This window comes from Providencia sp. CIM-Carb-044, from assembly GCF_033901115.1.
In the GTDB taxonomy this organism is placed as follows: Bacteria; Pseudomonadota; Gammaproteobacteria; order Enterobacterales; family Enterobacteriaceae; genus Providencia; species Providencia hangzhouensis.
Window position 1 is genome coordinate 57,672 of the sequence record NZ_JAXADV010000009.1, and the last position, 115,343, is coordinate 173,014.

The 115,343-nt window shown below is 42.1% G+C and carries 102 protein-coding genes (1 of these 102 only partly in view); 66 read left to right on the forward strand and 36 right to left on the reverse strand.

From position 1 onward, the window contains the following. The first annotated feature begins 208 nt into the window (after nt 1–208). From SJ312_RS16530 to asd, 3 genes are all read left to right on the forward strand, one after another. Entirely contained in the window at nt 209–469 is a 261-nt protein-coding gene (locus SJ312_RS16530) for a type B 50S ribosomal protein L31 (RefSeq protein ID WP_004906261.1), read from the forward strand. Nucleotides 470–471: 2 nt separating this feature from the next. Further along, nucleotides 472–612 (forward strand): type B 50S ribosomal protein L36, encoded by a 141-nt coding sequence (gene ykgO / locus SJ312_RS16535; protein ID WP_004906260.1) that lies wholly within the window; start codon nt 472–474, stop codon nt 610–612. Nucleotides 613–947: 335 nt separating this feature from the next. Next, a complete protein-coding gene (asd, locus tag SJ312_RS16540) occupies nt 948–2,054 on the forward strand; it encodes an aspartate-semialdehyde dehydrogenase (protein WP_004906258.1) in 1,107 nt (368 codons plus the stop codon). Nucleotides 2,055–2,124: 70 nt separating this feature from the next. Here the strand turns inward: asd and SJ312_RS16545 are convergent, their stop codons facing one another. The 7 genes from SJ312_RS16545 to dnaA all read right to left on the reverse strand — a co-directional run bounded on the left by SJ312_RS16545 (nt 2,125) and on the right by dnaA (nt 13,566). Beyond that, a complete protein-coding gene (locus SJ312_RS16545; RefSeq protein ID WP_140172680.1) occupies nt 2,125–2,472 on the reverse strand; it encodes a DUF1622 domain-containing protein in 348 nt (115 codons plus the stop codon). A gap of 69 nt (nt 2,473–2,541) precedes the next feature. Further along, nucleotides 2,542–4,125: a phosphoethanolamine transferase gene (locus SJ312_RS16550; RefSeq protein WP_165880017.1), complete on the reverse strand. Its 1,584-nt coding sequence runs from the start codon at nt 4,123–4,125 to the stop codon at nt 2,542–2,544. A 210-nt stretch (nt 4,126–4,335) separates the two neighbouring features. Then, nucleotides 4,336–7,233, reverse strand: coding sequence for an autotransporter domain-containing protein (locus tag SJ312_RS16555; protein WP_319868096.1), 2,898 nt, complete (start codon nt 7,231–7,233; stop codon nt 4,336–4,338). Between the two features lie 298 nt (nt 7,234–7,531). Beyond that, nucleotides 7,532–9,946, reverse strand: coding sequence for a DNA topoisomerase (ATP-hydrolyzing) subunit B (gyrB, locus tag SJ312_RS16560; RefSeq protein WP_319868097.1), 2,415 nt, complete (start codon nt 9,944–9,946; stop codon nt 7,532–7,534). A gap of 18 nt (nt 9,947–9,964) precedes the next feature. Then, on the reverse strand, nt 9,965–11,059 hold the full coding sequence (gene recF, locus SJ312_RS16565; protein ID WP_096863652.1) for a DNA replication/repair protein RecF: 1,095 nt from the start codon (nt 11,057–11,059) through the stop codon (nt 9,965–9,967). 9 nt (nt 11,060–11,068) lie between these two features. Next, on the reverse strand, nt 11,069–12,169 hold the full coding sequence (gene dnaN, locus SJ312_RS16570) for a DNA polymerase III subunit beta (RefSeq protein ID WP_004906243.1): 1,101 nt from the start codon (nt 12,167–12,169) through the stop codon (nt 11,069–11,071). A 5-nt stretch (nt 12,170–12,174) separates the two neighbouring features. Beyond that, a complete protein-coding gene (dnaA, locus tag SJ312_RS16575; RefSeq protein ID WP_004906241.1) occupies nt 12,175–13,566 on the reverse strand; it encodes a chromosomal replication initiator protein DnaA in 1,392 nt (463 codons plus the stop codon). A gap of 785 nt (nt 13,567–14,351) precedes the next feature. On the opposite strand from dnaA, the gene rpmH reads away from it, so the two are divergent. From rpmH to SJ312_RS16610, 7 genes are all read left to right on the forward strand, one after another. Continuing rightward, nucleotides 14,352–14,495 carry a 50S ribosomal protein L34 gene (rpmH, locus tag SJ312_RS16580; protein ID WP_004906236.1) on the forward strand — a complete coding sequence of 48 codons (144 nt, stop codon included), beginning with the start codon at nt 14,352–14,354 and terminating at the stop codon, nt 14,493–14,495. Between the two features lie 21 nt (nt 14,496–14,516). Continuing rightward, a complete protein-coding gene (gene rnpA, locus SJ312_RS16585; RefSeq protein WP_004906229.1) occupies nt 14,517–14,876 on the forward strand; it encodes a ribonuclease P protein component in 360 nt (119 codons plus the stop codon). Then, a complete protein-coding gene (gene yidD / locus SJ312_RS16590; protein WP_036959180.1) occupies nt 14,840–15,100 on the forward strand; it encodes a membrane protein insertion efficiency factor YidD in 261 nt (86 codons plus the stop codon). The genes rnpA and yidD overlap by 37 nt, the downstream gene beginning before the upstream one ends. Before the next feature lie 2 nt (nt 15,101–15,102). Then, complete coding sequence (yidC, locus tag SJ312_RS16595; protein WP_094961982.1) at nt 15,103–16,752, forward strand: membrane protein insertase YidC; 1,650 nt, start codon at nt 15,103–15,105, stop codon at nt 16,750–16,752. Between the two features lie 101 nt (nt 16,753–16,853). Continuing rightward, on the forward strand, nt 16,854–18,218 hold the full coding sequence (gene mnmE / locus SJ312_RS16600) for a tRNA uridine-5-carboxymethylaminomethyl(34) synthesis GTPase MnmE (RefSeq protein WP_004906223.1): 1,365 nt from the start codon (nt 16,854–16,856) through the stop codon (nt 18,216–18,218). Nucleotides 18,219–18,540: 322 nt separating this feature from the next. Beyond that, the gene (locus SJ312_RS16605; protein WP_036959176.1) at nt 18,541–18,798 is read left to right on the forward strand and encodes a helix-turn-helix domain-containing protein; all 258 of its coding nucleotides are present in this window, start codon (nt 18,541–18,543) and stop codon (nt 18,796–18,798) included. Next, nucleotides 18,798–20,117, forward strand: coding sequence for a type II toxin-antitoxin system HipA family toxin (locus tag SJ312_RS16610; protein WP_319868098.1), 1,320 nt, complete (start codon nt 18,798–18,800; stop codon nt 20,115–20,117). The genes SJ312_RS16605 and SJ312_RS16610 overlap by 1 nt, the downstream gene beginning before the upstream one ends. 10 nt (nt 20,118–20,127) lie before the next feature. On the opposite strand, the gene fdhD is transcribed toward SJ312_RS16610, so the two are convergent. After that, nucleotides 20,128–20,958, reverse strand: coding sequence for a formate dehydrogenase accessory sulfurtransferase FdhD (gene fdhD / locus SJ312_RS16615; RefSeq protein ID WP_036959175.1), 831 nt, complete (start codon nt 20,956–20,958; stop codon nt 20,128–20,130). A 174-nt stretch (nt 20,959–21,132) separates the two neighbouring features. Here fdhD and fdnG point away from each other — a divergent pair, with 174 nt between their 5' ends. The 8 genes from fdnG (at nt 21,133) to SJ312_RS16655 (ending at nt 33,782) form a co-directional block, all read left to right on the forward strand. Next, on the forward strand, nt 21,133–24,180 hold the full coding sequence (gene fdnG, locus SJ312_RS16620; protein ID WP_094961978.1) for a formate dehydrogenase-N subunit alpha: 3,048 nt from the start codon (nt 21,133–21,135) through the stop codon (nt 24,178–24,180). A gap of 11 nt (nt 24,181–24,191) precedes the next feature. After that, the gene (gene fdxH, locus SJ312_RS16625) at nt 24,192–25,136 is read left to right on the forward strand and encodes a formate dehydrogenase subunit beta (protein ID WP_004906826.1); all 945 of its coding nucleotides are present in this window, start codon (nt 24,192–24,194) and stop codon (nt 25,134–25,136) included. Then, nucleotides 25,133–25,789, forward strand: coding sequence for a formate dehydrogenase cytochrome b556 subunit (gene fdoI, locus SJ312_RS16630; RefSeq protein WP_094961977.1), 657 nt, complete (start codon nt 25,133–25,135; stop codon nt 25,787–25,789). Before fdxH ends, fdoI begins: the two co-directional genes overlap by 4 nt. A 656-nt stretch (nt 25,790–26,445) precedes the next feature. Beyond that, nucleotides 26,446–27,696 carry a formyl-CoA transferase gene (gene frc, locus SJ312_RS16635; protein ID WP_004906213.1) on the forward strand — a complete coding sequence of 417 codons (1,251 nt, stop codon included), beginning with the start codon at nt 26,446–26,448 and terminating at the stop codon, nt 27,694–27,696. 64 nt (nt 27,697–27,760) lie between these two features. Then, entirely contained in the window at nt 27,761–29,464 is a 1,704-nt protein-coding gene (gene oxc / locus SJ312_RS16640) for an oxalyl-CoA decarboxylase (protein ID WP_094961976.1), read from the forward strand. A 105-nt stretch (nt 29,465–29,569) separates the two neighbouring features. Beyond that, entirely contained in the window at nt 29,570–30,514 is a 945-nt protein-coding gene (yfdV, locus tag SJ312_RS16645; protein ID WP_004906833.1) for a transporter YfdV, read from the forward strand. A 75-nt stretch (nt 30,515–30,589) separates the two neighbouring features. Further along, on the forward strand, nt 30,590–31,846 hold the full coding sequence (gene frc, locus SJ312_RS16650; RefSeq protein WP_110592769.1) for a formyl-CoA transferase: 1,257 nt from the start codon (nt 30,590–30,592) through the stop codon (nt 31,844–31,846). 202 nt (nt 31,847–32,048) lie between these two features. After that, nucleotides 32,049–33,782 (forward strand): nitrilase-related carbon-nitrogen hydrolase, encoded by a 1,734-nt coding sequence (locus tag SJ312_RS16655; RefSeq protein WP_110592770.1) that lies wholly within the window; start codon nt 32,049–32,051, stop codon nt 33,780–33,782. 61 nt (nt 33,783–33,843) lie between these two features. Here the strand turns inward: SJ312_RS16655 and SJ312_RS16660 are convergent, their stop codons facing one another. From SJ312_RS16660 to manD, 4 genes are all read right to left on the reverse strand, one after another. Next, nucleotides 33,844–35,331: a mannitol dehydrogenase family protein gene (locus SJ312_RS16660; RefSeq protein ID WP_110592771.1), complete on the reverse strand. Its 1,488-nt coding sequence runs from the start codon at nt 35,329–35,331 to the stop codon at nt 33,844–33,846. Continuing rightward, complete coding sequence (locus tag SJ312_RS16665; protein ID WP_004906200.1) at nt 35,312–36,721, reverse strand: MFS transporter; 1,410 nt, start codon at nt 36,719–36,721, stop codon at nt 35,312–35,314. Before SJ312_RS16665 ends, SJ312_RS16660 begins: the two co-directional genes overlap by 20 nt. A gap of 62 nt (nt 36,722–36,783) precedes the next feature. Then, on the reverse strand, nt 36,784–37,806 hold the full coding sequence (locus SJ312_RS16670) for a Zn-dependent oxidoreductase (protein WP_110592773.1): 1,023 nt from the start codon (nt 37,804–37,806) through the stop codon (nt 36,784–36,786). Nucleotides 37,807–37,830: 24 nt separating this feature from the next. Then, nucleotides 37,831–39,045 (reverse strand): D-mannonate dehydratase ManD, encoded by a 1,215-nt coding sequence (manD, locus tag SJ312_RS16675; protein ID WP_319868099.1) that lies wholly within the window; start codon nt 39,043–39,045, stop codon nt 37,831–37,833. A 282-nt stretch (nt 39,046–39,327) separates the two neighbouring features. Between manD and SJ312_RS16680 the strand changes: the two genes are divergently transcribed. Both SJ312_RS16680 and uxuA read left to right on the forward strand, forming a co-directional pair. After that, nucleotides 39,328–40,074 (forward strand): FCD domain-containing protein, encoded by a 747-nt coding sequence (locus SJ312_RS16680; RefSeq protein WP_004906196.1) that lies wholly within the window; start codon nt 39,328–39,330, stop codon nt 40,072–40,074. Between the two features lie 17 nt (nt 40,075–40,091). Next, nucleotides 40,092–41,285 (forward strand): mannonate dehydratase, encoded by a 1,194-nt coding sequence (uxuA, locus tag SJ312_RS16685; RefSeq protein WP_165880023.1) that lies wholly within the window; start codon nt 40,092–40,094, stop codon nt 41,283–41,285. A gap of 111 nt (nt 41,286–41,396) precedes the next feature. On the opposite strand, the gene SJ312_RS16690 is transcribed toward uxuA, so the two are convergent. The 3 genes from SJ312_RS16690 to SJ312_RS16700 all read right to left on the reverse strand — a co-directional run bounded on the left by SJ312_RS16690 (nt 41,397) and on the right by SJ312_RS16700 (nt 44,050). Beyond that, nucleotides 41,397–43,010, reverse strand: coding sequence for a metallophosphoesterase (locus tag SJ312_RS16690; RefSeq protein ID WP_319868100.1), 1,614 nt, complete (start codon nt 43,008–43,010; stop codon nt 41,397–41,399). Nucleotides 43,011–43,220: 210 nt separating this feature from the next. Then, nucleotides 43,221–43,865 carry a hypothetical protein gene (locus SJ312_RS16695; RefSeq protein WP_094961968.1) on the reverse strand — a complete coding sequence of 215 codons (645 nt, stop codon included), beginning with the start codon at nt 43,863–43,865 and terminating at the stop codon, nt 43,221–43,223. Then, on the reverse strand, nt 43,844–44,050 hold the full coding sequence (locus SJ312_RS16700) for a helix-turn-helix domain-containing protein (protein WP_094961967.1): 207 nt from the start codon (nt 44,048–44,050) through the stop codon (nt 43,844–43,846). Before SJ312_RS16700 ends, SJ312_RS16695 begins: the two co-directional genes overlap by 22 nt. Nucleotides 44,051–44,779: 729 nt before the next feature. On the opposite strand from SJ312_RS16700, the gene fdhE reads away from it, so the two are divergent. The 7 genes from fdhE (at nt 44,780) to SJ312_RS16735 (ending at nt 54,058) form a co-directional block, all read left to right on the forward strand. Continuing rightward, complete coding sequence (fdhE, locus tag SJ312_RS16705; protein WP_094961966.1) at nt 44,780–45,715, forward strand: formate dehydrogenase accessory protein FdhE; 936 nt, start codon at nt 44,780–44,782, stop codon at nt 45,713–45,715. 22 nt (nt 45,716–45,737) lie between these two features. Next, nucleotides 45,738–47,129 (forward strand): L-seryl-tRNA(Sec) selenium transferase, encoded by a 1,392-nt coding sequence (selA, locus tag SJ312_RS16710; protein ID WP_153674007.1) that lies wholly within the window; start codon nt 45,738–45,740, stop codon nt 47,127–47,129. After that, a complete protein-coding gene (gene selB / locus SJ312_RS16715) occupies nt 47,126–48,994 on the forward strand; it encodes a selenocysteine-specific translation elongation factor (protein ID WP_094961964.1) in 1,869 nt (622 codons plus the stop codon). Before selA ends, selB begins: the two co-directional genes overlap by 4 nt. Before the next feature lie 69 nt (nt 48,995–49,063). Beyond that, a complete protein-coding gene (locus tag SJ312_RS16720; protein WP_110592776.1) occupies nt 49,064–50,725 on the forward strand; it encodes an LTA synthase family protein in 1,662 nt (553 codons plus the stop codon). Between the two features lie 226 nt (nt 50,726–50,951). Next, nucleotides 50,952–51,953, forward strand: a complete 1,002-nt coding sequence (locus SJ312_RS16725; RefSeq protein ID WP_036959200.1) for an NAD-dependent epimerase — start codon at nt 50,952–50,954, stop codon at nt 51,951–51,953. A gap of 44 nt (nt 51,954–51,997) precedes the next feature. After that, a complete protein-coding gene (locus SJ312_RS16730) occupies nt 51,998–53,164 on the forward strand; it encodes a nucleotide sugar dehydrogenase (protein ID WP_096863641.1) in 1,167 nt (388 codons plus the stop codon). Between the two features lie 189 nt (nt 53,165–53,353). Continuing rightward, complete coding sequence (locus tag SJ312_RS16735; protein WP_136135266.1) at nt 53,354–54,058, forward strand: lipopolysaccharide core heptose(II) kinase RfaY; 705 nt, start codon at nt 53,354–53,356, stop codon at nt 54,056–54,058. Nucleotides 54,059–54,125: 67 nt separating this feature from the next. Here SJ312_RS16735 and thiM read toward each other — a convergent pair whose 3' ends face one another. Beyond that, nucleotides 54,126–54,896, reverse strand: coding sequence for a hydroxyethylthiazole kinase (thiM, locus tag SJ312_RS16740; RefSeq protein ID WP_153674010.1), 771 nt, complete (start codon nt 54,894–54,896; stop codon nt 54,126–54,128). 77 nt (nt 54,897–54,973) lie between these two features. Further along, nucleotides 54,974–56,176: an ROK family protein gene (locus SJ312_RS16745; protein ID WP_228677294.1), complete on the reverse strand. Its 1,203-nt coding sequence runs from the start codon at nt 56,174–56,176 to the stop codon at nt 54,974–54,976. Between the two features lie 189 nt (nt 56,177–56,365). Here SJ312_RS16745 and SJ312_RS16750 point away from each other — a divergent pair, with 189 nt between their 5' ends. From SJ312_RS16750 to SJ312_RS16760, 3 genes are all read left to right on the forward strand, one after another. Further along, complete coding sequence (locus SJ312_RS16750; RefSeq protein ID WP_094962905.1) at nt 56,366–57,184, forward strand: purine-nucleoside phosphorylase; 819 nt, start codon at nt 56,366–56,368, stop codon at nt 57,182–57,184. A gap of 66 nt (nt 57,185–57,250) precedes the next feature. Continuing rightward, nucleotides 57,251–58,168 carry a DMT family transporter gene (locus tag SJ312_RS16755; protein WP_110592778.1) on the forward strand — a complete coding sequence of 306 codons (918 nt, stop codon included), beginning with the start codon at nt 57,251–57,253 and terminating at the stop codon, nt 58,166–58,168. Continuing rightward, on the forward strand, nt 58,165–59,421 hold the full coding sequence (locus SJ312_RS16760; protein ID WP_094962907.1) for a nucleoside permease: 1,257 nt from the start codon (nt 58,165–58,167) through the stop codon (nt 59,419–59,421). The genes SJ312_RS16755 and SJ312_RS16760 overlap by 4 nt, the downstream gene beginning before the upstream one ends. A 77-nt stretch (nt 59,422–59,498) precedes the next feature. On the opposite strand, the gene SJ312_RS16765 is transcribed toward SJ312_RS16760, so the two are convergent. From SJ312_RS16765 to SJ312_RS16780, 4 genes are all read right to left on the reverse strand, one after another. Beyond that, complete coding sequence (locus tag SJ312_RS16765) at nt 59,499–60,122, reverse strand: GntR family transcriptional regulator (RefSeq protein ID WP_004906170.1); 624 nt, start codon at nt 60,120–60,122, stop codon at nt 59,499–59,501. A 160-nt stretch (nt 60,123–60,282) separates the two neighbouring features. Continuing rightward, complete coding sequence (locus SJ312_RS16770) at nt 60,283–61,074, reverse strand: carbon-nitrogen hydrolase family protein (RefSeq protein WP_319868102.1); 792 nt, start codon at nt 61,072–61,074, stop codon at nt 60,283–60,285. A 9-nt stretch (nt 61,075–61,083) separates the two neighbouring features. Continuing rightward, nucleotides 61,084–61,731: an RraA family protein gene (locus SJ312_RS16775; protein ID WP_094962910.1), complete on the reverse strand. Its 648-nt coding sequence runs from the start codon at nt 61,729–61,731 to the stop codon at nt 61,084–61,086. A gap of 48 nt (nt 61,732–61,779) precedes the next feature. Next, a complete protein-coding gene (locus SJ312_RS16780; protein WP_110592780.1) occupies nt 61,780–63,090 on the reverse strand; it encodes an MFS transporter in 1,311 nt (436 codons plus the stop codon). Nucleotides 63,091–63,896: 806 nt separating this feature from the next. On the opposite strand from SJ312_RS16780, the gene SJ312_RS16785 reads away from it, so the two are divergent. The 4 genes from SJ312_RS16785 to SJ312_RS16800 are packed head-to-tail and all read left to right on the forward strand — an operon-like array spanning nt 63,897 to nt 67,678. Beyond that, on the forward strand, nt 63,897–64,187 hold the full coding sequence (locus SJ312_RS16785) for a helix-turn-helix domain-containing protein (RefSeq protein WP_202941511.1): 291 nt from the start codon (nt 63,897–63,899) through the stop codon (nt 64,185–64,187). Beyond that, the gene (locus SJ312_RS16790; protein ID WP_248447344.1) at nt 64,177–65,532 is read left to right on the forward strand and encodes a type II toxin-antitoxin system HipA family toxin; all 1,356 of its coding nucleotides are present in this window, start codon (nt 64,177–64,179) and stop codon (nt 65,530–65,532) included. Before SJ312_RS16785 ends, SJ312_RS16790 begins: the two co-directional genes overlap by 11 nt. A 12-nt stretch (nt 65,533–65,544) precedes the next feature. Beyond that, nucleotides 65,545–66,549: a YecA family protein gene (locus tag SJ312_RS16795; protein WP_212660398.1), complete on the forward strand. Its 1,005-nt coding sequence runs from the start codon at nt 65,545–65,547 to the stop codon at nt 66,547–66,549. Nucleotides 66,550–66,559: 10 nt separating this feature from the next. Further along, entirely contained in the window at nt 66,560–67,678 is a 1,119-nt protein-coding gene (locus SJ312_RS16800) for a hypothetical protein (protein ID WP_319868103.1), read from the forward strand. Between the two features lie 143 nt (nt 67,679–67,821). Here the strand turns inward: SJ312_RS16800 and SJ312_RS16805 are convergent, their stop codons facing one another. Together SJ312_RS16805 and SJ312_RS16810 are read right to left on the reverse strand one after the other, a co-directional pair. After that, nucleotides 67,822–69,135: an ATP-binding protein gene (locus tag SJ312_RS16805; RefSeq protein WP_319868104.1), complete on the reverse strand. Its 1,314-nt coding sequence runs from the start codon at nt 69,133–69,135 to the stop codon at nt 67,822–67,824. Nucleotides 69,136–69,352: 217 nt separating this feature from the next. Next, nucleotides 69,353–69,607: a helix-turn-helix domain-containing protein gene (locus SJ312_RS16810; protein ID WP_015068503.1), complete on the reverse strand. Its 255-nt coding sequence runs from the start codon at nt 69,605–69,607 to the stop codon at nt 69,353–69,355. Nucleotides 69,608–70,145: 538 nt separating this feature from the next. On the opposite strand from SJ312_RS16810, the gene SJ312_RS16815 reads away from it, so the two are divergent. The 12 genes from SJ312_RS16815 (at nt 70,146) to SJ312_RS16870 (ending at nt 84,206) form a co-directional block, all read left to right on the forward strand. Then, nucleotides 70,146–70,388, forward strand: coding sequence for a helix-turn-helix transcriptional regulator (locus tag SJ312_RS16815; RefSeq protein ID WP_007146785.1), 243 nt, complete (start codon nt 70,146–70,148; stop codon nt 70,386–70,388). Next, on the forward strand, nt 70,375–72,117 hold the full coding sequence (locus tag SJ312_RS16820; protein ID WP_319868106.1) for a DUF927 domain-containing protein: 1,743 nt from the start codon (nt 70,375–70,377) through the stop codon (nt 72,115–72,117). The genes SJ312_RS16815 and SJ312_RS16820 overlap by 14 nt, the downstream gene beginning before the upstream one ends. Nucleotides 72,118–72,389: 272 nt before the next feature. After that, the gene (locus SJ312_RS16825) at nt 72,390–72,620 is read left to right on the forward strand and encodes a helix-turn-helix domain-containing protein (RefSeq protein WP_000617363.1); all 231 of its coding nucleotides are present in this window, start codon (nt 72,390–72,392) and stop codon (nt 72,618–72,620) included. Beyond that, entirely contained in the window at nt 72,617–74,116 is a 1,500-nt protein-coding gene (locus tag SJ312_RS16830; protein ID WP_319868107.1) for a class I SAM-dependent DNA methyltransferase, read from the forward strand. Before SJ312_RS16825 ends, SJ312_RS16830 begins: the two co-directional genes overlap by 4 nt. Further along, nucleotides 74,113–74,742, forward strand: a complete 630-nt coding sequence (locus SJ312_RS16835) for a DUF4062 domain-containing protein (RefSeq protein WP_138590970.1) — start codon at nt 74,113–74,115, stop codon at nt 74,740–74,742. The genes SJ312_RS16830 and SJ312_RS16835 overlap by 4 nt, the downstream gene beginning before the upstream one ends. Next, nucleotides 74,735–76,201, forward strand: coding sequence for an RNA-binding domain-containing protein (locus SJ312_RS16840; protein WP_319868108.1), 1,467 nt, complete (start codon nt 74,735–74,737; stop codon nt 76,199–76,201). Before SJ312_RS16835 ends, SJ312_RS16840 begins: the two co-directional genes overlap by 8 nt. Next, nucleotides 76,198–77,664, forward strand: coding sequence for a class I SAM-dependent DNA methyltransferase (locus SJ312_RS16845; RefSeq protein WP_319868109.1), 1,467 nt, complete (start codon nt 76,198–76,200; stop codon nt 77,662–77,664). The genes SJ312_RS16840 and SJ312_RS16845 overlap by 4 nt, the downstream gene beginning before the upstream one ends. Beyond that, nucleotides 77,664–78,791 (forward strand): hypothetical protein, encoded by a 1,128-nt coding sequence (locus SJ312_RS16850; protein WP_319868110.1) that lies wholly within the window; start codon nt 77,664–77,666, stop codon nt 78,789–78,791. Before SJ312_RS16845 ends, SJ312_RS16850 begins: the two co-directional genes overlap by 1 nt. Before the next feature lie 2 nt (nt 78,792–78,793). Continuing rightward, a complete protein-coding gene (locus SJ312_RS16855; RefSeq protein WP_319868111.1) occupies nt 78,794–81,856 on the forward strand; it encodes an HsdR family type I site-specific deoxyribonuclease in 3,063 nt (1,020 codons plus the stop codon). After that, the gene (locus tag SJ312_RS16860) at nt 81,856–82,356 is read left to right on the forward strand and encodes a hypothetical protein (RefSeq protein ID WP_319868112.1); all 501 of its coding nucleotides are present in this window, start codon (nt 81,856–81,858) and stop codon (nt 82,354–82,356) included. Before SJ312_RS16855 ends, SJ312_RS16860 begins: the two co-directional genes overlap by 1 nt. Continuing rightward, nucleotides 82,349–83,086 (forward strand): hypothetical protein, encoded by a 738-nt coding sequence (locus tag SJ312_RS16865; protein WP_319868113.1) that lies wholly within the window; start codon nt 82,349–82,351, stop codon nt 83,084–83,086. Before SJ312_RS16860 ends, SJ312_RS16865 begins: the two co-directional genes overlap by 8 nt. Before the next feature lie 157 nt (nt 83,087–83,243). Next, entirely contained in the window at nt 83,244–84,206 is a 963-nt protein-coding gene (locus SJ312_RS16870) for a reverse transcriptase family protein (protein ID WP_319868114.1), read from the forward strand. 215 nt (nt 84,207–84,421) lie between these two features. On the opposite strand, the gene SJ312_RS16875 is transcribed toward SJ312_RS16870, so the two are convergent. After that, complete coding sequence (locus tag SJ312_RS16875; protein ID WP_319868115.1) at nt 84,422–85,132, reverse strand: hypothetical protein; 711 nt, start codon at nt 85,130–85,132, stop codon at nt 84,422–84,424. 555 nt (nt 85,133–85,687) lie between these two features. Between SJ312_RS16875 and SJ312_RS16880 the strand changes: the two genes are divergently transcribed. Both SJ312_RS16880 and SJ312_RS16885 read left to right on the forward strand, forming a co-directional pair. Next, entirely contained in the window at nt 85,688–86,740 is a 1,053-nt protein-coding gene (locus SJ312_RS16880) for an XRE family transcriptional regulator (protein WP_319868116.1), read from the forward strand. Further along, nucleotides 86,741–86,911, forward strand: coding sequence for a hypothetical protein (locus SJ312_RS16885; RefSeq protein WP_319868117.1), 171 nt, complete (start codon nt 86,741–86,743; stop codon nt 86,909–86,911). 239 nt (nt 86,912–87,150) lie between these two features. Here the strand turns inward: SJ312_RS16885 and SJ312_RS16890 are convergent, their stop codons facing one another. From SJ312_RS16890 to SJ312_RS16900, 3 genes are all read right to left on the reverse strand, one after another. Beyond that, on the reverse strand, nt 87,151–87,489 hold the full coding sequence (locus SJ312_RS16890; RefSeq protein WP_319868118.1) for a hypothetical protein: 339 nt from the start codon (nt 87,487–87,489) through the stop codon (nt 87,151–87,153). 1 nt (nt 87,490) lies between these two features. Next, nucleotides 87,491–88,747 carry a tyrosine-type recombinase/integrase gene (locus tag SJ312_RS16895; RefSeq protein WP_017043873.1) on the reverse strand — a complete coding sequence of 419 codons (1,257 nt, stop codon included), beginning with the start codon at nt 88,745–88,747 and terminating at the stop codon, nt 87,491–87,493. 351 nt (nt 88,748–89,098) lie between these two features. After that, nucleotides 89,099–89,962: a YicC/YloC family endoribonuclease gene (locus SJ312_RS16900; RefSeq protein ID WP_036959080.1), complete on the reverse strand. Its 864-nt coding sequence runs from the start codon at nt 89,960–89,962 to the stop codon at nt 89,099–89,101. Between the two features lie 123 nt (nt 89,963–90,085). Between SJ312_RS16900 and rph the strand changes: the two genes are divergently transcribed. Together rph and pyrE are read left to right on the forward strand one after the other, a co-directional pair. After that, nucleotides 90,086–90,799 carry a ribonuclease PH gene (rph, locus tag SJ312_RS16905; protein WP_004265108.1) on the forward strand — a complete coding sequence of 238 codons (714 nt, stop codon included), beginning with the start codon at nt 90,086–90,088 and terminating at the stop codon, nt 90,797–90,799. Nucleotides 90,800–90,910: 111 nt separating this feature from the next. Then, nucleotides 90,911–91,555, forward strand: a complete 645-nt coding sequence (gene pyrE, locus SJ312_RS16910; protein WP_004265110.1) for an orotate phosphoribosyltransferase — start codon at nt 90,911–90,913, stop codon at nt 91,553–91,555. A gap of 49 nt (nt 91,556–91,604) precedes the next feature. Here pyrE and slmA read toward each other — a convergent pair whose 3' ends face one another. The 3 genes from slmA to coaBC form a co-directional block, all read right to left on the reverse strand. Continuing rightward, nucleotides 91,605–92,204: a nucleoid occlusion factor SlmA gene (gene slmA, locus SJ312_RS16915; protein WP_004265112.1), complete on the reverse strand. Its 600-nt coding sequence runs from the start codon at nt 92,202–92,204 to the stop codon at nt 91,605–91,607. Between the two features lie 217 nt (nt 92,205–92,421). After that, entirely contained in the window at nt 92,422–92,877 is a 456-nt protein-coding gene (gene dut, locus SJ312_RS16920; protein WP_110592781.1) for a dUTP diphosphatase, read from the reverse strand. Next, on the reverse strand, nt 92,864–94,075 hold the full coding sequence (coaBC, locus tag SJ312_RS16925) for a bifunctional phosphopantothenoylcysteine decarboxylase/phosphopantothenate--cysteine ligase CoaBC (RefSeq protein WP_004265117.1): 1,212 nt from the start codon (nt 94,073–94,075) through the stop codon (nt 92,864–92,866). Before coaBC ends, dut begins: the two co-directional genes overlap by 14 nt. Nucleotides 94,076–94,258: 183 nt before the next feature. On the opposite strand from coaBC, the gene radC reads away from it, so the two are divergent. The 12 genes from radC (at nt 94,259) to mutM (ending at nt 104,073) form a co-directional block, all read left to right on the forward strand. After that, nucleotides 94,259–94,924: a RadC family protein gene (gene radC / locus SJ312_RS16930; RefSeq protein WP_094962934.1), complete on the forward strand. Its 666-nt coding sequence runs from the start codon at nt 94,259–94,261 to the stop codon at nt 94,922–94,924. A gap of 274 nt (nt 94,925–95,198) precedes the next feature. Next, on the forward strand, nt 95,199–95,435 hold the full coding sequence (gene rpmB / locus SJ312_RS16935) for a 50S ribosomal protein L28 (protein ID WP_004265123.1): 237 nt from the start codon (nt 95,199–95,201) through the stop codon (nt 95,433–95,435). A gap of 11 nt (nt 95,436–95,446) precedes the next feature. Beyond that, on the forward strand, nt 95,447–95,614 hold the full coding sequence (gene rpmG, locus SJ312_RS16940; RefSeq protein ID WP_004265124.1) for a 50S ribosomal protein L33: 168 nt from the start codon (nt 95,447–95,449) through the stop codon (nt 95,612–95,614). 198 nt (nt 95,615–95,812) lie between these two features. After that, nucleotides 95,813–96,877 carry a lipopolysaccharide core heptosyltransferase RfaQ gene (rfaQ, locus tag SJ312_RS16945; protein WP_319868119.1) on the forward strand — a complete coding sequence of 355 codons (1,065 nt, stop codon included), beginning with the start codon at nt 95,813–95,815 and terminating at the stop codon, nt 96,875–96,877. 1 nt (nt 96,878) lies between these two features. After that, nucleotides 96,879–98,000, forward strand: a complete 1,122-nt coding sequence (locus SJ312_RS16950) for a glycosyltransferase family 4 protein (RefSeq protein WP_153674028.1) — start codon at nt 96,879–96,881, stop codon at nt 97,998–98,000. Continuing rightward, nucleotides 97,997–98,794 (forward strand): lipopolysaccharide core heptose(I) kinase RfaP, encoded by a 798-nt coding sequence (rfaP, locus tag SJ312_RS16955; RefSeq protein WP_319868120.1) that lies wholly within the window; start codon nt 97,997–97,999, stop codon nt 98,792–98,794. Before SJ312_RS16950 ends, rfaP begins: the two co-directional genes overlap by 4 nt. A gap of 24 nt (nt 98,795–98,818) precedes the next feature. Beyond that, nucleotides 98,819–99,829, forward strand: coding sequence for a lipopolysaccharide 3-alpha-galactosyltransferase (gene waaO / locus SJ312_RS16960; protein ID WP_153674030.1), 1,011 nt, complete (start codon nt 98,819–98,821; stop codon nt 99,827–99,829). Between the two features lie 18 nt (nt 99,830–99,847). Then, nucleotides 99,848–101,086, forward strand: coding sequence for an O-antigen ligase RfaL (gene rfaL / locus SJ312_RS16965; protein ID WP_172767520.1), 1,239 nt, complete (start codon nt 99,848–99,850; stop codon nt 101,084–101,086). Continuing rightward, nucleotides 101,079–102,095 (forward strand): glycosyltransferase family 8 protein, encoded by a 1,017-nt coding sequence (locus tag SJ312_RS16970; protein WP_004265136.1) that lies wholly within the window; start codon nt 101,079–101,081, stop codon nt 102,093–102,095. The genes rfaL and SJ312_RS16970 overlap by 8 nt, the downstream gene beginning before the upstream one ends. Nucleotide 102,096: 1 nt before the next feature. After that, nucleotides 102,097–103,089, forward strand: a complete 993-nt coding sequence (locus tag SJ312_RS16975; protein ID WP_319868121.1) for a glycosyltransferase — start codon at nt 102,097–102,099, stop codon at nt 103,087–103,089. A gap of 9 nt (nt 103,090–103,098) precedes the next feature. After that, nucleotides 103,099–103,242 carry a hypothetical protein gene (locus SJ312_RS16980; RefSeq protein ID WP_319868122.1) on the forward strand — a complete coding sequence of 48 codons (144 nt, stop codon included), beginning with the start codon at nt 103,099–103,101 and terminating at the stop codon, nt 103,240–103,242. A 21-nt stretch (nt 103,243–103,263) separates the two neighbouring features. Continuing rightward, complete coding sequence (gene mutM, locus SJ312_RS16985; RefSeq protein WP_319868123.1) at nt 103,264–104,073, forward strand: bifunctional DNA-formamidopyrimidine glycosylase/DNA-(apurinic or apyrimidinic site) lyase; 810 nt, start codon at nt 103,264–103,266, stop codon at nt 104,071–104,073. 10 nt (nt 104,074–104,083) lie between these two features. Here the strand turns inward: mutM and coaD are convergent, their stop codons facing one another. Then, nucleotides 104,084–104,569: a pantetheine-phosphate adenylyltransferase gene (gene coaD / locus SJ312_RS16990; protein ID WP_036959128.1), complete on the reverse strand. Its 486-nt coding sequence runs from the start codon at nt 104,567–104,569 to the stop codon at nt 104,084–104,086. A gap of 191 nt (nt 104,570–104,760) precedes the next feature. On the opposite strand from coaD, the gene waaA reads away from it, so the two are divergent. Next, nucleotides 104,761–106,041, forward strand: coding sequence for a lipid IV(A) 3-deoxy-D-manno-octulosonic acid transferase (gene waaA / locus SJ312_RS16995; protein WP_096863630.1), 1,281 nt, complete (start codon nt 104,761–104,763; stop codon nt 106,039–106,041). A 199-nt stretch (nt 106,042–106,240) separates the two neighbouring features. Next, the gene (locus SJ312_RS17000; RefSeq protein WP_319868124.1) at nt 106,241–107,707 is read left to right on the forward strand and encodes a glycosyltransferase family 39 protein; all 1,467 of its coding nucleotides are present in this window, start codon (nt 106,241–106,243) and stop codon (nt 107,705–107,707) included. A 54-nt stretch (nt 107,708–107,761) separates the two neighbouring features. Here the strand turns inward: SJ312_RS17000 and rfaC are convergent, their stop codons facing one another. The 3 genes from rfaC to rfaD are packed head-to-tail and all read right to left on the reverse strand — an operon-like array spanning nt 107,762 to nt 110,735. Beyond that, on the reverse strand, nt 107,762–108,727 hold the full coding sequence (gene rfaC, locus SJ312_RS17005; protein ID WP_319868132.1) for a lipopolysaccharide heptosyltransferase RfaC: 966 nt from the start codon (nt 108,725–108,727) through the stop codon (nt 107,762–107,764). Then, on the reverse strand, nt 108,727–109,773 hold the full coding sequence (gene rfaF, locus SJ312_RS17010) for an ADP-heptose--LPS heptosyltransferase RfaF (RefSeq protein WP_094962923.1): 1,047 nt from the start codon (nt 109,771–109,773) through the stop codon (nt 108,727–108,729). Before rfaF ends, rfaC begins: the two co-directional genes overlap by 1 nt. 23 nt (nt 109,774–109,796) lie before the next feature. Then, on the reverse strand, nt 109,797–110,735 hold the full coding sequence (gene rfaD, locus SJ312_RS17015) for an ADP-glyceromanno-heptose 6-epimerase (protein ID WP_110592789.1): 939 nt from the start codon (nt 110,733–110,735) through the stop codon (nt 109,797–109,799). Between the two features lie 229 nt (nt 110,736–110,964). Between rfaD and SJ312_RS17020 the strand changes: the two genes are divergently transcribed. Together SJ312_RS17020 and tdh are read left to right on the forward strand one after the other, a co-directional pair. Beyond that, nucleotides 110,965–112,161: a glycine C-acetyltransferase gene (locus tag SJ312_RS17020; RefSeq protein WP_319868125.1), complete on the forward strand. Its 1,197-nt coding sequence runs from the start codon at nt 110,965–110,967 to the stop codon at nt 112,159–112,161. Nucleotides 112,162–112,171: 10 nt separating this feature from the next. Further along, nucleotides 112,172–113,197: an L-threonine 3-dehydrogenase gene (tdh, locus tag SJ312_RS17025; protein WP_004265155.1), complete on the forward strand. Its 1,026-nt coding sequence runs from the start codon at nt 112,172–112,174 to the stop codon at nt 113,195–113,197. 61 nt (nt 113,198–113,258) lie between these two features. Here tdh and SJ312_RS17030 read toward each other — a convergent pair whose 3' ends face one another. Next, entirely contained in the window at nt 113,259–114,323 is a 1,065-nt protein-coding gene (locus tag SJ312_RS17030) for a divergent polysaccharide deacetylase family protein (protein ID WP_110592791.1), read from the reverse strand. A 48-nt stretch (nt 114,324–114,371) separates the two neighbouring features. Next, nucleotides 114,372–115,343, reverse strand: partial view of a murein hydrolase activator EnvC gene (gene envC / locus SJ312_RS17035; protein ID WP_319868126.1) — the 3' portion only. 318 nt of this gene lie beyond the right edge of the window; only the last 972 of its 1,290 coding nucleotides appear in the window; its start codon lies beyond the right edge, outside the window — the gene reads right to left on this strand; the stop codon is at nt 114,372–114,374.

Consider the following 115,343-nt stretch of genomic DNA (forward strand, 5'->3'; position numbering starts at 1 on the left):
TCTATTTGATAAATAATAAATGATGGAATCTACTGATCTAATTATACAAAAGTTCATCAGAGGATAAATTACTGTTTTGGTTTTTATTTTGTATATGGCACCTTTTCTTAACTTTTAGCCTTTTTGAACCTTTTTGAATAAAAAATAATTGCACCACTATTTTAAATGCGTTATTGTTATATTATAACATTACATTTAGGTGGTTATTATGAAACAGGGAATCCATCCACAATACCGCACCGTGGTTTTCCATGACACAAGTGCAGACGCCTATTTTAAAGTAGGTTCAACAATAAAAACTGAAAAAACAATCGAGTATGAGGGTGAAATATTTCCATATGTCACGCTTGATGTCTCTTCTCAGTCACATCCGTTTTATACCGGTAAACAGAAAATGATTTCTCAGGAAGGTAAAACGGCACAGTTCCAGAAACGCTTTGGTCGTTTTTTACAGTCAGAGGGTAAATAAAGATGAAAGTACTGAGTTCATTAAAAACGGCAAAAACCCGTCATCCAGATTGCCAAATTGTTCGCCGTCGTGGGCGGGTGTATGTCATTTGTAAAACAAACCCGCGCTTTAAAGCGGTTCAAGGTTGTAAGAAAAAACGTTAACTATTGAATTTAAATATAATTATAAAATTTCCTGTATCGCTTTATATTTTATCCGCTTAGCCATTGCAGATTATTGCTCTCTGCCGTGGCTTTTTTTATTTGTTTTTTTGCCCTCTGATTCCCTCGATTATTAGCATAATTACTAATCTTCTTATTATTAGTGATGAAATTCACTTGCACATAGATGCATATTTTGTCAGGTTTAATACATCCGAAAAATTTCTAGCTTCAATTTTTGTGAATACTTAATGAATGATAACAATGACGGTATTTACTTTGTGGAGTCGAAACTAGAAATTTCTTGGTAAAAATTTAAACGAACAGGGTGAGTAAAAATGAAAAATGTAGGGTTTGTTGGCTGGCGGGGAATGGTCGGCTCAGTATTGATGCAGAGAATGGTAGAAGAACGTGATTTTGATGCGATTCATCCTGTTTTCTTTACCACATCACAACATGGTGCCGAAGCACCTGTTTATGGTGGTCACCGTGGTGTTTTACAGGATGCCTTTGATATTGATGCATTAAAAGCGCTGGATATTATTATTAGCTGCCAAGGTGGTGATTACACTAATGAAGTTTATCCTAAACTTCGTGAGTCTGGTTGGAATGGTTACTGGATTGATGCGGCATCTTCATTACGTATGAAAGATGATGCGATTATTATTCTTGACCCAGTGAATAACCAACATATCCAAGATGGGTTAAATAAAGGCATTAAGACCTTTGTTGGTGGTAACTGTACGGTAAGCCTGATGTTGATGTCTTTAGGTGGGCTGTTCACTAATAATTTAGTGGAATGGGCATCTGTTGCAACTTATCAAGCAGCATCAGGGGCAGGGGCTCGTAATATGCGTGAGCTTCTGGCACAAATGGGGTCTTTACATACTCAGGTCGCTAAAGAACTCCAAGACCCAGCTTCTGCTATTTTAGATATTGAGAAAAAAGTCACAGATTTCACTCGTAGTGGCACAATGCCAACGGATGCGTTCGGTGTACCATTAGCGGGCAGCCTGATCCCGTGGATTGATAAAGCATTAGAAAACGGTCAAAGCCGTGAAGAATGGAAAGGCCAAGCGGAAACGAACAAAATTCTTGCAACAGGCAATAACATTATTCCAGTTGATGGTTTATGTGTACGTATTGGTGCGCTGCGCTGTCATAGCCAAGCTTTCACATTGAAGCTGAAAAAAGATGTTCCGTTGAATGAAGTTGAGCAATTGCTTGCCTCACATAATGATTGGGTGAAAGTGGTTCCTAATGACCGCGAAATTACTATGCGTGAGTTAACTCCAGCGGCAGTTACTGGTACGCTTAGCACTCCTGTTGGTCGCTTGCGTAAACTGAATATGGGCCCTGAATACTTATCTGCCTTTACGGTTGGTGACCAATTATTGTGGGGAGCCGCCGAGCCTCTTCGCCGTATGCTAAGAATTTTATTATAAGAGCGGCACAGCGATAAGTCGTATTCGATAAACCTGCATAATTCAATATGCAGGTTTTTTTGTACCTAAATTACTGACGATCAGGTTCATTCTGCGGTGGCTGGTGTTCTAACTCTTTTGCCAAGAAGTAGTTCAAGAATGTTCGGATCACGGCAATAATACCTAATTTGATAAGGCTATCTAAATCAGGGTCGACGGTCGTTGCTAAAATATCCGCAGCGAGTTGGAACTCCAATGCAGTCGCTAACCAATCACCAAAACAATAGCGAGCGGTACGTGCTTTTTGGGTTTTCATCCACACGATTAGGGTCTTGATTAACCCAATCACCACGCAGATGACTGAAATTGCTTCTAAAAGTAACTGGAGTACGTGAACACTAGACACCAGTAATTCACGTAAAAAAACTAAATCGAACATTAAAACCTCGATAGGTAAGCAGGATTCATATTTGTTAACTATGGGCAAATATTCGCAAAATATCGAGTTTTATTGTGGATCTATCGTCTCAGAAGGTAATTGGCTAATGGATAAAATATTTCGATTGCCATCGATTACCTGAATATTTTTATTGGGTTGATAACATTCACGTAAAGGTGATAAGCAAGCTTGCTGTGAACCTTGTTGTATATTAAGCCAATCACTGATTAGCCAATAATTATTCGCAGTAGAATAGGGAGACTGTAAATTTTCTGGGCTGATACTTGGTTTACTGGCGCTTTGACTGTACCAAATCAGCAAGGGGATTTCATAGGCTTCTTTTCTTGGGTTGTTAACGCCATGGTGGTAGTGAATATTGTTATCGCTGTCTAGGCGTTGTAATGCGTGGTCTGAATAGTACATCAACGTCGCAGGTTTCCCTTCGAGTTGTTGCATTAGGCTTTCGATAAATTTATCGGTATAAGCAATTGAACTGTCGTAGCAATCGTCATCGTCTTGGCCACTAAATGTTTTTAGCTCATCTTCAGGAAAACGGTTACAGGCAGGTTCATGGCTGCCATAAGTATGTAACACAATGAGTTTTTTCTTATCAGTAGGGTCATTGATCGCGTTATTGAAGTCATCTTGCAGCTCTTCATCGTAGCCGACAAATTCGTTCCACGTTTTCTTTTGTGACATAGAAGCAATAGCAGAAATGATACTGGTACGTTTATTGGTTTTTCCCTGGTTGCTGACCCAATAGGTTTTAAAGCCCGCATGATTGGCTAATGAAATGATATTGTCCGAATAGTGTGATTTATCCTGCATTTGCTCAAAGCGAATATTAGACAGTGAAATAGGGACTGACAAGATAGTCACAGGTGCAGGGGAATAAGCTTGTTGAAACGCCAATATTTGTGATTTGCGCTTATTTAAGTTAGGCGTTGTATTATACTGATAGCCGTAAAAACCCATATGATCACGGCGCAATGACTCACCAATGACAAGAACATAGATTTCAGTTTCAGATGCTTTTTTCTGGTAGTTAAATGCGACCTTTTGTGATGATATTTTTTTTATGCCTCTGTTTTCATATAAATTTTTGACTAAAGCCGCCGCATTGTAGAAAGGGGTATTTAAGAAGTATTTTTCTGTGATCAATAATGCGCTATCAGGCTTGCTTAGTAATGAGGCGTAATAGGTTGGAATAGCTAATAGATAGCCACAAAGTAGAGCCATACTTGTCGTTGTTATACGACGATTCATGTATTTTGCACATTGATGAATACATGCTAAATAAGCAGAAAAAACAAATAAATAAAAAATAACATAACCAATGTTATAGGAAAGCATTCCTACGGTTTCACTGCTATTGGTATTGATAAAAGTTTCTGCAATCGAAGAAGAAAAGCGGATATCGTGTTTTTGATAAAAGAAGAATGAAACAGATAAATTGAGAGCCCACAGGAGTGAAACAAACACAGTGAAAATTTTGCCAAGCAAAAAGCGATAAATACCAGCACATAACAGTATTATCAGCGCCCCTGAAATGACGATGGCAATGTCAGCCATAATGCTGGCATCTCCACTGAAAAATACAGGGGTGATAGATATCAATAATGCATAAATTGAAATAATAAGTTGGCGTATCATAGTGTTATTTTACGTATTTTTGACCTTACCTGAGGTTATAGAGACAATTAAAAAATAGTTAATTAACATCTAATTAACTTAGGGCGTTGTTTGTTTATAACATAAAAAAAGATAAGATAATCAAAATAGTGGCGTAAAAAACTGTAAAATCTCGTGATGTTTAGTCATGACCTGCCCCCCACAAGTTGCGAGGGGAGGTAAAGTATTGAGTTAGAAAGTTACCGCAATTTTGGCATCAATATTGTTATCGTGATAATTTTTTGATAAAAATTTATTATAATTAATTGATAGCTTAGTATTTTCTTTTATATTGATATCGGTACCGACTTTTAATGCGACACCATGGCGTGATGCAGGAACACTATGCGTTGTAAATGAGCTCGTGGTATCGGTAAAATTCAATTTTAGTCCTCTATTTAAATTTCCGTATTGATATTGCCAGTTAAGCTCACCGTGTAAACCGATATTTGATGTTTTACTCAATTTCCATTGGTTATCAAGGCGTAGCCCAAGGGTTGATAACACCGTATTGATGCGCTGTTTACGTGCCTGTAGTGATGTGCTGTTGATGTTCTCATTAATAGCATGATTCATTGCGCTGATATAAGTGAGATTGGTAAATGGCTCAATATTTATCCCTTTTGAGTTAATTGGATAGGCCAGCTCCATAAATGCTTGATGTGTATTGGTATAATAGCTCGATGAGTGACTTGTACCATCACTGATTGAGCGTTCGGTATGAATGAGATGTGAAGTGTGACCGAGCCCTGCACGAACCGCGATAGGTTGCCATAAAGCGCTACCATAAATGGCGGCATGGTAGTTATTACTGTTAGCGTGGTCAAAGTGGTTAGATAAGTCACTTTGGCTAAAACCTGCGACGATACCTAATGTCATTTTTTCGTTAATAAAACGTCGATTTGCCCCAAGCAATAAACCATAATTTGATGATTTATACCCAGTGGCATTGTTATCGTCGGTCGTTTTATCCCAATCATAGAGCATTTTGACCCACACATTGCCTTTGTTTTCGCTACCCCATGATTCAGATAAGCGAGCTTGCTCAAGTAGTGTTTCTTTAATCTGACGGCTATTATTTATTTGATTGGATAATACGTCAGCGTATATTTGGCCTGTGACATTGCTAAATATCGTTTGAGCTTGTTGTTTTGTTTGGCTTTTCAACGTTTGTTCATAAAGCGCATGGTGCGTAGGAAGTGTTTCAATGGCTTCAGCCACTGCGATTTGGTTTTGTGTTGCTGCCGTGCTGGAAAATGCCGTGTTATTACGCCCTATTTTAAGTGTGACTTCTTTGGGGGAGTAATTTAGCGTCGTTCCAATAAACTGGTAATTAGGTACAACGGCATCAAATTGGCCATCAATCCCTTTTTGAGCAGTTAATATCGTATATTGTGTATCAAATAGTTGGTTGATATCTTGCTTAGAAAGCGGGCTATTTTGATTTTCAAGAGTGACACTGACGGTCCCGCCCTTTAATGAAGCTGAGCCTTGGCTGATGATCTTATCGTTTTTACCTGCTGGATTGATTTCAACCAAATAATGGCTATCTGGTGCAAAACTCACGGAATCAACAATATTAATTGTGCCAACTGAATGGCCAGGTGCAACAACAGCGCCTTGGTTGGCGGTTAATTGATAAATGCTTCCATTGCCCGTTAGTAAACCGTGGTGGTTAATATTGACGGAAGCTCCGATTTTGCCGTTATCTAGGACCAGCGCGCCTTTATTAATATCTAATGAAGAGTTTAAGGTTTTTTTCAGGGTGACGATTCCGCCATTAATATAGGATTTTTGCGAGTATTTATTTTCACCCGTTAAGACTAAATGGCCTTGGTTTACTGTAAAGCCTCCGAAGGTATTGTTACCAGATAATACTAATGTTCCTTGGCCCTGTTTCGTTAACTTTCCTGTGCCTTGTATATTGTTTGTCCATTCATCTAACTTTCCAAAATTAGCAATATCAAAGTCATTAGTGTTTTGGTTGACGATAAAGTTTTCATATAAATAAGCGGGGCCATGATAAGCCGTAGGTAGGTTAATTAATCCCCAATAAGAGTTCGGATCATTTTCTTTGATATTCCAACCCGCAATTGACTGGCTTGGATATGCCGTGCTGGCTAAAATATTATTCCATTGTGCATTATTCAAGTAAGGGAAACGTAATCGAAGTAAATAACCCGCCGTTTTAGGGATATTTTTAGGGTCGATCATTGGTGTATCTTGTATTTCTTTTTTTCCATAATAACCAATGTGGTCATTGGTAATAGGGGAAGAAACGGTTAGGCAATTTTGTATGTTATTTGAACATGATGATGAAATGTCATTACGAATATTTTTTGCCGATTCAACAATGAATTTGGTGTTTTTTTCATCGGATAGTAGCTGTGATAATAAATAATAATTACCTACACGGGAAGCGATGGTATCGGTGGCGAAGTGTGCGCCAATAATCACGCGGCTTTCACCGTATTCAATCGCTCGGTTGAACGTTTCACTGCCTTTTTCAGGGAAAATCATCGCTAATACGGCAGCTTGTTTAAAACCATTCCACGTATGGCCACTAGGGTAAGATGAGCCCTGTATTTGTGAGTAGCCCGCAATATAATGGCCTTCATCATTCAACACTTGATAAGGGCGACCGCGTTTAAAATGGTCTTTAAGAATAAAATCGACTGACCGAGTACGCTGCTTTTTTTCATCATAAGCACGAGTACTTGTGTCATGTAATAAATTGATTTCTTTGTATTGGCTATGGTTTCTTAGGTTAAGATCATGTTCGCCAAACAGGATGGTTTGATAACTATTAAATAAATAACCTGAGTTTTGGGATTTATCCGCGAGTGCTAAATTTTTCCTTTCACCTGTAATATTGATGTATTCGTTACTAATCAGCCTATCTTGCTCAGCAACTTCGCTACCTTCTTTAGGTGTATTATTAATAATATTTTGTTTTATATCTTCAAGCCATGCACTTCTTGTATTGATAATATTTTTCTCTAATTCTAAAAGATTCGTTTTTGCTGTTAGAGTATTGGTGAATATGAATGGCAATAAGGTCATTGATGCTGAAATAAAAATTTTTCTCATTATAACTCCGCCGATGCTATTGGTAAAAATTTCATTTGGCGGAGTTTATTTATAATATATTTATCTTTTATGACAGTTTTAAAAATAAAAAACCGTTATTAATTAAAGTGATAAGTTTTATTTTTAATTGTTTTGTTTTTTACGAAGAGGCTTTTTATTGATTGGTTTTGTTTTTTTATTATTTTATTATTGGTTTGATTAAATAGTAAAAATAAAATAATAGCTATAAAAAAAATCATAAAAAATAACCCCAAACTTTCGTATGGGGTTATTGAATAACGTTTAATTAGCAGAATAGTTAAATATCAATATTTGCTGCTTTTAATGCATTCTCTTCGATAAATGCACGGCGCGGCTCAACAGCATCACCCATTAATGTGGTGAATAGTAAGTCGGTTGCAATTGCATCTTTAACCGTTACACGCATCATACGGCGCGTCTCAGGGTTCATGGTGGTTTCCCAAAGTTGCTCAGGGTTCATTTCACCAAGACCTTTATAACGCTGTACGTATAGGCCGCGACGTGACTCACGTGTTAACCAAGCCAAAGCTTCTTCGAAGTTACTGATATCTTGACGGCGTTCACCACGCTTGATGTAAGCACCTTCTTCAATTAAGCCACTGATTAAGTCACCTAAATGAGTGATACGGCGGTATTCACTGCCATGAACAAAATCAAAATCGAGATTATAGTCGGTATCAACACCATGGGTGCGAATACGGATAGTTGGTTCGAATAATTGACGTTCACGGTTTTCGTTAATGGTATAACTATATGTGCTACCGAATTGCTCGTTATCTTCTAAGCGCTTAACCAAAGTTTTAGCCCATTCTTCCACTTTTTCGCTGACTTTTAAATCATCTTCAGTCAAGGTTGACTGATAAACCAAGCTGTTAAGTAGGGCTTGAGGGTAAAGGCGCTCAAGACGACGAATAATACGGTGTGCGGCATTATATTCGACAACCAGTTTTTCCAGTTCTTCGCCTTTCATTGCTGGAGCTTCGGCACTTAAATGCAGTTCAGCACCATCAAGGGCGATAGAAATCAGGTAATCGTCCATCGCATCGTCATCTTTAATGTATTGCTCTTGTTTACCACGTTTCACTTTATACAGTGGTGGTTGAGCGATAAAGATATGACCACGTTCAACAATTTCAGGCATTTGGCGGTAGAAGAAGGTCAACAGTAACGTACGAATGTGCGAACCATCGACGTCCGCATCCGTCATGATAATGATGCTGTGATAACGCAGTTTGTCTGGGTTATATTCATCACGACCAATACCACAGCCTAATGCCGTAATCAGGGTCGCAACTTCTTGTGTAGAAAGCATTTTATCGAAACGCGCTTTCTCTACGTTTAGAATTTTACCTTTCAGTGGCAAAATGGCTTGGTTCTTACGGTTACGGCCTTGTTTTGCAGATCCGCCCGCGGAGTCCCCTTCCACAAGGTACAGTTCAGATAGCGCAGGGTCACGTTCTTGGCAGTCAGCCAGTTTACCTGGCAAGCCAGCTAAGTCTAACGCGCCTTTACGGCGAGTCATTTCGCGGGCTTTACGTGCTGCTTCACGTGCGCGTGCTGCATCGATGATTTTACCCACAACGATTTTCGCGTCGTTTGGGTTTTCCAGTAAATACTCAACTAATTTCTCATTCATCATCGTTTCAACCGCCGTTTTCACTTCGGAAGAGACCAATTTTTCTTTGGTCTGTGATGAGAATTTAGGGTCTGGAACTTTTACTGAAATAACTGCAATCAGGCCTTCACGTGCATCGTCACCAGTTGCGTTGACTTTGCTTTTCTTCTGGTAGCCTTCTTTTTCCATGTAGTTATTCAATGTACGCGTCATTGCTGCACGGAAACCAGCGAGGTGAGTTCCCCCATCACGCTGAGGAATGTTATTGGTGAAGCAGTATACGTTTTCTTGGAAACCATCATTCCACTGCATTGAAACTTCGACGCCAATACCGTCTTTTTCAGTTGAAAAATAAAAGACAGAAGGGTGGATAGGGGTTTTGTTACGGCTTAAATACTCAACAAAGGCTTTAATACCGCCTTCATAATGGAAATGGTCTTCTTTGCCATCGCGTTTATCGACGAGCTTAATAGAAACACCTGAGTTTAGGAACGATAACTCACGTAAGCGTTTTGCTAAGACGTCGTATTCAAATTCAGTCACTCCTTTGAAGGTGTCCATGCTTGGCCAAAAACGAACGCGTGTTCCTGTTTGGTCGGTTTCGCCGACTACAGTCAGAGGCCCTTGAGGCTCACCGTGTTTGTAGATTTGCTCATGAACTTTGCCATCACGGCGGATAACTAATTCTAATTTTTCAGATAAGGCGTTAACAACGGAAACCCCAACACCGTGCAAACCGCCGGAGACTTTATAGGAGTTGTCATCAAATTTTCCGCCAGCGTGCAGAACGGTCATGATAACCTCTGCGGCGGAGACGCCTTCTTCTTCGTGGATACCTGTAGGGATACCACGTCCATCATCCTGTACGGAGATAGAGTTATCGGCATGGATAGTGATCACGATATCATCACAAAAGCCTGCGAGGGCTTCGTCGATAGCGTTGTCGACAACCTCGAAAACCATGTGATGAAGACCTGTTCCATCGTCTGTATCACCGATATACATGCCCGGGCGCTTACGCACCGCATCCAGTCCTTTTAATACCTTGATACTTGAGGAGTCATATGTATTCGACATCAACGTTTCCTGCTCTTTCTATTCCTGAGGTTGAACTTCTATTTTGCCATGTTCTACACTAAACATCTTGCTATTTGCATCTATCATATCATTAACTTGCTCAGGTGTAATGGCACTGACAAACACTTGCGCTTGTGTAGCTTTGAGGCGGGCTGCCAGCAATTGGCGACGGCCTGCATCAAGTTCAGAAGCAAAATCATCCAGTAGATACAGGCATCGTTGCCCGCTCTGATGGGTGAAAAATTCACCCTGCGCTAACCTTAATGCACACATAAGTAGCTTCAATTGCCCCCGCGAAAGCATATCTTCAACAGGGGTTCCATTTGCTCGTATACGCAAATCCGCTTTATGTGGCCCTGAAGCGGTATAGGTTAGTGCTCTATCACGCTCAAATTGGCGCTCTAATTGTTCTGAATAATCAATTTCTTTATCCCAACCACGTTGGAAGGATACCGAGAGTGAAAATTCGGGTAAAAACTGTTGGCAAGTTTGCTCAATATTTTCGGCAATACCTGCAATATAGTCATGACGCCATTGGCTTATTTGCTCAGAAAGCGGTGCCAGTTGTTTATCCCAATGACGAATTTGCTCATAACGGGTAACTTGTCGTAAAGCGGCATTACGTTGCTTTAATAACCGTTTTAAATCTGACCATACTGAAAAAAACAGTGGGTCATTGTGAAAACAACCCCAATCAATAAAAGCCCGTCGATATTTAGGGCCACCGTTTAGCAAGGTAAACCCTTCTGGGGTAATCAATTGCATTGGCAATAATTTTGCTAGTTCTGCAATTTTATGGCCATCAGTACCGTCTATTCGAACTTTACTGTCACCATCACGGTTTTTGCTTAAACCTAATGAAAGGTCTTTTCGCTGTTCATCTAAATGGCTAAGTTTACCATGAAGAATGAATTGTTCTTGCTCATGACGAATAACTCTGTTCGCTTGAATGCTGCGAAATGCACGACCATGACCGAGTGTATATATGGCTTCCAATATGCTAGTTTTTCCGCTCCCATTGGGGCCAATTAAAAAATTGAACCCATTAGCAAGGGAGAGATCCGCATTTTCAATATTTCGAAAATCACGGATCAATAAACGCGAAAGGATCATAAATACCGATTACAAGCGCATTGGCATGACAACATACACGGCTGCTTTACTATCAGCGTCTTCAATCTGCACACTGGAAACGGCGTCGGTTAACAGAAGTTGCACATTTTCACTTTTTAGCGCATTTAAGACATCTAAGATGTAGCTGACGTTAAAGCCAATTTCCATTTCAGTACCTTGGTAGCTTACATCAACAATTTCTTCAGCTTCTTCTTGCTCTGGGTTATTGGCAGTGATGCGTAATTGGTTTTCACTGAAATACAGACGGACACCACGGAATTTTTCATTCGATAAAATAGCCGCACGCGAAAATGCTTGTTTAAGTAAATCACAGCGTGCTTCTAAGGTTTTATCTGGGTTTTTCGGTAGTACTCGGCGGTAATCAGGAAAACGGCCATCAACCAATTTAGAGGTAAAGATAAAGTCCCCCACGTGAGCGCGAATATTATTACTGCCGATTTGCAGCTGTAGAGGAGTATCACCGCCATCTAACAAACGCATTAACTCAATTACCCCTTTACGAGGCACTATCACTGAATGAGAGGGTAGCGATTGACCAATATCCATCGCACACACGGCAAGCCTGTGCCCATCGGTTGAAACGGTTCTGAGCATTTGATCTTCGGTTTCAAATAGCATGCCGTTGAGGTAATAACGGACATCTTGGTGCGCCATTGAAAACTGAGTTGCTTCAATTAAACGTTTCAGTATTGATTGCGGAAGAGAAAATTCCACTTCGCTTTGCCAGTCATCCAAGTTTGGAAAGTCAGCGGCTGGCAACGTAGATAATGAAAAGCGGCTACGCCCAGAACGGACGAGCAGTCTGTCATCATTCAGCTCTACATGAATTTCAGAACCTTCAGGTAACCCACGCCAGATATCAAAAAACTTGCGTGCGGGCACGGTCGTTGCGCCAATTTCATGTTCCCCAGTTAGGGCAACATTGGCCATCATCTCCATTTCAAGGTCGGTTCCAGTGAGTTGGAGGGTGCCTTCTTTTACCTGTAATAAAAGGTTACCTAAAATAGGCAGAGTTGGACGCCCACCTAAAGGACCACTAACCTGTTGTAACGGTTTTAATAACTGCTCGCGTTCTATTGTAAATTTCATAGCAATTAAGATGATAATGTTCTGATTAAATTAGAAAAATCTTCTTTGATGTCATGGCTTTCTTCCCGTAATTGTTCAATTTTACGACAAGCATGTAACACCGTGGTATGGTCACGGCCGCCAAAGGCATCCCCGATTTCAGGTAAACTATGGTTAGTCAGCTCTTTCGCCAGTGCCATTGCCATTTGACGCGGACGTGCGACAGAACGGGAACGGCGTTTAGACAGTAAATCTGCTACCTTAATTTTATAATATTCAGCAACTGTTTTTTGAATATTATCAATAGTTACCAGTTTTTCTTGTAGTGCTAATAGGTCACGCAGTGCTTCTCTGACAAAATCGATAGTAATCGCGCGGCCAGTAAAGTTTGCGTTGGCAATGACACGATTTAACGCCCCTTCTAACTCACGAACGTTCGAACGAAGGCGCTTGGCGATGAAAAAGGCCACTTCACCCGGAAGTTGAATCTCATTTTCATCTGCTTTTTTCATTAAAATCGCCACGCGAGTCTCTAACTCAGGAGGCTCGATTGCCACGGTTAAACCCCAGCCAAAACGCGATTTTAAGCGATCTTCCACACCGTTAATTTCTTTTGGGTAACGGTCGGAGGTCAAAATAATTTGTTGATTACCTTCAAGTAGCGCATTAAAAGTATGGAAAAACTCTTCTTGCGAGCGCTCTTTGTTAGCAAAAAACTGGATATCGTCAATAAGCAATGCATCTACAGAACGGTAATAACGTTTAAATTCTTCAATTGCGTTGTTCTGTAGAGCTTTGACCATATCTTGAACAAAACGTTCTGAATGCATATAAACCACGCGAGCGTTGGCTTTATGCTGCATAATACTATTGCCGACAGCATGTAATAAGTGGGTTTTACCTAAACCAGTCCCACCATAAAGAAATAATGGGTTGTAGGCCCCACCTGGATTTTCTGCCACTTGCCTCGCTGCGGCGCGAGCCAATTGATTCGATTTACCTTCAACAAAGTTATCAAAAGTGTGCTTAGGGTTTACATTTGAACGATAAGCAACTTCTGGTTGTACTTTGGCTGAGTTGTCCCAACTCGGTTTAATTGGGGCTGACGGAACGGCAAACGCAGGTACTTGTTGAGCAGTACGAGCTTGTGTTGCTGCCGGTGCGACTGTAATCGGTTTGTTGCCTACCTCAAAGTGTAGTGCAGGCGCGTCAGTTCCACAAAAGTCATTCAATAATTCATTGATATTATTGATGTACTTGTCTCTAACCCAGTCGAGAACGAAACGATTTGGGGCATAAAGTGCCAGTGTATTGTCGTTTAATTCAGCTTGAAGGGGGCGTATCCACATACTGAATTCTGTGGCAGGTAGTTCATCCTGCAATCGGGCAAGACATTGCTGCCAAAGCGAAAGTGACACGTTGGACTCCCCTAAACAAGGTCAATGGAACAAGAAGTACGGATGTAAACAAAGAAATTTCTCGGGCTTACTTTTAATCGCATGTAGTTTAATAGCATGTAGTAGCATGACCCAAAAATGTTTTAGATTAACTCTTACTTACTGCATATTGCCGATCGTTAGATCAGAAATAGACCTGCGATCATACCGCAAAATTAGTCAGAGATCTCCATTCTTTTACACAGTTTTTATGCTTTTTATCCACAGGTAAATGTGATAAGGCACCCGTTATAAAGAAGAAATAGACCGGGTTATCTTAATTTGCTGTCATTTTTCCACATGCTGGGGATAACTTTAGACGATTTACGGTAAATATTCTGTATGATCAAAAAATATTTTTAGATCTCTTGAAGATCCTTGCGCTTTGGGGCGGAGTCCGTATAATCTTCCTCCCTGTGTACAGTACTGATGTGATTTTTACACGAAACTGAGGTAAACTTGTTGGGCTATATCGCTCTATTTTAACGTTAATGTTAGGCAGGGCGGGGGCAAAAGCAGGTTTTCAGCCAGTATGCGGATGTAATCATTCGTCGGCTGTCACAACATATGTCGGCAAACCGGTCAGCCAGGCTATAAATAAAAGTGGTTTGATTGCGTCATTTCATTGACGTGACCCCCTATGTTTTATTACAATCCTGCCTCTTTCTATATTGTTGCGATAGAGGCACAGGTGTAAATCAGTTTCCACTGGTTGCCAACGCGTTTACTGAATCAGTAATAAATTTAAAAGTTAGGTAGAAATCGTTATGAAACGCACTTTTCAACCGTCCGTACTGAAGCGCAACCGTTCACACGGTTTCCGTGCTCGTATGGCCACTAAAAATGGTCGTCAGGTTCTGGCTCGCCGTCGTGCTAAAGGCCGCGCTCGTCTGACCGTTTCATCTAAGTAATAAAGCTAGCCCTCTATTCAAGTGGTTACGCTCGCTTTTACCCGGGAGTTACGTTTGTTAACTCCCAGGCATTTCGATAATGTCTTTAAGCAGCCGCAGAGGGCGAGTTCCCCAGAGATAACAATCCTTGGTCGCCTAAACGAGCTGGGGCATCCCCGCATCGGTCTTACCATCGCCAAAAAAAATGTTAAACGAGCTCATGAGCGAAATCGTATTAAACGGTTAGCGCGTGAATATTTTCGTCTGCATCAACATGAGTTGCCTTCAATGGACTTTGTGGTATTGGTAAGGAAAGGGGTCGCTAATCTGGACAATCAACAGATCACGGAAGCATTGGATAAGTTATGGCGTCGTCACCGTCGCTTGGCTCAAAAATCCTGATCATGCTGATCAGAGGCTACCAACTGGCAATTAGCCCGTTGTTAGGGCCTCGTTGTCGCTTCAATCCTACTTGTTCAAATTACGGAATTGAGGCATTGCGCAGGTTTGGTATGCTAAAAGGGAGTTGGTTAACGGCGAAACGCGTATTAAAATGCCACCCTTTACACGCTGGTGGAGATGATCCTGTCCCACCTAGAAAAACTGATGATAATAGAGAATTATAACGATGGATTCGCAACGCAATCTTCTACTCATCGCTTTGTTGTTCGTGTCGTTCTTAGTTTGGCAGGCCTGGGAGAGCGATAAAGTTGCTCAGGACGTTAAAACTGTTCAAACTTCGCAACAAGCGGATATGCCAAGCAGTGATGCTCAAGCCGTAACTGGCAGTGGGCAAGGTAAGCTCATCACAGTCAAGACTGATGTACTGGATATTCGCATCAATACTCGTGGTGGTGATATCGATGAGGCTGACCTGTTAGCCTATCCTGCGACCCTTCATTCGGAAAGCCCTTTCCGTTTACTGGAAACTAACCCAGGTTTTGTCTACCAGGCACAAAGTGGTTTGATTGGTCTTCATGGCCCAGACAACCCAGCAAATAATAATGGCGAACGTCCGCTGTATAGCGCAGATTCTACAACTTTCACATTAGAGAAAGGCCAAGACGTCTTGCGCGTACCAATGACATTTACTGATAACAACGGTGTTGTGTATCAGAAAACGTACATTGTAAAACGTGGCCAATATACTGTTGAAGTTGAATACAGTATTCAAAACCCAACAGCTCAACCACTGAGCCTCGCTTTCTTCGGTCAGTTAAAACAAACTATCGAGTTACCAAAAGAGCGTGATACCGGTAGCAGTAACTTTGCTCTGCATACTTATCGTGGTGCGGCGTATTCTTCTGATGAAAACAACTATAAAAAATATAGCTTTGGTGACATCGAAGATAAAAACCTCGACTTGACCACTAAAGGTGGCTGGGTGGCAATGTTGCAACAATATTTTGCAACGGCGTGGATCCCTGCAAGTGCAGAAAAGAGCACTTTCTATACCATCGACCTAGATAAAAAGTCTGCCATCATTGGTTATAAGAGTGAACCAATGACTATCGCAGCTAATGGTGCAGGTACTTATTCATCAACATTATGGGTTGGTCCTGAAATTCAGTCTGAAATGGCCGCAGTTGCACCACATTTAGACTTAACCGTTGATTATGGTTGGTTATGGTTTATCTCTCAGCCACTGTTTAAACTGCTGAAATTTATTCACGGTTTTGTGGGTAACTGGGGTATTGCCATCATCGTTATTACCTTTATCGTTCGTGGTATTATGTACCCGCTGACTAAAGCACAGTACACCTCGATGGCGAAAATGCGTTTACTGCAACCAAAACTGGCTGCAATGCGTGAGCGTATTGGTGATGACAAACAACGTATGAGCCAAGAAATGATGGCGATGTATAAAGCAGAAAAAGTAAACCCACTGGGTGGCTGTTTACCTCTGCTGATTCAAATGCCTATCTTCCTTGCACTTTACTATATGTTGATGGGTTCTGTTGAACTGCGCCACGCACCGTTCTTTGGTTGGATTCAAGACTTGTCTGCACAAGACCCGTACTACATCCTGCCTGTATTGATGGGTGTGACAATGTTTGTGATTCAGAAAATGTCACCGACCGCTGTGACTGACCCTATGCAGCAGAAGATTATGACGTACATGCCAGTTGTGTTCACTGTCTTCTTCCTGTGGTTCCCATCAGGCCTGGTTCTGTATTATATCGTGAGTAACTTAGTAACCATCATCCAGCAACAAGTGATTTACCGTGGTCTGGAAAAACGTGGTCTGCATAGTCGCGATAAGAAAGAAAAGAAATAAATTGAATTTTAGGTGAGCCTTCTGCTCAGCTATCGATATAATATTAAGGCGGCCATTTAATGACCGCCTTAATTTTTTTATAGGAATGACAGAGAAACATCATGCAAATCAACGATACTATCGTCGCACAGGCAACACCTCCCGGTCGTGGTGGTGTCGGTATTTTACGTGTATCTGGCCCGAAAGCGGCACAAGTTGCTGAAATCGTGCTAGGAAAACTCCCTAAACCACGTTATGCGGATTATCTGCCATTTCGTGATGAGGAAGGCTCTGTTCTTGACCAAGGTATTGCGCTTTACTTCCCTGGACCAAATTCATTTACGGGAGAAGATGTCCTTGAGTTACAAGGACACGGTGGCCCTGTTATTCTTGATTTATTGTTAAGAAGAATATTAACGATTGATGGCATTCGTATCGCGAATCCAGGTGAGTTTTCTGAACGTGCATTTTTAAATGATAAGCTCGATTTAGCGCAAGCTGAGGCGATTGCTGACTTGATTGATGCGAGTTCAGAGCAAGCGGCACGTTCAGCGATGAATTCGTTACAAGGGGCTTTTTCTTCCCATATTCACCAATTGGTGGAAGCACTCACTCACTTGCGCATCTATGTGGAAGCCGCCATCGATTTCCCAGATGAAGAAATCGATTTTCTGTCTGATGGCAAAATCGAAGCTAAACTCAACGAAGTCGTGGCAGATTTAGAACAAGTTCGCTCCCAAGCACGCCAAGGCAGTTTATTGCGTGAAGGCATGAAGGTGGTTATTGCTGGGCGCCCAAATGCAGGAAAATCGAGCTTGCTAAATGCATTGGCGGGCCGTGAAGCTGCGATTGTGACGGATATTGCGGGAACGACGCGTGATGTGTTACGTGAACATATTCATATTGATGGCATGCCATTGCATATCATTGATACCGCAGGCTTACGTGAAGCCAGTGATGAAGTGGAACGAATTGGTATTGAGCGTGCTTGGAAAGAAATCGAACAAGCGGACCATGTGCTGTTTATGGTAGATAGCACCACAACCAATGCTACAGAGCCGCAAGAGATTTGGCCTGAATTTATGGCGCGTTTACCTGATGAACTTCCGGTCACCGTCATTCGTAACAAAGCAGATATGACAGGCGAACCGGTTGAGTTTATTGATAATACCCGTTATCCGTTAATTCGCTTGTCTGCGCGCGAAGAAAAAGGCATTGATTTGTTGCGCGATCACCTAAAAGAAGCCATTGGCTTTAACAGTAATACAGAAGGTGGTTTCCTTGCTCGTAGTCGTCATTTACAAGCACTGAATGCAGCAGCCGTTCACCTTGAACAGGGCTATGACCAGTTAGTGAATGCTCGCTCCGGTGAGTTACTGGCGGAGGAATTACGTTTAGCTCAGCAGGAACTTAGCGAAATCACGGGTGAATTTACTTCTGATGATTTATTAGGCCGTATTTTCTCAAGTTTTTGTATTGGGAAGTGATACGGTATCACCTATCGTCTATAACCTACACGGTATTACGTGTAGGTTTGCTTTATCGGTAGTCCCCTTCATTTTTCCTGCCTTAATTCTCTATTAAGTTCTAGCAAACAAGTAATATATAAGCTTTACCTTGCTAAGGTATGGCACCGACTGTTTTGTGGGCCATACTTATTAATATATTTTTCACACGCTATAGCGTGTAATTTATATCTTACCGGCTATAGCGTGTAATCTTGATGTTACCGGCTATAGCGTGTAATATAATATTTACTGGTTGTAGCGTGTAAATATTGTTAGGGTGAAAAATAAGGTAGGTTTTAAAATGAAAGTGACGAATACCCGACAACTTAGTGCTTATATGAAGGATGTCAGAGAGACGAAAAAGTTATCTCAAAGCAAAGTCGCTAGCAAAGTAGGTATTCGGCAAGATACTGTTTCTAGCTTTGAACTCTCTCCTGACTCTACCAAATTAGAAACCTTTTTTAAGATTTTATCTGCCCTCAATTTAGAACTCGATATTAAACCGCGAAATGAAAGTGGCTCATCAAATTCAGACTCCGGATGGAAGGAGGAGTGGTGATGGCGACTTTGCATGTATACATGAATGGTTACTTGGTTGGGGATTTCATTCGTTCAAGTACTGGTGCTCACCAATTTACATATAATAGTCACTGGTTGGAAACATCAGGTGCTCGACCTATTTCTTTATCAATGCCACTTAGGCACCAAGAATATCGAGGAGACGAAGTTTATAATTTTTTTGATAATCTCCTACCGGACAATATTGAGATACGGAATCGAATTGTTAGTCGTTATCAAGCGGATTCAAATCAACCTTTCGATTTATTATCTAAGATTGGTCAGGATAGTGTGGGGGCTTTACAACTCATTCTAGATGGGCAAAGAGTCAGTAATATCAGAAAAATTGAATATAAACCCTTATCTAATAAGCAACTAGAAAAAATATTAACAGGGTATAAAGCGAATGCTCCTTTAGGCATGATTGAAGATGAAGATGACTTTAGGATCTCACTTGCGGGCGCTCAAGAGAAAACCGCATTACTCTATTTAGATGGGCATTGGTGCTTACCTCAGAATGCGACTCCAACTACCCATATTATTAAACTTCCCATTGGTAAAATAGAAAGCCATTCTTATTCGATAGATATGTCGGATAGTGTAGAAAATGAATATTTATGTTTATTGATAGCAAAAGAGTTTGGCCTAGATGTGCCCTATAGCTTTATTTTAAATGTAGGTGAAATAAAGGCGTTAGCGGTTGAACGTTTTGACCGTAAATATTCTTCTGATTCCTCGTGGATTATGCGTTTACCACAAGAAGATTTTTGTCAAACATTGAATATTTCACCGGCAAGAAAATATCAAAATCATGGTGGACCGGGTATTTCTGAAATTATGAATTACTTATTAGGTTCAATAAATGCGGAGAAAGATAGATATCAGTTTATGAAGAGCCAGGTTTTGTTTTGGTTACTTGCAGCGACGGATGGCCATGCTAAAAATTTTTCATTATTTATTGAACCTGAAGGCCGTTATCAGTTAACACCTTTTTACGATATTTTGTCCATGTATCCTAGTTATGGGGGGAGGGGAATTAACCCTAGAGATGCCAAATTGGCTATGGGGCTGAAGGGAACAAAGGGGATGAAATACAATATAGAGCAAATTTTCCCAAGACATTTTTTTTCAACGGCCAAAGCCGTTGGATTTGATCGTGCTGAGATGGAAAAAATCTTAATTGAATTTGGTGAGCAAATGGAAAGTGTTCTTAAGAAAGTGAGAGAACAATTACCCACAGATTTCCCTGAGCATATCGCAGACTCAATTCTATCCGGATTACATCACAAAGCAGCGAGATTAAATAAAGGCTGGGACTAATTATGCCACTTTAATCTTTAATTCGGCTCCCGTGCGTAAACACCGTGGCTTTTCCCTGACGACAAAAACCGACTAACGTCAAGTTGGCTTTTTCGGCGACTTCGATAGCAAGCGCGGTGGCAGCAGAAACGGCAAATAAAATTTCAGCGCCACAACTGGCTGCCTTTTGCACCATTTCATAGCTGGCACGGCTAGAAACCAGTACTGCACCTTGTTGCCATTGGTTGCGATGTTTCATACCCAAAAGTTTATCGAGTGCAACATGGCGGCCGACATCTTCGCATCCACCGACTAATTGCCCTTCTGGTGAAATCCATGCGGCCGCATGGGTACAACCTGTCAGCGCACCAATCTCTTGCACTTTTTTCAATTCATGTAATGCATTATCAAGGTGCGAGAGAGAAAAGGTTTGGGTGAAAGGTAGCGGGGCGATCGGTTTGAAAATTTCTTCAAGTTGTTCTGTTCCACAAATACCACAGCCTGTACGCCCCGCTAGATTACGACGGCGTTCTTTTAACTCCATAAACCGGCGGCTAGATAATTCAACTTGTACTTCAATTCCGCGGTTGCAGCCTTCAACGATATCAATTCCACGAATTTCATCACCTGACTGTATTATTCCTTCCGAAAGGGCGAACCCGATAGCAAAATCCGCCAAATCTTTTGGCGTCGCCATCATCACTACGTGAGATATGCCATTGAAGACTAAAGCAACAGGATATTCCTCCGCAACATAATCATTAACGGGTAAATTAAGGTTGCCTTTTTGTTGCACGGTTGTTTGGTTTAAGCCAATCATTTTGATTAATTTGGAGTCATTTGTAGTATTTGTTTCATACATTAGATGAATTCCTAGCATTAATGATACATAATATTAATTATGGGTAAAAAGAATTTACACCATTTGCCAGGCAATGAACCTGGATACGTAAGGAAGACGTTGAATAAGAACAGTTTACCTGATTATCGCGATTGACGTTAGGTAAACATGAGCAATGTAAATGAGGAGATCCCCATGCAAGTCAGCAGAAGGCAGTTCTTTAAGATCTGCGCTGGCGGTATGGCAGGTACGACTGCAGCGGCTTTGGGTTTTGCACCCGCTACCGCGTTAGCGTCAACGCGCCAGTATAAATTACTGCGTGCGAAGGAAACCAGAAATACCTGTACCTACTGTTCTGTCGGCTGTGGGCTGTTAATGTACAGCCTCGGTGATGGCGCGAAAAATGCAAAAGAGAGCATTTTCCATATTGAAGGGGACCCGGATCATCCGGTAAACCGTGGTGCACTTTGTCCGAAAGGTGCTGGACTTATCGATTTCATCCACAGTGAAAGCCGCTTGAAATACCCAGAAGTGCGTGAGCCGGGTACCAATGAGTGGAAACGTATCACGTGGAACGACGCGTTTGACCGTATCGCTAAGTTAATGAAAGAAGACCGTGATGCGAACTTTATTGAGAAAAATAAAGAGGGTGTCACCGTTAACCGTTGGCTGACCACTGGTATGCTGTGTGCATCGGCTGGTAGTAACGAAAGTGGATTTGTAACACAAAAATTTACCCGCGCTCTCGGCATGCTTGCCGTCGATAACCAAGCGCGTGTCTGACACGGACCAACGGTAGCAAGTCTTGCTCCAACATTTGGTCGCGGTGCGATGACCAACCACTGGGTTGACATTAAAAATGCAAACCTAGTTGTCGTTATGGGTGGTAATGCGGCAGAAGCGCATCCAGTCGGTTTCCGCTGGGCGATGGAAGCTAAAATCCATAATAAAGCCAAATTAATTGTGATTGACCCACGCTTTACCCGTACTGCGGCAGTGGCGGATTTTTACACGCCTATCCGTTCTGGTACAGATATCGCGTTCTTATCAGGTGTTATCAAATACTTACTGGATAATGAAAAAATTCAGCGTGAATACGTGGAAGCGTATACCAACGCCAGTTTAGTTATTCGTGAAGATTATGGTTTTGATGACGGCTTGTTCACAGGTTATGACGAAGAAAAACGTCAATACGACAAAACCACGTGGAACTATGAGATGGATGAAAACGGCCTTGCGCTGCGCGATCCGACTCTGAAACATCCACGCTGTGTGTTAAACCTATTAAAAGAGCACGTCAGCCGTTATACACCTGAAGTGGTGAATAATATCTGTGGTACGCCGATCAAAGACTTCCTACAAGTTTGTGAGTATTTGGCTGAAACCAGTGCTAAAGATAAAACAGCCTCGTTCTTATACGCATTAGGTTGGACTCAACATACCGTGGGTGCGCAAAATATCCGTACCATGGCAATGATCCAATTACTGCTGGGTAATATGGGGATGTTAGGTGGTGGTGTAAATGCCCTGCGTGGACACTCCAATATCCAAGGTTTGACTGACTTAGGCTTATTGTCACAAAGCTTGCCGGGTTATTTGACCTTACCATCAGAAAAACAAACGACATTAGAAAGTTACTTAGCTGCAAACACGCCAAAAGCGACGGTTGAAGGCCAGGTAAACTATTGGGGTAACTACCCGAAATTCTTTGTTAGTTTGATGAAGACGTTCTATGGCGATAAAGCGCAGAAAGAAAATAATTGGGGCTTTGATTTATTACCGAAATGGGATCAAGGCTACGATGTACTGCGTTATTTCGAAATGATGGATAAAGGGGAAGTGAATGGCTATATCTGCCAAGGCTTTAACCCAGTAGCTTCATTCCCGAATAAAAACAAAGTTATTAAATCGCTTTCTAAGCTGAAGTATTTAATCACCGTTGACCCGCTGAACACCGAAACGTCGAATTTCTGGCAAAACCACGGCGAAATGAATGATGTGAACCCGGCAGAAATTCAAACTACCGTATTCCGTCTGCCATCTTGCTGTTTTGCTGAAGAAAATGGTTCGATTGTGAACTCGGCACGTTGGTTACAGTGGCACTGGAAAGGTGCGGATGCCCCAGGTGAAGCTATCAGTGATGGTGAAATCCTGTCTGGTATTTTCCACCGTTTACGCCAACTGTATGCCTCTGAAGGCGGTGCGGTACCTGAACAAGTTCTAAGTATGACTTGGAATTACTTTGACCGTGATAACCCAACGCCAGAAGAAGTTGCTCAAGAAAACAATGGCTATGCTTTAGTTGACTTGAAAGATGCTGATGGCAACGTTATTGCGAAAAAAGGTGAGTTGCTGAGCTCGTTTGCACAGTTACGTGATGACGGTACCACCGCGAGTGGCTGCTGGATATTTACAGGTAGCTGGACGCCAAAAGGCAACCAAATGGCTAACCGTGATAACTCTGACCCAACAGGTCTGGGGAATACATTAGGTTGGGCATGGGCGTGGCCTCTGAACCGCCGTGTGATTTATAACCGTGCATCAGCAGACCCAATGGGTAAACCATGGGATCCAAAACGCCAAATCCTCGAGTGGAATGGCAGCAAATGGATAGGAATGGATATTCCTGACTATAGCAATGCCGCGCCGGGAAGTGGTGTTGGTCCGTTTATCATGCAACCGGAAGGGATGGGACGTCTATTCGCACTGGATAAAATGGCCGAAGGCCCATTCCCAGAGCACTATGAACCAATTGAAACACCATTGGATACCAATCCACTGCACCCGAAAGTTGTGTCAAACCCTGCGGCTCGTGTGTTTAAAGACGACTGGGCCCAAATGGGTAAAGCGACAGAATTCCCTTATGTGGGAACCACTTATCGCTTGACTGAACATTTCCACTATTGGACAAAACATGCCTTGCTAAATGCCATCATTCAGCCACAGCAGTTCATTGAAATTGGTGAGCGTCTGGCGAATGAAAAAGGTATTAAACAAGGCGATACGGTGAAAGTCAGCTCTAAACGGGGTTATATCAAAGCGAAAGCCGTGGTCACCAAACGTATTCATACGCTGAAAGTGGCAGGTAAAGATATCGATACAATCGGTATTCCTATTCACTGGGGCTTTGAAGGTTTGGCTGTGAAAGGCTTTATCGCGAACACGTTAACGCCGTTTGTCGGTGATGCGAATACTCAGACACCGGAATTTAAATCGTTCCTTGTCAATGTGGAAAAGGTGTAAGGAGATAAATTATGTCAATGCAATCTCAGGACATTATTCGTCGCTCTGCCACCAATTCCCTGACTCCCGCACCTCAGGTGCGGGATTATAAGGAAGAAGTTGCAAAGCTTATCGATGTGACGACCTGTATCGGCTGTAAAGCTTGTCAGGTCGCCTGTTCCGAATGGAACGATATCCGTGACAAGATCGGGACTAACGTTGGTGTATATGATAACCCAACAGATTTAACCGCTAAGTCATGGACGGTAATGCGCTTCTCTGAAGTGGAAGAGAACGATAAATTTGAATGGCTGATCCGTAAAGATGGTTGTATGCACTGTGCTGACCCGGGTTGTCTGAAGGCGTGCCCTTCGGAAGGCGCGATAGTACAGTACAAAAACGGTATCGTTGACTTCCAATCGGAACACTGTATTGGTTGTGGTTATTGTATTGCGGGTTGCCCGTTTGATGTACCACGTATTAACCCAGAAGATAACCGTGCATACAAATGTACGCTGTGCGTTGACCGTGTTGAAGTCGGTCAAGAACCTGCATGTGTGAAAACATGTCCAACGGGTGCTATCCACTTCGGTAGCAAAGAAGACATGATTAACATGGCTGGTGAGCGTGTTGAAGAGCTGAAAACCCGTGGTTATGCGAATGCAGGTTTATATGACCCAGAGGGCGTTGGTGGTACGCATGTGATGTACGTTCTGCACCATGCAGATAAACCTCAGTTGTATCACGGATTACCAGAAAACCCGACAATCAGCCCAACAGTGACTTTCTGGAAAGGTATCTGGAAACCGTTAGCAGCGGTTGGTTTTGCTGCAACATTTGCGGCGGCCATCTTCCACTATGTGGGTATTGGTCCAAACCGCGTCTCCAAAAAAGATGAAGAAGAGGCTTTAGAAGATTTGCATAATGCAATGTCATCTGACACTTCGAAATCAAAAGAAGGGGAGGATCAGAAATGATGCCAGATGATAACGACAAAATTATTCGCCATAAACCGATTGAAAGGATCAATCACTGGGCGGTTGTGATTTGCTTTTTGTTCACGGCAATCAGTGGATTAGGGTTCTTTTTCCCTTCACTAAACTGGTTTATGAACATTTTAGGTACGCCACAACTGTCGCGAATTTTGCATCCATTTGTGGGTACGGCGATGTTCTTGCTGTTCGTATTTATGTTCTTCCGCTATTTCCATCATAACTTCATTAATAAAGAAGATATCAAGTGGGCAAAAAATATCGGCAAAGTACTGAAAAACGAAGAGGCGGGCGATGTCGGCCAATATAACCTCGGTCAGAAAGGGGTGTATTGGGTTGTCACTATCTGCTTATTAGCGCTGGTGGTCACGGGAGTGATTATGTGGCGCCCTTATTTTGCAGATTACTTCCCAATCCCTGTTTATCGTGCAGCGATTCTTATTCACTCGCTCTCTGCGATTGCGTTGATCATCATGATTGTGGTTCACGCTTATGCAGCGATTTGGGTGAAAGGTTCAGTACGTGCGATGGTTGAAGGTTGGGTGACTCGTGGTTGGGCTAGAAAACACCATCCATTGTGGTACCGCCAGCTTTTGGAAAAAGAAAAACAGCAAAAACAGCAACAAGAGAAAAACTAAGTTTTATTATTGTTGTTATCAAACCCACAAATGACTAATGTTATTTGTGGGTTTTTTATATCTAAAAAATATAAACATTCAATTTATTTGAAAGAAATAAAATTAGATATATTTATTTGATGACCTGTTTGCGATTTATTATCATTATAGTTAATCAAAATAAGATTAATAAAAAAATACACATCAAATAAAGATGCTCTTATTTCGCGTATGATTTACAATTTTTTTAAACCAATAATAAACAAATAAACATTTATTCGTTTTTATATTATGTAAAAAAAAGACATCAACCCTTTAATTTATTGATAATAAACTATTTTTGTGATTGTTGTTTTTTTGTGAATAGCTATTGAATATTGATATTAGATCAATAAAGGTCTATCTTAAATGGTCACTGCTGATTAATTCGAGACTTTGTTTTTTATTTTAATTTAAAAGTAAACTAATGTTCTGATATTTGTTTTTTTTAAGAATGTTATAATGCATATATATTAAAAGAATTAATTGCTGGACATTGGTGATATTATTTAATAAAAATAGTAATGTAATTATTAATAAATATAAAAATAGTCATATATTCAAATATCTTTTTAACACAGCTAAATAATAGAACCCTAATTCATTCCATTTACGATAGCTAAATAAAGAGGTACCACATGGATCTTCCTTTACAAGGTATTAAAGTACTGGATTTCACCGGTGTACAATCAGGACCATCTTGTACTCAAATGTTAGCGTGGTTCGGCGCAGATGTTATTAAGATTGAGCGCCCTGGAGTTGGAGATGTCACGCGTAACCAATTAAGGGATATACCTGATGTGGATGCGCTGTATTTCACGATGCTTAATAGTAATAAGCGATCAGTGGAATTAAATACAAAAACTCCAGAAGGTAAAGAGGTTATGGAGCGGCTGATTAAGCAAGCCGACGTCCTCGTTGAGAACTTCCATCCAGGTGCAATTGACCATATGGGTTTCACTTGGGAGCACATTCAAGAATTAAATCCTCGTTTGATTTTCGGTTCCATCAAAGGTTTTGATGAAGACTCTCCTTATGCAGATGTTAAAGCTTATGAAAACGTTGCCCAAGCCGCAGGTGGTGCCGCATCAACCACAGGGTTTTGGGACGGCCCGCCATTAGTGAGCGCCGCAGCATTAGGTGATAGTAATACAGGTATGCACTTGCTCATTGGCTTACTCGCAGCGTTATTACATCGCGAGAAAACAGGAAAAGGCCAGCGAGTGACTATGTCGATGCAAGATGCCGTACTCAACTTGTGCCGTGTCAAACTTCGTGACCAGCAACGTTTAGAGAAAATTGGCTACCTTGAAGAATATCCACAATACCCAAATGGCACATTTGGTGATGCAGTTCCTCGTGGCGGTAATGCTGGTGGTGGTGGCCAGCCTGGCTGGATCTTAAAATGTAAAGGCTGGGAAACTGACCCAAATGCTTATATTTATTTTACTATCCAAGAGCAGGACTGGGAGCAAACCTGTATCGCTATTGGTAAGCCTGAATGGGCAACTGACCCCGCTTACAATACACCAAAGGCTCGTCAACCTCATATCTTTGATATTTTTGCTGAAATTGAAAAATTCTTAGCGGATAAAGACAAACATGAAGCGGTCGAGTATTTAAGTAAATACGGTGTACCTTGTGCTCCTGTACTCAGTATGCGTGAAATAGCACGAGACCAATCTCTGCGTAAGAGCGGAAGTATTGTTGAAGTTGAGCAGCCAAAACGCGGAACTTACTTGACGGTGGGTTGCCCGATGAAATTCTCCTCCTTTACACCGGATATCAAAAGCGCACCATTGTTGGGTGAGCATACAGAGCAAGTCCTAACTGAGTTAGGTTATAGCGCAGATGAAATTGCGACTATGCGTGCGAACAAAGCGATCTAATTTTAAATATTGGGGTGAGAAATCACTCCATTTAATCTTTTAATCAGTTACTTATGAGGTAGACATGTCTGCTGATCAAACCCAAAACCTGACTGATGGTATGCATATTATTGTCGATGCACTTAAAAAAAATGGCATTGATACAATCTACGGTGTTGTTGGAATTCCAGTGACTGACATGGCAAGGCATGCGCAAGCTGAAGGTATTCGCTATATTGGTTTCCGCCATGAGCAATCTGCGGGTAACGCAGCTGCAATCAGTGGTTTTATTACCCAAAAACCGGGTATCTGTTTAACGGTTTCGGCGCCGGGTTTCTTGAATGGTATGGTTGCTCTTGCTAATGCAACGACCAATGGTTTTCCAATGATTCAAATCAGTGGCTCAAGCGACAGAGCGATAATTGATTTGCAGCAGGGTGATTACGAAGAGTTAGACCAAATGAACACGGCAAAACCCTTTGTAAAAGCGTCTTATCGTGTGAATAAACCTGAGGATCTTGGTATCGCACTAGCCCGGGCAATCCGAGCTTCGGTATCAGGTCGTCCTGGTGGGGTTTATCTTGATTTAACAACGGAAGTGTTGTCTGCCGTGATGGACAAGGATGCAGCGGATAAAACCATTTTTACAGTTGAAGACCCTGCACCAAGACAAATTCCATCACCAGATTCAGTGAATAAAGCCCTTAAGTTGCTCGCCTCGGCTAAGCGACCATTAATTATTTTGGGTAAAGGTGCAGCTTATGCCCAAGCGGATGACAATATTCGTCAATTTATTGAAACAACCGGTATCCCTTATTTACCGATGTCAATGGCTAAGGGGCTGCTGCCAGATACACATCCTCTATCAGCCGCATCAGCTCGCTCATATGCCTTATCCAGTGCAGATGTTGTGGTATTAATGGGAGCACGTCTTAACTGGTTACTTGACCATGGTAAAGGTAAGCATTGGTCACCAGAAACGCAATTTATTCAGTTAGATATTGAACCTTCCGAAATTGATAGTAACCGCCCAATAGCGGCCCCAGTTGTTGGTGATATTTACTCCAGTATTGAGTCATTATTGGCAGGACTTAAATCAACCCCTGTTAAATCACCAACAGAATGGATTGTCAGTATTGATGAGCACAAGAAAATCAATGTCGAGAAAATGGCAGTTAAGTTAAACACTGACACTTCCCCGATGAATTACTTCAACGCATTACGTGCAATCCGTGATGTGTTGGTCGATCACCAAGATGTTTATGTCGTCAATGAAGGCGCTAACACGCTTGATAATGGGCGAAATATTATTGATATGTACCAACCACGTAAACGCTTAGATTGTGGAACATGGGGCGTTATGGGGGTCGGAATGGGTTATGCAGTGGGAGCTGCTGTAACTAGTGGTAAGCCTGTTGTAGCGATTGAAGGCGATAGCGCATTTGGCTTTAGTGGTATGGAAATTGAAACGATTTGTCGCTACAAATTGCCTGTCACTATTTTGATTTTCAATAATGGTGGGATTTACCGTGGTGATGGCGTAAACCTCCATGGTGATCAAGACCCTTCTCCTACCGTTTTAATGGGCGGAGCGCGTTATGACAAAATGATTGAGGCTTTTGGTGGCATCGGCTACCAAGCAACAACACCTGCAGAGGTACAGGAAGCCTTGAGGGCCGGTTTAGCATCGGGTCATCCAACTTTGATAAATGTTGTTATTGACCCTGCAGTTGGAACGGAAAGTGGCCATATTGGTAATTTAAATCCGAAGTCTGTCGTAAAAAATTAACGCAGCATAACGTTAACTAACAAAGATAACCCTACGCGGCTCATTTTTAATGAGTGGCGTACGGGGTCTTATTGCCAAAAATAGGTGGGTCTTATGGCTGATTTTATGTATAAGATTTTTATGAGCGACCTATTACCTATCATTATTATTATGGTATTAGGTTATGTGAGTGGTAAACGAAATGTGTTTACCAGTGACCAAGCGAAAGCATTTAATAAGTTGGTATTAAATTACGCATTACCTGCTGCATTATTTGTTTCTATCGCACGCGCTAATCGAGAAATGATATTTGCAGACGCTAAATTGACTATTATTTCATTTGTGGTCTTGCTCGTTTGTTTCTTTTTCTCTTTCTTTAGCTGTAAATATATTTTTAAACATAGTCGTGGCGAAGCTGCGGTATGTGCATTAATTGCAGGTTCTCCGACAATTGGTTTCTTAGGGTTTGCGGTTCTAGACCCTATTTATGGTGAAACTGTTTCAACTGGGTTAGTTGTCGCTATTATTTCCATCATCGTTAATGCCATTACAATCCCTATTGGCCTATTCCTACTGAACCCATCTGATGCGGAAGGGAAAAAGGGTGGTGGCGGTATGGATGCATTAATATCCGCCTTTAAAGAACCCGTCGTATGGGCTCCGGTACTTGCGACCGCACTGGTATTGGTTGGTGTGAAAATTCCTACCGTTTGGGACCCAACATTTGATTTAATTGCGAAAGCAAACTCTGGTGTTGCGGTATTTGCCGCCGGTCTGACATTAGCCGCTAATAAGTTCGAGTTCGATGGTGAGATTGTTTATAACACGTTATTAAAGCTAGTTTTAATGCCAGGGTTAATGTTACTGGCGGGTATGATGTTTAATATGGGAACAGAGCAACTGCAAATGATGGTATTAGCTGGGGCATTGCCACCTGCTTTCTCTGGAATAATTATTGCAAGTCGCTTTAATCTGTATACCCGGACAGGAACTGCGTCGCTGGCGGTGAGTGTACTTGGTTTTATCATCGCAGCTCCAGCGTGGATCTACATCTCTCGACTCGTTTCATAGAAAGAGTCAATGGGGCAAAATGAGTTGCCATGGCGTGAGAAATGACGCCATGGCAGTTTTGTAAAAAGGTGAATTATGACTTCTTCAAAACCGCTTGATGGGATACGCGTTCTTGATTTTACTGGGGTTCAGTCAGGCCCGTCATGTACACAAATGCTTGCTTGGTTCGGTGCTGATGTGATCAAAATTGAACGCCCAGGCGTTGGGGATGTGACACGTAATCAATTGCGAGATATCCCTGATGTGGATGCGCTGTATTTTACGATGTTAAACAGTAACAAACGCTCTTTAGAGCTCAACACCAAAACGCCAGAGGGAAAAGCCGTGATGGAGAAACTAATACGTCAATCTGATGTATTAGTTGAAAATTTTCATCCGGGGGCTATCGACCATATGGGGTTTACGTGGGAGCACATCCAAGAACTCAATCCTCGATTAATTTTTGGGTCGATTAAAGGGTTTAATGAGAATTCACCCTATGCGAATGTGAAAGCCTATGAAAATGTTGCTCAATCTGCTGGTGGTTCAGCATCAACGACGGGTTTTCCTGATGGCCCTCCGACCGTAAGTGCTGCGGCATTGGGGGATAGTAATACGGGTATGCATTTATTGATAGGCATACTGACGGCGTTATTACACCGTGAAAAAACAGGTAAAGGGCAACGCGTTACTATGTCAATGCAAGATGCGGTGCTTAATTTATGTCGTGTGAAATTACGTGACCAACAACGTTTAGAAAAACTCGGTTTCTTAGAGGAATACCCTCAATACCCAAATGGCACGTTTGGTGATGCGGTTCCTCGTGGGGGGAATGCGAGTGGTGGCGGTCAGCCGGGAACAATGCTCAAATGTAAAGGTAGCGATGTTGACCCAAATGCCTATATTTATTTTATTAATCAAGACCATAATTGGGAAAATACCTGTGATGCTATTGGGCGCCCAGAATGGAAAACCGATCCTGCTTTTGCCACTACACAGGCACGTGCAAGTCATATCCAAGATGTATGGGATGCAATTGAAGAAATCGCTAAAGACAAAGATAAACATGCACTAACTGATTATTTTGATCAGTTTGATGTGCCATGTTCTGCAGTATTAAGTATGAAAGAAATTATGGATGACCCTTCTTTGCGTCGTAGTGGTTCGATTGTCGAAGTTCAACAACCAAAACGAGGCTCATATTTAACGGTGGGTTGCCCAATGAAATTTTCAGCGTTTATCCCTGAAATTAAAAGTGCTCCATTGCTTGGGGAACATAATAGCGAAGTATTAAAAGAGCTTGGTTATAGTGATGAACAAATTATGGAAATGAAAAAAAATAATGTTATTTAATTAATAATATTAAACTAGCTCTTAATATGATTTTCTAAAAAAGCTAATTAATATTAGCGGCTATATTCAGATATTAGATATATTCAAATATAGCCGCTAAATTCAGGCGATTACTACCTCAATCAATTGGAATTATAGAAATATTTTTCCCTATTTAGTTTTTATTTTTTTATTAATAAATTCTTTGAATAAGGATTATTGTATGAGTATTGCTGAAATAAAAAAAAGCAGTAAAGTCGCAGCCGTTGATTTTATTCCTGCATGGGGAGACTTAAATGGGAATATTCAACGTTTAGTCGAAGCGACAGAAAAAGTGGCTGCTCAAGGGGTAAATTATGCCGTATTTCCAGAAACGGCAGTGAGTGGTTATTTATTTTCGGACTCTACGGAATTAGCACCTTATTTAGATACTATCCCTGGCAAAACGACTGCTGCAATACTGCCTGTATTGGCTCGAACAGGAATGTATATGAGTGTCGGTATCGCGGAGCGAGATAGCGAAACAGGGCTCGCCTATAATTCAGCCGTTTTGATGGGGCCGGAAGGTATTATTGGTAAATATCGTAAAATAGGCCTGAATTCTCAAGATCAAAAAGTATTTGCACCGGGCAATACTGGTGTCAAAACTTTTGAAACACCGATTGGCCGTATCGCATTATTGATTTGTTATGATGATACCTACTGGCAATACGTTCGATTAGCTGCATTAGAAGGGGCGCAAATCATTGGTTGGCATTCAGTATCCGACCGAATGATGCCAAATGCCACCCCTGCTGAAATGTTGGGCGACCACTCAACGGTTGCGCATGTACAACATATGAGCGCATTCAATGGGTTGTGGGTTATTTGTGCTACCCGAAGTGGAATTGAAACTAACCCAATTACTAAAGGGCAGCTTTACTATAATGGGGGCTCAAGTGTGTGGTCGCCATCAGGGCATAAAGTGGCTCAATCTCCCGTGCTTAGCCCGCTAGAGCTAGAACCCGGGCTAAATGGCATATACTGTGCGACGATTGATTTAGACGAAGCAGATAAGCAACGTGATGCATTACTCGCGAAGCGCCGCCCTGAATTATATTTCCCAACACTGGCTTTTCACCGCAGCCCAACAGATATCAATGCGACAGAAACAGTAATACAAACGACGCTTATTGCTGCTCAGTGGGAAAAATCTATTTCTAAGTTAGATGCAATTCAAGTGGGAGAAAATGAATTGCTGGTTTTACCCGAGCTCTCTGCGCTTCCTTATACGAATGACCCGAACCTTATTTTGTCCCATGCTGAAAAGCAAGGGGGAGCATTTGAACAAACACTGTGTCAGGCTGCTCATCAAGGAAAAGGCTATATTGTTGGAAGTTATCCTGAAATTGAGATTGATAAAGTGTTCCACACCGTCATTCTTGCGGGCCCATCAGGGGAAATATTAGCCCGCTATCGTGTTACACATCTTAATGAACGGGATAGTGGCTGGGCAACAGCGGGTAGCGCTGTGAGTGTGACAGCAACGCCAATTGGGCGTATTGCACTGGCGGCGGCACATGAATTAGACGTTCCTGAATTAGGGGGGTTATACAGTATGTTACGTGCTGATATTCTTGCTGCACCAGCGGGCATCCCATGTGATTTAAAAGTGGAAATTGATAGCCATCTTTTTTCGGTTGAAGAGCCGCCAACAGGGCGTGTCGATTTTATCCCTTATGCAATTGCTACATTAAACCAGTTATGGGTGGTTTGTGGCGGGCGAAACGAGCGTGATTCTACGTCAGCGGCTATTTATGGGCCAGAGCCTGTTGTCCTTACTCCCACATTGACAGCACAAAGAGGGGCTGAAGATGTGCGTTTGCAAGCTCAGGTACCCGCACCTTTTACTTGGATTAACCAAGAACGGTTGGTGAGTGGTCAGCAAGCTATTTGGTTTCCGCCGCTAACACAGTAGATTATAGTTCAAGCGAAGTTTGAGTGAAAAAGGCGGGGGAAACCCGCCTACTAATATGTTATTACAGGGTGTGCTGGTGGTTGAGTGCTTCAATGGTTTTCTTGGCACCGTTATCACGCAGTGAAAGGTAAAATGCAGTCACCTTTTCAGTAAATAGTGAATTATTAACCAGTTCTTCGGTAAACAAACTGTTGAGGGACAGCAATGCGCGAACACGGCTTTCATCATCAGTGCTGTTTGCAACCAGCTCAGCCAATTTTACAGCCTGTGGGTCGCTGACTTGAATTTCTGCGCCATGATCATCTTTTCCGCTGACATAACGCATCCATCCCGCAACGGCTAAGGCTAAATAATCAAATGATTGGCCATTTTTCAGGTGAATTTGGATAGAATCGAGTAAACGTTGGGATAATTTCAACGTTCCATCCATCGCGATTTGCCAAGTACGATGTTTCAACCCCGTATTTTTAAAACGCTCAATCAGGGCATTAGCATAGGCTGGTAAATCCACATTTTTGATGGATAACGTTGGTGCTTGCTCATTGACCATCAAGTGATAAGCGGCTTTTTCATAAGCGCTATCCTGCATGCACTCATTAATATATTGGTAACCAGCCAAATAACCTAAATAAGCAAGGAAAGAGTGGCTACCATTTAACATGCGCAGCTTCATTTCTTCAAATGGAACGACATCCGTGACTAACTGAGCGCCCGCTTTTTCCCATTCAGGGCGACCTGCGACGAAATTGTCTTCAATCACCCATTGGCGAAATGGCTCACAGGCAATGGCGACTTTGTCAACGACAGGGCCTAGCTGGGATTGAATTTTCTCCGCTGTGTCTGGTGTCATGGCAGGCACAATTCTATCCACCATGGTAGATGGAAAGGTGACATTGGCTTCAATCCAATTGGCCAATTCAATATCCTGTTTTGCAGCCATCGCTAAAATGACATTTTTCGTGATATGGCCATTTTCAGGCATATTGTCACAGGACATGACCGTAAATGGTGTAATACCCAGTACCTTACGGCGTTTTAAGGCTTCAACAATCAGACCCGGTAGTGATTTCGGGGTATTTGGTGAGGCTAAATCATGCGCAATAGCGGGGTTCGCAAAATCAATCGAACCTGTCGCGGGCACATAGCAATAACCTTTTTCAGTAACCGTCATGGAAACGATGGCAATATTAGGGTCTAACATGCGATTGATAACGGCATCAATTCCGTGAATGGTTGGGTGTAATGCTTCTTTTACCACACCGACAGTACGGGTTTGCCAATTATCGCCTTGCATTTCAACTACGTTATAAAGGCAGTCTTGAGCGAGTAAATCTTCAATTTGTTGCTCGCCACCGACTAAATTGACCTCACAAAAACCCCAATCACTCTGCTGTTCCGTAGCTAAAATATCCGCAAAGATGGCTTGGTGGGCGCGGTGGAACGCGCCGAAACCTAAGTGAAGCATTTTTACCTTTACCTGCTCCCTATCATAGCTTGGTACTTTGATTGTGGCGGGTAATTGGTTTAGGTTATTGGTTGACAGTTGCATATTTCACTTTACCTTTTTGTTGTTCAGCCTCTTCAACCGCATCCAACGTGCTGGTTAAATCACGATCTTTCACTTCAGGCATGATAATGGCACTGATTAATGAAATGGCAGAGTAAATGATGATCATGATTGCAATTGGCCACCAGCTTCCGGTGATGCTACAGAAAATACCCGCTAGAACTGGGCCTAAACCAGAGGCAATTAAGCCACCAATTTCTTTGGCCACAGCCATACCAGTAAAACGGTTACGTGAGTTGAACATTTCAGCCATCGTAATATTTTCTAAGGCAAATAATCCGAGTACTGAACAGTTATGAACGATAATAATACAGATGGTAATTAAGCTAACGCTGTTCGCACCATCGACGATGACAGATAACATCGGATAGGCGAGCAACATGGCAGATAAGCTAAGAATAATATAAGGAATACGGCGCCCGAATTTATCAGATAGCAGACCAATCACAGGAATGGTCAGGAAACCGACAACGGAGCTGATCATGATCGCATCAGTTGGAATACTTTTATCAAATAATAAGCTTTGAACTAAATATCCCGCTAAGAAAGTTTGAATTAACCCAGAGTTACCCGCTTGACCGAAACGAATACCAGTTGCTAACCAAAATGCTTTAGATTTAAACATGGCAAAGAAACTTTCTTTCGGTGGCGTTTGTACCGCAACTTTGGCTTCTTGCTCTTCCGTATTTTGTACTTTCTCAAATACTGGGCTTTCTTTCAGATTCAGTCGTAACCACACGGCAAACAACATCACAACGAAGCTTGCCAAGAAAGGTACACGCCAGCCCCACGCCAGCAAGTCTGATTTGTCTAACCAGAAGAACATAACCGCCCAAATCGCAGTGGCACTTAATGTGCCGCAGTTTGTCCCCAGACCCACGAGTGAAGCCACAATACCGCGACGGCCTTTTGGTGCATATTCTGCCAGCATGGTACCTGCGCCTGAAATTTCAGCGCCTGCCCCTAGGCCTTGAATAATTCGCAAAAGAACTAATAATAGCGGTGCGAGGATACCTACCTGTGCGTAGGTTGGTAATACCCCGATTAATGTAGTACACACCCCCATCATGGTGATGGTGATAAAGAGTACTTTTTTACGACCGATTCGGTCGCCCATTTGACCAAAGAAAATCGCACCAACAATACGTGCGACATATCCGGCACCGTAAGTTCCCATAGCAAGAATTAATGCCATTGAAGCGGATTGTTCAGGGAAAAATATTTCATGGAAAACAAGTGCTGCGCCTAACGAGTAAAGCTGGAAATCCATAAACTCCAGAGCGGTTCCTAGCCAGCCTGAAACTGCAGCTTTGGTCAGATCGCCAGAGCTGCGTTCCACTTTCCCTGATGGGTCAATTGACTGAGTATTCATATTATTATCCTATTAATCACGTAGAGTAGTATCCAAAATCGGATTTAGTTTTTTTAATTAAATTAAAAGGTTAAAAGAATTTTACAGCAGGTCTTCTGGTCTTTTTCAAAGGTTAATATTGCCTCTTGCGCTTCAGTGAATGGGAACTGATGGGTTAAGATTTTTGTTGGGTCAATTTTTTTAGATTCTATCCAGCTAATCACTTCTGGGAATTTTTTGGCATTCAGGCGCGAAGAAAACAATGAAATCTCTTTGCTGGTGATACTTTGCTGTGTAACGGCACTTGCTTCACTTGAAAAACCCATAATAGAAACTCTTGCTGCGGGAGAAGCAATCAAGACGGCTTCTTGTAAGATAGCGGGATGGCAAGCTGCATCAAGTACTAACGTTGGGCGAAGACCCAGTGTTTTGAGTTGCTCTGGTAGTGGGGTTTGTGAGTTATCAATGACAATATCAGCACCACAATCTTTTGCTCTAGCTAAACGCTCAGCCACGCGGTCAACTACAATCAAGGTTTTGACTTGATAAACCCCTTTGAGAACCTGTGCGCAGGTTAACCCAATCGTACCCGCACCATAGACTAATGCGATGTCATCTTGAGTTGGGTGAACATGCGAAGTCACGTTGGCGGCAATAGAGTATGGTTCAACGGTAACGGCACATTCATCGCTGATTGAATCAGGAATGGTATAAGCGTTTGCTGCAGGGACATTAACATATTCAGTGAATCCGCCATCAGTATGAACGCCTAATACTTCTAGTGTCTCGCAAACATTTGGTTTACCAATTGAACATGGGTAGCAATGACCACAACTGAGAACAGGGTCGATAGAGACACGTTCACCAATGCGTTTACTGTCTACGCTGGAACCGACTTTTTCAATGACACCGAAAAATTCATGACCAATCACTCGTGGATATTTTGCAAATGGGTTATGGCCACGGTAGATATGGCTGTCAGAACCACAAATACCGGCTAATCGGACTTTTATTTGTACTTGATTTTCAGTTGGTTCAGGAACTGAACGCTCTTCAATCAATAATGTATTAGGTTCTTTAATTACTACCGATTTTACAGCTTTCATATTTAACTCCGAATAAAATAAAAATTACCAGTTCCACAACGTGCCGTCTTCGAGACGAGCAACTGGAAGATAAGCTGGGTTGTACGGGTATTTCGCTGCCAGTTTTTCATCAAAATCGATACCTAAACCGGGCTTATCACTTGGGTGCATATAACCATCGTTGAACGTCCAGTTGGTCGTAAATACGGACAACATTTCTTCGGAGTAGCCCATAAACTCTTGAACGCCGAAATTTGGTACCCATAGATCAAAGTGTAAGGCGGCAGCATGGCAAATAGGGGATAGGTCAGATGGACCATGAGAACCGGTTCTGACTTGGTAAAGTGAAGCGAAATCAGCAATCCGGCGCATACCCGTGATCCCTCCAGCATGCGTGATTGTGGTGCGGATAAAATCGATGAGTTGCTCTTCAATCAATTGTTTACAATCCCAAATGCTATTAAAAACTTCACCTACAGCGATTGGGGTGACGGTATGTTGACGAATTAATCTAAAACAAGCTTGGTTTTCCGCTGGTGTTGGGTCTTCCATCCAAAATAATCGATAATCTTCAATACTTTTACCGAAGCGAGCTGCTTCAATAGGGGTCAAGCGATGGTGCATATCGTGTAGAAGGTGCTCATTGAAGCCATATTTGTCCCGAACGGCTTCAAACAGTTTGGGCATAAAATCGAGGTATTTTTCGGTTGACCAAAATTGCTCTTCAGGGTGATGGCCTTTTGTGGCAGGTTCATAAGCAAGGTTTTTTCCTTTACTCTGCCCATAGGTGGTTGCCATTCCTGGTATGCCGCACTGCACACGGATCGCTTTAAAACCTTTTTCTTTATATTTCGCGTAGTTATCTAGTGTTTCGGCAATATCGGTACCCGTGGTATGGCAATAAACCATCACTCCTTCACGAGAAGCGCCACCGAGTAATTGATAGACTGGAAGGTTGGCAATTTTGCCTTTAATATCCCACAGTGCCATATCAATCGCAGAAATGGCGGACATCGTAACTGGGCCTCTACGCCAGTAAGCTCCCTTATAGAAGAACTGATAAATATCTTCAATTTTATGTGGGTCACGGCCTATCAACTGAGGACAGAGGTGATCTTGAAGATAGGATGCCACTGAGAGTTCTCTCCCGTTAAGGGTGGCATCACCTAGTCCATATATGCCTTCATCGGTGGTAATTTTTAATGTAACAAAATTACGACCGGGGCTACATACAAAGACTTCTGCTTTTATGATTTTCATTTTGGCCTAAATCCCTATTACTTGTTAACCAACTGATCAACCAAATCACCCCGCATTACTCAAACTGGTTTATTCATTGGTTAACCAAATTTTCTTTTTTTCACTCTATCAATCGGTAAATTAAAAAACAATGACTAAAAAGACGACAATAAGTGAATCTGATCACAAATTGGTTAACTAATTTTGTGGAAATAGTGGATAAATTGGTTGACCATTGTTGTGAGGGACGATAATCTACAATGGAAGAACTAAATTTAATTCGACAACGCGTTGTACATATATATGAAAACTCAATACCGCTCGTACCAATACCTAGGTCAGCAGTTAAAAGAGCTCATTGCATCTGGTGAATATCCGATAGGAAGTCGTTTAATGCCAGAGCGTGAGATCGCTAAAAAATATGATGTTAGTCGCTCATTGGTACGTGAAGCACTCATCATGTTAGAAATTGAAAAATTGGTTTCTATCAAGAAAGGTTCTGGTGTTTATGTCATCAATCACCCAGATCTATTAATTGATGAAGTCAAAAGCTTAGACCATGGCCCTTTTGAAATACTGCAAGCTCGCCAAGTGATTGAAAGTGCGATAGCTGCATGTGCGGCCTTGTCAGCAACAAAAGCCGATATCCAAGAGATCCGCGCATTACTAGAGGATGAGCGAATCAAAGTTGCGAATAATGAAAGTGACGATGCGAATGATCATAAGTTTCATGTGTTAATTGCTCGCGCAAGCAAGAACGACATGATGGCGAAGATTATTGATGATATCTGGGCTGTGCGGTTACAAAGCCCTATGTGGGATAAGCTACATGAGCATATCGACAATACGACTTACCGGAAGAAGTGGTTGATTGATCATGAAAATATTTTAAATGCACTACAAAAACGTGATCCTGAATTGGCTAAAAAAGAGATGTGGCAGCATTTAGAGAATGTCAAAAATACGCTAATGCAGCTTTCTGATTTTGATGACCCCAATTTTGATGGTTACTTATTTGAAACAATTCCTTATCAGACTATTTTTGAATAATCGCAGGAGAAGTACTTATGGAGCATACGTGGCGTTGGTACGGTCCTAATGACCCTGTTTCTTTAAGTGATGCTAGGCAAGCAGAGGCGACGGGAATCGTCTCTGCGCTCCACCATATTCCTAACGGTGAAGTTTGGAGTGTTGAGGAGATTTTAAAGCGTAAAGCTATCATTGAAGATGCTGGGTTAGTTTGGTCTGTCGTGGAAAGTATTCCTGTTCACGAAGATATTAAAACTCAACAAGGTAATTTTGATCTCTATATTCAAAATTACCAACAAAGTATTCGTAATTTAGCATCCTGTGGTATTAAGACCATTTGCTATAATTTTATGCCAATTCTAGATTGGACGCGTACTGACCTTGCTTATACGCTACCAGATGGCTCCAAAGCGTTACGGTTCGACAATATTGCCTTTGCCGCGTTTGAAATTCATATTTTAAAACGTGAAAATGCGGCGGCGAGTTATTCAGAACAAGAAGTCAAAGAAGCGGCTGAGTATTATGCCAATATGTCATCTGATGATATCGAAAACCTGATTAAAACCATCATTGCAGGGTTACCGGGCGCAGAAGAAGGTTATACATTAGACCAATTCCGTGAGCGCTTGGCGCTGTATAATAATATTGATGAAAATCAGTTACGTGAGAACTTACGTTATTTCTTGCAGAAAATCGTTCCTGTATGTGAAGAAGAAAATGTGGTTTTAGCTATTCACCCCGATGACCCTCCGCGCCCAATTTTAGGCCTGCCACGTATTGTTTCTACCATTGAAGATATGCAGTTTATTAAGCAAAGCTGCGATAGCATTCATAATGGGTTTACTATGTGCACAGGCTCTTATGGCGTGCGAGCCGATAACGACCTAGTAAAAATGATTAATGAATTTGGTGATCGTATTCATTTCACACATTTACGTTCAACGGTGAGAGAAAACAACCCAAATACTTTCCATGAAGGAAATCATATTGCAGGTGATGTCGATATGTTTGAAGTGGTCAAAGCCATTTTAGCGGTTGAACAAAAACGCCATGCTGCGGGGCTTGCACCAATTCCAATGAGACCAGATCATGGTCACCAAATTTTGGATGATTTGAAGAAAGTGACTAACCCTGGTTATTCCGCTATTGGCCGCTTAAAAGGCTTAGCAGAGGTGAGAGGGTTAGAATTAGCGCTGAAACGGATGTATTATCCAGAATTATTAAAAGTATAATTTTCTTTTCAATATTGGCTTTTATTATTTGGTATTTATGTGATATCAAAGGGTTGAGTATGCATAAAAATACGCGACTAAATTATAATTAGTCGCGTATTGAACTAGTTGTTAAGTTATTTTAATTTTTTTATCAATACTCCAATCCTGTTTTGCAGAAATAGTCAATAAGTCACCTGACTTAATAATATACGTATAGTAGCCACCAACTATTGAACTATTACGATCCGCTGTTGATTTAACTTTAATCTTTTTATTACTGAGGGGCAGTTTGGGAATAGAAATTTTATTTAGCCATTTGTCATTTTTAATTTCAATATATATACTATCGTTGGTTTTAAAAATATCCTTTATCATTTTTTGTGTAATAGAATCTTCATTCTTAAACGTAAGCTGATAAGCTGATTTTTGCTCCAACGAATCTACGTCATTTTTCATTTCAAACTGCCAATAAGACTTACAGGAAACCGTACATTTTTCACCTGTTGAAATCCTATGCTTCTCTTTATTCACGATCAGTGTACTACAATAGGCCGCAGTAGGATCAATGGTAATGGATTGATTATTTTTTAGTGGCGGTATTGTAATTTGGTCAGCCCAGTGACCATTTTTTGATTCAATAAGAATATGGTTGTGCTGATTTAGTGCTGCATTCAATACCTCAATGGTGATATTATCGTCATTATTAAATTTTAATTTATGGTAATTAATTTCATTAGATTTAGGTTTAGATTTGTATTTAATAATTTTATTTCTTAGGGTATTAATTTCTTTCCATGTTTTCTCGTCATAGATTTTTATGTATTCATCTTTGTATTCTTTATTCATTAATAGATTTGATTCTGAAATTAATGAATCAGTTTCTTCGTCAGCATAATCTGGTAGCTCAGCGGCTAAACTTGATAAAGTAGGTAATAATATTATCGTATCATATTCAGATAAATGAATATTTTGATAAAAATTCCAAGCTTCAAAGGTTAGTTTATCATCTTCTATTTTTAATAAATAGCCAGTGCCTTTATCTGTAACCCCGTTTTCACCTAATGTTAAACTTGGAATATCAATTAATGTTCCAAATGGACGTTGAATAGCTTCAATAATCCCAAAGCCATTATGAATGTGACCACTTAACATAATTATTTGGGGATAACGAGAAAATAGACTTTTTAGTCTTTCATCTTGCGGTCCAAATCCGCCATATAAGTATGACCGCCAATGTGAACAATTGAATGCTTGATGTGTCATCACAAAAATCGGTTTATTCGCATCAGCGCCTTCAGCCAGTTTTTTTTCTAACCAGAGAAGTGATGCTTCATTTAATTCCATTTGATTTTTTAAAGGAACATCTGTGTTCAAACAAATAAAATGATAACCATCAATCCATGCATCAATGCACATTGTATCTTCTTGCCGGTCAATATTGCATTTTTCTAAGTAAGAGTCATATAATCCGACTAAATCGGGGTCTAATGGCTCATGGGGTTCGGCCCCAGTTCGGACATCATGGTTGCCTAACATCAATAATAAATTTTGATGATATTTTTTTGGAAATTGTTCTAGGAAAATATCAAAAGAATCTTTTCTATGTTGATGATAATCACCAATATCCCCAGCCATTAATAACCCTTCGGCTCCACAGTGATTAATATTTTTAATAGACGTTGCCAATACTTCTTTATCATGATCTGAGCCTATATGAATATCACTAATTACACCAATTATCATACGAAATTTCCTTTTAAAATGAGTTGAAAATTATAGTCCATTGTTTTTTGTCTGATTGGGGTTTTTTATTTCAATTGTACTGTCTTGAATTTCATTAATAAAACTGTTTTGGCAAGAAGATAAAAATAAAGAAAACATAAAAAAAGAAATGATTTTCATTGTTAGTCTCGAATTATTTAAATTGATTTTTATTTAAAGTAAAATTATTCATTAATAAATTTCAATATTACTTTCTTTTAGTAGATAAGCTCTCCTATTAAGAAAAAAATTAAAGGGTTCTTTTTTAAACACCAAGTCAGGATTCGATTTTTTATTAAAGTATTCCTCAGTCATGAATGAATAGCCAGTTTTATTTTCTAATGAATGTAATAAATCCAGTTCGTTTATTGTAAGTGTTTTAAAGTTTATACCGATTTTTTTTATTTCTTTTAAAAATTCTATCATGGTACAATGTTCGAATGATGATTTTGTTTGAATAAGAATTTCATTACTCATCATTTTCTCAACGCTCATACTTTTTTTCATTAATTCTTTATGAAAAACTAAACCTAATATTTCAGTTTTTAAATTTATTTTTTGTATACTTTTATGGTCAACGTCGATATCTACAGGTGATATTATGATGTCATAGTGGTGGTTTTTTATTTCATACAAAATATCATTTGAGATCTTGCATTCAACTTCAATGCTAATACTCTTATTTTTCAATAGGTTGTTTATTATCGAATGTATCCCATAGAATGGAAATCCATCAATAAGAATTTTAATTTTTTTTTCATTGTTTGGCACAGTTAAGTTGTTTAATATTTTATTTATACTTTCATAGTGAGGGTTTATTTTATTAAATAGCTCCATGCCATAATCGGAAATGAGTATTTTATTTTTTTTTTAACTAAAATATTCTTTCCTAGCTTTTTTTCGAGAAGAATCAAACCTTGTGATATCGCTGAAGACGTGACATTGGTAGACTCTGCCGCTTGATTTAGCGAACCATTTTTAGCCAAAGCAATAAACTGGTTTAATTGTTTCGAGAAAAACATAACTGTCCTTAGTCGGTTGGAAAACTCTAAATTAGGATCTCAATCCATTAATAATCTATTACGGTAGTTTAATCTAAAAGTTGTTTTTATAAGTTAAATTAATATAAAATACAGCTATTAGAATTCTAATTAAACATTTATCTATAATTCGCTAATAAATAAAATTGAATAAATAGGAAGTATAATTATTAGTGTGATTAATAACTCTCTCATTTCTACGGTCTCCGCTATAATTTAGTTTTAAAACTATATCAAAGAAAATTAATGCAGTAATTTAAATATCCTTGCTAATGTTTCAATAAAAACTTTATTTAGCTGTATCTATTAGCTTATTAATTATTCTTATATCGTTAAAGTTTGATTAACCCCACATATTTTAACAAGAATAGATGATTTTAAGGCCACCACAATCGGTCATTTATGATCTTGAAATAGATTGATTTACACCTTTGAAAATGCCTTTATCATCGGTGATTTTGTATCATAATTGTTCTTTGCTTAAGGTAAATTTGTCTGCATTTTTTCCTTTGTTGCCTACAAAACCCTTATCAGATCAAATACCCGTCTTGATACAAGGGCATCAAGGTAGCGACCTAACCGTTTTTGTTTTATCCTGAGCAGTAAGTGGCAGCAATTTCCGCCGATGGCATAAAATAGGAATGATTAATTTGAGTATAGGTTTACCCTATGCTCAAAAAATTGTTCAGAAAATAGAAAAGTGAGAACGCAATGGGTATTCGTATTGTTCCTAAAGAAGAGTTAGGACAAGAAAGATTGAAAGAAAAGGGAATTGGTTTTATTCCACCAGTTCTGTTTCCTAACTTAAAAAGTTTATATCAACGCCGTGCTGAGCGACTCAAAGAACTTGGTGCAGGAGAACATCCTTTTGCAGATTATCTGAATTTTGCTGCTGAAGTGGCAACCGCACAACATAATGCACAGCATGATAATCCATTAGAAATGGATATGGCATCTATCCTTGAGCGCTCAACAAATACCAATAATTCGCCATTGGATGCAAAAACATTTCCACGGACAATGCATTGGCACAAATTATTAACGGCTATTATTGCCGAATTAATGCCAGTCGTGCCTGAGTCTGTACGCCCGGCGTTAGAAAACCTGAATAAAGCGTCTGAAACAGAACTCGAAGCCATGGCAACTGCGTTGCTAAATGAAGAGTTTGAAAAAGTTCCTGCGGACAAATCGATGTTCATTTGGGCTGCATTATCGGTGTATTGGGCACAAATGGCAGCAAATATCCCAGGTAAAGCGCGTGCAGAACATGGAGACCATCGCCATTTCTGTCCTGTATGTAATAGCATGCCAGTGTCGAGTATTGTGCAAATTGGTACATCACAAGGTTTACGTTATTTACACTGTAATTTATGTGAAACTGAATGGCATATGGTGCGCGTTAAATGCAGTAACTGTGAGCAAACAGGTAAATTGAATTATTGGTCATTAGATGATGAAAATGCGGCAGTTAAAGCAGAAAGCTGCGGTGATTGCGGTAGCTACTTGAAAATCCTTTATCAAGAAAAAGAAGCTAAAGTTGAAGCTGTCGCGGATGATTTAGCCTCAATTATTTTAGATGCACGCATGGAAGAAGAAGGCTTTGCGCGTAGTAGTATTAATCCGTTCTTGTTCCCTGGTGAAAAATAAGCGGTAAAAGAGAATCGTGACTATGGCTGAATCAGACTTGGCTTTATATCGCCAACTTCCTGCTATTGATAAATTATTGCAGCTCGATGAAGTGCAAATATTGGTTGAACAATCAGGGGCTCACTGGGTCACTGCATGTTTACGTGAGATGCAAGAGCAAGCTCGAGCCAGTATTGCTCAGGCAGGGAAATTACCTGCTTGGCAGGAAGATTGGGTAAAAGAGTTAGCACAACGCCATCAAGCTTTAGGGCAAAGCGCCCTAAAAAACGTGTTTAACTTGACGGGTACGGTGCTACATACCAATTTAGGCCGTGCGGTCATGTCAACCACGGCGGTGAATGCAGTTAGCCAAGTGATGAGTTCGCCTGTCACATTAGAATATTCTCTAGATGGTGCGATGCGTGGGCATCGTGACCGTGCGATTGCTGACTTGCTGTGTGAGCTCACTGGCGCCGAAGATGCCTGTATTGTTAATAATAATGCTGCCGCAGTTTTATTATTGCTAGCAACGGTTGCAAATGGCCAGCAAGTTATTGTTTCTCGTGGTGAATTGGTTGAGATTGGTGGGGCTTTCCGTGTGCCAGATGTGATGGCGCAGGCAGGCTGCCAATTAGTTGAAGTGGGTACAACGAATCGGACTCACTTACGTGACTATGAGAATGCGATTAATGATCAAACTGCACTATTAATGAAAGTGCATACCAGCAATTACAGTATTGAAGGATTTACTGCAGAAGTTGAAGGTGAAGAGCTTGCAGAGCTAGGTAGAAAGTACCAATTACCAACGGCAATTGATTTAGGCAGTGGTTCGATGATTGATATGACGGCTTATGGGCTACCCGCAGAGCCTATGCCACAAAGTTACCTTTCTCAAGGTATTGATTTAGTTTCGATTTCTGGAGATAAACTTCTTGGTGGTCCACAAGCAGGGATTATCTTAGGGAAGAAAAAATGGATTGATGCAATTCAAAAACATCCATTAAAACGTGCTTTACGGGTTGATAAAATGGTTCTAGCTGCACTTGAAGCAACGCTAAAACTGTATTTAACTCCCGAAAAACTCACAACAGAGTTACCCACATTGCGTTGGCTAACACGAGATCCTGAAACTATTCGTGATAGCGCAGAAAGCATAGTTGTTGCTCTACAAGCCTTTTATGGGGACAAATTTATTGTTGAAGTTGAGCCTTGTCTCTCACAAATAGGGAGCGGTTCACTTCCTGTCGACCGTCTTCCTAGCTTTGCGGTAACATTCACACCGCTAAATGGAAAAGGTAGTACATTAGAGCAACTCGCTACGCAGTGGCGCCAGCTACCTCAACCAGTGATTGGGCGCATGAAAGACGGTAAATTGTGGCTTGACCTTCGCTGTCTTGATGATGAACACGCGTTATTACAGGTTTTACTTTCATGATTTTTGCGACAGCAGGCCATGTTGACCATGGTAAAACTTCTTTAATTCAAGCCATTACTGGCGTAAATACCGCACACCTCCCTGAGGAGAAAAAACGCGGAATGACCATTGACCTAGGGTATGCCTACTGGCCACAGCCAGATGGGAGCTCTATTGGTTTTATCGACGTTCCAGGACATGAAAAATTCTTAGCCAATATGTTGGCTGGGATTGGTGGTATAAACCATGCGCTTTTGGTAGTAGCTTGTGATGATGGAGTGATGGCGCAAACCCTTGAACACCTTTCGATTTTAAGGCTAGCGGGTTGTGAAAATATCAGTGTTATACTGACGAAGGCTGACCGAGTCGATCATTCGCGAATTGAACAGGTTACGGAGCAAGTCACCTCCGAGCTGGCTAAACAAGGTTGGCCAGATGCAAAACTATTCATTACGTCTATTGAAGATGGGCGCGGTATTGATGCGCTGCGTTTATATCTGCAACAACTTCATCAGCAAAGTGGTTCACATCCCAATATCCAACGTCGTTTTCGTTTAGCCATTGACCGCGTTTTTTTGGTTAAAGGTGCAGGGGTAGTGGTGACTGGCACTGCATTAGCGGGAAAAATTCAAGTTGGTGAGTCACTATGGGTGACAGGAGCGGATAAGCAAGTTCGCGTCAGAGGTATTCATCGGCAAAACCAAATATCTGAATTCGCTGTTGCAGGTGATCGCGTGGCCTTAAACTTGGTGGGCGATATTGATAAAGAAAATATTACCCGAGGGGATTGGTTACTTGCAGAGCAACCTGCGTTTATTGCAACACGGGTTATTGTTGAATTGGAATGCGATGCATTAATTAAGCACTGGCAACCTGTGCATCTTTACCATGGTGCAAGCCACATCACTGGGCGAGTGTCATTATTAGTGGAGCAAGGGGAAACCCCCGTGCTTGCTGAGTTAATTTTAGATACCCCATTATGGTTAGTCGAGAATGACCGGTTAATTATCCGTGATATTAGCGCTCGCCAAACGTTAGGTGGGGCTCGAGTGATACGTTTGGTTTCCCCACGGCGAGGTAAAAGGCTTCCGGAGTTTTTGGATTGGTTATCTAAGCTTTGCCGAGAACAAGATGAACTGGCTCACTTTAAGCTACAGCTTCCTCAAGGTGAACTTAATTTACGGGATTACAGTTGGGCGCGGCAACTCACCCATGATGTGTTAGATAATTTATTGGCTCAAATGGATGTGGAGCGTGTTGGCAACCATGTTTTATCCACATTTAAAGCGCAAATAGCGAAAGAACGTATCGTTCAAACCCTTGAAGAATTCAATGAAATACACAGTGACCAAATCGGTGTAGGCAAAGCACGTTTAAAACGTATGGCTCTGCCTTCAATGAGCGAGGCATTAGCATTTAAATTCATTGATGATCTCATTGGTGAAAATGTTATTAAGCAAACTCGCGGTTGGTTGCATATGCCCCAACATGGGCTGGTGTTTGATGCCCAACAGCAATTGATTTGGCAGCAAATACACCCATTATTTTCACGTAATGAAGCGTGGTGGGTACGTGATTTAGCATTAGAAAGTGGCTATGAAGAAGATACGATGCGTCGCGTTCTAAAAAAGGCGGCGCAAATGGGATTAATTACGGCGATAGTTCGTGACCGCTATTATAGCCATGAGCAAATTAATTATTTTGCGTCACTTATTCACCGTTATTGCATGGAAAATGAAGTCATTTTTGCGGCTGATTTCCGTAACGAATTAGGGATTGGTCGGAAACTTGCGATTCAAATTCTTGAGTTTTTTGATAAAAGCGGTTTTACTCGTCGTAAAGGCGATGGTCACCATTTACGAGATAAAGGCATTTTCGTTGAATAAATTGAGTGTTTTAATCCGTTATAGTAGTGCCTCATAGCAACCTCCAATATTAAACTTGTGGTAAAACTGATGAAGAAAAAGTTATTTGCAGGCTTTTATCTGGCATTGATCTTTATTGGCTCCCTTTTCTTAGTCTTTGAAAAAGGTAGCGTAATTTATCCTGCTCTCATATCGGTCAGTGTATATGCCGTTTTATTCGGTATTTTAATGGTGCTAACAGCTCGCTGGTTATTTTCCGCTATTATTACCAGCACATTATTTATCATCATAAAATTCCTGAATCAGTTAAAAGTTCATTATTACAAAGAACAACTCTTCTTTAGTGATATCAATATTATGACAGACACATCCAATATGGGGACCTTGGGTCATTATTGGTTAGCAGGTGTCGCACTGGTTGGGTTGCTTATATTATTAGTCATTAATGGGGTTATTAGCTGGCGATTGCTCAAGCCGAGTAAATCAAAAATGACTCGTGTTATTGGTGTTGTTCTTATTGTTGCGGGTTACTTTGGTATTAACTTCACAAGCTCACATTATTATGACAGATGGTCTCAGACGTTGCCAAAAGGCCGAGGGACAGTGACCAATATTATTATGTCGGCACAAAATGCGAGTTATCAATCCCCTGAATTTGCAGGCTCAGCTGATTATTTTATGGAAAAAGCAGCAGCAATATCCCTAGAAAATAATGCAGTCTCAGAAAAACCAGACATCGTTTTATTACTGCAAGAGTCTACTGTTGACCCACATATTTATGACTTACCTGAAGGAACTAAGCTTCCTGATTTATTTATGTTCCAGCAAGATAGTGGCGTAAGTGCGCATAGTCAGATGCGGGTACAAACTTTTGGGGGAGGAACTTGGTTATCTGAATTCTCAGCGCTAACTGGCTTAAATAGTGATGATTTTGGTGCGCAAAAAAGCGGTGTCTTTTATTTTATCGTTGACCACCTTAAAAATAGCTTATTCAAAGAAATGAAGGCCAACGGTTATTATACTGTGGTACTTACCCCCTTTAATAAAGGTGCATACCATTCAGGGCATGCATATGAAACGCTTGGGGTTGATAGAATTATTCAACCACAAGAACTTGGCTATCCAGGAAAACTGCAAGATAACTTATGGACAATCAGCACCGATGATATGCTGAAATATGTAAAAGAAATCTTAGCGAAAGAAACAGATAAACCCGTATTTATTTTCTCTCTTACAATGTATGAGCATGGTCCTTACAAAGAGAGCCATAGTGATGACTACGGTATAAAAGACAAAATTAAAAACTCAGATGCTGCAGGTGAATTTAGCCATTATATGGACAAAATCGTAACCTCAGATGCATCAATACGTGATTTCGCAGAATTCATTGAAAAACGTAAGCGTCCGTTGATGTTTTTATATTTTGGTGACCATCAACCAGGAATTAGCTTAAATCAGTATAATTCTTCATTTTCATCACCCGCTTACCTAACACAATTTACTTTGCGGGATAACTTGAAATCAGGAACTGCAATAACAACGGGCCAGTTAACAGATATTTCCTTCTTAGGCGGAATCTTATTAGAAAGGGCAAATTTAAACATTTCCCCATTTTATGAAGCCAACATCAAAATGCGTCACTTATGTGATGGCAAACTCAATGATTGTGAAGACCAAAAGTTACTTGATAGCTATCGCAACTATGTTTATGGAACTTTAGAAGCAGCTAATGCCAATAAAGGTGATATGTAAGAGTATGTTATTATCAGCCGTAGATATTTACGGCTGATACCCTCTTTTTTGTTATTTCCTGCCTAAAATATTAATATTTTCTTAAAATTTATTATTTTTTTACGCTTTTTTGTTTTAATAACAAAACCATTCGTTATTTTTTTTGTCTTAATTTTAGTTAATTTTTCTGTGAAATTAGGTGCTCATTTCGAGCTTTAGAATGGTTTAACGCTAGAAGACAATGAATATGAAATATTTGGTCACGGGAAGTGCGGGTTTTATTGGTTTCACGCTTTGCCAACGTTTATTAGAGAGTGGGCATGAAGTTGTCGGGATTGATAACTTAAATGCGTATTACGATCAAGGGCTTAAACAATCCCGTTTACATTTATTGGAGCAGTTTCCGTTATTTCGTTTTATTCATCTTGATATCACAGACCGTGAGACTGTCCGTGTATTGTGTACACAAGAACAATTTGACCGAGTCATTCACTTAGCGGCACAAGCGGGTGTTCGTTACTCGTTGGAAAACCCATTTGCTTACGCAGATAGTAATTTAACTGGCCACCTCGCCATTTTAGAAGGTTGTCGCCAAGCAAAAGTGAAGCATTTAGTCTATGCCTCTTCAAGTTCGGTGTACGGCGTAACCGATAAGACGCCATTTACTACTGACATGGCAACCGATCACCCGATTTCACTCTATGCGGCAACAAAGAAAGCCAATGAATTAATGGCGCACTCCTATTCACATTTATACCAGCTACCGACCACAGGGCTGCGGTTCTTTACGGTTTATGGCCCTTGGGGGCGCCCAGATATGGCTTTATTTAAGTTTACGAAAGCTATTTTGGCGGGCGAGCCTATCGATGTCTATAATAACGGCAATCTCAGTCGTGATTTCACTTTTGTTGATGATATTGTCGAAGGTGTGATCCGTATTTCAGATATAATTCCACAAGCGAACCCGAATAATCATTCGGCATCACCTGCAGAAAGCAGCGCGCCATATCGAATCTATAATATTGGTAATGGGCAGCCTGTTAAGTTGATTGAATTTATTTCTGCACTGGAAAAGGCACTGGGTAAAGAAGCGATTAAAAACTTTTTACCTATGCAAGCGGGTGATGTGTACACCACTTGGGCGGATACGGAAGACTTGTTTAATGTGACAGGTTATCGCCCACAAGTTTCTATTGAGCAGGGTGTTCAGGCATTTGTGGATTGGTACCGTTCTTATTACCACCAATAATATCAATAAGCTGTAACATCTTTAGCAGGATTTGAGAGGCAAGTTTGAAAATAGCAATCGCAGGAACCGGCTACGTCGGCCTATCTAACGCCATGTTGCTGTCACAAAACCACGAAGTGGTTGCGGTGGACATCATCCCTGAAAAAGTGGCGATGTTAAACAACCATCAATCACCGATTGTTGATGCAGAAATTGAACAGTTTTTAACGGAAAAGACCCTCAATTTCCGTGCCACAGAAGATAAAACTGAAGCTTACACTGGTGCACAATACGTCATTGTAGCAACGCCAACCGACTATGACCCAAAAACCAATTACTTCAATACAAGATCGGTTGAGTCTGTTATTCATGATGTGAATGAAATTAACCCAGAAGCGACGATTATCGTGAAATCCACTATTCCTGTAGGCTTTACCGCGCGCTTACGTGAAGAGTTTGGTTATACCAACGTGATTTTCTCTCCTGAATTTTTACGTGAAGGCCGTGCCTTGTGGGATAACTTACATCCTTCCCGTATTGTGGTGGGAGAGCGTTCAGAGCGTGCGAAAATTTTTGCTGATTTGTTGCTGGAAGGCGCAATTAAGAAAGATGTGCCCGTGTTATTTACCGATGGAACCGAAGCCGAAGCCATTAAACTGTTTGCCAACACTTATTTAGCGATGCGTGTGGCGTACTTTAATGAGCTCGATACCTACGCAGAAAGTCGCGGTTTAAATGCACGCCAAATTATTGAGGGAGTCTCTTTAGACCCACGTATTGGTAGCCATTATAACAACCCATCATTCGGTTACGGCGGTTATTGTTTACCGAAAGATACCAAGCAGTTGTTAGCTAACTACGATGATGTGCCAAATAACCTGATTAACGCCATTGTGGAATCAAACCGCACCCGCAAAGACTTTATTTCCGATGCGATTATCGCTAAAGCACCATGCAAAGTCGGTGTTTATCGCTTAGTCATGAAAGCGGGCTCTGATAATTTCCGTGCCTCTGCGGTACAAGGTGTGATGAAGCGCATCAAGGCCAAGGGCATCGAAGTGGTGGTGTATGAGCCGGTTTTAAAAGAAGAAGAGTTTTTCCGTTCGAAGGTTATCCGTGATCTCGACACTTTCAAAGCAGAAAGCGACATTATTCTAGCCAACCGTATGGTGCCTGAGCTGGAAGATGTGGCAGAGAAAGTCTATACCCGAGATTTATTTGGTAACGATTAAAACGCGTTTATGGGGTAGGTTGGTATCGTGCTAACCTATCTCTGTATATTAAGACCTAATAACCCTATCTATTTTGTGCCATAGTGCACAAGTTACCTATTTTTAAACGCTACTCTGCAACAATCGCTAAGAAATGTTGTTTGCCATTTGCTAGCATCCGTCAATTGATTAAAAATTGGCTATTTTGTTATGCAGAAAATAATAAAAAAACAAAGAGACGGTTTTATCACCTTTCAAAAAGAAGGTGAGATAGATTTTTGGCAAATTGTTAATGATTATATTGATGGCAAGATCGCGGGTAAGAATTTAAGTAGCGGAAATATTGAGAGAAGTGTTGCTCGTATTCATGTAAATGGACAAAGTTATATTATTAAATGCGAAAAAGAACGCGATAAGCGTATTGAAAAACGGCTGATGCGTATTATTTCTGGCCCTTTTTATTCACGTTTATTGAAACGTTTAGTGACTGCACAAAATAACGGTTGTACCGTAACGAATGATATTTACTTTGTCGCAGAAAAAATGGTGGGTCGTGAGTCAGTAGAAACATGGATTATTGCGGAGTATGTGGAAGGAACTGTTTTATCTGAAGTTGATGATATCAAGCCTTATTATGCAGAGATGAAAGCCATTATCAACCAATTGCATTGGTATGGTTTATCTTCTAATGATATCCATGCAGGGAACTTTGTTATAACCAAGGAAGGACTTAAGGTTATTGATTTATCAGATTATGGTAATTTTGCTATTTGCAAAGCAAATGATTTAATTGCATTACAGCGTTTTTACGGTATCGAACCCGATAGCAAAAATTTTGTTTATCGCTTTATTCGTTTTAGAGATAACTTTCGTCATTGGTCAAGAAAGATAAGAGGGAAGAAAACTCGGCTCTAGTTCGCTATGCCAAGTTTTCATTACCACAAAACTACCGAAAAAAACAAAGTTATCGATCACAACAAAACTATTGATAAAGCGCATCTAAAAATTCAGGGATAAAACTGCCCGTCCCATGGCAACGCTGGGTTGCGGTTTCTCCAGCTTGTTTCATGATAGCGCAAGCAGCGGCAACATTTTGTAGCCTATCACCAGGTAGAGCGCAACATGCAGCAACCACCGCGGAAAGAGCGCATCCCGTACCGACCACACGAGTCATTAAAATATGGCCGCCAGTAACCGCAAAGGTGCGTATTCCATCGGTGATGTAATCCACTTCCCCGCTTATCGCAACAATTGTCTTAGCTTGTCTCGCTAATAATTGTGCTGCGGGAAGAGCGTCATCAGTGGTGTTAAGGGAATCAACGCCTCTGCCGCCAGCACTGTTTCCTACCAATGCCATAATTTCAGAGGCATTACCGCGAATAGCGGCAGGCTTGAGAGTCAGCAATTCATGGCAAAAATGGGTGCGAAAGCTAAGCGCACCTGCGGCAACAGGGTCAAGTACCCAAGGTTTTTTCGCTTGATTCGCACTGTTAACCGCACATTTCATTGCATGTCGGCGCTCAGTGGTTAATGTGCCTACATTAATCAGCAAGCCATGTGCGATAGCGGCAAACTGCTCCGCTTCTTCGGGTTCAATGACCATGGCGGGAGAGCAGCCGAGCGCTAACAGGACATTGGCAGTGAAGGTCTGAACAACATCGTTTGTCATGCAATGAATAAGTGGGGATTGAGAAGTAAGCTGTTGTAGTACCAATGATTTTGTCGTGTTGCTGATGTGTTCAAATTCTAACATGATCCCCTCATTAATAGTGATAGAGCATAGGTTCGTTGATTTATTCTACACTCTATCTGTTTTAATGAAAGAACCACTTAATCAGCAAGGTATTTCTCCATGACCATTCCACCAGCGCCTTGAGCAACAATTTCGTATGAATCATTGGCGGGGTAAATACGTGTCTTAATATGAGGAAAAATAGAGAGTTTTTCTTCAATAGACTTTTTGGTCATCTCAAAAAAGTGATTTTTAGGTGTTAGGGTTCCGCCGCACACCACCACATCTGCTTGAGTCGTTAAAATCGCATTAGCGATAGCAATACCATAATAATAGGCTGCCTCGCCAAGTGCTTCGAGACACAGGGCATCGTCCAATGTGAGAGCTTGGAAAATAGTATGGTAGCTAATTTCAGACTCATTATTAACTAATTCATTGATTATTGAGCTTTTACCCAACCTGAGTTGCTGGATCACCCGTGACTTAATCGCAGACAGTGAACTATATTGCTTTAAACAGCCAAATGACCCGCATTCGCAGCGTTGACCATTAATATCAATTGTCGTATGACCAAAGGCTTGAGCGGTGCTAATGGGTGCTGGAGCGTATTGATTGTTGATGATGGTACAGCTGCGAATATCGGTATCACAGGTTGTAAATAAAAACCTTTGGCTATCAGAGGTATAGCGTAAACGATACTCTGCAAAAGCCGCAAAACTAATCCCACTTCCGAGTAATACGAAGCAAGGGACTTTACTGGATATATAGTCGTGAAGTTCTTTTATTCGTGAGTTATATTGATGATATGGCAGTTTATCGCGTTCTAATATATGGTCGATGGCGATGCCTATACCCAACAAACTTTTTACGTTAATTCCATGTTCAGCTAATAAAATATCTAATTTATTGAGCAGATGATCCACCATATTTTCTGCGGTTTCTAGGTGCTCATATTTGACCTTTACCATCCCTAAAATATCCAACTTTAGGTTCTGTAAAACTATCGTCGAATATATATCACTCATTTCAATGCCAACTAGGTAGCCATCAGCAGCATTGATATTATAGAGGATAGGTTTGCGGCCACCGGTCGACTCTCCGAGCTCAGAAGTCGAAATTAAGTGATTTCTCCCCAGTTCGTCGAGTAACCGAGCACAAGTTGCTGGTTTCATGCTAGCCAGTGATGTCAACGTCTCTGCCCTAATGGGACCATGGTTTAAAATTAACCGGTAAAGCGTTTTGAGTTTTTGTGTTTTTGAATTTTTTGAGGTGCGAAATTCATTTAATAGTGTATGTAACAAGCGCCTCACTCCTTTTCATTCCGACTCTTGCGCTAAAGATTAGCAAATATACGCATAAGATTCTGCTTCATGTGACACATCATATCTAAATTCTTTTTCTTAAAATGAGATTAAGATCGCTGTTCTGTTTCTAAATTGCTTTATGATCGATTTTAACAATTTTTAGTCGATGTCAATTTGGAGACAACTATGCATCATACAAAAGATATTCTAGAAAGCTTAAGCTTTATTCAGTCTCGCACAGATATTAAACCAACAGTGGGCATTATTCTGGGTTCAGGATTAGGCCCGTTTGCGGACACATTAGAAAATGCAGTACATATTCCTTATAGCGAAATTCCACATTTTGCCAAATCTGAAGCCGTAGGGCATGCCAATGAATTGGTGATTGGCACCATCGCAGGTAAAAATGTGGTTGCGATGAAAGGCCGTTTCCACTACTACGAAGGCTTTACCCTCGACCAAGTCACTTTCCCTGTGCGTTTGATGAAAGCATTGGGAGTCGAAAAATTGATTATTACCAACGCCTGCGGTGCAGTAAATACCGATTTCAACCCAGGTGACCTGATGATTATTACCGATCATATTAATTTAACTGCAAATAACCCATTGATGGGGCCAAATAACCCTGAATTAGGGGTGCGTTTCTTGGATGTTAGTGAGGTGTATAACAAAGAATTACGCCAAACAATCAAGGATGTAGCGGCCGAACAAGGTGTTTCTGTTCGTGAAGGTGTTTATGCATGGTGGACTGGTCCAACTTATGAAACACCTGCCGAAATTCGCATGATCAGAACCTTAGGCGCTGATGCTGTTGGTATGTCTACTGTACCAGAAGCTCTGGTCGCTCATCATTCACAAATTAAGACAGTGGGCATCTCCTGTTTAACTAATATGGCTTGCGGTATTTTAGAACAACCTCTTAGCCATGACGAAGTTATTGAAACTGCAGAGAAAGTTAAAGCCACCTTCTTGAAATTGGTGACGGGTGTGATCGCTCGCTTCTAGTTTTTAGGTTCTTTTTCTCAAAACAATATAAAGATGTTCATAACGCTAAATAAGGTGAATATTGAAATGAAATTTAAAGGTCTAATTTTAGTTTCTTTAGGCGCTTGCAGTTATGGCATTCTTTCAACACTCGTCGTGTTGGCCTACCGCGCAGGATATTCCTTGAATGATGTCATCGGTAGCCAAACGGTATTAGGTGCGATTTTACTGTGGTTTTTTGTTGCCGCAGGCGCATTAATTAAAAAAGCACGTCTAGTATGGCCAACACGACAACAAGGCCTATTAATGTTACTCACTGGGACGACAACAGGGCTAACCGGACTCTTATATTATGCATCATTGCAATATTTGTCTCCGGCGCTTGGTGTCGTCTTATTTTTGCAATTTACATGGATGGGGGTTGCCATTAATGCGGTTGTCAGCCGTCAAGCTCCTCCCATAATGACCATGGTGTCGGTTGTGGTGATATTAATTGGGACAGTATTAGCGACAGGTTTGTTAAATAGTTCAGGGATCGTATTTCACTGGCTTGGTGTGCTATTAGGACTATGTGCGGCATTATCGAATGCTATTCGTGTTTATGTCAGTGGTGCATTAGCGGTTAAAACAGATCCTATGATGCGTTCTGCAATTATGGTAACAGGGGGCGCAATTTTGACATCGATTATCGTTCCGCCAACATTCTTATTGAGCGCATCAACGTTTCATTCTCTATTTTTCTCTTATGGTTTACCCCTAGCTTTCTTTGGTTCTTTCTTTGGTATGTGGATGTTTGCCAAAGGTACTCCACTGATAGGTACCAGTTTAGCGACCATTGTTAGCTCAATGCAGTTGCCCGTCACGATTTTATTATCTGTGACTGTATTGCAGTTACCTCTTGAGTTCATTCAGTTTATTGGCGTTGCTGTCATCCTTATGGGTGTCGCCATTGCTGAGTTGAAAATAAAAACAAATAAATATAACTCCAAACGGAGCCTTGTATGAATATTAAATCCCGCTTGAAAATCATGCTTTTCCTGCAATATTTTGTTTGGGGAAGTTGGTTAGTTACACTCGGCTCCTACATGATGAAAACATTGAGTTTTTCAGGTGCAGAAGTCGGTATGGTGTATAGCTCAAAGGGTATTGCTGCCATTCTAATGCCCGGGCTTATCGGAATCATTGCAGATAAATATATTCCAGCAAATCGTTTATATATGATTTGTCATTTGATTGGGGCTGCCGCATTGTTTTATGCCGCAACAGTCACGAGTTCAACAGTGATGTTCTGGGTGATGTTAATTAATGCAATGGCCTTTATGCCAACGATAGCTCTTTCAAATAGCATCAGTTATTCATCATTAAGCCAATATCAGCTCGATTCAGTGAGTAACTTCCCACCTATTCGTGTATTTGGTACGGTAGGTTTTATTGTTGCTATGTGGAGTATTAGCTTATTGAAATTTGAGCTAAGTAGTATGCAGCTTTATATTGCAGGTGGCTGTTCATTACTTTTAGCGCTTTATTCATTAACCTTGCCAAAAATTGATGTTAATAAAAAAGCGATTTCAAGTAGCTGGATCAGTAAGCTAGGTTTAGATGCTCTGGTGTTATTTAAAAAACCTATTATGGCGGTATTTTTCTTATTCGCTATGTTACTTGGTGCGGTTTTACAAATTACCAATACGTTTGGTAATCCATTCTTGCATGACTTCGGTCTGAATCCGTTATACCAAGATAGTTTGGTGGTTCAGTATCCATCGATATTATTATCGATCTCTCAGATGGCAGAAGTGTGCTTTATCTTAGCAATTCCATTTTTCTTGAAACGCTATGGCATTAAAACTGTCATGCTATTAAGCATGTTTGCGTGGACATTACGCTTTGGATTCTTTGCCTTTGGTGACCCATCAGCAATTGGCTTGATGTTCTTAATAATGTCGATGATCGTATATGGCTGTGCATTCGACTTCTTCAATATTTCAGGCTCTATTTTTATTGAAAGAGAAGTGGATACGCGTATGCGCGCGAGTGCTCAGGGCTTATTTATGACGATGGTTAATGGTGTTGGTGCCTATTTTGGTGCGATATTAAGTGGATTGGTTGTCGACTATTACACGGTGGATGGTATTAAAGATTGGCAAATGATCTGGTTAGTTTTTGCTTCTTATACTGTTGTATTAGCAATAATCTTCCAATTTACCTTCCATTATCATCACGATAAAGACGCCGCACTGAAAGAGGCTAAGTCTAGCTAAGATAAGTTGTTAGAAATAACATTTAATCTAAGGGAAAACCATCAATTTGGTTTTCTCTTTTTTTGTTGGTTTTAACACTAAACATAATTACGCTTGCCGCGCAATATATGCTCAGTTAGCGTTTCTTCCGCAAGGGTAAATTCTTTTGCTTTGAGTTGTTCAACTAATTGCTGATGTTGGCGTGTAGACTCATGATAATATTCATTGCGATAAATAGGGTCAGGTTGGAAATAGACTCGCTGGCGAATATTATCCGCTAAATCTAAGAAAACCGAGTTATCCAGTAATTCCAAGAAGAAACGGTGGAAGCGTTCATCTTCTTTTATCCAACCTTGATAGTCATTTTTCTTCAATAATTCATCTTGCCGCTCAATAATCGTCTTTAAGATAGAAAAATGTTCATCAGTTAAATATTCACGAACTAATTTAATTGCATGGGACTCAATTGCTAAGCGTAAATCATAATTATCTCTGGTTTCTTTTAACGATAGTTTCTGAATAAAAACACCTTTACGAGGGATAATTTTGACTAAGCCTTCATTTTGTAATTGATATAAGGCTTCGCGAATTGGAGTACGACTCATACCGAGTTCCTCAACTAAGCTATTTTCAGAGGTGTAGCTTTCCTCTCCAAATTGCTTACTGAGAATTTTATGCTTAATTGCAGTATAGGCCTGTTGGCTTAGTGGTTTATCTTTCATCAGGATCTTGTGTTAACAATAGAAATTTTAGTGAGTATAGAAAGGAATAGATTGGTATACAAGTAATACACTAGTTTTATATTATTTAGGATGCTGTTAAATTTTGGTGGGTAATTGAACTTAACTTGTTGAATAAACCGGCATCCTTGCCAGTTCTAGACTAATACAGCTCAGGGCGTCGGTTTTGCATACAAGGTAATTTTTCTCGTGTCTCTGCGGTATGCTGTGTTGATATTTCAGCAAAAAATAGTGTTTCATCGTAGCCAGCAGATGCGATAGTTACTCCAAGTGCATCACAAACAAGGCTGCGACCAATAAAAATATTACCCGTTTGGTCGCATGCGCAGACAGGGATTGTGTTCTCTAAAGAGCGTGCTTTAACTAATGTTTGGTAATGCTCTTCTTTTAGTGGCCCGCTTACCCATGCTGTGGGAACGAGTATAAGGTCAGCGCCAGCTAAGGTTAGTTTTCGAGCAACTTCTGGGAAACGCAGTTCATAACAGACTAAAACGCCAATTTTGCCAAATTCAGTTTCCACAGGTTTTAATTCATTATTACTTTGAATGATATTAAGGGATTCCTGATATGAAAAGGCATCGTACAGGTGTGTTTTTTGGTAGTGATAGATAAGCTCACCTTGGCGGTTCAACATAATTGTCGTGTTGAATGCTCTTTTCGGCTCATTCGGGGCACTTTCATAAATGCCACAGGTTACATAAATACCGTATTGTTGAGCGGCTTTTGCCAACTGAGAGACAAAAGGGCCATCAACAGCCTCTGCGACATCGGCATAGCTAATACCACTATCCGCTGGAACAAAAGCCATAAACATTTCCGGTAATAGGACGAGGTCGGCACCACCTTGAGCGGCTTTTTGTATAGCTTCGCATGCTTTTTTTAAATTTAGAGCTTTATCTGAGCTACTGGCTAGCTGAGCAATTGCAATCTTCATAGAGCCTCCTTATTCAAAAAATTTCGCAGCACCTGAAATTGCCGCTAATGTTTCACCGGCATCAATACGCTTTTTAACATCAATTTCAGCATGTTGGGCATTAAGGGCTCGTTGGCGATACTCTTGCAGAGTAACTTCATCTGCGACTAAAATGCCATCGCCATCTGCGATGATTAAGTTACCAGGATGGATCGTTACGCCATCTATGCTAATCGGCACATTAATTGCGCCTTCAATACCTAAAATTCGAGTTGTTAACGGACTCACTTTACGTGCATAAATAGGAACGCCAATCTCACGTAATGCTTTGATATCCGTGACACAACCATCAATGACAGCACCAGCAATTTTCTTTGCCCGTGCCATATAAGAAACCATTTCCCCCCAACAAGCACGATCATAATCCCCTGACATATCGATACAGACAACATCGCCTTCTTGCACAATGTCGAAAACCTTGTGTACGGCAGATGAGTCCATATGTGGAATACGAACAGTTACAGCATTACCAATAAATTGGCATTGTTCAATTTGTGGGCGTAATGTTTTGAGAAAACCGAAGTCAGTCATGTGTCCAATAGTTGACGGGCAAACATCACGGCAACTTTCGATAATTTCCGAGCTAAAACAAGCAACACGAGGATTTAATGTAAACATAGGGACACCTTTATTTATTGTATTGAACATAATGTATATGGGTGAAAATTAATCAGGATTAACTGCAGCAGCTAATGGTTTATCTGGCTGAATGAAAAACCAGCAAACAATCGCTAAACTGATAGGTATCACATTGAAAAGTAAAGCGACGGTCCAGCCGAAATGCTGTGCAAGCCAGCCACATAGAATGGGGGAAATAACACCACCGAGATTGCCCCATAAATTCATCCATCCACTGACAGAGCCTGCATATTGGCGGCCCTTATCTGCTGCAATTGCCCAAGAGGTCACAACTGGTAATCCTAGAGAACCGAGTGCAAGAGTTAGCCATGCAACACTCGCAATGGCACTTTCAGTTTGAGCAGCGCCGCAAATACCCACAATAAAGAGAATAAAACCGGTAATGGCGATATATCCCCTAGCGACTAACTGTGAGTACCCTTTGTTGAGTAACCAATCAGAAATTGAACCTGCAGTGAGTACCGCGATACAAATTGCTAGCCAAGGAAAACTGGCGGCAACGCCCATTTGGGTTAATGAGAAACCACGAGCCTCTTGTAAATAGGTGGGGAGCCAAATCATAAACAAGGTGGTCATATAGGCGACAAAAAAATATTGGAAACCAACAGCCCAGAACGGACGTTCTTTCATAAATTTGCGCCAAGGGGCTTTAACATCAGCACCTCCTTGCTCACTAATTGTTCGGCCTCCTTGGATAAATGCAATTTCACTTTGAGAAATTTTTGGATGTTGTTCAGGCTTATTTCTGGCAAAGAAATACCAAATCATACCGATAAGAATACCAATCACACCGAAGATATAGAAAACGGCATGCCACCCGAACGAAATCATAATAAATACGGTAAGGGTGGGGGCAATCACAGGCCCAAAATAGGAACCGGCAAGTAAGAAGCTAGCGGCTCGTGCCTTTTCATTTTGGCGAAACCACCATGTATTAAAGACGGCATTCGCAGGGTAGAGCGGCGCTTCTCCAACACCAAATAGGAAGCGTACGATACATAGCCAAATATAGGTAGGGGCAACGACCGTTAATATTGTGAATGCGGACCAAACGTAAAGGCTAATGGTTGCGATAAGCCTGCTACCAAACCGTTCTGCAAGTATTCCGCTTGGAATTTGGGCAAGTGCATAGCCAAGCGAAAATAACGCACCCAAAAAGCCAAATTGAACTTTGCTCATTCCTAAATCGGTCATCATATGTTCGGCAACAATGGAAATATTGGCGCGATCCATATATGCAATCAAACCGATAATAAAAAATATTGCTGCTAATCCCCAACGTAAACGCCCTGGTGAGTCTTTTGTTGCTGGTGTTACAACAGAATCATTATGTGACATAGAGTTACCTTTTTATTGGTTTGTCGAGGTAATCAACCTTATTGTATTTATATTGAATTCAACTTGTATACAAGATGGATGTTAATAAGCCGTTATTGTGGTGTCAAAGATCTGTTTTGTTATCTGTGATTGAACTCAAAACATTTGATTGATTTATGAGCGAGATCTTATTTTTTGAAAAAACAGGAAGAAAATAATATTTATGATTAAAAATCAAATGATTATGTATTTCTATGGAAATTGATTTAATCGTTTCTATTCATTATTTGGAAAGAAATAATGAATATCGTGGTAATAGTCTATTTTTCCCGAATACTTCTTGGGTAAAAATTTTTTAATATCTTCGAAGGGTTGTTGTGGAATATAGGTTCAAAACACCTATTTTGAGTTAATTTGAGAATCTTTTCAAAGAAAAAAGCCAAACGATAAATAAGGTCACTTCATCGGTTGGCTTTTTTATAGATTAAAATCGTAACAGAGTGATTATTCGATGTTCTGAATCTGCTCATTGAGTAGCGGCCTAGACCCTAACAAACTCAATGAGTTATCGAAAAGAAACCGTTCAAAAATGCCTGTTTGCCCACCAAACTGCCCACCACTTGCCTCTGGCTTTTACTAAATCTTAGTGGTTAGCAATGGAAAAACAGGGCCGTTTTTATGCTGCTGTTAGGGTCTAAAAATAGCAGTTTTGAAAGGCTTTATCGAGTAATTTTTTCAACACTCTACGCACTGATGGATATTATAGTATCCAAGTTCTGTTTTATTTCGCTATAATGGATATAACTGTAACCACTTGGTCTTTGCGGATGAATTTTACCTTACTTGATGATACCGATGTAAGCCAAGCTTATGCGGCTTATTTACGTGAGTTACGCAAGCAGGCAAAGCTGTCACGAGCGGCGCTTGCTGAGCGAAGCTGTGTACCTGCGGCCACCATTAAGAAATTTGAGCTGACCGGGCAAATTTCATTTCGCCAATTGCTGTTGCTATGGCAGACCCTCGACTCGCTTGGGCGTTTGTACGAGCTCACGCAACCTAGCAAAGAACGCGCTGCTATACCCACGAGTATTGATGAGGTGTTAAAAGATGAGTTTTAAACCCATTCAAAAACTCGCCGTAACTCGTACGTTAAGCTCAGGTGAGCAGGTTGCTGTAGGGGTCTTGGCGCAGAATCGGCAAGGCGTTTTTTTTCAGTATGCAGACAGCTATTTGCAGCAGTTTGGCAACTTATCTCCTTTTACTCTGCATGCGAACGCGCAAGTTCAAGTCGCACCTAAGCAGCCACACCAAGGTGTACATGGCGTATTTGGAGATTGTTTGCCCGATGGCTGGGGCATGCTGTTACAAGATCGTATTTTCCGGCAACAGGGCATCCTGCCTAATCAATTAACGGCGATGGATAGACTGGCCTTTGTCGGTGATAAAGGCATGGGAGCATTGTTTTTTTCACCGGTGTCTGAGTTTTCAGCCACCACGCACGTGGATATTGATTTAGCGACGTTAGGCTTAGAAGCACAAACGTTGTTCGATTCTTCGATGTCAGAATATATGGTTGATAATCACGATGAGTTAGATGGGCATACACAACAGGTATTGGCCGCATTAGTCGCCGGAGGTAGTTCGGGTGGGGCAAGACCTAAGGCACAAATTTATATGCCTGCTGGGGAAACTCAGCATTGTCGAACCTTCGCTCAGCCTGGAGATGAGGCTTGGCTGGTGAAGTTTACCTCTAAAAATCTCGCACTTGGCCATGAAGAAGGTTTGTGTGAGGCGGTTTATTTACAAATGGCAGAACTTGCTAAGTGTCAACCACCGCTATGGCAACTCATTGAAGCACCACCTACCAGCGGTGCGCCTGCCTGGTTAGCGCTTAAGCGTTTTGATTATGTCACTGAACAGGCCGACTTAGGCAGAAAGCGCAGTGCAGGTCGATTGCATATGCACAGCGCTTGCGGGCTACTGGATGCAGACTTTCGAACGCCAAGTTTAGATTACATTGATTTAATTAAAGCCAGCCGTCAGTTGTGTAAATCCCCCGCTGCTGGGCAGCTGCAATTTCGCCGCGCCATTTTTAATCTGCTGTCGTCTAATCAAGACGACCACAGTAAAAACTGGGCGTTTATGCAAGCGGATGACGGTCAATGGAATCCTGCACCTTTTTACGATGTGACTTACAGCCCACATCCATTCAACGAACACGCCACTGCGTTCGGAGGTTATGGTAAAGCGCCACCGCTTAAGGTGATGCAAAAACTAGCGACCAGCGCTGGCTATGGGAGTTGGCATGATGCAAGGCAAGTCATTGAAGAAGTCGCAGAAGCTATCAGCCAATTTACTCATCTTGCACGGCAGCAAGGTATCAGTAAAACAACAGTGTCTGCGATTGCTAAAACATTGGATCAGCGCAAACAGGAAAATGCAGCGCTTTTTCTACAACAATAAGAAGGGACAACAATGAAGCTCGGCCGAAACGATCCTTGCCATTGTGGCAGTGGTAAAAAATTTAAACGTTGTTGTATGAGCAGCGTTTCCAAGCAACATGCCCAAGTCTTCGATGATGTTGAAACCATGCTGGCAATGAACCCAAATTTGAGCCTTGATGAACTCAATGCCGCATTGCAACACAAAGTGCAAGATCGCAATAATCAGCCTCATCCCGATTTTTGTGGCGTGACGCCAACGCAAATGGCCAATTGGCTTTATGCGCCTTTTGATCAATTACAGTGGGTGACAATCAGCACTCCCGACTCTCTTTCTGCCAGCCCTGTGATGCGTTATCTAGCGCTCATTCTTGATGATGCCATGGCGCAAGAAGGCTCCTTCAAAGCCACAACTAAAGGCAACTTACCGACTAAATTAGTCAAACAGGCCAGTGAGTTATTGCCCGAATTTGCCGTTGCTCAATTCGAACGTAACATTAGTATCAGCGAGTTTGCGGGCAGCAACGAAGACAAGTTTAATGCTTTGCACTACACCCGAGTGCTTGCCGAAATTAGCGGTATTATTTATCGACGTAGCGGCCGCTACCATGTGAAAAAATCAGCGCAAAAGCAGTATCAGGTGTTAGGTATACAAGCATTTTTTAAACCTATGTTAGAAGCCGCCATCAGCAAATATAACTGGGGCTATTTGGACGGTTTTGAGTTTGATGCCGACTTGCGAACCTTTTGGCTGTTTATGCTGTGGCGTATTCAAAGCCACAGTAGTGTAGATCTGCTGGTTGAAGAGGTGAAAGTGGCTTTCCCAGATTTACTACAGGGTTTCCCAGCAGATGATTACTTCTCGCCGGAAAGAAACTTAAGCATACTCATCGAATCACGGTTTATTGAGCGATTTTTACAGTTTTGGGGATTTGTGACCCTTGATCCAAGAAGTTTTTTAAACACGGAATCTGTTGGTAGGACGGTACAGGTACTGCCTTTATTGAAACAAACTTTTCAATTCACCATAAATAAATAGCAAGGTCATCGTGAGCGAATATCAATACTATAAATTTGAGCGTCTGGATGGGTATTTAGATGCTAAAGCACGTCAAGCACTCAGGGCCATTTCAAGCCGTGCCGAGATCAGCGCTACGTCCTTTCAGGTGTATTACACCTACAGTGACTTAAAGGCAGAGCCTTTTGAGCTGATGTTAAAATACTTTGATATCGGTTTTTACTATGCCGATTGGGGCTCAATCGATGCCTACATCAAGCTACCAGCAGGAACGCTTCCAGATGCGTTACTTGGCTTTTCAAGTGATGGACTTCATGTTCACGAAAACGATGAGTGGCAGTTGCTGATTTTTTCCCTTGAGGAGTATGATGAGTATTTTGACGATGAGCATGCTGACGACTTTTTCCAGCATTTAGCCGCTTTACGCGGCGGGTTAATGCAAGGGGATTGGCGCCTTGTGTACTTTATGTGGCTCAAAGCGTTTGATTTTAATGATGACGTTGAGCGAGTGCCGTTAATTCAATTCGATTTTGAGCACCTCAGTGAAGAGGAGCAGGCGTTTGCAGCGCTGTATGATATTCCCTTAGCATTGGTTAAGGCACTCGCCATGGTGCTGAGCGAACAACCCAGTCACCAAGCCAAACAAACTCAGCTTACGCTTGATGCGTGGATCCATAATCTCTCGCAAGCAGAGAAAGACACGCTATTACGCACGTTGTTTGAGCAAGGCCAGCTAACCCGTCACCAAGCCTTAGCGCTGACGCGAAAAGAACCTGTCAACACAGACGAGATCTATCAATACTGGTTAACCTCCGCCGTCATTTCTCCTTTCATTGAGCAAGCGCAAAGTCAATTACAGCAAGAGCAAGCCGCAGTACTCGCAAAAAAATTAGCCATCGAAAAAGCGGAAAAAGAAAAAGCGTTGACGGATATCTACAATCAACGTGAGCACTTCTGGCAGCAATCACAAGAGCAAGCGGATCGAACTTGCGCCAGTGGTTACGATGCGGCATCACGCTATCTGCATCAGCTGTTTGAGGCCTATCAGTTCAAAGCTGATGAAGCGGCGTTTGAACAACGCTTTAAGCGCTTTGTTGTGGCGAATAATAGCCGTAAAGCACTGTTAAATCGCTTGAGTGATTTGCTTTAAACGATGAGGCGATAGGCTGGCCAAATGACGTTAGCAAAAAACCGATTGAGGGTTGGTTGAAAGGTTGTAAGCCCACCAAAGGTCTACAAATTGTTACCTATGAAGTCACTTTGTGTAGACCTCGGGGTCTAAGCAACGCGCTTTTACCATCTCTGTGGTAAATACTGCGTGAAATACAAAGGCATCACGATATTGGTTTGCTCTAATGCGGATGAGCCTTGTGTACCCGTTAACTTAAAGGTTTTACTTGGAGTACATTTTTCAACGTAGGATGCCAACGATTTTGCTCTTGTACGTTTACCACTTTTGACCTCTACAGGGACGATATCGCCTTCATCGGTCGCCAAAATAAATTCGATTTCGGCGCGGGCGTCATTCCATGAATAGCTTGGGTTAACGCCAATGGCAGTGAGCTCTTGTTGCACAAAGTTTTCAGCCACATAACCTTTGTATTCATAGTTTTGTTGCTTAATTTCTTTATAACTGCTGCCGAGCATATGATTAAGCAGGCCCACATCAAACAGAAACAGTTTCACCATATTTTCTTTTTTATAGGCCGCTAACGGAGATTTCGGCAATCCTTCAATAGGGTAGTTTGGCAAAGTTAAGCGGCAGCAGTTAAGCCAATGGATCGCGGTTTCAAAATCGCTATAACGAGATTTACGCTCATGCACATGCTTAAATTTAAAGCGTTTAACCGACTCATCGCTGACAAGTGATAGCTGGGCTGGAATGCTATTAAATACCGATTCAATCAGTGTGGCGTCAACCTTGCCCGCGTACTTACCAAAATCGCGGCGATAACCTTCCACTAAATCGGCATGAATTTTTGTGACTTTTTCAACACGCTCTAGAATGCTTGAATCCTTATACTGATACCAAGCAGAAACGGCTTCCGGCATACCACCAGTAAAAAAGTAGTCAGTGAGTTTGTCCATCAATTTGGTGTGTACTGCCGGTGTGCTTGCTTGACTATCAAACGCTTTGATCAGCGCTTGCTCGTTGGATGCGTAAATAAATTCTTGGAAGGTCAGTGGTCGTAAATTGTATTGTTCTACCTTGCCCACAGGGAAGGTGTTGAGCAAACCAATATTCGAGCCGCTGGCAGCGACAAAATAGGACGGTGCTTTTTCAGCAAAGTACTTTAGTGAGGTAACGGCACGTTCACATTCGCCAATTTCATCTAATATCAGCAGATCGGTTTCTGGGTTGAACGCTTGGTTGGTTAACAATTCAATGTTCATTACTAGCTCGTCAGGTGACAGAGAGCCATCGAACGCTTCTTTGTAGGCAGGGTTTTCAAGGAAGTCGATACGAAGGATGTTGGCAAAGGTGTTCCCAAATATCTCTTGTAGCAGATAGGTTTTACCTGTTTGTCTTGCACCATCGATCAATAATGGCTTGCGCACCGGTTGATTTTTCCATGCTATTAGGGTGTTTAGTAAGTTGCGCTGCATTGTCATTTCCCGCCAATTAAGACTGTTAACTGCCTGTAGTATAACTCAGTCTACACTTTAACGCGCAGAAAAGTGTGGAATTATACATTTTTATGCGCATAAAAGTGTAATTTGGTTCTTATTGAGTATAAAACAGCCCTTTAATAGCTATCTTTCTTCTCTGAAGCTGACCTTGCTGGCCAAGTTTTAGTCATGTGGATATGGGCTACTGCTGCACTTATTTTTTATTCAGCAATTGGATGTCTTGCAGCTTTCTTCCCAGCTCGTCATCACGGGCAACCTTGGTTAGGTCGTCTAACAAGCCTAGGACTGCCAAAACCTTAACGTAGTGACCAAGTGAAACGGAAGGATCACCTTTTGATATTTTACGTAGTGTTGGCTTAGAAATCCCTGTCCTACTATGCATCATTTCTTGAGTAATGCCGCGTCTCTTCATCGCCAATGTTAAGTTTTCGCCCAAGATGTTTAACATCTTCCTTTGTCTAGGGAATATGACCGCAGTGCGTTTTGATTTTGGCTCGACAGTATCCATAGTGAAACTATATTTTCTTAAATATTAATTTAGTGAAATTATAGTTTCACTTTTATCTTCAAGTTGTAAAGCAATAAATTGCCATCTCTCGAAGTAATGTGAGCCAAGATCTGAGCTGGTCATGTCGATTTTTTACTGTTTTTTCGACATGTCTTTCTTGTGTGTCGATACACTCGACATATAAACACTCCATCCATACGACTCACCAAAACCGAGTTTTGAGTAGGAAACTTCAAAGCAGTACGCTGTTCTTTGGGCTTTTGGGGCGGTTTGGGCAAAGCCTTAATGCACACTATTTAGCCGCACACTAACCCTGCCCACAGGGTATTTATGACTTGGGGCATAATGTCAATTCTGGGGCAAGTAGCTACTTGTACCCTCAGAAAGCTGCACGATCTGGGCATTTATCTGCCTACTGCGTCCGATTAGTACTGGCAAACTCCTAACTGAACTTAACAGATCAGTGAGGAAGCAAACGATGAACCCAACTACACAATCATCCACCACATCAACACACCCAGCGCGTCAGCAGCGGATTTTGCGCTTGCCCGAGGTAAAGGCCAAAACGGGCTTTGGCCGCAGTACCATTTATGCCCTGATGGCCAATGGTGAATTTCCGCGATCTATTCGTATTGGTGCGCGTGCCGTGGGCTGGTTAGAAAGCGATATCGACCAGTGGATTGAAACCCGCCGTATCGGTGCTGCTTATGGCCGTGGATAAACCATCAGCATCAGCCGCGTTACCTGCCAATGAGTTGAATAACAACATGCCAACATTACCGGCTGGTTTTGCCTATAACGCGCAAAACTGGCTGGTGATGCAACCGGCTGGGCAAGATAGCCCAGTTAAAATCTGTTCTTGGTTGCAAGTGGCCGCCCGCACCCGCGATCCGCAAGGGGACAATTACGGCTATTTATTGCACTGGTTAGACGATGACAATCGCCATCGCTATTGGGCCATGCCAGCAGAACTATTGGCTGGAGACGGCAGCGAGTACCGTCGGATATTACTCAGCCGAGGCATGCGGCTGAGTAACAGTGTCAAAGCGCGGCAGTTGCTCTCGCTGTTTATTCAACAAATGGGCGAACTGGCCACGCAAAAAGCTATTAGCGTGAACTGCATTGGCTGGCATCACCATGCTTATGTGCATCCGCGCCTCACTTTTTACCCAAGTGAACACAGCAACAATCCGCGCATGGTGCTGCAAACCATGCACCCGATAGAAGGCTTTATTCAACAAGGCAGTAGCGACAGTTGGCGGCAGCACGTTGGCCGTTATTGTCTGGATAACCCGCTATTAATCGTTGGAGTTTGTGCTGCACTGGCTGCCCCTTTGTTGCACTTGTGTGGCGTAGATGGTTTTGGTTTACACCTCTACGGAGCCAGCAGTACTGGTAAAACCGCGGCGCTGTATCCGGCATTATCAGTTTGGGGCGAACCCAATCAACTACGCCACAGTTGGCGTGCCACGGCCAACGGTTTAGAAGGCACAGCATTAGCGCATAACGATGCCTTACTGGCGCTCGATGAAATGGGCGAAGTTGATCCAAAAGAGGCGGGAGATGTCGCTTATATGCTTGCCAATGGCCAAGGTAAAACCCGTGCAGGCAAATACGGTGAAATGCGCTTACCCGCCCGTTGGCGCTTGGTGTTTTTATCCACCGGTGAAGTGACGCTCGAAAGCCATCTTGCCAGTATCGGCAAGCGCGTAAAAGCCGGCCAGCAAGTGCGCGTGATTGATCTCAGTGCTGATGCCGGAGCGCAAATGGGCGTGTTTAACCATAGCCATGGCATGAACGCCGCCGATTTGGCCGATCACCTAAAACAACAAAGTCGCCAACATTACGGCAGCTTGGCTTTGGACTGGTTACGGTATTTAACGCAGCACAGCGCGCAGGTGCGACCCGTTTTCCAAAACGTACGCCAACGCTTTTTAGCCAGCTTACCAGCCGAGGCTGACGGCCAAGTGCGCCGAGTCGCCGAAAAATTTGCCTTACTGGCCAGCGCTGGGTTGTTAGCCATTCAAGCCAAAGTACTCGATTGGCCAACCCAAAGTGTCGAAGCTGCCTGTTTAAGCCAGCTTAACCAATGGATACTTGCCCGCGGTGGTGTGGCCGCCAATGAAGACCAACAAGCGATTCGCCAAGTGCGTAGCTTTATTGAACAGCATGGTGAAAGCCGTTTTACACCTAAACAAATTGGTTACAGCAGCCAAGTACGCCAACGCGCAGGGTGGATAGACACCAGCGGCCCACAAACCCTCTACCTGTTTTACCCAACAGGCTGGCGTGAAGCCACCGAAGGCCTAAGCCCAGATCGCGCAGCCAAGGCACTGATGGCCGCAGGCTACCTAATCCCCGATGGCAACCGACCACAGCGCAAAGTCAGCCTACCCGACAACACCCGCCCGCGAATGTACTGCGTGAAAGGCAGCATCTTGGATGACTAAAGAGGCGATGAATCCTGTGTAGGCTTGTCGCCTTGCAGTGCATCGCCAGTCAACATAAATAGCTAGCGATGCTTGAAGTCCAACACAGACAATACCGCTAGAGGCATTCCCGTGAACCGTTAGCGTACCAACAACCAGCACCGAACGAATAACAAATTCGCTCAATTATTTGGTTTTAACTCAAATAAGTTGAGAATAATCATAATCGTGGTAGGGTAAGCAACAGTGAAAAATCCCCAAGTTTATGGTTAAGAAAACACCGTGGAGAGAGCATGATCCGCTGCCACCTAGCCCGATTAATGGGTGAGAGAAAAATGCGCATTAGCGACGTGATGCGAGAAACCGGCCTCAGCCGTACCACCGTCACGCTACTGTACAAAGAAACTGCGCTTAAGGTGGACTTAGAAGCATTAGATAAGCTGTGCGATTTGTTTAACTGCGATATACACGAACTACTCGAAAAATCGCCTGCGGCCTCCGCTGTGAATGAGAATACAAAATGACCCTAATTAACATCAAAGACCTCGAAGCACACCTATGGCATGCAGCCCACATTATTACCGGGCCTATCGATGCGTCGGACTACAAGACTTACATTTTCCCGATCCTCTTTTTTAAGCGCATTTGCGATGTGTACGACGAGGAATTTATCGATGCCATGGAACAAGTGGGCGATGAAGAGCTTGCCAAAGGCAACATGTTTCACCGCATTCAAATTCCACAAGAGTGCCACTGGAAAGATGTTTTTGCCGAAACCAAAGACATAGGCCAAGCCTTAAAAGATGCGTTTCGCGGTATAGAACTGGCTAACCCAAAGCTACACGGCATATTCGGCGATGCCAGCTGGACCAATAAAGAACGCCTGTCGGATGAACTCTTAGCTACCTTGCTTAACCATTTCAACAAAGTGAACCTGGGTGTAGCGTCTGTACGTGACGACGATATGGGCCGGGCATATGAATATCTGATCAAACGCTTTGCTGATAAGGCTAATAAAAAGGCCGGTGAGTTCTATACCCCGCGCACCATTGTTCGCCTAATGGTTAACATCCTAGACCCGCAAGCGGGTGAAAGCGTGTACGACCCGGCTTGTGGTACTGGCGGCATGCTACTGGAAACCATCCACCACGTTAAAGAAAACGGTGGTGATCCGCGTTTGCTAAAAATCAAAGGCCAGGAGAAGAACCTCACCACCGAGGCCATTGCTCGCATGAACCTGTTTTTACATGGTCAGGAAGATTTTGACATCGTTCGCGGCGACACCCTGCGTGAGCCGAAGTTTTTGGTGAATGATCGCTTAGAAACCTTTGATTGCGTAATCGCTAACCCGCCATTCAGCCTCAAAGAGTGGGGCTATGATCTCTGGTCTGCCGACCCATATGGCCGTAAGCAATATGGCTTAGCGCCTAAAACCAACGGTGACTTTGCCTGGGTGCAACATATGTTTGCCTCGTTAAACGAGCAAGGGCGCATGGCAGTGGTATTACCGCATGGCGTGCTATTCCGTGGCGGGGCCGAAGGCGCAATCCGCACCAAGCTGCTGCAAGAAAACCGCATCGAAGCCATCATCGGCGTAGCGTCAAACCTGTTCTATGGCACAGGTATTCCGGCCTGTATTTTAGTGCTGCGCAAATCACGCCCAGCCGACCATCAAGATCACGTGCTGATTATTAATGCGGAAGAAATCTTCACCAAAGGCCGTGCGCAAAATACCTTGTCTAATGATCAAGCCGACGACATTTTTAACATCTATCGTCAGCAAGAAACCTTAGGTCCTAAAGCTGAAGAAATCGAAGGCGTTGCGCGCTGGGTGGCGTTAACTGAGATTGAAGAAAATGACTTCAACCTCAATATCGCGCGTTATGTACAAAAACCACTGGAAGAAGAAACCATTACAGTGGAAGAAGCGCTAAAAGATTTCCAACAAAAACTGGCCGCCCTAGAGCAAGCCGAAAATGAACTGGAAGCACTGTTGGTCAAGGAAGGGTTTGAACTATGAGCAAAAAGCTCACGGTGATGGTGTCATCTACCGTTTATGGTGTAGAAGAGCTGCTCGACCGCGTATATTCACTGCTAACCGCCTTTGGTTATGAAGTTTGGATGTCGCATAAAGGCACAGTGCCGGTATCGTCTAATGAAACCGCTTTTGAAAGCTGCCTAAAAGCAGTAGAAAAATGCGACCTATTTTTAGGCATCATTACGCCGCAATACGGTAGTGGCGTTGATGCAACGGGCCTATCCATAACCCATAAAGAGATGAAAAAAGCCATCGAGCTCAATAAACCTCGCTGGTTTTTAGCGCACGATCAAGTCGTCTTTGCCCGCCGCTTATTAATGGACTTGGGTTACAAAACCCAAGAACAGCGCTCAGAATTGACACTGCGCAAAGGCGCAGCGTCCATTTCCAATATTAAGGTGATCGACTTATACGAAGACGCCACCATGGAACAACTGCCACTGGATGATCGCCAAGGCAACTGGGTGCAAAAGTTCGATCGTGACGACGACGCCAACCTTTTTGTAGTCGCACAATTCTCTCGCTATCAAGACGTAGAGCAGCGCCTGACCGAACATTTTCAAAATGTCAGTCAAGTGAGCGCCTCAGTAGGAGCAAGCCATGAGTAAAACGGCCGCACAACTCAAGCAACTACTGTCACTAGGTGAAAACCAAACCCTTGAATACCTTACAAGCTGCGACTTAAAACATTGCGGTCCGCAAGTGTGCGCCTTTTTAAATACCCAAGGTGGTTACCTGCTATGTGGAGTCGATGACAATGGCCAAATCAAGGGTGTAGAGCATGCCGAACAGGTGGCTGAACAGCTCGAAAGCCAGCTTAAATCGGCGATTCAACCGCCAGTACTGTTTTCGGTAGAAGTACAGCAAGTTGAAAACACACAGTTATTAGTGGTTGAAGTGCCGGCCGGCAAAGACATTCCTTACGCCTTTAACAGTGACATCTACATACGTGCCGGCGAACAAACCCAAAAGGCCGATGTCGATACCATCCGCGACATGGTCATGCGCAAGCAAGTAGAGCCTACCCGCTGGGAGCGTTTGTTCTCGTCTGAACTCGACGAACAAGGTTTATCCTCCAGCGCTTGTAAAAAACTGCTATCCGCCAAACGCATTCCCAAAGAGGTCGCGCAAGCCGAACAAGGCCTACGGCACCAGTTGCAATTGTTATCGCTGGCTAAATACGGCCGCTTAACCAATGCTGCCGATGTATTACTGGCCAGTGCGCCGGGTAAACGCCATCCGCAAGCCCGCGTGCGTGCGGTATGTTATCGCCATAAGGCCGACGACGAATATCAGGATTTACAGCACCTCGATGGCCCAATGGCCGAGGTGATCGAGCAGCTGATTACCTTTGTCATGCGCAATACGCCATCGCGCGCACGCTTTAGCAGCGCTAATAATCAGCGCGAAGACATCCCCATGTACCCAGAACAAGCGGTACGCGAAGCCATTGTCAACGCCTTTGCCCACCGTGATTACAGCAACTTTGCCGGGGGCATTAAGGTAGAAGTTAGTCCTGCGCACCTAAAAATATGGAACGCCGGTGCGTTTCCGCAAGGCATCGACGAGTACAAAATTCAGCAAGGCCATATCTCGGTACTGCGTAACCCAGACATCGCCCACGGCTTATACCTGCAAGGCTATATGGAAAAGCTTGGTCGCGGCAGTGTGGTCATTCAACAAGCTTGCAAAGCAGCGGGCCTACCCGCACCAAAATGGCACTCTGACAGCAGCTCCGGCGTGACTTTGACCCTGTTCGCCACGGAAGTCACCACGGAAGTCACCACGGAAGTCACCACGGAAGTCACCACGGAAGTTACACGGATGATCAGCCTCATGAGCCAAGAGCAAAGCCGCGACGAATTAATGGCATTAATGGCACTGAAAAACGCCGAGCATTTCCGTAAACACTACTTAAAACCGGCACTGGAGATCACCCCAGCCTTGGTAGAAATGACCATTCCAGACAAGCCAACCAGCCGTAACCAAAAATACCGTTTAACCGCGCTTGGCCAGCAGCTAAAGCAACAAGTACAGCAGCAACTAAGCGATAAGAAGACATCATGAGCGCATTAAATAAGAAAAAATTAGAAGATTTACTCTGGGGCGCCGCCGAGTTTTTGCGCGGCCAAATTGACGCCTCAGACTACAAGCAGTACATCTTCCCGCTGCTATTTTATAAGCGCCTGTCGGATGTGTATTTAGAAGAATACACCGAAGCATTGGAGATCCATGAAGGCGATGCCGAATACGCCGCCATGCCCATGTTCCACCGTTTTGATATCCCTCAGGAAGCCCGCTGGGAAAAGGTGCGCCACACCAGCAAAAACATTGGTGAAGCCATTCAAAACGCGCTGCGTTTAATTGAAGCCAATAACCCGCGCTTACATGGCGTGTTTGGTGATGCCCAGTGGACCAATAAAGAGCGCCTGCCCGATCACCTGCTATCTGATCTGATTGAGCATTTTAGTAAAATTCCACTGGGGATTAAGTCAGTCGCTCAGGATGATCTAGGTGAGGCTTACGAGTACCTAATCAAAAAATTCGCTGACGATTCTGGCCACACCGCCGCTGAGTTTTATACCAACCGCACCGTGGTGCACCTGATGACGCGTATTATGGGCTTAAAGCCCGGTGAAACGGCTTATGACCCAACCTGCGGCACAGGCGGTATGTTGCTGAATGCGGTAATGGATTTGCGCGAACGCGGTGAAGAGTGGAGATCTGTTCATTTGTACGGCCAAGAAGTGAACCTGCTCACGTCGGCGATAGCTCGAATGAATATGTTCCTGCACGACATTGAAGAGTTCGATGTGCTGCGCGGCGATACTCTGGCGGAACCCAAGTTTATTGAAAACGACCAGCTCAAGCAGTTTGATGTGATATTCGCTAACCCGCCTTACTCCATCAAAAAGTGGAACCGCGACAAGTTTGCTGCCGACCCATACGGCCGCAACCTCTACGGCGTACCACCGCAAGGCTGCGCCGACTATGCGTTTTACACCCATATCATCAAAAGCCTAAAGCCTGACACTGGCCGCGCCGCTATGCTCTGGCCACACGGCGTTCTGTTCCGTGATTCCGAGCTAAGTATTCGTAAACAAGTGATTGAGTCGGACATCATCGAAGCGGTAATTGGCCTTGGGCCAAACCTGTTTTACAACTCAACTATGGAGTCTTGTGTTGTAGTTTTAAATAAGAAAAAACCCCAACATAAAATAGGAAAAATACAGATAATTAATGCTGTCGAATTGGTAACTAAAGAAAGGGCTTTTAGTAAGTTAAGTGAGGCCGATCTTGAGCAAATTTTAGGTCTATTTACTTGTCAGCATGAAAATGAAAATATGTGCTTTATAGATATCGCAGAGGCTGCTCAAAATAATTTTAGTTTATCTATTCCCTTATATTTGAAGGTAAAGCATTCGAGTTATGAATCTGATTTCACTAATGCTTTAGAGGACTGGAGTGTCAATAAAAGAAAATTGAAAACCGGTTTCAATAAAATGGCTAGTTTGTTGGGAGCAAATTAATGTTGGCTAAAAATTCTAACTCAGTAGTATTCTGCGAGGAAACTCTAGCTAATCTTTGTATCGAAAGAAAGGAATCAAGTAAAGACCCAGTAAGCGACGGGTTAATTCGTTATATCGGTTTAGAACACCTTCAAACTGATTCTGTGACAATTACCCAATGGGGTAACTATTTAGAGGATACTCCCAGTTTTAATAGGGTTTTTAGAGAGGGTGATGTCCTTCTTTGTAAAAGACGCCCATATCTGAGAAAAGCCTCTCAAGTAAATTTCGACGGAGTTTGCTCAGGAGATATTATTGTTCTTAGGGCAAACGAAAGTAAGATAGTTCCCGAACTACTTCCTCATGTTGTCCACACTCCTGAATTTTGGAACTTTGCTGTAAAAACCTCATCAGGCTCACTTTCTCCTCGCACTAAGTTCGCCTTGTTGAAAGATTTTTCTGTAAAAATTCCTCCAAAGAACAAACAAAAAAAGCTATTGGTGGCGATAAATAAATCGATGAAAGTCGATAGTCTAATTGAAACTGCACTTGAGAGTGTAAACCAATTGATTCGGGTTTATAAAAGCGTAGAAATGCCGTTGATAGGTGGTGAACGGTTATGTGAGATTGGTGAATTCCTAACAGAAAGTAGAATTGAAGGGACTAATGGTAAGTTGGCTAAGAAATTAACTGTGAAGTTGTATGGTAATGGAATTACAAGTAAAGAAGGCAATTCTGGTAGTGAGAATACAAAATACTTTAAACGAAAAGCAGGTCAGTTTATTTATTCAAAGCTTGATTTTTTAAATGGAGCATTTTCGGTAGTACCTGCGAATTTAGATGGCTATGAATCGACTTTAGATTTACCTGCGTTTGACGTTTCAGATGAACTACACGTTGGCTGGTTATTCCATTATGTAAATAGGCCAGAGTTTTATGAGGGGTTCACTCATAGTGCAAAAGGTGGTCGCAAAGCAAAGCGAATATCGCCTAAGGATTTTTTGAGCACAAAAATACCTTATTTCTCCAAGCAAAAACAAAAAATACAGCTAGATACTATTGAAGCAATGGAGATTCAAAGGCACTTATTGACTGAAAAACTAGCTTGTATGAGAAAAATTAGACAAAAGATTATATTTGGGAAATAGAGATGTTTAATGAACAAACCGTCACAGAAAATGGAATAATTGACCGCTTAAAGGGTTTAAGCGGCGTAAAGTGGACTTACTGCTACGGGGAGAACCTGCCGAAACAAGCACAGGATATCTTCGTCGATGAATGGCTAAAAGACGCGTTGTGTTCGTTAAACCCTGATATCGCCAAACAACCAGATTACGCCGATGAAGTGATTTACAAACTGCGTGGTGTAGTGCTGGAAGCGCGGCATACCGGCCTAGTAAAAGCCAATGAAAACTTTCACGAATGGTTAATGGCCGAAAAAACCTTACCCTTTGGTGAGAATGGCGACCATATCACCATTAACCTGATTGATTTCGACAATATCGACAACAATCACTTTGTGGTATCACAACAGGTGCACTATATCGCAGCGACCGAAGTTTATTTTGATATTGTGCTTTATGTGAACGGTATTCCCTTGGTGGTGGGCGAAGTGAAAACCGCTACCCGCCCGAGTGTTACCTGGCAAGACGGCGCCGCCGATTTTATGGGCGGTAAAAAGCACTACTGGAAGAACGTTGAACCCTACTTTGTACCCAACCTGCTCTGTTTTGCCAGCGAAGGAAAAACCTTTGCCTACGGTGCCATCAACGCTCGGGTAAAAGATTGGGGCCCTTGGCACAATACCGACCTGCGTGATGACATTTTGCCCGGCTTGGCATCGGTACTGGATAGCTGTGAGGGCTTGTTAAACCCGCAAACCTTATTGCAGTTACTCGAATCTTTCGCGCTGTTTTCAACCGTCAAAACAGGTAAGAACACACCTCCCAAGCGCATTAAAATTCTGCCGCGTTACCCACAGTTTGAAGCGGCCAAGCAGATTGTTGAACGTGTGCGCAAAGGCTACCCAAAAAAAGGCCTGATCTGGCATTTCCAAGGTTCCGGTAAATCCTTATTGATGCTCTACGCCGCCAAGATGCTGCGCAGTGACAATGCCCTGAAAAACCCCACCGTATTGATCGTGGTGGACCGCCGCGACCTGGATAGCCAAATCAACGAAACCTTTGGCGGTGCCGACGTTAAAAACCTCATCAAGGTACAAAGCTGCAAAAAGCTCGGTGAGCACATCGAGCAAGACAGCCGTGGCATATTAATTACCACCATCTTTAAGTTTAAAGATGTCGAGATTGATGACAGCAACCCCAACGGCCTCAATAACCGCGATAACATTATTGTGTTAGTGGACGAAGCTCATCGCACGCAGGAAGGTGGCTTGGGCGAGAAAATGCGCTGGGCACTTCCCAATGCGCACTTCTATGGTTTAACCGGTACGCCGATTTCCGGTATCGACCGCAATACCTTCAAACTGTTCGGTGCCGAAGAAGACCCCGGCCGCTACATGAATCGCTACAGCTACAAGCAGTCGATCCGCGATGGCGCTACCAACCCTGTGAAGTTTGAACCACGCTTGGCCGAGCTACGGGTAGATCGCGATGCCATCAACCAAGAATTTGAGCAGCTTGCCAAAGACAATAATCTCGACGACGAAGAAAAGGCTGCACTATCAAAACGCGCGGGCAAATTAGCGGTGATGCTCAAAGCACCCAAACGCATGGCCGCTGTCAGCAATGATATTGCCGAACACTTTACCAGCCATGTAAAACCGAAAAAGATGAAAGGCATGGTGGTGGTGTACGACCGCGAAGCCTGCGTGCAGATGTACTACTTGCTGGGTGAAAAGCTCGGCTTTGATGCCGTTGAAGTGGTGATGAACGTCGATCAGGCACCTGTAAAAGCCGAAGAAGGGGGTAAAAAAGAAAAGCTCAATAAAGACTGGCGTAAGTGGCACGACGATTTAGAGCTGTCGATTAAACAAGCAGATTTTGAGCGCTGGCAGCAGATTGATGCCGAAGACCAAACCCAGAAAGACTTAATCGAAAGCTTTAAAGACCCTAAACATCCGTTGCAGCTGATCATCGTTACCGCCAAGTTACTTACCGGCTTTGACGCGCCTATCTGCTATTGCATGTACTTGGATAAACCGCTGCGTGACCACACGCTGCTACAGGCCATGTGCCGCACCAACCGTTTGTACGAAACAGACGATGTGCGCAAAGACATGGGCCTGATCATCGACTACCTAGGCGTATTTGAAAACCTGCGCACCGCGCTGGCCTACAACCCAGAAGAGATTGATGGCGTGGTAGAAGGCATCGAAGCCTTTAAAGAATTATTACCCGCCCAGTTAGATAAATGTTTGTCCTTCTTCCCGGGTGTTGACCGGACCTTGGAAGGTTTCGAGGGCATTATGGCGGCGCAAGAATGCCTGCCAACCAATGAAAAGCGCGATGAATTTGCCGCCAGCTTTGGCGTGTTAGCCAAGCTATGGTCAGCTATTAACCCAGACACCTTCTTAGCCCCGTATCGCAAAGACTATAAATGGCTGGCACAAATTTACGAATCAGTGCGCCCAGTCGGCCAAACCGGCGCTTTGGTGTGGGCTGCCCTCGGCCCAGAAACCATCAAGATGATCCACGAACACACCGACATCAATCGCATCCGCGACGATATCGACGAGCTGATCATGGATGAGCACGCCATTTTTACGCTGACCGACAAAGAACAAGAGCAGCGCGCGAAACGCCTCGAAATTGACCTGATGGGCCGCCTGCGTGGCAGCAACGACCCTAAGTTTGTCGAGTTAGGTGAACGCTTAGAAAAACTGCGCCAAGACTACGAAGCCGGTGTCATCAAAGCCATCGATTGGTTAAAAGGCCTATTAGATGCCGCTAAAGACACAGTGCAAGCCGAGCGCGAAACTGGCGAGCATGTGGTGACCGAAGAAGACAATAAGCAGGCCTTAACCAAACTCTTCCTGGAAACCCGCCCCGAAACCACGCCGAAACTAATCGGCGATGTGGTTGAGCAAATCGACAAAATCGTTAAAGCCACCCGTTTTGAAGGTTGGCAAAACTCCAACAGCGGCCCGCGCGAAATCCAAAAGGCGCTGCTGGTAACACTGGCTCAGTTTGGTTTGGGTAAAGATAAAGAGCTGTTCCAAAAGGCGTATGGGTATATTGAAGAGCATTATTGATGCAATACGTAGGTAGTGAACTTGAAAGGTTAGCGCTAAGCGACGCAGACCCTAACAACGCTGATTTGTTGGGGCGAAGTGCGTTCAACCGTTACTACTATGCCGCTTTCCTTATCACAAGAGAAACGCTTGGATATATGCAACCTAATTGGAAAGGTACACAACATGCGAATATCCCAGAGCTATTAACCACTAGTTTAAAGAAGCCGGCCAAACATGCTTTGACTAAGCAACGCCGGAATGGGTTGATAACTCCAGGGAAAGAAAGTCGATTACTTACAGAGTTGAGCACAACGGCAAGTGAATTAGCACAGTTATTAACACAAGCTTATGATGCACGGATTTTGGCTGACTACGAGCCTGAGATAAAAACTATCAAGGACAAAAATGTTATATGTTTGCAGTCTCATAAGTTAACAACTGCACGCCAATGGCCCGAACAAGCAGACCGACATTGTGCTCGACTAAAACGTATCTGGAAGGAGATAGGCCTTGCTTAAACAACCCGCGATCTCAAACTTTGACGGAATACGAGCTGAATACTGTATTTCAGATTTCATTGTACGTGCGTCTGATGGGATTTTAGTGCTGTATGTACCGAAAAATAAGGTCAGTGATAAAGCGCAAAAGGGATTTGTATCTCTAAAACAGCTGGATAACCTACAGAGCAAGTTAAAGAGAGAGTTCGACACCAGTACTGAGATTGTATTATTGGATGCGGATAGTCTGATAAAAGTCGGTGAAGGCTTCGTCGCTTTACTGAAAAGCACTTTTCCAGACATCATCACTGACGCTCGTATTTCTTTTTTAAATGCACATCGTGTGAGTGCGACAATTGTACTTTCAGAGTTTGTAGATGATTCAAAAAAGGAAGCTGTTGAAGCCTTTTTAACGGCGGTTCTAACACCTGCTCATATAGAGTTACAGGCACTTCAATGGGACGAAGTTGAATTGCCATCATTAATCGAGATATTAACAACAACCAAAAAGTTTCAACCAGTAAAACTGGACAATCTATATGACTTTTTGTCTAAAGATTATCCGGCATTACGAATAGACGGGTTAAATAAACAACTCGATAAGTTGATTAAGAAAAAGTTTCTTATTCGAGAACGTGATACAGAAACTTATGTAATGACAGCTCTGGGCCTGAATTTGCTGCCCAAAATAGCCAGTCGCAACAGTTCTGACATAGTGAGAGCGCTTGATTTAGGAAGACGAAAATGGTGAAATGCAAAAACGGAGCGGCGAAGAATTGTCGCGAGGGTGTGCATCATGCCCGTTTGCGAAGGCTAGACACAGAAACACCGATGGACAAACGTCCATCCGTGCTTCGCCCGGCTGGACGTTTGTCCATCGTTGTAAATTTTTTAAAAAGTACAGTGTCATGAATGCCGCGCCGCTCCTAGTTTCCTTTAACTCCCTAAGTAAATTCCTAGATGCTCTGCCAGAGAAGCATCGTGAGAACAATAGCGACCAAATCAAGAGCTTAGTTGATAAGTCCCTCCCTCCCGTTGTATCAGAAACGTGTTTAGCGGTGTTGTTTGGTTATTCTCTTGATTTTGTCTATGCCTTATCTAAAAAGCAGCACAAGTTTTATCGAAGCTTTAAGATCCAACAAGGTAAGAAAGTTCGAACGATCCACTCGCCTAGAGTAGCCTTAAAAGTAGTGCAAAAGTGGTTTGGTGCACACTTAAGTAACGCTGTGTCATTTGAATCTCATGTATGTGGTTTTGTGAAAGGAAAGTCATTTGCGGATGCAGCTAAAATTCATCAAGGTGCTAAGTGGGTCTACTCTGTAGACATTGAAGATTTTTTTCCGTCTATTTCAATCTTTCAAATATCTAATGCTTTGGAAAGCCTAGGGTATTCAAAAGATGCCGCTCAACTACTAGCTGACATTAGCTCACTTAACTTTAAATTAGCGCAAGGTTCGCCTGCTAGCCCCGTTCTATCAAATATTGTTATGAAGGACATCGACAAGCAATTGAAAGAACTTGCGAACCAATATGATTTGCAGGTTACTCGTTATGCTGATGATATTGTTTTCTCTGGAAAGGAGGTATTTCAGGAGGCGCTTCCCACTGAACTAGAAGCTATCTTCGAAGGGACGACATTTTCACTCAATAAGAATAAAACCTACTTTGCAGACTCTGAAAAAGGTCAGCGATTGAAAGTTCATGGTTTGTTAGTTAAAGAAGATAAAATCACTCTAACTAAAGGTTACAGAAATAAGATCCGAGCATTTCGCCACATGGTCGAGCAAGGTAAAGTATCTGAAGATGATCTACCTAGGTTGAAAGGGCACCTGCGATTTGCGGAGTTTATTGCAAGCAAAAATGATCATTAATTCAGCGTATTTTTGCTAGGTGACGCCCGGAAATTCCGGATAGTTCAAACAGTAGCCTGAGTAAAAGCCTAACAAACAACGGCCTAGCCAAAAATATCGAGCTATTTGGCGCTTTTGATATTAAAATCGCATCAACAACACCCCTCCCGCTACCCGTTAGATCAGCGCCCCGCGAGGGGTTACTCGTTTTTAAGGGGTAGTGTCGTTTTTCAGGCTTATGATTTTGGAGCGGCAATTTGACACTCGTTGGTACCCTCATCATTGAGGGTACCAAAACTCGCTTTTATCCACACATCATTCTCTGGCCCACAAAGGTGGTGCAGCAGCGCTAGGTTAATCTGGTGGCTGATCACGTTGCCGTTTGGTTTTTGGCTTTCTTTTCGTAAACCGCTCACTAATAACCCTGTGCATGATTTTCCTATTTGCTCCGGCGAACTGGGCAGGCAAAAGGCGCGGTTTTGCAGTTTGGGGTGCAAGGTAGCTCGCTTTCCTATTTTAGACAAAGGCGCAGTGCACCAAAAGATACAGGCGTTGGCGGGCGTGTTTGCTTGCAATGTTCTGGTTTGTATTGTGCCGTTCATATATACCGATAAAAAATGTGCCGGTAACAAAACCAACCCGCCTTGCGCGTTGCCATCAACCTCAGGTAAAGGCAGCCAATACAGGTTTGGCCATTGCTCTGGGCTCTGCCATTTTTCTACGATCACTTGTGCGCCAATGCTGTTCAGCCATTGGTGAATCGGGCAGCCAGAGTGCGCTTGTTTAATGCGAGGTAACTGATAGGTCAGCCAGCGGGTTAAACGTTCGGCCGCATTATCGCACTCGCTCAATGCTGGGTAGAGGGTAAGCGCGCCATGCCCAACCAGTAAAGCGACCACCTGCTGTATCCATTCTCTATCCCAATCGTTGTCACTTGCCCATAACACGTCACTTATTACCTTGTTGGTTTTTCATGCCGTCTATTTTCAGTCGTCGGGTGCAGACGCGGTGGTGAATTAGATGAAAGAAATGGCCATCAAACTAACCAGTCAAATCGGTTTTTTATGATGACCTGTGCGCAGCTAACTGTTTGAAATATATCGTCCAATGCGGCTCTGTTTGGCGGCATTCAACTAGTACAAAAAAATCGAGACGCCAAACGATCGTTTGCATTCTGGGTTTAAAAAATCAAACGGTTTGTACTTTGATGCCGAGGTTGGTTTAGGGCGTAAAAAGTGCCAAACCTTGCTTTGAGCCAGTAATGGCAAGGCCTACCAGCGTTGGATTTCAATCGAGACGCCAAACAGTAAATGGGCTAATTTCCCTGTTTGGCGTTTCGATCCAAAAGCCAAACGGATAGTGGTTTTGGCGTATGGGTATAAAAGCATAGGGAAGTGTGTTTGCGAACACGCGAATGATTGCTCTGTAAAACCAATCGACAAAAACGCCAACTTGGTTTATATTTTTAAAATTATTTTAGTTTTTGTAAACCAGAGGTCTGTATGATTGGAGAGCGCATAAAACGAGCCCGTGCAGCCGCTGGCCTGTCGATGCAGGCCTTGGGTGAGCAAGTTGGTATTAGTGCCAACATGGTTAAGAAATACGAGCACGACCAGAGCATGCCTTCGTCGGGAGTTTTACTTAAATTGGCGACGGCTTTGTCGGTTCGTACTGAATACTTCTTTCGCCCAGCACAGGTGACTTTGGGGGAGGTGGAGTATCGTAAAAAAGCCTCAGCTTCAGCTAAGTTGCTAAAGAAGATTGAGTCCGATGTGGTTGAGCAAGCTGAGCGCTGGTTATCACTTAAAAATGTATGGCCAAACTTCCCGATAGCGAGTTTTAACTACCAGCCCGACGTTCATGCTGTAAGCACTTTAGACGCAGTAGAGCAGGTTGCCACCAAAGTCCGTACTGATTGGCAGTTAGGTATGAATCCACTACCAGACTTAATCGACTTGCTTGAGTCTAAAGGTATTCTGGTGATTGTCAGTAACGTACCCCAAGCCGATAAATTTGATGGGTTACAAGCCAAAATATCAGGGCAGCCAATTGTTGTTGTGTCTTCTCATTGGCCTGGTTGCCGCCAGCGGTTCACATTGGCGCATGAACTTGGCCACCTTGTTTTAGATGGCTTACTCGATGAATTCATTGACGAAGAGATGGCCTGCAACCGCTTTGCTTCTGCGTTTTTACTGCCTGAAGTAGGCCTTTTTCAGCATCTAGGAGAGCGACGTTCGAACGTAGACCCCAAAGAGCTGTATTTCCTGAAACATGAATATGGCCTAAGCATGGCGGCTTGTTTGTATCGCAGTGCCGACCTTGGTGTGATCACCGAAGAGAAAAAACGCCAAATATTTATACAGTTCTCAAAAAACGGTTGGCGTAAGCAGGAGCCAGGGAATCCTTATCCACAAGAACAGACATTATTGTTTGAGCAGTTGGTTTATCGTGCATTGGCAGAGGGAATTGTTAGTGAATCGAAAGCCGCTGAGCTGTTACAGATGTCAGTGATGGCATTGCATAAGCAACGCCAAATGTTGGCTGAGGCTGTTTAAATGTATTTGTTGATCAGTGATGCCAATATCCTCATTGATCTCGAAGAAGGCCAATTATTAGAAGTCTTTTTCAATTTGCCTTACCAGTTCAAAGTTCCAGATGTGTTATTCCACGAGGAGCTAAGCGATCAACATGGCTATTTACTCGAGTTAGGGTTGTTGTTGGGTTAGTTAAGTGCTGAGTCTATGATGTACTCATTTGAACTGAGGCAAAAGTATGCAGGCCCTAGCATGAACGATTGCTTTGCACTTGCAAAACAGCGTTAACCCAATTATAAACTTTGCTAAGCCCCAATTGCCCCATTCCTTGGGGCGGTTCACATCCCTCTTATTCACCCTCTAAAGCTCGGCATATCAAGTGTTGCCCCATTGTCCCAACTGCCCACGGTAAGTGAGCAAATGGGGGATTGTTAGTTTCGCCTGATGGGCCTTTTCGGCATGCGGCTGCGTTTGCCATCGAAGAAGGCTAATACTCTGAACCAATAGAGTGATTCTTCATAACCTAGGCTGTACGTTGGGCGTGCAGGCGGGATGAGCCCCAGTTTGCGTCCTAGGCTGACAATCACGTAGAACATGAGTTTTAGCGTCAGCCAAGGAGCGAGTACCACGAATACTATCAGGCAATGACGGGTAAGTGCGTGGCCTACGCCATGAGATTGTTCGAGTAAGGCAATGCCAATACACCAGCCAAGGCCTGCCAGCATGGCTATTGGAAAGGTAATGGGGGCAAGTCGCATCATAAATTGCATGTTAATGCCCTCCTGTGTTGTGCTGTGAAGGGTGCTCAAAATTCACCAGCGGTTCGATCACATCAGCCACGGTTTGATGGGCAATACGGCGCTCTTCAAAGTAATCGTGGCGGTCGTAGATACCCTCAACGCCTTTTAGCTTATGGTTAAGACAGCGTTCGGCCACGTTGCCTGCAATGCCTAAAGAGGCGGCAAGGCTGCGAAAGGTACGGCGTAAATCGTGTACGGTGAAGTGTTCAAGTTTACCCATTTTATTGGGTGGCTGTTTTTTGCGCCCAGGCTCGCGACCAAAGAGCTTAGAAATGGCACGGTTTAGCGTATCTGGCCCCATATGTGGACGATGGCTTGCTCGTCTGGCTGGAAAAACATAAGGCGAGCCACAAGCGCGGACTTGCAGTTCGTTAAACCAAGCAATGGCTTGGCGCGGTAAAGGGATGCTAATGGGCACGCCAGTTTTACTGCGTTCTTTGGGTAGGTCCCATACGCCTGTGGTTAAATCCATTTCACGCCACATGGCTTCGCACAATTCGCTTTTGCGCACGCCCAACACCAAAAACAGACAGCAAGCGAGGTAGTTGTCGCGGCCAAAGCTATTGATATGGGTATGAAACACGCTAAAGGCGTAGTGAATTTCCTCTTTGCTAAGCATCCTGTCTTTACTGGACTCCACGCCACCGGCATCGTCCACGGTAAAGGCTGCGGCGGGGTTGTTCAGCGTTAAGTCGAGCTTTATCGCATGCCGAAACAGCTGCTTCATGTACATCAAGGTATCGTTGGCAATGGTAGGGCGGTTACTTTCTCGAATGCGCTCTAATACTTCGCGCACATGTGTGGGGCGCACAGCTTGGATAGGAAGTTGACCAATCACTGGTGCAATCTCTTTGGTAAAAACACGTTTGGGTATATTGGGGTGCTTTAACCGGCGACTTAAGTCTTTGGCATACCAGTCTTGAAACAGCTGGCTGACATTTTGGATCTCTGGGATGGTTTCAATAGCGCGAATTGCTAATGGATCTTCACCTTGCTGAAGTTGTAGCTGCATTTTAGACGATTCAAGTCGAGCCTCTGCTAAGGTCATACTTGGATATTGACCGAGCGTGGCTTCTCGTCGTCCGTTTAGGCTGGTATACCTTAGCATCCAATACGGCATGCCAGATTTTCTTACGCAAAAATATAGGCCATTACCATCACTGTATTTTTTGTTTGCTGCTGCGGTGCGAGCATAAGATTGCACCTGAGTTGCGGTTAGTTTTGCCATCGTTTGTTACTCTATATTCCTAAGAAATCGTTAAAATTTGCTCACCATTGCCCACCACTGTTTGTTTATCGATTGGTTCGATAGTTGAGTGATTGAACAATCTGCAAGCAGCACGATAAGTGGGGATGGCATAAGGCGGTGGTGAGATAGATGCAAAAATCTGCTCACCAGATACCTTGACTTTTTGCTTATTGAGTCAAAAAAACAGGTCTTGCCCACCATTTTGCCCACCACTTAAACAGCAACTGGTAACGGACATCTGCAAACCGATTTGGACGGGAAAAATAAAAAAGCCCTGTATTTACAAGCAAATAACAGGGCTTCTAAGACATTCTTGGACGGGTGAAAAAACTATTCGATGTTTTGAATCTGTTCTCTCATTTGTTCGATTAATACTTTGAGCTCAACTGCTGAAGTTGTGACTTCGCTATTAATTGATTTTGACGCTAACGTATTCGCTTCACGGTTAAATTCTTGCATCATAAAGTCAAGACGGCGGCCAGTTGCCTCTTTTTTCTTCAAGATATTACGTGTTTCTTTAACGTGTGCTTCTAATCTATCCAATTCTTCTGCAACATCAACACGTTGAGCCAATAGAATAAGTTCCTGTTCCAAGCGGTTGTTATCCACTTGAATGTCAGCTTCTTCTAACTTGTTTTGTAAGCGTTCACGTTGCCATTGTAGAATTTCTGGCATGTGTTGACGTACTTTGGCGACCTCTGCTAGCACACCGTCAAGTCGCTGCTCAATAAGTGTATGTAAGGATGCCCCTTCAGCTTCACGGCTTTGGATAAAGGCATCAATCGCTTCATCTAACCCTGCCATTAGTTGTTCGCTAATTATGTCTAAATCTTGCTCGCCAGCTGACATTACTCCAGGCCAACGCAAAATTTCTAATGGGTTGATTTCACCTTCATGGCTGTAATTTTTAACCCAATTCGCAGCACTGATTAATTGGCGGGCTAATTGCTCATTTAGGATTAACTCGCCACGATTTGCGCCATCTAACTCAAAGCGTAGACTACATTCCACCTTTCCACGTGTTAAGCGAGAACGCAGGCGCTCGCGAATGACAGGCTCAAGGCTTCTGAATTGCTCAGGTAAGCGAATATACGTTTCTAAATAACGTTGGTTCACGGAACGCAGCTCCCAGGCCGCATTCCCCCATTCACCCTTGATGTCCCGACGGGCAAAAGCGGTCATACTACGGATCATAATTCGTTCCCATTATCGTAAAGATTTAGGAGATTATAACGCTATGCAGGATGACAGGATAGGCATTATCGCTTGAACAACGTATAATGCGTCCCAATTTGAGTTGATAATGGAGATAACACCATGCGCCCAGCAGATAGACAAGCAGACCAAATGCGCCCGATTACCATCACGCGCAACTATACTAAGCATGCAGAAGGCTCTGTTCTTATTGAGTTTGGCGACACGAAGGTGTTATGTAATGCAACTGTTGAAGAAGGTGTTCCTCGTTTTTTAAAAGGGCAGGGGCAAGGTTGGGTTACAGCGGAGTATGGTATGTTACCGCGCGCAACAAATTCACGTAATCAACGTGAAGCTGCACGAGGAAAACAAACGGGTCGTACGATGGAAATCCAACGGTTAATCGCACGTTCTTTACGTGCTGCTGTTGACCTTAAAAAATTAGGTGAATACACCATTACTTTAGACTGTGATGTTATCCAAGCGGATGGCGGTACACGTACAGCAGCGATTTCTGGTGCCTGTGTAGCTCTAGTTGATGCACTGAACAATATGGTTGAGCAAGGTAAAATTGCAAAAAGTCCACTAAAATCAATGGTTGCAGCCGTTTCTGTCGGAATTGTAAATCAAGAAGCCCTATGTGACCTTGAATATGTTGAAGATTCTGCAGCTGAAACAGATATGAATGTTGTCATGATGGATGATGGCCGAATGATTGAAGTGCAGGGCACCGCAGAAGGCGAACCATTTAGTCATGAAGAGCTACTTGCTCTATTGGCATTAGCTAAAACAGGTTTAAATACCATTTTTGAAGCTCAGCGAGAAGCGCTGAAGTAAGTTAATCATTAATTAGGCGGCTAAATAGTCGCCTTTTTTATGTCTGCTGGTTCATCAACCAATTAGCAGCTTTGAATATAGATAAATAATCATCAACGAGGAGAATGACCAATGAAAGCCTATCAGCGCGATTTTATTGAACTTGCCATGAAAAAACAGGTACTTAAATTTGGTGAGTTTACGCTGAAATCAGGTCGTAAAAGCCCTTATTTTTTCAATGCGGGGTTATTTAATACAGGGCGTGATCTGGCACTTGTCGGTCGTTTTTATGCACAAGCATTACAAGATAGTGCAATTGAGTGTGATGTCATCTTTGGTCCTGCGTATAAAGGGATCCCTATCGCAACGACGACGGCGGTAGCACTTTCTGAACACCATGACATCGATATGCCATATTGCTTCAATCGCAAAGAAGCTAAAGACCATGGGGAAGGTGGCGTGTTAGTTGGGAGTCCTTTGAAAGGGCGTGTTGTGGTAGTTGATGATGTCATTACTGCAGGAACGGCAATTCGTGAGTCAATGGAAATTATTAAACAACAACAAGCGACGTTGAATGGTGTTTTGCTATGCCTTGATCGCCAAGAAAAAGGTAAAGGTGACATTTCAGCAGTGCAAGAGGTTGAGCGTGATTATGGCTGTAAAGTTTACTCAATTATTACCATGAGCGATTTAATCACTTACCTCTCTGAACAGGAAGGTATGCAGGAACATTTAGCGGCTATGAAGGCTTACCGCGAACAATACGGAATCGAGTAAAAAAAGCCCTCGCCCAATGATGGGCGGGGTGAGTAGTATAAACAATCGGTTATTGTAACTGAGCTAGAATTAAAGGCCAGCGCGATTCAAACTCGACGGTTGGCCGATAACGAAACTCAGAACGTACAAAACGTGAGAGCATTCCTTCACAAAAGGCTAATAGCTGAGAAGCAAGCAGTGACTCATCATGAATAAACCCATGACCATCACGTATTTTTTTCTCTTTCAACACCTGCCGCAATTGCGATTCTATACGTTCAAATAATTGATTAATACGATCTTGAAGCCTATCTTGCTCAAACATCAGAGCGTGGCCTGTCATTATACGCGTTAGCCCAGGGTTTTTCTCTGAAAAACCAAGTATTAGCGCTAGTATTAGTTTAATTCTAATTATCGTATCTTTTTCATCACTTAAAATCAGATTAATGCGCGAAACCAATGAGTCTTCAATAAACCCAATGAGGCTATCGAACATTTTCATTTTACTCGGAAAATGACGATACAGCGCAGCCTCTGATACACCAACCGTAGCAGCAAGTTTTGCTGTTGTAATGCGTTGGCTACCATCACTACTTTCTAACATTAACGCAAGAGCCTGTAAAATCTCATCACGTCTGTTACGTTTTTGTGTTGTCGCTTTTTCTGCCATGTCTAATAAGACCCCTGCTAAAACAGCAAAACAAACTATCCAAAATTTTGCTCTTAGTAAAGAGACTTACAAAGCAAAATGGATTTAAAAAATGTTTAAAATATAAGTAATGTTGAGCAAGCTTCCTGAAAGAAAATATGCGGCTGATTGTTTTTATTCATAAAGATAGAACCTAATTCAGGTTCTATCTAGCATATTTGTTATCAGGATATTCTATTTATTGACGGCCGGAATGGCCGAAACCGCCAGCCCCACGCTCTGTTGCGTCAAAATCATCAACAATATTAAATTCCGCCTGAACAACCGGGACAAATACCATTTGAGCCATACGTTCACCGGGTTCAATAGTAAAATTTTTATCACTACGGTTCCAGACAGACACCATAAGTTGCCCTTGATAATCAGAGTCAATGAGCCCAACTAGGTTACCAAGTACGACGCCATGTTTATGTCCTAAACCTGAACGAGGTAAGATCACAGCAGCAAGGCTTTCATCAGCAATGTGAATGGCTAAACCCGTTGGAATAAGTTCTGTTTGACCTGGCGCCAGATCGATAGGTGCATCAAGGCATGCACGTAAATCTAAACCAGCAGAACCTGTAGTGGCGTAGGCTGGTAGAGGAAATTCATTACCGATACGGCTATCAAGGATTTTTAGGTCAATTTTTTTCATAACGTTGAAGTATCTCGTCAAGTAAATAGTGGCTTAATTCGTTTTTATTGCAGTGAGGCAAACGTGTATCACCGTTAGCATCAAAAATATGTAACGCGTTGTTATCGCTATTAAATCCATTGTCTGCTAGTGAGACGTCATTGGCACAAATGAGATCGAGTTGTTTTTGCTGTCGTTTTTGGCGTGCGTATTCTTCCACATTTTGGGTCTCAGCTGCAAACCCAACAACATATGGCCTATTGTGTTTTAGGTTGCCGACACTAGCCACGATATCTGGATTTTTGATAAGTGTAATCGAAACTTCATCACCTTGTTTTTTTATTTTGTTTTCAGCAATGTTTTTTGCTCGGTAATCTGCAACTGCGGCGCAACCAATAAAAATATTTTGCTCTGTAATGGTTTGATGAACTTGCTCATACATTTCTAGGCCGCTCGTGACATCAATCCGCTTAACCCCTTCTGGTGTTTCAATATTTACAGGGCCCGCAATCAAAGTGACGTCAGCACCACGTTGACTGGCTGCCTTAGCAATGGCAAAACCCATTTTCCCCGAACTATGGTTGCTGATGAAACGAACGGGGTCGAGTGCTTCCCGTGTTGGGCCAGCAGTGATCATTAATTTGATACCTTGTAAGTCGAGTTTAGGGGTAAAAAACTCACTGGTTAGACGAACAATTTCTAGTGGGTCAATCATGCGACCAGGACCAATATCACCGCAAGCTTGGCTACCTGCGTCCGGCCCCCAAATCATACATTGGCGTTGTTGCAGTTTGATTAAATTTTCTTGCGTTGCTTTTGCTTTGTACATTTGTTGGTTCATTGCTGGCACAAGTGCAATCGGTGCAGCGGAAGCAAGACAAACTGTTGTGAGTAAATCATTTGCCATTCCTGCACTGAGGCGAGCAATTAAATCCGCAGTAGCAGGCGCTAGAATAATGATATCTGCCCACTTAGCGAGTTCAATATGTCCCATGGCAGCCTCAGCGGCTGGGTCGAGTAAGTCATCGGAAACAGGATGCCCTGAAACGGCTTGTAAGGTTAAAGGTGTAATAAAGGCTTTTGCACCTTGAGTCATCACAACACGCACAATCGCACCTTTATCGCGCAAACGGCGGGTAAGTTCAGGGATTTTATAAGCGGCAATGCCCCCACTAATACCAATAACTATCTGCTTACCTAATAGTGATAGTTGATTCATTATTTTTATCCAATTCGGTCAACATGGGAGGCATATTACCACAGAGAAGCTAGAGGTGGCGCGCTCGATTTTTCGTCACAGTACTATTTTTGCGAAGCGCTACGCAAACCCATATGTGAGGGGTTGTGAATGTTTTTTAGGCTAGATAAAAAGGATGCAAGGGATTTAGGGACAAAGAATATGATGAGTGAACATCTAGATTTACCACCAAGAGAAAAGCTACTCGCATACGGGGCGGCTGCGTTATCTGATGCTGAGCTACTCGCTATTTTTTTGCGTACAGGGAGCCAAGGTGAACCTGTTTTGCAGCTTGCGAAGCGTTTAATACAGGAGTTTGGTTCAGTGTATTTGCTTCTACAAGCAGACTACGAAAAACTAAAACACTGTAAAGGAATGGGGAGTTGTAAATTTACCCAACTACAGGCCGTCAGTGAACTAGCTCGACGCTTTTTCTCTGAACAATTTTTATATGAAGATGTGATGACTGGGCCTGAACAGTTGAAAGCAAAGTTGTTGGATTTATTCGCAGGGCAAGAGCGTGAAGTTTTTGTCGTGATATTTTTAAATAATAAAAATCAAATTATTTGCCATGAAGAGTTGTTTAAAGGTACTTTGAACAAAGTTGAAGTCCACCCCAGAGAAATTATTCGCTTTGCCATAAAAATGAATGCGAACGGCATTATATTAGCCCATAATCATCCATCGGGTAACCCAGAACCCAGCACTGCGGATAGGCAAGTGACAGAGCGAATCCAACGTGCTTGCGCCATTATGGGGATTAAACTACTTGACCATTTTGTCGTCGGGCATAAGCAATGTGTGTCATTTGTAGAGCGAGGGTGGTTATAAAATTATTTTTTTGCCTAAAAAATGACAACTTTCTTTGTGTTGGGCTTGAGTGAAAACGATTGAAAGCGTATACTACGCCACCTTTAAGGATCTTGGGTTTGGCGAGAAGGGCCTATCTCAGTAAATTTTTACGTCTTAGTAAAGTAAATCTTTATTCAGGTATCAACGGTTTTTTCAGTCAATGAAAGTTTGCTGAGATGGGCTCCTAAGCCTGACGAGGCGGCCATACCCAGAACAAAAAAGCTCGAGCTGATTAGATTTTTGGAGAATAGACATGTCACGAGTCTGCCAAGTTACTGGCAAGCGTCCAATGAGCGGTAACAACCGTTCACACGCATTAAACGCGACCAAACGTCGTTTTTTGCCAAACCTGCACTCTCACCGTTTCTGGGTTGAGTCTGAGAAACGTTTCGTAACACTGCGTGTATCTGCTAAAGGTATGCGTGTTATCGATAAAAAGGGTATTGATGCTGTTCTTGCTGAACTGCGTACCCGTGGTGAGAAGTACTAAGGAGCTAAAAAATGGCTAAAGGTATTCGCGAGAAAATCAAGCTAGTCTCTTCTGAAGGTACAGGTCATTTCTATACCACTACGAAGAACAAGCGCACAATGCCAGAAAAACTGGAACTGAAAAAATTCGATCCAGTTGTTCGTAAGCATGTGATCTACAAAGAAGCAAAAATTAAATAATTTTGCTTTCTGCGTTAAAAACTCAGCTTCGGCTGAGTTTTTTTTTACCTAAAATTTGGGTTATCGATGATATGCGCATTCGAAGCTATGACCATTATAATGAAAGTAGTAACATAGAGAGTATTCATTGAATTAATAATGATATTTGTTGTCGAATGACTATTGTCTTTTACATATAGACTTGATTAAGAGTGCCTGGTGAAAAAACAGTTTAAAAAAATTCTTGTGATCAAGATGAGGTTTCATGGGGACATGCTGCTGACAACACCGGTTATCAGCTCATTAAAACACCAATATCCTGATGCTGAAATTGATGTTTTGCTTTATCAGGATACTATCCCTATCCTCTCTGAAAATGCTGAAATTAACGCTTTGTACGGCATGGCAGGGAAAAAAAGTGGTGGGCTGAGTAAAGCATGTAATGTTATTAAATTACTGCTAAAGCTGCGTAAAAATAAATATGATTTAGTTGTTAATCTAGCAGACCAATGGATGGTGAGTGTATTGGTTCGAGCAATTCCTGCTAGTACAAAAATTTCCCATCAGTTTGCCCACCGAGACTCTAAATATTGGTGTAATAGTTTTACGCATTTGACAGAACCTGAAGGCGAACATGTTGTTCTAAATAACCTATCAGTGCTCAAGCCGTTAGAAATAAAAGAACTAAAAACACATCTAACGATGTCTTATTCAGAGCAGGATTGGAAAAATATTGATGAAAGGTTATTAAGCCTTGGTGTCCATAGCAGCTATGTCGTCATCCAACCAACAGCGCGCCAAGCTTTTAAGTGTTGGGATAATGAAAAATTCTCAGCCGTCATTGATGCATTGCAGTCTCGGGGTTATCAAGTGGTTTTAACTTCGGGGCCGAGTAAAGAAGATTTGGAATGTATCAGTGATATTGCAAATGGCTGCCACACAAAGCCCGTTACTGAACTAGCAGGGAAAACTTCATTTCCTGAGCTAGGCGCATTAATTGCTCATGCCGCTTTATTTATTGGTGTTGATTCGGCACCAATGCACATTGCTGCTGCAGTTAAAACGCCAATAGTGTGCCTTTTCGGTGCGACAAATCATATTTTTTGGCGGCCTTGGAGCGATAATGTCGTTCAGTTTTGGGCGGGTGATTATGAAACTATGCCACCGAGAGAAGAGCTAGATCGTGATAAAAAGTATTTATCCATTATTCCAGCTTCTGATGTAATTAAAGCAACAGAGAAAATGTTGCCGATGAATATTCGCTCTATGATGACAAGGTATTAACATGAATCTGGCATTTTGCTTATATAAATACTTTCCGTTTGGTGGGTTACAGCGGGATTTCCTACGTATTGCAACTGAATGCCAGTCACGTGGTCATCACGTCCGTGTTTATACCCAATCATGGGAAGGTGATAAGCCTAGTGGTTTTGAAATTATTATCGTACCGATAACTTCAAAGACGAATCATGGGCGAAATGCACAATATTGTGACTGGGTGTTAGCTCATTTAAAGCAGCATCCTGCTGAGCGGATAATTGGTTTCAATAAAATGCCAGGGTTGGATGTTTATTATGCAGCTGATGTCTGTTATGCACAAAAAGTCGCTGAAGAAAAAGGGTTTTTGTATAAGCTGACACCTCGCTATAAACACTATGCCGCATTTGAAAAAGCGGTTTTTGCAGTGGGGAAACCGACACAGCTATTAATGTTAACGCCACATCAAATTAGTCATTTTAAAAAGCATTATGGAACTGAAAATGAGCGTTTTCATATGCTACCTCCCGGTATTGCCCAAGATAGAAAATATGATAAACAAATTGCTGACGCCAAAAGAGTTTATCGTGAAAAAAATCAAATACCTGAATCTGCATTTTTAGTATTGCAGGTGGGCTCTGACTTCAAACGTAAAGGTGTTGACCGGACCATAAAAGCCATTGCGGCATTGCCCGAAGACATTAAGAAAAACACGTTATTGATGGTAGTTGGCCAAGATAAACCGGTGAAATACCAGCAGTTAGCGAAAACGCTAGGAATCGGCTCACAAGTCTCTTTCTTTAGTGGACGTAATGATATTGCAGAATTAATGGCAGCAGCCGATATATTAATGCATCCAGCTTATCAAGAAGCCGCAGGTATCGTGTTATTAGAAGCGATTACTGCAGGTTTACCGATTATTGTCACAGAAGTGTGTGGATATGCTTCATTTATTAGCCAAGCTCAATGCGGTATTGTGGTAAATGAACCTTTTGAACAAACCGTTTTAAACTTGGCTTTAGAAAATAGTTTAAAAAATCCGGCTCAATTAGCACAATGGGCAAGTAATGCGCGTTATTTTGCGGATACAGAAGATTTGTATAGTTTACCAGAAAAAGCCGCAGATATTATTTTAGGGGGAAGCAAATGATTGAGTTAAAAACCCCTTTTAGCGAGTTGTGGAAAAATAAAGATCCCTTTATCGAAGCTGATAAGTTACAAGGTGAAGTTTTTCGTGCGTTAGAGACACGTAAAACGCTGCGCTTTGAACTTGAAGGGCGTAGCTATTTTATAAAAATTCATTATGGGACTACACTGAAAGAAGTCCTTAAAAACTTATTATCTTTTCGGTTACCGGTATTAGGGGCTGATAGAGAGTGGAATGCTATTCATCAACTTACCCAAGTGGGAGTGGATACTATGAATGGACGAGCGTTCGGGCAAAAAGGGGGTAATCCTCTTCGTCGCCACTCCTTTATTATTACTGAAGATTTGACCCCGACGGTGAGTTTGGAAGATTATTGTGCAAATTGGTTAGATAACCCGCCAACTTTCAGTACCAAGCAAATGATTATTCGTCGGGTTGCGAAAATGGTGAGTAAAATGCACGCAACGGGTATTAACCATCGTGATTGTTATATTTGCCATTTTTTACTGCATTTGCCATTTACGGGAAATGAAGAACAGCTAAAAATATCGGTTATTGATTTGCACAGAGCACAACTCAGAAATTCTGTTCCAATTCGTTGGCGAAATAAAGACTTAATTGGTTTATATTATTCATCATTAAATATTGGGCTCACTCAGCGTGATGTTCTTCGTTTTATGAAAGTCTACTTTGGCTTATCGCTACGAGATATTTTGCAACAGGAAGCGTCATTGATCGCTAAAGCGGAAAGCAAAGCTGCACAAATTAAAGAACGTACAATTAGAAAGTCATTGTAAGTCAAAGAAAGAAGAGAGATATAAATGTTCTTCAATAAAGAAAATGCGGTTACACAACAAATTGATTTATCGTCATCTGATGCGATTGTTAATAATGACAGCTTACATATTTCCTATGGGATTGACCGTAATTTTCTATATGGATGTGGGATCTCGATTGCTTCTCTATTAAAAACCAATCCTGATATCTCTTTTTCATTTCATGTATTTACTGACTATTTTGATGATGAGCAAAATAAATTATTTAAACAGCTCGCTAAGCAATATAAGACGAGTATTAAAGTTTATTTAGTTGACTGTGAACAGCTTAAATCGCTTCCAAGTACCAAAAATTGGTCATATGCAACTTATTTTAGGTTTATTATTGCGGACTACTTTTCAAACCAGTTAAATAGAATGATCTATATGGATGCAGATATTATGTGCCAAGGAACGCTGCAGCCATTGCTAAATATTCAATTTAAAGATGATGAAATCGCTGCTGTTGTGCCTGAAAGGGATCGCAATTGGTGGCAAAAAAGAGCTGATGCTTTAGGAGTCCCAAGTATTGCTTCGGGGTATTTTAATGCAGGGTTTTTAGTTTTAAATTTAGTGAATTGGTCAAAATTTGATATCTCAACTAAAGCAATGGATTTACTTTCCCAAGATGCTGTGAAAGCAAAATTATCCTATTTAGACCAAGACATTTTAAATATGCTATTAACAGGGAAAGTCATTTACCTTGATGGCAAATATAACACTCAATACAGCATCAATTATGAGCTGCAAAAAGGCAAAAAAGAAAATCCAATCACGCCTGAAACGGTATTGATTCATTATATTGGCCCAACTAAGCCTTGGCATGAGTGGGCGAATTATCCAACAGCTCAACCCTTTATTAGTGCAAAGGACGCATCGCCTTGGAAAGATATTCCCTTACTGAAGGCTAAAAGCAGTAATCATTTGCGTTATTGTGCGAAGCATATGTTTAACCAAGGAAAGGTTTTCTCTGGGATAAAAAATAATCTTCAGTATTTCTGGGTTAAACTAAATTAAATAATAATTGGGTAAGTTATGTCTTTTTTAGAAAGAAATGAAAGTATTCTCTCAAAGTATAACAAGACTTTGGTACTAATTTTTGTTGTTCTTTTTTTTGTGGAAAATGTAACGAGATATAAGCATATTCTGTTCTATTTGATGATAGCGACATCTTTGGTTTATCTATCTTTAGATACAAAAAAAGTGTTGGAAAAATTAAATAATAAGCTATTATATTTGGTTGGTGCTTTTTCTATCTTTCTTTATATATCAGTAACTTATTCGGATATACCAAGTGTATCGATTAAGACCCTCAACAATAATTTATTAAATTATGGAATACTAAGTTTATCTCTTTTATTGCCGATTATTTTATATAGAGAAAGCCTAAAAGATATTTCAAAACTATTATTAACGAGTTTTACTGCATCGTTATCCTTAGTTTTACTTGTTGAGTTATACCGCTACTATATAGCTTATCAGCAGGGTATCTTGCCGTTTACTACCTATGATTTTAGGCATGTTTCGGATGCGTTAGTTTTTTTCTTTCCAATACTTCCTATTCTTTGGTATTTATTGCCTAAATCTAAACTTATTTATTTCTATATTTTAAGTATTGTATTTCTGTTTGTTTTATTTGGAACGCTAGCTCGGGGGGCATGGGTTGCAGTTGCAGTCGCTGGGTTATTATTTTTGTGTTTTAAACGTCCTTGGAAGCTAATTGGGGTTGTATTATGCCTTTCATTAGTTTCACTTATTTCTATTAAGCTAATTTACCCTGATACAAGTAAACAATTATTTTATAAGCTGGAGCAGACAGACAGTTCTTACCGTTATGCTAATGGAACCCAAGGAACCGCTTTTGAGCTCATATTGGAAAATCCAGTTATCGGATATGGTTTTGGCGATAAAATTTACCATGAAAAGTATAACAGTGTTGTAAAAAATCATCCGAAATGGACATTTAAGAAGTCTATCGGGCCCCATAATATTTGGCTTTATATTTGGTTTGGTGCAGGTATTGCAGGGTTAGCGATATTTAGTGCGGTATTTTTGTCAATGTGCTATTCCTCAATGCAAGGGATTAAAAATAGGTCTGAAGAACCGGAAATTTACTTTGCCTTCATTGCATTGTTGTTAAGTCTTATTGGCTTTTATCTGGTACGTGGGATGTTTGAACAAGTGGACCTTAAACCCTTAGGTATTCTTTTGGGGTTTTTAATCGCCATGATGGGGCATAGTTCAACCAAGCAGAAGAGAGTGTGCCATGAATAACCTGATAACAAATAAATATCTGCTAAATGAGGGGGCTAATGCTAGTAATACCTCTTTACCATGTCTTGATGTTATTTATGGTTCGGATGAAAACTATCAGTTTGGTGCGGGTGTTTCAGCGGTCTCTTTACTTATTAATAACCCAAATACGTTCTTCAGATTTCATTATTTTTTAGATAAAGTCAGCCCTAGCTTTTTAGAGAAATTGAAGGTTATTTCTCATCAGTTTTCAGCTGAATTTCATGTTTATGAATTGGATAATCAATTATTAAAAACATTGCCGGCTTCTGATGTTTGGTCCTCAGCGATGTACTTTCGGTTAGTTGCTTTAGATTATCTCTCGAAAGATTATGATGTTGCCTTATATTTAGATGCGGATGTTATCTGTGATGGTCAATTAGATTTGGCAGCCAATTTAATTGAAGACAAAGTTTGTGGTGTTATTGCTGATGACATCGGTGTAAGAACAAAAAGTGAAACGCGATTACACACACCACAGTTATCTGAGACCTATTTTAACTCGGGTGTTATGTTTGTGAATTTAAAGAAGTGGCACGAAAAACGAGTTACTCAGCAATGTTTTGAGTTGTTGTCTGCAGAAAATGCGAAACAACGGTTTAAATACCCTGATCAAGATGTATTAAACCTTATTTTAAGAAATGACCTGATACTGCTTAATAAAAAATTTAATACAGTTTACACCCTAAAAAATGAGCTGTATGACCGAACACATCAAAAATACCAAACCATTATTACACCCGAAACGGTTTTAATTCATTACACTGGTGTGAGTAAACCTTGGCATACATGGGCGAATTATCCTTCTTCTCAGTCTTTTTATAAAGCATTAGCACAATCACCTTGGACAAAGGATGATTTAAAACATGCCACTAAATTTGTTGAAAGGAAAAAGGAATATAAACACCTATTAAAGCGGGGTGCGTATTTATCAGGTATTTTGTCGGGCATTTGCTATTTGTTTGAAAAATACGCAAAAAAAAGAAAATAATATGATGATTAATAAAATTATCTTAACAGTTTCTCCTATATTTTCTATACCGCCTAAAAGTGCGGCAGCAATTGAATCGTGGATGTACAATGTCGCCAAACGATTAGACATTGAAAACCGAATCGTTTGTATACGAAATGATGGGTATAGTGCTCATTCTGTTGTTAATAAGTATTGTGAAATTGAGCGTATTAAGTTTGGAAAAGTGTATACAAGGCTATTCAAGAAATGGACAAGATTAGATCCATATTCTTATGCAGATAGAATTGTCAAAATTAAACATCAATTTTCGCCAAATCCGAATGAAAGCGTTATTTTTGTTCACAATCATATTAAATCCTTCAAAAAAATAATTAAGAAAGAAGGGCATAATAACGTTGTGTTACACATGCATAATTTGTATGAGCCTAAAGATGTCCCTGAAGACATAAAAATCATAGTGCCAAGTCATTTTATGAAAAACTGGTACAGAGAACGTTTACCAAATGCGCTTATTGAAGTGGTCCGTAATGGGTTTGATGGTGAAATTTATGCTCAGCCTCCTGAGGTCAAACGTGAGGATTTTGGGCTAACAGCAGAAGATAAAATAGTTTTATTCGCTGGCCGAATCGCTAGGGATAAAGGATTACTTGAATTAATGCAGGCGTGCGAGACTTTTTTTAAAAAAGGCCCTCGTTATAAGCTCGTCATTGTGGGTGACCCAAATGCCGCGTTAAAAGGTGAATTAGCGCAATATCAAGATGAAGTAAAAGATTATGCAAAAAATTTGGATGAACAATGTATTTTCTTAGGTGGTGTTCATCCTGAAAAGATCCGACACTATTATTCTCTTGCGGATGTGGTTGCTGTACCTTCCATCGCCCCAGAGCCATTTTGTATGGTCGCATTAGAGGCGATGGCTTCCGGGCGCCCTGTGATAGCGAGCCAGCGAGGAGCAATGGTGGAATTTATTTCACATAATGAAACTGGGTTTATTTTCAGGGAGCCACTTTAGCCTTTAAGTATGGCAGAAGATATTACTAGTGCGTTAGAGCACCCAAATAGCCAAGACATAGCCTATCATGCCAAAAAACATGCTTATGATAATTTCACTTGGGAAATTGTTAAAGATGAGCTCATGAGGGTGATTGCAAAATGGTATCCCTAAGCAAGAAATGTGAGTTTATATATGCCAGAACTACCAGAAGTTGAAACCAGCCGCCGTGGAATAGAGCCACATTTAGTCGGAAATACAATCTCTTATGCAGTTGTACGCAACAGTCGATTACGTTGGCCGGTCAGTGAACAAATTAAAAGCTTATCAGATGAAGCGGTTCTGAGTGTCCAACGTCGGGCCAAATATCTACTGATTGAATTGCAAACAGGTTGGATTATTGTTCATTTGGGAATGTCTGGTAGTGTGCGTATTTTGACAGAGGAATTACATGAAGAAAAACATGACCATGTAGATTTAGTCATGCGAGATGGCAAAGTGCTGCGCTATACGGACCCTCGTCGTTTTGGCGCATGGCTCTGGTGTGATGATTTAGAAAACAGTTCGGTACTTGCACACTTAGGACCTGAGCCATTATCAGATGCTTTTAATCCCCAATATCTTTATGAATTAGCGCAAAAGAAAAAAGTGGCCGTTAAGCCGTGGTTAATGGATAACAAAGTGGTTGTTGGTGTGGGTAATATTTATGCCAATGAAGCATTATTTGCGACGAAAATATCACCTGAAAAAATCACTAATACATTAACATTGGCTGAAATTACTGAACTCGTGCAACAGATCAAAAAGGTGTTACAACGCTCCATTGAGCAAGGCGGCACGACACTAAAAGATTTTTTACAGTCGGATGGTAAGCCGGGTTACTTTGCCCAAGAATTGTTTGTCTATGGGAAAAAGGGGGAACCCTGCTCAATGTGTGGTACGCCAATAGAAAGCATTAAACAGGGGCAACGCAGTACTTTCTTTTGTCCGCAGTGTCAAAAATAGTGCGCTTTTGCTATTTTTTATTGAGTTTCTTTAGCATTGCCTCAGCAACCACTGGGGGTAGGAAAGACGAAATATCACCATCGTGGAGGGCAACATCTTTGATTAAAGAAGAAGAAACAAAGGACAAACTTTGCGATGGTAATAAAAATACGGTTTCCAAGTCAGGAACAAAATGGCGGTTCATATTCGCTAATTGCCACTCATATTCGAAATCAGCCACAGAACGAACGCCACGAATAAGAATATTAGCGCCATTTTTTTGTGCAAAATTAGCCATCAATTCAGAAAACCCAACAACTTCAACATTATCAAGGTGAGAAGTCACCTCTTTAGCAAGGGCAACGCGCTCATCAAGGGAAAACATCGGGTTTTTTCGTTGGCTATTTGCAATAGCCAACAAGACATGGTCAAACATTGCTGCTGCTCGGGTAACAATATCAACATGTCCTGATGTCACAGGGTCAAACGTACCAGGGTAAATAGCCTTATGTTTCATGGCGATAGTATCTCGTTGTTTGTATTTTCTATTCGAAAAAATAGCATGAATAAGCGCTAACATTATCGGCTATCTAGCATGGTTGCAACTGTAGATAAGATTTTACTGCTATTTTTAGGTGCATATTCTGCACACTTTTATCTGAGCTTTATGGTAAGATAGCGCCAATTTTGGTAAGTGAATCAGATCGAATGTTATTGCTGCGTTTATATCAGGTACTTCTTTATCTTATCCAGCCATTTATATGGGTTCGCCTATTGCTGCGCAGCCGTAAAGCGCCTGCGTATCGTAAACGTTGGGGCGAACGTTACGGCTTTTGTGCAGGAAAAGTAAAACCTCAAGGCATTTTATTACATTCAGTTTCTGTCGGGGAAACTCTTGCAGCCGTTCCACTAGTCCGCGCACTTCGCCATCACTATCCGTCTCTGCCAATTACAGTAACAACAATGACGCCAACTGGCTCAGAGCGCGTTCTTTCTGCATTTGGCGACGATGTTGACCACGTCTATTTACCTTATGACCTCCCTGGTTCTATGCGACGTTTCCTAAAACAAGTCGACCCAAAGCTTGTGATCATTATGGAAACTGAATTATGGCCAAACATGATTAACCAATTGCATAAACGTAAAATTCCATTGGTTATTGCAAATGCGAGACTTTCTGAGCGCTCTGCTGCTGGGTATCAAAAGCTCGGTAGCTTTGTGAAACGTATGCTACGTAATGTCACTATGGTCGCAGCACAACATCAGGAAGATGGTGAACGTTTCGTTCAATTAGGGTTGCGGCGGATGCAATTGAGTGTAACAGGGAGCCTGAAGTTTGATATCTCTGTAACGCCTGAATTAGCTGTCAGGGCAATAACTTTACGCCGCCAATGGGCAGCACATCGCCCAGTTTGGATAGCGACCAGCACTCATGAGGGTGAAGAAGCCATTGTTTTAGAAACACATCAACAGTTATTAAAACGATTTCCTGATTTATTATTAATTTTAGTACCACGTCACCCTGAACGCTTTGCAAAAGCGGAAGAACTAACTCAAAAAGCTGGTTTAACGTTTATTCGTCGTAGTGCCAACACGATCCCTACTGCAGATGTTCAAGTGGTGATTGGCGATACTATGGGCGAATTGATGTTGCTATATGGAATTGCGGATATTGCCTTTGTTGGGGGAAGCTTGGTAGAGACTGGGGGGCATAACCCGCTCGAAGCGGCAGCCCATGCGCTACCCGTATTAATGGGGCCTCACACATTTAATTTTAAAGATATTTGCGGAAAACTGACTCAAGCAGATGGCTTAATTACGGTGACAGATAGTGAATCGATGGCTCAAGCCGTGACGAGTTTGCTTTCTGATGAAGATTACCGGTTATATTATGGACGTCATGCCGCCGAAGTTCTTCATGAGAACCAAGGTGCCCTTCAAAGATTATTAAAACTATTGCAACCCTATTTGCCTCCGCGAGAGCAATAATGCCAAGTAATGTCTTTTTTTGAATATTAACTTGAACATTACAACAATAGATTGTGAATATTTTCTGGCACATCCTAGTATTGCATTTAAACTATAGTACACTGCCTCGTTTATTATAGAGTCATTCGATTTGGTTTATTACTATTAGAGTAGTATCCAAATGGAATGTTGGAACTTTTGCTTATCTTTCTAAGACTATATGCCAGCCATTAATCAATCAATTTCAAATAAATATGTTTATGTATGGGTCATAAGCTATGCCATCGTTTGGATCTTAGCGAGTTTTTATTTCGACCCTACCGTACCTTATGACACAGTAGAAGCAGTGAATTGGGGGATGAATGGGGAGTGGGGATCACCTAAAAACCCATGGTTTGTTGGCGTAATGATGTGGCCTGCAATTTACCTCGATATCCCCTATAGCTTTTATTGGTATTTTAGCCATTTTGTCGGTATTGCATTTGGTTTACTTGGGGTATGGAAACTAGCCTTCCGTTTAACTGGGCGTCGCGATTTTGCTTGGTTTGCAATGCTAATGCTGAATTTATCAGGTGTCATTAATTTCGATATCATTCCTTATAATGATAACTATATTCTAGTGACATTATGGCCTTGGGTTATTTATTTCTTTTTACGTGCGGTTGATGATAATCCTGCATGGTGGTTACCGTTTGCCTTATTTGCAGGCCTTGCAACAATGGGGAAATATTCAACGTTGGCGCTAGTTGGGTCTGTTTTCTTGTTAACTATATTTGTGAAACAGGTTCGCCAAAGTTACCGTCATCCTGTTTTTTACCTTGCGATTGCATTGTGGTTTGCTTTGGTATTGCCAAATTTCTTTTGGTTGATGGCAACGGACTTTTCGGCTTTCAAATGGGTGGATTCACAAATCGACCCTGGGTTTAATCTTCACACCACACAAGCGGCACTAAGCGTGTTTTACCCATTAGTGATTGCGGCGATTGTCGTTTATAGCTGTGGTGGAAAGCTAGGGTGGCCTAAAGCTTTGCCTAACCGCATGGCTAACTTCATTATTTTATTTCCATTAGTGGTGATATATGGCTGGTTCTCTTTCCACGATGGTGGTCGAATAACTGAATGGCTGCAGCCATTTATGGCTATCAGCGCACCGTTATTTGTTGGCTCAATAATAGAAATGCCAAGAAAACCGTTTAAGAAGTCATTAGTGGGTTTTGCAATTTTTGGTGTTTTAGTGGTAGCTGGCTATATTACCGTTCAGGCTGCGAATATTCGTGGAGCGGGGCAAAAATTTATTGGTGTTAAAACCTTAATTGCAGATGGGGAACAGCGTTGGTATGAACGTTATAACACACCTGTAAAATATGTCGGCGGCGAAGATAATCAGTACCAATGGTTTATTATTTATGGCAAGGACAGGCCACATGTCATTCAGCCTTGGTCTATGGAAAAGCATATGCCACCGAATGTGTATAACCGTGAGATTACGGAAGCTGAAATTCGTCAACATGGTGCTTTATTACTGGGTAAAAAATACGATGATTGTGCCCATGAAAACTTCGCTAAGGTTCGTAAGTTCTGGCCACAGTTTACGATAGAAAAAGAAGATGTGATTTATCGTTCTGAGCCAGATGCAGAACCTGAAACCATGTGCTTTGGGTTTATTGCGCCAGAGAATATGAAATAGGGCATGGTAAGCTGATATAAATAAACGGTTACTTTATATTCAAACGCTAACCGTTTATTTTATCGTGTCAATTAGTTGCCGATAAACTTCGTCAGCACTAATATTTGCCATTGAATTATCAACTGACTTAATTTCATGCTGCCCTTGCCCATATCCTCCAATCAAGCCGGGGTCAGTGGGGCCAAACAGGGTAAAATTGGGTTTATCAAGCGCGGCTGTTAAATGGCTAAGCCCAGTATCGACAGAAACCACGGCTTTAGCATTAGCAATTTGCTGTGCAACTTCGGCTAAAGTAAGTTTAGGTAAAACCTCTACAAAATCAAAGTCTTTTGCTAATCGCTCTGCGCGCTGTTGCTCATGAGGTGTTCCCCACGGTAATTTGATTTTGATACCACTCCCAGCCATTAGCCCGATGAGCTCTCGCCAATTTTCTTCAGGCCAGTGCTTATCATCACGAGTAGTTGAGTGCAGGAAAATGACATAAGGGCTTTGATGCTCTTCTGTTGACTGCAAAAAGTGGCGAGCAATTGCGTAATCCCCTTGCTGTGTTGGGCAGGCGTAATCAAGACTCTTGGCAAATAACTGGCGAATACGTTCAACGGCATGTTGTTGCTTACTAATTGCGTAACGATGGTCATAAAAGAAGCTGGCTAATGGTTCGCGAATACTATGGCGATCATAGCCATGTTTATCGCCATGAGCTAAGCGGGTGACAAGAAAGGCGCTCTTCAATAACCCTTGCGCATCAATGATTGCGTCATAATGAGTTGCTTGTAATTTCTTGCGAAATTCTGCACGTTCGGCTCTGATCGGTGCAGAAAACCAATTTTTACGCCAGCGACGAATGGCCACAGGGATCACTTGGTTAACGGCACTATGCCATGTTGGAATTTGTGCAAAGCCTTCTTCAACGACCCAATCGAACTGGATATCGGGTATGGCTTGTTGTGCATCGGTCAGCGCAGGTAATGAGTGTAAAACATCTCCCATTGAAGATGTTTTGACTAATAATACTCTCATCATTCAATACCTATATTTAACCGAGCTAACGCATCGATAACTAATTGGGGTTGGATATCAATCAAACTTTGGTGATAACCACTTTCACCGTCACCTTTACGCACTTTGTGGTACCCCGTAATTAGGCGGATCACTTCTGCTTTATCTGATAATGGCGGTGTAAAGTCAGGGCTACTTGGGCCATATAAGGCGACAAGAGGTTTACCTAGCGCTGCCGCGACATGCATCAAACCAGAGTCATTACTGACAACTGCAGTACAGGCATCGATTAGATTAACAGCTTGTTCTAAAGATGTTTTCCCTGAAAAATTATGGCAATGCAATTTAGCATCATCGGTCAGCTCTAAACGAATGGCTTCACCCGCTTCGTGGTCTTTTTGTGAACCAAATAGCAACACTTGATAGCCTTTTTGGCTAATGAGTGTTTGAGCAAGAGAAGCGTAGTGGTAGTGGGGCCAACGTTTGGCGGGCCCAAATTCTGCGCCTGGGCAAAAACCAATAACAGGGCGAGAACCTTCAACCCCAAAGGTTTGCAGAGTTTCAGTGACTTCTTGCGGTATAGTCACCAGTTTAGGCGGTAAAATAGGTGTCGGAATATCAGCAGCTGATCGAATAGTTTGCTTATCATAAGCAAGCGCAACATACCGCTGCACCATTAAAGGAAAAGCGTCTTTATTGAGTGGGCGAATATCATTGAGTAGACCATAGCGCATTTCACCACGCCATCCCGTTCTTTTGGGGATTTTTGCGAAGAAAGGCACAAGTGCAGACTTTAAGGAATTGGGTAACACAATCGCTTGGTCATAGCCATTTGCCTGCAAACTTTGGCCTAATCGACGACGTTCACCAATTTCCAGTGCACCATGCCCAAGCGGCATAGGAATGGCTTCGCTAACTTCAGGCATTTTGGCGAGTAAAGGACGGCACCATTGTGGCGCCATCACGTCAATCTGTGCATGGGGATGTAAAGCCTTGATCGTGCGATAAAGGCTTTGTGACATCATCATATCCCCTACCCATGAAGGGCCGATCACCAATATTTTCATAAATGATTTTTCAGAAATAAGCGTTACGCGTCTTTATTGAGCAAGTGCATATATTCGGTGACACCTTCTGCAACCGTTTTAAATGGTGCAGTATAGCCAGCGGCACGTAGCTTAGTGAGGTCAGCTTGTGTGAAGCTTTGGTAACGACCTTTTAATTTTTCAGGGAACTCAATGTATTCGATGGCCACATTTTTATCTTTGTGGAATTCAGTAACAGCATCAGCAACAGCTTGGAAAGATTCCGCACGTCCTGTACCACAGTTAAAAATACCTGAAACATTATTTTCCCAGAACCATAAATTGACCGCAGCCACATCACCCACATAAATAAAGTCACGGCGGAAAGTATCGCTACCTTCGAACAGTTTTGGGTTTTGCCCTTCATTAATTTGTTTATTTAAGTGATAAGCAACGCTTGCCATGCCGCCTTTATGGTCTTCATTTGGCCCATAGACATTGAAATAGCGGAAACCACAGACTTGTGAGTCCGCTTCTGGCAGAATTTCACGTACATATTGGTCAAATTGGAATTTTGAGTAACCATAGACATTCAATGGTTTTTCGAATTGGCGTTCTTCAATAAAGTTATCACTGCGGCCGCCATAAGTTGCTGCGGAAGAAGCGTATAAGAACGGGATTTCACGGTCTAGACAATAGTGCAGTAACTCTTTGGAATACTGGTAGTTATTGTCCATCATATATTTTCCATCCCATTCAGTGGTTGACGAGCAAGCGCCTTCATGGAATACCGCATCGACATCACCGAAATCATCACCCGCAATGATGCTGCCAATAAAATCTTCTTTATCTGCATAATCCGCAATATCAAGGTCAACAAGGTTAGCGAATTTAGTGCCGTCTTTCAGATTATCAACGACTAGGATATCTGTACGGCCGATTGCATTTAGGGCTTTAATAATATTGCTGCCAATAAAACCAGCTCCACCAGTGACTATGATCATTGGGTATACCTCAAATGGGTTAAGAAAATAGAATCGTAATTGGTGACTATAATAACATCTCTTGGCGCAGACGGTAGCATTGATAGAAGAGAATTGAGCTGACACTTAAATGAGAACAAGGTAAATATCGTGATCTTGGCTACAAACTTGACTTATTTATGCTGTGAATATCGCCACACATAGAGACTATTATTAAACTCTATTAATAGTCTTTATACAGGAAAAAATCATGTCAGAAAGATTTTATCAGCAGATTCAAGAACAATTGGTACAAATTGAAGCCGATGGGTTATTTAAAAATGAACGCATTATTACGACTTCACAAGATGCTGACATTGAAATTGTAGGTGGCCAGCGGGTTATTAATTTCTGTGCAAATAATTACCTTGGTCTTGCTAACCATCCCGCGCTCATCGAAGCAGCTAAACAGGGAATGGATAGCCATGGTTTTGGTATGGCGTCTGTACGCTTTATTTGTGGAACGCAAGACAGCCACAAAGTTTTAGAGCGCAAATTGGCAGATTTTCTGGGCATGGAAGATGCGATTCTCTATTCATCCTGTTTTGATGCAAATGGTGGGCTATTTGAAACCTTGTTAGGGCCGGAAGATGCGATTATTTCAGATGCATTAAATCATGCATCCATTATTGATGGGGTTAGGCTAAGCAAGGCAAAACGCTACCGCTACAGCAATAATAATATGGTGGAATTGAAAGCACGTTTAGAGGAAGCCAAAACAGCAGGGGCTCGCCATATTTTAATTGCCACAGATGGCGTGTTCTCAATGGATGGCGTTATCGCTGATTTAAAATCCATTTGTGACCTTGCGGATGAATACCAAGCGTTGGTGATGGTGGATGACTCTCATGCTGTTGGCTTTGTTGGGGAAAATGGTCGTGGTAGCCATGAGTACTGCGATGTGATGGGGCGTATCGATATTATCACGGGGACATTAGGTAAAGCCCTTGGCGGCGCATCCGGCGGTTATACGGCAGCGAAAAAAGAGGTCGTTGAATGGCTGCGTCAGCGTTCTCGCCCTTATTTGTTTTCGAATTCCCTCGCTCCTGCGATTGTTGCCGCATCTATCAAAGTGATTGATATGATGAAAGAAGGCCATTCATTACGTGAAAAATTATGGCGTAATGCCTTGTTATTTAGAGAAAAAATGACCACAGCGGGTTTTACCCTTGCTGGCGCTGACCACGCCATCATCCCTGTTATGTTAGGTGATGCCAAACTCGCCCAAATTTTTGCGAAAGAGCTACTCGATGAAGGTATTTATGTCACGGGCTTTTTCTACCCTGTTGTACCACAAGGCCAGGCACGTATTCGTACTCAGATGTCTGCAGCACATAGTGAGGAGGATATTTTACACGCTGTTGAAGCATTCACCCGCATTGGTAGAAAACTAAAAATAATCAAATAAAAGGTCTTTTATGAAAGCACTGTCCAAACTGAAAGCTGAACCAGGTATATGGATGACAGATGTTCCGAAACCGGAACTCGGGCACAATGATGTGATGATCAAAATTCGTAAAACTGCGATTTGCGGTACGGATGTACATATCTATAACTGGGATGAATGGTCGCAGAAAACCATTCCTGTCCCAATGGTTGTCGGTCATGAATATATAGGGGAAATTGTTGCGATTGGGCAGGAAGTCAAAGGCTTTAAAATTGGTGACCGAGTGTCAGGGGAAGGGCATATTACTTGCGGCCACTGCCGAAACTGCCGTGGTGGCCGTACTCATCTTTGCCGCAATACGATTGGGGTGGGGGTTAACCGAGAAGGGTGTTTTGCTGAATATCTGGTGATCCCTGCATTTAATGCTTTTAAAATTCCCGATAATATCCCCGATGAAATAGCGGCTATTTTTGACCCATTTGGCAACGCAGTTCATACGGCTCTTTCCTTTGATTTAGTGGGGGAAGATGTGCTGGTTTCGGGTGCTGGCCCTATAGGTATCATGGCGGCTGCAGTGTGCCGACATGTGGGGGCTCGCCATGTTGTTATCACGGATGTGAATGACTATCGACTTGAATTGGCGAAAAAAATGGGTGTTTCCCGTGCAGTGAACGTCAGTCGTGAAAATTTAAAAGACGTGATGAATGAGTTGGGGATGAAAGAAGGTTTTGATGTTGCACTGGAAGTTTCTGGTTCACCAGCAGCTTTTCAGACCATGTTAGACACCATGAACCACGGTGGCAGAATTGCACTATTAGGGATTCCCCCTGCTTCGATGGCAACAGATTGGAGCCAAGTAATATTCAAAGGACTGTTTATTAAGGGAATTTATGGCCGTGAGATGTTTGAAACATGGTATAAAATGGCGACACTCATTCAATCTGGTTTGGATTTATCACCGATAATTACCCATCAATTCTCGATTGATGAGTTCCAAAAAGGCTTTGATATCATGCGTTCAGGCCAATCTGGTAAAGTGATTTTAAACTGGGATTAAATTAATTATCTCGATTCCCCTTTTTGGCTTTTTTGAACCAAGAAGGGGAATCGAAAATGATCTACTGCTGTTGCTTGAAAAGCGGGCGCTTTTGGGCTCTATCGCCCTGTACCAACAAAGGTTGTAAAGCCTTATCGTTATAAATACTCTCAACCACAAACATAATAAAATCAATCCCCTGTGGCTTAGCAGGCGGTAATGTAAACTCACATATACCGAGTTCTTGCGGAATAATCACATTTTCTGGTTGGCTAGCCGCTTCGGGTTGCCCAACAGTAGCATCTTTGGTTGGTGGTGTTTTTATTTCATCTTGTACTGCTTGCTTGGTTTGAGGTTGTGTCGGTGTTTTTTTCGCTTCTTCAGATAACATTCTTAATGATGTTGGCTGTTTAGTTGAAGATTGAGGGCTAAGCAGAGCGCTAACGGCCACTAACTCGACATCAGCAGGGAGTTGGGCAAGGTATTTTTGTAAGGCGCGTACGGTAGATGGGTGTGGATGGCCAATTGCTACCGCACTACCGTGTTTGCGCGCATAGGCAACGGCTTTATTCAATTGAGTGCGCGTTTCTTCTTCCGATTGGTGGTTATCAATAAAAATATGGCGACGTAACGAGGGAACTCCGTATTCTTTGGCGGCATTACCTGCTTGGGTATTCCCAATCGTTACGCTATCAAGAAAAAAAAGATTTGATTGTGATAGGCTGCGCATCACGTTCTGCATACCGGGTAAGCTTGATGTCATCTCGCTCCCCATATGGTTATTCATGCCTTTTGCATAAGGAACTCGGGTTATCGCATTTTTAATAATACGGTCAATTTCCTCTGCATTCATTGATGGAGCTAATGTGTCTTTCTCTAGCGGTTGTTTGCTCAATGGCTTCATTGGCATATGGATGAGAATATCGCGCCCTTGCTGATGGGCTTTTTCTGCGACTTCACGGCCATGAGGAGAGCTCGGTAAAATTGCAATAGTTACCGCAGGGGATAACGCTAGAATTTGGTTGTCTTCTTTAACGCGATAACCAAAATCATCAATCACAATCGCCAATTTTGCCGCACTCACCGGTAGACACATCATTAATAATGACAAAACAATGAGTGGTCGAACGGGTAAGTGCTTCAGCATAACGTTATCCTAATTAATTGAATTTAAAATTTATCGCCCTAACTATATTTATCGGCCTAACCATGGACGTGGGTTTACGGTTTTACCTTGTCTGCGGATTTCAAAATAGAGTGCTGGCCGCTCTTGGCCGCCACTGCTACCCACTAAGGCGACCGGCTGCCCTGCTCTAACCTCTTGGCCGACATTCACTAAGGCGCTCTGGTTATAGCCATAGAGGCTCATATCGCCTTTACCGTGTTCAACGACGACAACTAGCCCATAGCCTTGTAACCAGTCAGCCAGTAGCACGCGCCCATCGGCGATAGCTTTGACTTGGGTTCCTTCATTAGCCGCGATAACCATGCCTTTCCAACGTAACTCGCTGGAAATGACATCCCCATAGTTATGGAGTAATGAGCCGCGAACAGGCCAAATAGCTTGCCCAGCAGGGCGCCCTAAACCACCTGTACGTGACATCAGTGAGCGTTCACTTTCAGATGGTTTATAGGTTGAGCCTTTCTGTTTGGCTTGCCGTTCTTTTTCAGCCACTTGCACGCGAATACGTGCCGCTTCTTTGGCTTCTCGCTCAGCTCGGGCTTTAGCTTCACGTTCAGCGCGGGCAATCTTATCGCGTAATCTCGCTTCGTTTTGTTTTAGAACAGCAAGATTTTTTTGGTCTTCTTTTAATGTACTTTCAAGGGCATTTAGGGTTTTTTGCCGCGAAGCGCGTGCGTTATCCAGCTTACGCTTTTCTTGTTGTTGGCGTGCCAGCGTTGTTTTTTGTTCGGCTTGTTTTTTTTGTTCGAGTTCTTTTTGTTCTTGTAATTCTTTAGTGGTTTCTTCTAAAGCAACAATATTTTTTTCACGCGCCTGATTTAAATAGCTGTAATAGGCCAAAATACGTTCTTCTCGTTGGCCTTCTTCACCTTTGAACATTAAGGTTAACCCTTGGTGTTTACCTAACCGAAAGGCCGCGTCTAGTTGGTCAGCTAATAATTTCTCTTGTTGTTGTTTTTTGGTTTGTAGTTGCTTGATATTGCT

Bases quoted from the DNA above. Each gene is read 5' to 3' on its own strand.
- SJ312_RS16670 (WP_110592773.1), bottom strand. From the start codon at position 37,806: ATGAAAGCTGTAAAATCGGTAGTAATTAAAGAACCTAATACATTATTG.
- mutM (WP_319868123.1), top strand. From the start codon at position 103,264: ATGCCAGAACTACCAGAAGTTGAAACCAGCCGCCGTGGAATAGAGCCA.
- SJ312_RS17030 (WP_110592791.1), bottom strand. From the start codon at position 114,323: ATGCTGAAGCACTTACCCGTTCGACCACTCATTGTTTTGTCATTATTA.
- SJ312_RS16750 (WP_094962905.1), top strand. From the start codon at position 56,366: ATGCATCATACAAAAGATATTCTAGAAAGCTTAAGCTTTATTCAGTCT.
- SJ312_RS16665 (WP_004906200.1), bottom strand. From the start codon at position 36,721: ATGAATACTCAGTCAATTGACCCATCAGGGAAAGTGGAACGCAGCTCT.
- rfaC (WP_319868132.1), bottom strand. From the start codon at position 108,727: ATGAGAGTATTATTAGTCAAAACATCTTCAATGGGAGATGTTTTACAC.
- pyrE (WP_004265110.1), top strand. From the start codon at position 90,911: ATGAAAGCCTATCAGCGCGATTTTATTGAACTTGCCATGAAAAAACAG.
- SJ312_RS16770 (WP_319868102.1), bottom strand. From the start codon at position 61,074: ATGAAGATTGCAATTGCTCAGCTAGCCAGTAGCTCAGATAAAGCTCTA.
- SJ312_RS16550 (WP_165880017.1), bottom strand. From the start codon at position 4,125: ATGATACGCCAACTTATTATTTCAATTTATGCATTATTGATATCTATC.
- SJ312_RS16815 (WP_007146785.1), top strand. From the start codon at position 70,146: ATGAACCCAACTACACAATCATCCACCACATCAACACACCCAGCGCGT.
- fdxH (WP_004906826.1), top strand. From the start codon at position 24,192: ATGTCAATGCAATCTCAGGACATTATTCGTCGCTCTGCCACCAATTCC.
- SJ312_RS16825 (WP_000617363.1), top strand. From the start codon at position 72,390: ATGATCCGCTGCCACCTAGCCCGATTAATGGGTGAGAGAAAAATGCGC.
- SJ312_RS16895 (WP_017043873.1), bottom strand. From the start codon at position 88,747: ATGGCAAAACTAACCGCAACTCAGGTGCAATCTTATGCTCGCACCGCA.
- SJ312_RS16845 (WP_319868109.1), top strand. From the start codon at position 76,198: ATGAGCGCATTAAATAAGAAAAAATTAGAAGATTTACTCTGGGGCGCC.
- SJ312_RS16775 (WP_094962910.1), bottom strand. From the start codon at position 61,731: ATGTTTACATTAAATCCTCGTGTTGCTTGTTTTAGCTCGGAAATTATC.
- SJ312_RS16610 (WP_319868098.1), top strand. From the start codon at position 18,798: ATGGCGACTTTGCATGTATACATGAATGGTTACTTGGTTGGGGATTTC.
- fdhD (WP_036959175.1), bottom strand. From the start codon at position 20,958: ATGTATGAAACAAATACTACAAATGACTCCAAATTAATCAAAATGATT.
- coaD (WP_036959128.1), bottom strand. From the start codon at position 104,569: ATGAAACATAAGGCTATTTACCCTGGTACGTTTGACCCTGTGACATCA.
- yfdV (WP_004906833.1), top strand. From the start codon at position 29,570: ATGTATAAGATTTTTATGAGCGACCTATTACCTATCATTATTATTATG.
- SJ312_RS17000 (WP_319868124.1), top strand. From the start codon at position 106,241: ATGCCAGCCATTAATCAATCAATTTCAAATAAATATGTTTATGTATGG.
- SJ312_RS16890 (WP_319868118.1), bottom strand. From the start codon at position 87,489: ATGCAATTTATGATGCGACTTGCCCCCATTACCTTTCCAATAGCCATG.
- SJ312_RS16970 (WP_004265136.1), top strand. From the start codon at position 101,079: ATGAATAACCTGATAACAAATAAATATCTGCTAAATGAGGGGGCTAAT.
- uxuA (WP_165880023.1), top strand. From the start codon at position 40,092: ATGGAGCATACGTGGCGTTGGTACGGTCCTAATGACCCTGTTTCTTTA.
- coaBC (WP_004265117.1), bottom strand. From the start codon at position 94,075: ATGAATCAACTATCACTATTAGGTAAGCAGATAGTTATTGGTATTAGT.
- selB (WP_094961964.1), top strand. From the start codon at position 47,126: ATGATTTTTGCGACAGCAGGCCATGTTGACCATGGTAAAACTTCTTTA.
- SJ312_RS16760 (WP_094962907.1), top strand. From the start codon at position 58,165: ATGAATATTAAATCCCGCTTGAAAATCATGCTTTTCCTGCAATATTTT.
- dut (WP_110592781.1), bottom strand. From the start codon at position 92,877: ATGAAAAAAATTGACCTAAAAATCCTTGATAGCCGTATCGGTAATGAA.
- SJ312_RS16810 (WP_015068503.1), bottom strand. From the start codon at position 69,607: ATGTTAAACATCTTGGGCGAAAACTTAACATTGGCGATGAAGAGACGC.
- fdoI (WP_094961977.1), top strand. From the start codon at position 25,133: ATGATGCCAGATGATAACGACAAAATTATTCGCCATAAACCGATTGAA.
- SJ312_RS16780 (WP_110592780.1), bottom strand. From the start codon at position 63,090: ATGTCACATAATGATTCTGTTGTAACACCAGCAACAAAAGACTCACCA.
- SJ312_RS16880 (WP_319868116.1), top strand. From the start codon at position 85,688: ATGATTGGAGAGCGCATAAAACGAGCCCGTGCAGCCGCTGGCCTGTCG.
- oxc (WP_094961976.1), top strand. From the start codon at position 27,761: ATGTCTGCTGATCAAACCCAAAACCTGACTGATGGTATGCATATTATT.
- SJ312_RS16605 (WP_036959176.1), top strand. From the start codon at position 18,541: ATGAAAGTGACGAATACCCGACAACTTAGTGCTTATATGAAGGATGTC.
- rpmH (WP_004906236.1), top strand. From the start codon at position 14,352: ATGAAACGCACTTTTCAACCGTCCGTACTGAAGCGCAACCGTTCACAC.
- slmA (WP_004265112.1), bottom strand. From the start codon at position 92,204: ATGGCAGAAAAAGCGACAACACAAAAACGTAACAGACGTGATGAGATT.
- gyrB (WP_319868097.1), bottom strand. From the start codon at position 9,946: ATGTCGAATACATATGACTCCTCAAGTATCAAGGTATTAAAAGGACTG.
- SJ312_RS16870 (WP_319868114.1), top strand. From the start codon at position 83,244: ATGAATGCCGCGCCGCTCCTAGTTTCCTTTAACTCCCTAAGTAAATTC.
- SJ312_RS16900 (WP_036959080.1), bottom strand. From the start codon at position 89,962: ATGATCCGTAGTATGACCGCTTTTGCCCGTCGGGACATCAAGGGTGAA.
- SJ312_RS16690 (WP_319868100.1), bottom strand. From the start codon at position 43,010: ATGATAATTGGTGTAATTAGTGATATTCATATAGGCTCAGATCATGAT.
- rpmB (WP_004265123.1), top strand. From the start codon at position 95,199: ATGTCACGAGTCTGCCAAGTTACTGGCAAGCGTCCAATGAGCGGTAAC.
- yidC (WP_094961982.1), top strand. From the start codon at position 15,103: ATGGATTCGCAACGCAATCTTCTACTCATCGCTTTGTTGTTCGTGTCG.
- SJ312_RS16735 (WP_136135266.1), top strand. From the start codon at position 53,354: ATGCAGAAAATAATAAAAAAACAAAGAGACGGTTTTATCACCTTTCAA.
- SJ312_RS16725 (WP_036959200.1), top strand. From the start codon at position 50,952: ATGAAATATTTGGTCACGGGAAGTGCGGGTTTTATTGGTTTCACGCTT.
- frc (WP_110592769.1), top strand. From the start codon at position 30,590: ATGACTTCTTCAAAACCGCTTGATGGGATACGCGTTCTTGATTTTACT.
- dnaN (WP_004906243.1), bottom strand. From the start codon at position 12,169: ATGAAATTTACAATAGAACGCGAGCAGTTATTAAAACCGTTACAACAG.
- rpmG (WP_004265124.1), top strand. From the start codon at position 95,447: ATGGCTAAAGGTATTCGCGAGAAAATCAAGCTAGTCTCTTCTGAAGGT.
- SJ312_RS16695 (WP_094961968.1), bottom strand. From the start codon at position 43,865: ATGGAGCTATTTAATAAAATAAACCCTCACTATGAAAGTATAAATAAA.
- SJ312_RS16790 (WP_248447344.1), top strand. From the start codon at position 64,177: ATGAGTTTTAAACCCATTCAAAAACTCGCCGTAACTCGTACGTTAAGC.
- SJ312_RS16950 (WP_153674028.1), top strand. From the start codon at position 96,879: ATGAATCTGGCATTTTGCTTATATAAATACTTTCCGTTTGGTGGGTTA.
- SJ312_RS16680 (WP_004906196.1), top strand. From the start codon at position 39,328: ATGAAAACTCAATACCGCTCGTACCAATACCTAGGTCAGCAGTTAAAA.
- SJ312_RS16795 (WP_212660398.1), top strand. From the start codon at position 65,545: ATGAAGCTCGGCCGAAACGATCCTTGCCATTGTGGCAGTGGTAAAAAA.
- SJ312_RS16855 (WP_319868111.1), top strand. From the start codon at position 78,794: ATGTTTAATGAACAAACCGTCACAGAAAATGGAATAATTGACCGCTTA.
- SJ312_RS16700 (WP_094961967.1), bottom strand. From the start codon at position 44,050: ATGTTTTTCTCGAAACAATTAAACCAGTTTATTGCTTTGGCTAAAAAT.
- fdhE (WP_094961966.1), top strand. From the start codon at position 44,780: ATGGGTATTCGTATTGTTCCTAAAGAAGAGTTAGGACAAGAAAGATTG.
- tdh (WP_004265155.1), top strand. From the start codon at position 112,172: ATGAAAGCACTGTCCAAACTGAAAGCTGAACCAGGTATATGGATGACA.
- SJ312_RS16660 (WP_110592771.1), bottom strand. From the start codon at position 35,331: ATGCAACTGTCAACCAATAACCTAAACCAATTACCCGCCACAATCAAA.
- SJ312_RS16785 (WP_202941511.1), top strand. From the start codon at position 63,897: ATGAATTTTACCTTACTTGATGATACCGATGTAAGCCAAGCTTATGCG.
- SJ312_RS16755 (WP_110592778.1), top strand. From the start codon at position 57,251: ATGAAATTTAAAGGTCTAATTTTAGTTTCTTTAGGCGCTTGCAGTTAT.
- radC (WP_094962934.1), top strand. From the start codon at position 94,259: ATGAGTGAACATCTAGATTTACCACCAAGAGAAAAGCTACTCGCATAC.
- rph (WP_004265108.1), top strand. From the start codon at position 90,086: ATGCGCCCAGCAGATAGACAAGCAGACCAAATGCGCCCGATTACCATC.
- SJ312_RS16765 (WP_004906170.1), bottom strand. From the start codon at position 60,122: ATGAAAGATAAACCACTAAGCCAACAGGCCTATACTGCAATTAAGCAT.
- rfaL (WP_172767520.1), top strand. From the start codon at position 99,848: ATGTCTTTTTTAGAAAGAAATGAAAGTATTCTCTCAAAGTATAACAAG.
- SJ312_RS16555 (WP_319868096.1), bottom strand. From the start codon at position 7,233: ATGAGAAAAATTTTTATTTCAGCATCAATGACCTTATTGCCATTCATA.
- ykgO (WP_004906260.1), top strand. From the start codon at position 472: ATGAAAGTACTGAGTTCATTAAAAACGGCAAAAACCCGTCATCCAGAT.
- SJ312_RS16980 (WP_319868122.1), top strand. From the start codon at position 103,099: ATGGCAGAAGATATTACTAGTGCGTTAGAGCACCCAAATAGCCAAGAC.
- SJ312_RS17020 (WP_319868125.1), top strand. From the start codon at position 110,965: ATGTCAGAAAGATTTTATCAGCAGATTCAAGAACAATTGGTACAAATT.
- recF (WP_096863652.1), bottom strand. From the start codon at position 11,059: ATGATCCTTTCGCGTTTATTGATCCGTGATTTTCGAAATATTGAAAAT.
- SJ312_RS16720 (WP_110592776.1), top strand. From the start codon at position 49,064: ATGAAGAAAAAGTTATTTGCAGGCTTTTATCTGGCATTGATCTTTATT.
- SJ312_RS16805 (WP_319868104.1), bottom strand. From the start codon at position 69,135: ATGCAGCGCAACTTACTAAACACCCTAATAGCATGGAAAAATCAACCG.
- SJ312_RS16850 (WP_319868110.1), top strand. From the start codon at position 77,664: ATGTTGGCTAAAAATTCTAACTCAGTAGTATTCTGCGAGGAAACTCTA.
- waaO (WP_153674030.1), top strand. From the start codon at position 98,819: ATGTTCTTCAATAAAGAAAATGCGGTTACACAACAAATTGATTTATCG.
- rfaF (WP_094962923.1), bottom strand. From the start codon at position 109,773: ATGAAAATATTGGTGATCGGCCCTTCATGGGTAGGGGATATGATGATG.
- waaA (WP_096863630.1), top strand. From the start codon at position 104,761: ATGTTATTGCTGCGTTTATATCAGGTACTTCTTTATCTTATCCAGCCA.
- frc (WP_004906213.1), top strand. From the start codon at position 26,446: ATGGATCTTCCTTTACAAGGTATTAAAGTACTGGATTTCACCGGTGTA.
- SJ312_RS16545 (WP_140172680.1), bottom strand. From the start codon at position 2,472: ATGTTCGATTTAGTTTTTTTACGTGAATTACTGGTGTCTAGTGTTCAC.
- mnmE (WP_004906223.1), top strand. From the start codon at position 16,854: ATGCAAATCAACGATACTATCGTCGCACAGGCAACACCTCCCGGTCGT.
- rfaP (WP_319868120.1), top strand. From the start codon at position 97,997: ATGATTGAGTTAAAAACCCCTTTTAGCGAGTTGTGGAAAAATAAAGAT.
- SJ312_RS16530 (WP_004906261.1), top strand. From the start codon at position 209: ATGAAACAGGGAATCCATCCACAATACCGCACCGTGGTTTTCCATGAC.
- yidD (WP_036959180.1), top strand. From the start codon at position 14,840: ATGGCGTCGTCACCGTCGCTTGGCTCAAAAATCCTGATCATGCTGATC.
- thiM (WP_153674010.1), bottom strand. From the start codon at position 54,896: ATGTTAGAATTTGAACACATCAGCAACACGACAAAATCATTGGTACTA.
- SJ312_RS16840 (WP_319868108.1), top strand. From the start codon at position 74,735: ATGAGTAAAACGGCCGCACAACTCAAGCAACTACTGTCACTAGGTGAA.
- SJ312_RS16830 (WP_319868107.1), top strand. From the start codon at position 72,617: ATGACCCTAATTAACATCAAAGACCTCGAAGCACACCTATGGCATGCA.
- SJ312_RS16820 (WP_319868106.1), top strand. From the start codon at position 70,375: ATGGCCGTGGATAAACCATCAGCATCAGCCGCGTTACCTGCCAATGAG.
- asd (WP_004906258.1), top strand. From the start codon at position 948: ATGAAAAATGTAGGGTTTGTTGGCTGGCGGGGAATGGTCGGCTCAGTA.
- SJ312_RS16975 (WP_319868121.1), top strand. From the start codon at position 102,097: ATGATGATTAATAAAATTATCTTAACAGTTTCTCCTATATTTTCTATA.
- selA (WP_153674007.1), top strand. From the start codon at position 45,738: ATGGCTGAATCAGACTTGGCTTTATATCGCCAACTTCCTGCTATTGAT.
- SJ312_RS16835 (WP_138590970.1), top strand. From the start codon at position 74,113: ATGAGCAAAAAGCTCACGGTGATGGTGTCATCTACCGTTTATGGTGTA.
- SJ312_RS16885 (WP_319868117.1), top strand. From the start codon at position 86,741: ATGTATTTGTTGATCAGTGATGCCAATATCCTCATTGATCTCGAAGAA.
- SJ312_RS16655 (WP_110592770.1), top strand. From the start codon at position 32,049: ATGAGTATTGCTGAAATAAAAAAAAGCAGTAAAGTCGCAGCCGTTGAT.
- SJ312_RS16860 (WP_319868112.1), top strand. From the start codon at position 81,856: ATGCAATACGTAGGTAGTGAACTTGAAAGGTTAGCGCTAAGCGACGCA.
- rfaD (WP_110592789.1), bottom strand. From the start codon at position 110,735: ATGATCATAGTCACTGGTGGAGCTGGTTTTATTGGCAGCAATATTATT.
- manD (WP_319868099.1), bottom strand. From the start codon at position 39,045: ATGAAAATCATAAAAGCAGAAGTCTTTGTATGTAGCCCCGGTCGTAAT.